Origin of the sequence: Corynebacterium imitans, assembly GCF_000739455.1 — a bacterium.
In the GTDB taxonomy this organism is placed as follows: Bacteria; Actinomycetota; Actinomycetes; order Mycobacteriales; family Mycobacteriaceae; genus Corynebacterium; species Corynebacterium imitans.
Map to the genome: position 1 here is coordinate 965,673 of NZ_CP009211.1, position 112,625 is coordinate 1,078,297.

103 protein-coding genes, 1 tRNA gene and 2 pseudogenes (2 of these 106 cut by a window edge) are annotated in these 112,625 nt (G+C 65.0%); 64 read left to right on the forward strand and 42 right to left on the reverse strand.

Going from position 1 to position 112,625, the window contains the following annotated elements; all coding sequences use genetic code 11:
• Positions 1–1,102, forward strand: partial view of a glucose-1-phosphate adenylyltransferase gene (gene glgC / locus CIMIT_RS04475; protein WP_095066759.1) — the 3' portion only. It extends 125 nt beyond the left edge of the window; the window shows 1,102 of its 1,227 coding nt (coding positions 126–1,227); its start codon lies beyond the left edge, outside the window; the stop codon is at positions 1,100–1,102.
• On the opposite strand, the gene CIMIT_RS04480 is transcribed toward glgC, so the two are convergent.
• Complete coding sequence (locus tag CIMIT_RS04480) at positions 1,099–1,788, reverse strand: O-methyltransferase (RefSeq protein WP_407919544.1); 690 nt, start codon at positions 1,786–1,788, stop codon at positions 1,099–1,101. The two genes, glgC and CIMIT_RS04480, sit on opposite strands and share 4 nt — an antisense overlap.
• A gap of 96 nt (positions 1,789–1,884) precedes the next feature.
• Between CIMIT_RS04480 and sigE the strand changes: the two genes are divergently transcribed.
• From sigE to CIMIT_RS04495, 3 genes are all read left to right on the forward strand, one after another.
• Positions 1,885–2,520: an RNA polymerase sigma factor SigE gene (gene sigE / locus CIMIT_RS04485; protein WP_038589764.1), complete on the forward strand. Its 636-nt coding sequence runs from the start codon at positions 1,885–1,887 to the stop codon at positions 2,518–2,520.
• Positions 2,521–2,597: 77 nt separating this feature from the next.
• On the forward strand, positions 2,598–2,936 hold the full coding sequence (locus tag CIMIT_RS13075) for a zf-HC2 domain-containing protein (protein ID WP_144311811.1): 339 nt from the start codon (positions 2,598–2,600) through the stop codon (positions 2,934–2,936).
• A 4-nt stretch (positions 2,937–2,940) separates the two neighbouring features.
• Positions 2,941–3,360, forward strand: coding sequence for a Sec-independent protein translocase family protein (locus CIMIT_RS04495; RefSeq protein WP_038589771.1), 420 nt, complete (start codon positions 2,941–2,943; stop codon positions 3,358–3,360).
• Positions 3,361–3,365: 5 nt separating this feature from the next.
• Here CIMIT_RS04495 and CIMIT_RS04500 read toward each other — a convergent pair whose 3' ends face one another.
• A complete protein-coding gene (locus CIMIT_RS04500) occupies positions 3,366–4,502 on the reverse strand; it encodes an Mrp/NBP35 family ATP-binding protein (RefSeq protein ID WP_038589774.1) in 1,137 nt (378 codons plus the stop codon).
• A 112-nt stretch (positions 4,503–4,614) separates the two neighbouring features.
• Between CIMIT_RS04500 and CIMIT_RS04505 the strand changes: the two genes are divergently transcribed.
• Both CIMIT_RS04505 and CIMIT_RS04510 read left to right on the forward strand, forming a co-directional pair.
• Positions 4,615–5,139: a YflT domain-containing protein gene (locus tag CIMIT_RS04505; protein WP_038589778.1), complete on the forward strand. Its 525-nt coding sequence runs from the start codon at positions 4,615–4,617 to the stop codon at positions 5,137–5,139.
• 37 nt (positions 5,140–5,176) lie between these two features.
• Complete coding sequence (locus CIMIT_RS04510) at positions 5,177–5,923, forward strand: hypothetical protein (protein ID WP_038589781.1); 747 nt, start codon at positions 5,177–5,179, stop codon at positions 5,921–5,923.
• 524 nt (positions 5,924–6,447) lie between these two features.
• Here CIMIT_RS04510 and CIMIT_RS04515 read toward each other — a convergent pair.
• The 3 genes from CIMIT_RS04515 to CIMIT_RS04525 form a co-directional block, all read right to left on the reverse strand.
• Positions 6,448–10,191, reverse strand: coding sequence for a multifunctional oxoglutarate decarboxylase/oxoglutarate dehydrogenase thiamine pyrophosphate-binding subunit/dihydrolipoyllysine-residue succinyltransferase subunit (locus CIMIT_RS04515; RefSeq protein ID WP_038589784.1), 3,744 nt, complete (start codon positions 10,189–10,191; stop codon positions 6,448–6,450).
• A 116-nt stretch (positions 10,192–10,307) separates the two neighbouring features.
• Entirely contained in the window at positions 10,308–14,036 is a 3,729-nt protein-coding gene (locus CIMIT_RS04520) for an ABC transporter ATP-binding protein (RefSeq protein ID WP_038589786.1), read from the reverse strand.
• Between the two features lie 5 nt (positions 14,037–14,041).
• Positions 14,042–14,929: a hypothetical protein gene (locus CIMIT_RS04525; RefSeq protein ID WP_051904798.1), complete on the reverse strand. Its 888-nt coding sequence runs from the start codon at positions 14,927–14,929 to the stop codon at positions 14,042–14,044.
• Positions 14,930–15,022: 93 nt separating this feature from the next.
• On the opposite strand from CIMIT_RS04525, the gene CIMIT_RS04530 reads away from it, so the two are divergent.
• Together CIMIT_RS04530 and CIMIT_RS04535 are read left to right on the forward strand one after the other, a co-directional pair.
• Positions 15,023–16,594, forward strand: coding sequence for a carboxylesterase/lipase family protein (locus CIMIT_RS04530; RefSeq protein ID WP_038589789.1), 1,572 nt, complete (start codon positions 15,023–15,025; stop codon positions 16,592–16,594).
• Positions 16,595–16,673: 79 nt separating this feature from the next.
• Positions 16,674–17,495, forward strand: coding sequence for a hypothetical protein (locus CIMIT_RS04535; RefSeq protein ID WP_038589792.1), 822 nt, complete (start codon positions 16,674–16,676; stop codon positions 17,493–17,495).
• On the opposite strand, the gene CIMIT_RS04540 is transcribed toward CIMIT_RS04535, so the two are convergent.
• Positions 17,496–18,002, reverse strand: coding sequence for a hypothetical protein (locus CIMIT_RS04540; RefSeq protein ID WP_231910349.1), 507 nt, complete (start codon positions 18,000–18,002; stop codon positions 17,496–17,498). It abuts the gene before it with no gap.
• Positions 18,003–18,123: 121 nt separating this feature from the next.
• Here CIMIT_RS04540 and CIMIT_RS04545 point away from each other — a divergent pair, with 121 nt between their 5' ends.
• From CIMIT_RS04545 to CIMIT_RS04565, 5 genes are all read left to right on the forward strand, one after another.
• Complete coding sequence (locus CIMIT_RS04545) at positions 18,124–19,329, forward strand: MFS transporter (RefSeq protein ID WP_038589794.1); 1,206 nt, start codon at positions 18,124–18,126, stop codon at positions 19,327–19,329.
• A 3-nt stretch (positions 19,330–19,332) separates the two neighbouring features.
• Positions 19,333–20,328, forward strand: coding sequence for a nucleoside hydrolase (locus CIMIT_RS04550; RefSeq protein WP_038589797.1), 996 nt, complete (start codon positions 19,333–19,335; stop codon positions 20,326–20,328).
• Positions 20,329–20,403: 75 nt separating this feature from the next.
• On the forward strand, positions 20,404–21,180 hold the full coding sequence (locus CIMIT_RS04555; RefSeq protein ID WP_038589799.1) for a hypothetical protein: 777 nt from the start codon (positions 20,404–20,406) through the stop codon (positions 21,178–21,180).
• Positions 21,170–21,853: an energy-coupling factor transporter transmembrane component T family protein gene (locus CIMIT_RS04560; RefSeq protein ID WP_038589803.1), complete on the forward strand. Its 684-nt coding sequence runs from the start codon at positions 21,170–21,172 to the stop codon at positions 21,851–21,853. Before CIMIT_RS04555 ends, CIMIT_RS04560 begins: the two co-directional genes overlap by 11 nt.
• Entirely contained in the window at positions 21,844–22,932 is a 1,089-nt protein-coding gene (locus tag CIMIT_RS04565; RefSeq protein ID WP_051904799.1) for an ATP-binding cassette domain-containing protein, read from the forward strand. Before CIMIT_RS04560 ends, CIMIT_RS04565 begins: the two co-directional genes overlap by 10 nt.
• Before the next feature lie 152 nt (positions 22,933–23,084).
• Here the strand turns inward: CIMIT_RS04565 and CIMIT_RS04570 are convergent, their stop codons facing one another.
• The 5 genes from CIMIT_RS04570 to CIMIT_RS04590 form a co-directional block, all read right to left on the reverse strand.
• Positions 23,085–24,338, reverse strand: a complete 1,254-nt coding sequence (locus CIMIT_RS04570) for an ATP-binding protein (protein ID WP_038589806.1) — start codon at positions 24,336–24,338, stop codon at positions 23,085–23,087.
• 205 nt (positions 24,339–24,543) lie between these two features.
• Positions 24,544–25,536, reverse strand: coding sequence for an L-lactate dehydrogenase (locus tag CIMIT_RS04575; RefSeq protein ID WP_256380968.1), 993 nt, complete (start codon positions 25,534–25,536; stop codon positions 24,544–24,546).
• Between the two features lie 149 nt (positions 25,537–25,685).
• Entirely contained in the window at positions 25,686–27,071 is a 1,386-nt protein-coding gene (locus tag CIMIT_RS04580; RefSeq protein WP_038589809.1) for an amino acid permease, read from the reverse strand.
• A gap of 92 nt (positions 27,072–27,163) precedes the next feature.
• On the reverse strand, positions 27,164–28,009 hold the full coding sequence (locus CIMIT_RS04585; RefSeq protein WP_038589812.1) for a trypsin-like serine protease: 846 nt from the start codon (positions 28,007–28,009) through the stop codon (positions 27,164–27,166).
• On the reverse strand, positions 28,006–28,938 hold the full coding sequence (locus CIMIT_RS04590; protein WP_051904800.1) for a DUF418 domain-containing protein: 933 nt from the start codon (positions 28,936–28,938) through the stop codon (positions 28,006–28,008). The genes CIMIT_RS04585 and CIMIT_RS04590 overlap by 4 nt, the downstream gene beginning before the upstream one ends.
• An 81-nt stretch (positions 28,939–29,019) precedes the next feature.
• On the opposite strand from CIMIT_RS04590, the gene CIMIT_RS04595 reads away from it, so the two are divergent.
• Together CIMIT_RS04595 and CIMIT_RS04600 are read left to right on the forward strand one after the other, a co-directional pair.
• Complete coding sequence (locus CIMIT_RS04595) at positions 29,020–29,688, forward strand: response regulator transcription factor (protein ID WP_407919541.1); 669 nt, start codon at positions 29,020–29,022, stop codon at positions 29,686–29,688.
• Positions 29,685–30,728, forward strand: a complete 1,044-nt coding sequence (locus tag CIMIT_RS04600; RefSeq protein ID WP_038589819.1) for a sensor histidine kinase — start codon at positions 29,685–29,687, stop codon at positions 30,726–30,728. Before CIMIT_RS04595 ends, CIMIT_RS04600 begins: the two co-directional genes overlap by 4 nt.
• On the opposite strand, the gene CIMIT_RS04605 is transcribed toward CIMIT_RS04600, so the two are convergent.
• Positions 30,725–32,062 (reverse strand): CitMHS family transporter, encoded by a 1,338-nt coding sequence (locus CIMIT_RS04605; protein ID WP_038589822.1) that lies wholly within the window; start codon positions 32,060–32,062, stop codon positions 30,725–30,727. The genes CIMIT_RS04600 and CIMIT_RS04605 overlap by 4 nt on opposite strands.
• Before the next feature lie 120 nt (positions 32,063–32,182).
• Here CIMIT_RS04605 and CIMIT_RS04610 point away from each other — a divergent pair, with 120 nt between their 5' ends.
• From CIMIT_RS04610 to CIMIT_RS12095, 3 genes are all read left to right on the forward strand, one after another.
• Positions 32,183–34,228, forward strand: a complete 2,046-nt coding sequence (locus CIMIT_RS04610; protein ID WP_038589825.1) for a DEAD/DEAH box helicase — start codon at positions 32,183–32,185, stop codon at positions 34,226–34,228.
• Positions 34,229–34,336: 108 nt separating this feature from the next.
• Positions 34,337–35,158, forward strand: coding sequence for a chymotrypsin family serine protease (locus CIMIT_RS12090; RefSeq protein ID WP_144311812.1), 822 nt, complete (start codon positions 34,337–34,339; stop codon positions 35,156–35,158).
• A gap of 39 nt (positions 35,159–35,197) precedes the next feature.
• The gene (locus CIMIT_RS12095) at positions 35,198–36,097 is read left to right on the forward strand and encodes a trypsin-like serine protease (protein WP_144311813.1); all 900 of its coding nucleotides are present in this window, start codon (positions 35,198–35,200) and stop codon (positions 36,095–36,097) included.
• Positions 36,098–36,465: 368 nt separating this feature from the next.
• Here CIMIT_RS12095 and CIMIT_RS04625 read toward each other — a convergent pair whose 3' ends face one another.
• From CIMIT_RS04625 to putP, 3 genes are read right to left on the reverse strand one after another with little or no spacing between them, the layout of a single operon-like run.
• Entirely contained in the window at positions 36,466–36,948 is a 483-nt protein-coding gene (locus CIMIT_RS04625; RefSeq protein WP_038589828.1) for a hypothetical protein, read from the reverse strand.
• 40 nt (positions 36,949–36,988) lie between these two features.
• Positions 36,989–37,603, reverse strand: a complete 615-nt coding sequence (locus tag CIMIT_RS04630; protein WP_038589831.1) for an HNH endonuclease family protein — start codon at positions 37,601–37,603, stop codon at positions 36,989–36,991.
• A gap of 36 nt (positions 37,604–37,639) precedes the next feature.
• Positions 37,640–39,202 carry a sodium/proline symporter PutP gene (putP, locus tag CIMIT_RS04635; RefSeq protein ID WP_038589834.1) on the reverse strand — a complete coding sequence of 521 codons (1,563 nt, stop codon included), beginning with the start codon at positions 39,200–39,202 and terminating at the stop codon, positions 37,640–37,642.
• Positions 39,203–39,327: 125 nt separating this feature from the next.
• Between putP and CIMIT_RS04640 the strand changes: the two genes are divergently transcribed.
• The 6 genes from CIMIT_RS04640 (at position 39,328) to CIMIT_RS04665 (ending at position 47,996) form a co-directional block, all read left to right on the forward strand.
• Positions 39,328–42,417, forward strand: a complete 3,090-nt coding sequence (locus CIMIT_RS04640) for a DEAD/DEAH box helicase (protein ID WP_038589836.1) — start codon at positions 39,328–39,330, stop codon at positions 42,415–42,417.
• Positions 42,417–43,232 carry an SWIM zinc finger family protein gene (locus tag CIMIT_RS04645; RefSeq protein ID WP_038589839.1) on the forward strand — a complete coding sequence of 272 codons (816 nt, stop codon included), beginning with the start codon at positions 42,417–42,419 and terminating at the stop codon, positions 43,230–43,232. The genes CIMIT_RS04640 and CIMIT_RS04645 overlap by 1 nt, the downstream gene beginning before the upstream one ends.
• A gap of 58 nt (positions 43,233–43,290) precedes the next feature.
• Entirely contained in the window at positions 43,291–44,442 is a 1,152-nt protein-coding gene (locus CIMIT_RS04650; RefSeq protein WP_038594088.1) for a metallophosphoesterase family protein, read from the forward strand.
• 3 nt (positions 44,443–44,445) lie between these two features.
• Positions 44,446–47,106, forward strand: a complete 2,661-nt coding sequence (locus CIMIT_RS04655; protein WP_038589842.1) for an AAA family ATPase — start codon at positions 44,446–44,448, stop codon at positions 47,104–47,106.
• Positions 47,107–47,165: 59 nt separating this feature from the next.
• Entirely contained in the window at positions 47,166–47,666 is a 501-nt protein-coding gene (locus CIMIT_RS04660; RefSeq protein ID WP_038589845.1) for a MarR family winged helix-turn-helix transcriptional regulator, read from the forward strand.
• A 111-nt stretch (positions 47,667–47,777) separates the two neighbouring features.
• Positions 47,778–47,996: a PspC domain-containing protein gene (locus tag CIMIT_RS04665; RefSeq protein WP_038589848.1), complete on the forward strand. Its 219-nt coding sequence runs from the start codon at positions 47,778–47,780 to the stop codon at positions 47,994–47,996.
• 54 nt (positions 47,997–48,050) lie between these two features.
• Here the strand turns inward: CIMIT_RS04665 and CIMIT_RS12100 are convergent, their stop codons facing one another.
• The gene (locus CIMIT_RS12100; protein WP_141757805.1) at positions 48,051–48,551 is read right to left on the reverse strand and encodes a hypothetical protein; all 501 of its coding nucleotides are present in this window, start codon (positions 48,549–48,551) and stop codon (positions 48,051–48,053) included.
• A 205-nt stretch (positions 48,552–48,756) separates the two neighbouring features.
• Between CIMIT_RS12100 and CIMIT_RS04675 the strand changes: the two genes are divergently transcribed.
• Positions 48,757–49,134: a hypothetical protein gene (locus CIMIT_RS04675; RefSeq protein ID WP_038589851.1), complete on the forward strand. Its 378-nt coding sequence runs from the start codon at positions 48,757–48,759 to the stop codon at positions 49,132–49,134.
• 269 nt (positions 49,135–49,403) lie between these two features.
• Positions 49,404–50,303 (forward strand): hypothetical protein, encoded by a 900-nt coding sequence (locus tag CIMIT_RS04680; protein WP_141757804.1) that lies wholly within the window; start codon positions 49,404–49,406, stop codon positions 50,301–50,303.
• Between the two features lie 222 nt (positions 50,304–50,525).
• Here CIMIT_RS04680 and CIMIT_RS04685 read toward each other — a convergent pair whose 3' ends face one another.
• Positions 50,526–50,873 carry an ArsR/SmtB family transcription factor gene (locus CIMIT_RS04685; RefSeq protein WP_038589858.1) on the reverse strand — a complete coding sequence of 116 codons (348 nt, stop codon included), beginning with the start codon at positions 50,871–50,873 and terminating at the stop codon, positions 50,526–50,528.
• 82 nt (positions 50,874–50,955) lie between these two features.
• Here CIMIT_RS04685 and arsB point away from each other — a divergent pair, with 82 nt between their 5' ends.
• On the forward strand, positions 50,956–52,035 hold the full coding sequence (arsB, locus tag CIMIT_RS04690; protein ID WP_038589861.1) for an ACR3 family arsenite efflux transporter: 1,080 nt from the start codon (positions 50,956–50,958) through the stop codon (positions 52,033–52,035).
• Positions 52,036–52,044: 9 nt separating this feature from the next.
• Positions 52,045–52,452, forward strand: coding sequence for an arsenate-mycothiol transferase ArsC (locus CIMIT_RS04695; protein ID WP_038589864.1), 408 nt, complete (start codon positions 52,045–52,047; stop codon positions 52,450–52,452).
• Positions 52,453–52,635: 183 nt separating this feature from the next.
• Here the strand turns inward: CIMIT_RS04695 and CIMIT_RS12105 are convergent, their stop codons facing one another.
• Positions 52,636–53,238 (reverse strand): TetR/AcrR family transcriptional regulator, encoded by a 603-nt coding sequence (locus CIMIT_RS12105; RefSeq protein ID WP_051904804.1) that lies wholly within the window; start codon positions 53,236–53,238, stop codon positions 52,636–52,638.
• An 89-nt stretch (positions 53,239–53,327) separates the two neighbouring features.
• Between CIMIT_RS12105 and CIMIT_RS04705 the strand changes: the two genes are divergently transcribed.
• A complete protein-coding gene (locus CIMIT_RS04705) occupies positions 53,328–54,332 on the forward strand; it encodes an ABC transporter permease family protein (protein WP_038589867.1) in 1,005 nt (334 codons plus the stop codon).
• Between the two features lie 68 nt (positions 54,333–54,400).
• Positions 54,401–54,820 (forward strand): VOC family protein, encoded by a 420-nt coding sequence (locus CIMIT_RS04710; protein ID WP_038589870.1) that lies wholly within the window; start codon positions 54,401–54,403, stop codon positions 54,818–54,820.
• 31 nt (positions 54,821–54,851) lie between these two features.
• Here the strand turns inward: CIMIT_RS04710 and CIMIT_RS12110 are convergent, their stop codons facing one another.
• Positions 54,852–55,337, reverse strand: a complete 486-nt coding sequence (locus CIMIT_RS12110; RefSeq protein WP_051904805.1) for an ATP-binding cassette domain-containing protein — start codon at positions 55,335–55,337, stop codon at positions 54,852–54,854.
• Between the two features lie 38 nt (positions 55,338–55,375).
• Here CIMIT_RS12110 and CIMIT_RS04720 point away from each other — a divergent pair, with 38 nt between their 5' ends.
• The 3 genes from CIMIT_RS04720 to CIMIT_RS04730 all read left to right on the forward strand — a co-directional run bounded on the left by CIMIT_RS04720 (position 55,376) and on the right by CIMIT_RS04730 (position 58,584).
• On the forward strand, positions 55,376–55,996 hold the full coding sequence (locus CIMIT_RS04720) for a TetR/AcrR family transcriptional regulator (protein ID WP_197697020.1): 621 nt from the start codon (positions 55,376–55,378) through the stop codon (positions 55,994–55,996).
• A 180-nt stretch (positions 55,997–56,176) separates the two neighbouring features.
• Positions 56,177–57,811 carry an IS21 family transposase gene (gene istA, locus CIMIT_RS04725; RefSeq protein WP_038589876.1) on the forward strand — a complete coding sequence of 545 codons (1,635 nt, stop codon included), beginning with the start codon at positions 56,177–56,179 and terminating at the stop codon, positions 57,809–57,811.
• 5 nt (positions 57,812–57,816) lie between these two features.
• Complete coding sequence (locus CIMIT_RS04730) at positions 57,817–58,584, forward strand: ATP-binding protein (protein WP_035009361.1); 768 nt, start codon at positions 57,817–57,819, stop codon at positions 58,582–58,584.
• Positions 58,585–58,851: 267 nt separating this feature from the next.
• Here CIMIT_RS04730 and CIMIT_RS04735 read toward each other — a convergent pair whose 3' ends face one another.
• Positions 58,852–59,103, reverse strand: coding sequence for a hypothetical protein (locus tag CIMIT_RS04735; RefSeq protein ID WP_141757803.1), 252 nt, complete (start codon positions 59,101–59,103; stop codon positions 58,852–58,854).
• A 559-nt stretch (positions 59,104–59,662) separates the two neighbouring features.
• Positions 59,663–60,622: an Abi family protein gene (locus CIMIT_RS04745; protein WP_038589888.1), complete on the reverse strand. Its 960-nt coding sequence runs from the start codon at positions 60,620–60,622 to the stop codon at positions 59,663–59,665.
• 597 nt (positions 60,623–61,219) lie between these two features.
• Here CIMIT_RS04745 and CIMIT_RS04750 point away from each other — a divergent pair.
• Positions 61,220–61,447, forward strand: a pseudogene (locus CIMIT_RS04750) (IS481 family transposase); the annotation flags it as partial.
• A gap of 118 nt (positions 61,448–61,565) precedes the next feature.
• On the opposite strand, the gene CIMIT_RS04755 reads toward CIMIT_RS04750, so the two are convergent.
• From CIMIT_RS04755 to CIMIT_RS04775, 5 genes are all read right to left on the reverse strand, one after another.
• A tRNA-Arg gene (locus CIMIT_RS04755) sits at positions 61,566–61,639 on the reverse strand.
• 294 nt (positions 61,640–61,933) lie between these two features.
• On the reverse strand, positions 61,934–62,587 hold the full coding sequence (locus tag CIMIT_RS04760; protein WP_038589893.1) for a LutC/YkgG family protein: 654 nt from the start codon (positions 62,585–62,587) through the stop codon (positions 61,934–61,936).
• 3 nt (positions 62,588–62,590) lie between these two features.
• Entirely contained in the window at positions 62,591–64,153 is a 1,563-nt protein-coding gene (locus CIMIT_RS04765; RefSeq protein ID WP_051904806.1) for a LutB/LldF family L-lactate oxidation iron-sulfur protein, read from the reverse strand.
• Entirely contained in the window at positions 64,150–64,935 is a 786-nt protein-coding gene (locus CIMIT_RS04770) for a (Fe-S)-binding protein (protein WP_038589897.1), read from the reverse strand. The genes CIMIT_RS04765 and CIMIT_RS04770 overlap by 4 nt, the downstream gene beginning before the upstream one ends.
• Positions 64,936–64,997: 62 nt before the next feature.
• Positions 64,998–66,677 (reverse strand): L-lactate permease, encoded by a 1,680-nt coding sequence (locus CIMIT_RS04775; RefSeq protein ID WP_038589899.1) that lies wholly within the window; start codon positions 66,675–66,677, stop codon positions 64,998–65,000.
• A gap of 378 nt (positions 66,678–67,055) precedes the next feature.
• Here CIMIT_RS04775 and argS point away from each other — a divergent pair, with 378 nt between their 5' ends.
• From argS to thrB, 4 genes are all read left to right on the forward strand, one after another.
• Entirely contained in the window at positions 67,056–68,717 is a 1,662-nt protein-coding gene (gene argS, locus CIMIT_RS04780; RefSeq protein ID WP_038589902.1) for an arginine--tRNA ligase, read from the forward strand.
• 28 nt (positions 68,718–68,745) lie between these two features.
• The gene (lysA, locus tag CIMIT_RS04785; RefSeq protein WP_038589905.1) at positions 68,746–70,089 is read left to right on the forward strand and encodes a diaminopimelate decarboxylase; all 1,344 of its coding nucleotides are present in this window, start codon (positions 68,746–68,748) and stop codon (positions 70,087–70,089) included.
• Positions 70,090–70,172: 83 nt separating this feature from the next.
• Entirely contained in the window at positions 70,173–71,525 is a 1,353-nt protein-coding gene (locus CIMIT_RS04790) for a homoserine dehydrogenase (RefSeq protein ID WP_038589908.1), read from the forward strand.
• Positions 71,526–71,540: 15 nt separating this feature from the next.
• Positions 71,541–72,470 (forward strand): homoserine kinase, encoded by a 930-nt coding sequence (thrB, locus tag CIMIT_RS04795; RefSeq protein ID WP_038589912.1) that lies wholly within the window; start codon positions 71,541–71,543, stop codon positions 72,468–72,470.
• A gap of 3 nt (positions 72,471–72,473) precedes the next feature.
• On the opposite strand, the gene CIMIT_RS04800 is transcribed toward thrB, so the two are convergent.
• The 4 genes from CIMIT_RS04800 to CIMIT_RS04815 are packed head-to-tail and all read right to left on the reverse strand — an operon-like array spanning position 72,474 to position 75,589.
• The gene (locus tag CIMIT_RS04800) at positions 72,474–73,484 is read right to left on the reverse strand and encodes a ThiF family adenylyltransferase (RefSeq protein WP_038589915.1); all 1,011 of its coding nucleotides are present in this window, start codon (positions 73,482–73,484) and stop codon (positions 72,474–72,476) included.
• The gene (locus tag CIMIT_RS04805) at positions 73,477–73,947 is read right to left on the reverse strand and encodes a molybdenum cofactor biosynthesis protein MoaE (protein WP_038589918.1); all 471 of its coding nucleotides are present in this window, start codon (positions 73,945–73,947) and stop codon (positions 73,477–73,479) included. The genes CIMIT_RS04800 and CIMIT_RS04805 overlap by 8 nt, the downstream gene beginning before the upstream one ends.
• Positions 73,928–74,407 carry a MogA/MoaB family molybdenum cofactor biosynthesis protein gene (locus tag CIMIT_RS04810; protein WP_038589920.1) on the reverse strand — a complete coding sequence of 160 codons (480 nt, stop codon included), beginning with the start codon at positions 74,405–74,407 and terminating at the stop codon, positions 73,928–73,930. The genes CIMIT_RS04805 and CIMIT_RS04810 overlap by 20 nt, the downstream gene beginning before the upstream one ends.
• Before the next feature lie 12 nt (positions 74,408–74,419).
• Complete coding sequence (locus CIMIT_RS04815; protein ID WP_038589923.1) at positions 74,420–75,589, reverse strand: molybdopterin molybdotransferase MoeA; 1,170 nt, start codon at positions 75,587–75,589, stop codon at positions 74,420–74,422.
• Between the two features lie 41 nt (positions 75,590–75,630).
• On the opposite strand from CIMIT_RS04815, the gene CIMIT_RS04820 reads away from it, so the two are divergent.
• Positions 75,631–75,885 (forward strand): MoaD/ThiS family protein, encoded by a 255-nt coding sequence (locus CIMIT_RS04820; protein ID WP_038589926.1) that lies wholly within the window; start codon positions 75,631–75,633, stop codon positions 75,883–75,885.
• Here CIMIT_RS04820 and CIMIT_RS04825 read toward each other — a convergent pair.
• The 4 genes and pseudogenes from CIMIT_RS04825 to CIMIT_RS04840 all read right to left on the reverse strand — a co-directional run.
• Positions 75,882–77,798 carry an ATP-binding cassette domain-containing protein gene (locus tag CIMIT_RS04825; RefSeq protein ID WP_051904807.1) on the reverse strand — a complete coding sequence of 639 codons (1,917 nt, stop codon included), beginning with the start codon at positions 77,796–77,798 and terminating at the stop codon, positions 75,882–75,884. The genes CIMIT_RS04820 and CIMIT_RS04825 overlap by 4 nt on opposite strands.
• Complete coding sequence (gene modA, locus CIMIT_RS04830) at positions 77,795–78,571, reverse strand: molybdate ABC transporter substrate-binding protein (RefSeq protein ID WP_038589929.1); 777 nt, start codon at positions 78,569–78,571, stop codon at positions 77,795–77,797. Before modA ends, CIMIT_RS04825 begins: the two co-directional genes overlap by 4 nt.
• 42 nt (positions 78,572–78,613) lie before the next feature.
• Positions 78,614–79,384, reverse strand: a complete 771-nt coding sequence (gene narI / locus CIMIT_RS04835) for a respiratory nitrate reductase subunit gamma (protein WP_038589932.1) — start codon at positions 79,382–79,384, stop codon at positions 78,614–78,616.
• Positions 79,385–79,394: 10 nt separating this feature from the next.
• Positions 79,395–79,763: pseudogene (locus tag CIMIT_RS04840) on the reverse strand (nitrate reductase molybdenum cofactor assembly chaperone); the annotation flags it as partial.
• A 30-nt stretch (positions 79,764–79,793) separates the two neighbouring features.
• Between CIMIT_RS04840 and CIMIT_RS04845 the strand changes: the two are divergent.
• Positions 79,794–80,024 (forward strand): molybdopterin-binding domain-containing protein, encoded by a 231-nt coding sequence (locus CIMIT_RS04845; RefSeq protein WP_051904809.1) that lies wholly within the window; start codon positions 79,794–79,796, stop codon positions 80,022–80,024.
• On the opposite strand, the gene mobA is transcribed toward CIMIT_RS04845, so the two are convergent.
• The 5 genes from mobA to CIMIT_RS04870 are packed head-to-tail and all read right to left on the reverse strand — an operon-like array spanning position 80,021 to position 85,181.
• Positions 80,021–80,590, reverse strand: a complete 570-nt coding sequence (gene mobA / locus CIMIT_RS04850) for a molybdenum cofactor guanylyltransferase (RefSeq protein ID WP_038589935.1) — start codon at positions 80,588–80,590, stop codon at positions 80,021–80,023. The genes CIMIT_RS04845 and mobA overlap by 4 nt on opposite strands.
• A gap of 5 nt (positions 80,591–80,595) precedes the next feature.
• Positions 80,596–81,075, reverse strand: coding sequence for a cyclic pyranopterin monophosphate synthase MoaC (gene moaC, locus CIMIT_RS04855; protein ID WP_038589939.1), 480 nt, complete (start codon positions 81,073–81,075; stop codon positions 80,596–80,598).
• 10 nt (positions 81,076–81,085) lie between these two features.
• Positions 81,086–82,318, reverse strand: a complete 1,233-nt coding sequence (locus CIMIT_RS04860; protein WP_038589942.1) for a molybdopterin molybdotransferase MoeA — start codon at positions 82,316–82,318, stop codon at positions 81,086–81,088.
• Between the two features lie 3 nt (positions 82,319–82,321).
• Positions 82,322–83,350, reverse strand: a complete 1,029-nt coding sequence (gene moaA / locus CIMIT_RS04865) for a GTP 3',8-cyclase MoaA (protein ID WP_038589945.1) — start codon at positions 83,348–83,350, stop codon at positions 82,322–82,324.
• Between the two features lie 52 nt (positions 83,351–83,402).
• Entirely contained in the window at positions 83,403–85,181 is a 1,779-nt protein-coding gene (locus tag CIMIT_RS04870; RefSeq protein WP_038589948.1) for a long-chain fatty-acid--CoA ligase, read from the reverse strand.
• A gap of 468 nt (positions 85,182–85,649) precedes the next feature.
• Here CIMIT_RS04870 and rho point away from each other — a divergent pair, with 468 nt between their 5' ends.
• From rho to CIMIT_RS04965, 19 genes are all read left to right on the forward strand, one after another.
• On the forward strand, positions 85,650–87,632 hold the full coding sequence (rho, locus tag CIMIT_RS04875; protein ID WP_038589954.1) for a transcription termination factor Rho: 1,983 nt from the start codon (positions 85,650–85,652) through the stop codon (positions 87,630–87,632).
• Entirely contained in the window at positions 87,633–88,706 is a 1,074-nt protein-coding gene (prfA, locus tag CIMIT_RS04880; protein WP_038589959.1) for a peptide chain release factor 1, read from the forward strand.
• A 7-nt stretch (positions 88,707–88,713) separates the two neighbouring features.
• Positions 88,714–89,544, forward strand: a complete 831-nt coding sequence (gene prmC, locus CIMIT_RS04885) for a peptide chain release factor N(5)-glutamine methyltransferase (protein WP_038589962.1) — start codon at positions 88,714–88,716, stop codon at positions 89,542–89,544.
• A gap of 25 nt (positions 89,545–89,569) precedes the next feature.
• The gene (locus CIMIT_RS04890) at positions 89,570–90,229 is read left to right on the forward strand and encodes an L-threonylcarbamoyladenylate synthase (protein ID WP_038589967.1); all 660 of its coding nucleotides are present in this window, start codon (positions 89,570–89,572) and stop codon (positions 90,227–90,229) included.
• A 3-nt stretch (positions 90,230–90,232) separates the two neighbouring features.
• Positions 90,233–91,393, forward strand: coding sequence for an MraY family glycosyltransferase (locus tag CIMIT_RS04895; RefSeq protein WP_038589970.1), 1,161 nt, complete (start codon positions 90,233–90,235; stop codon positions 91,391–91,393).
• 81 nt (positions 91,394–91,474) lie between these two features.
• A complete protein-coding gene (locus CIMIT_RS04900) occupies positions 91,475–91,891 on the forward strand; it encodes a hypothetical protein (RefSeq protein ID WP_038594111.1) in 417 nt (138 codons plus the stop codon).
• A gap of 429 nt (positions 91,892–92,320) precedes the next feature.
• Entirely contained in the window at positions 92,321–93,115 is a 795-nt protein-coding gene (atpB, locus tag CIMIT_RS04905) for a F0F1 ATP synthase subunit A (RefSeq protein ID WP_038589973.1), read from the forward strand.
• 104 nt (positions 93,116–93,219) lie between these two features.
• Positions 93,220–93,465, forward strand: a complete 246-nt coding sequence (locus tag CIMIT_RS04910) for an ATP synthase F0 subunit C (protein WP_038589976.1) — start codon at positions 93,220–93,222, stop codon at positions 93,463–93,465.
• 54 nt (positions 93,466–93,519) lie between these two features.
• A complete protein-coding gene (locus tag CIMIT_RS04915; protein WP_038589980.1) occupies positions 93,520–94,092 on the forward strand; it encodes a F0F1 ATP synthase subunit B in 573 nt (190 codons plus the stop codon).
• Positions 94,093–94,097: 5 nt separating this feature from the next.
• Positions 94,098–94,931, forward strand: coding sequence for a F0F1 ATP synthase subunit delta (locus tag CIMIT_RS04920; RefSeq protein WP_038589983.1), 834 nt, complete (start codon positions 94,098–94,100; stop codon positions 94,929–94,931).
• An 11-nt stretch (positions 94,932–94,942) separates the two neighbouring features.
• A complete protein-coding gene (gene atpA / locus CIMIT_RS04925) occupies positions 94,943–96,607 on the forward strand; it encodes a F0F1 ATP synthase subunit alpha (protein WP_038589986.1) in 1,665 nt (554 codons plus the stop codon).
• 55 nt (positions 96,608–96,662) lie between these two features.
• The gene (locus CIMIT_RS04930; RefSeq protein ID WP_038589989.1) at positions 96,663–97,637 is read left to right on the forward strand and encodes a F0F1 ATP synthase subunit gamma; all 975 of its coding nucleotides are present in this window, start codon (positions 96,663–96,665) and stop codon (positions 97,635–97,637) included.
• A gap of 3 nt (positions 97,638–97,640) precedes the next feature.
• Positions 97,641–99,149, forward strand: coding sequence for a F0F1 ATP synthase subunit beta (atpD, locus tag CIMIT_RS04935; RefSeq protein ID WP_038589992.1), 1,509 nt, complete (start codon positions 97,641–97,643; stop codon positions 99,147–99,149).
• Positions 99,150–99,158: 9 nt separating this feature from the next.
• A complete protein-coding gene (locus CIMIT_RS04940) occupies positions 99,159–99,530 on the forward strand; it encodes a F0F1 ATP synthase subunit epsilon (protein ID WP_038589995.1) in 372 nt (123 codons plus the stop codon).
• A gap of 216 nt (positions 99,531–99,746) precedes the next feature.
• Positions 99,747–100,205: a DUF2550 domain-containing protein gene (locus tag CIMIT_RS04945; protein ID WP_038589997.1), complete on the forward strand. Its 459-nt coding sequence runs from the start codon at positions 99,747–99,749 to the stop codon at positions 100,203–100,205.
• A gap of 43 nt (positions 100,206–100,248) precedes the next feature.
• On the forward strand, positions 100,249–100,941 hold the full coding sequence (gene nucS / locus CIMIT_RS04950; RefSeq protein ID WP_038589999.1) for an endonuclease NucS: 693 nt from the start codon (positions 100,249–100,251) through the stop codon (positions 100,939–100,941).
• 16 nt (positions 100,942–100,957) lie between these two features.
• Positions 100,958–101,245, forward strand: a complete 288-nt coding sequence (locus CIMIT_RS04955; RefSeq protein ID WP_038590004.1) for a hypothetical protein — start codon at positions 100,958–100,960, stop codon at positions 101,243–101,245.
• A 9-nt stretch (positions 101,246–101,254) separates the two neighbouring features.
• The gene (locus tag CIMIT_RS04960) at positions 101,255–101,563 is read left to right on the forward strand and encodes a thiamine-binding protein (protein ID WP_038590007.1); all 309 of its coding nucleotides are present in this window, start codon (positions 101,255–101,257) and stop codon (positions 101,561–101,563) included.
• Between the two features lie 22 nt (positions 101,564–101,585).
• Positions 101,586–102,458 (forward strand): tetratricopeptide repeat protein, encoded by an 873-nt coding sequence (locus tag CIMIT_RS04965; RefSeq protein ID WP_038590010.1) that lies wholly within the window; start codon positions 101,586–101,588, stop codon positions 102,456–102,458.
• 100 nt (positions 102,459–102,558) lie between these two features.
• On the opposite strand, the gene glgB is transcribed toward CIMIT_RS04965, so the two are convergent.
• Both glgB and CIMIT_RS04975 read right to left on the reverse strand, forming a co-directional pair.
• Positions 102,559–104,763, reverse strand: coding sequence for a 1,4-alpha-glucan branching protein GlgB (glgB, locus tag CIMIT_RS04970; RefSeq protein ID WP_038590014.1), 2,205 nt, complete (start codon positions 104,761–104,763; stop codon positions 102,559–102,561).
• Between the two features lie 44 nt (positions 104,764–104,807).
• Entirely contained in the window at positions 104,808–106,832 is a 2,025-nt protein-coding gene (locus CIMIT_RS04975) for a maltotransferase domain-containing protein (RefSeq protein ID WP_038590017.1), read from the reverse strand.
• 162 nt (positions 106,833–106,994) lie between these two features.
• Between CIMIT_RS04975 and CIMIT_RS04980 the strand changes: the two genes are divergently transcribed.
• The 5 genes from CIMIT_RS04980 to CIMIT_RS05000 all read left to right on the forward strand — a co-directional run bounded on the left by CIMIT_RS04980 (position 106,995) and on the right by CIMIT_RS05000 (position 112,237).
• The gene (locus tag CIMIT_RS04980) at positions 106,995–107,852 is read left to right on the forward strand and encodes an ABC transporter ATP-binding protein (protein WP_038590020.1); all 858 of its coding nucleotides are present in this window, start codon (positions 106,995–106,997) and stop codon (positions 107,850–107,852) included.
• A gap of 53 nt (positions 107,853–107,905) precedes the next feature.
• A complete protein-coding gene (locus tag CIMIT_RS04985; RefSeq protein WP_038590023.1) occupies positions 107,906–108,778 on the forward strand; it encodes an NUDIX hydrolase in 873 nt (290 codons plus the stop codon).
• Complete coding sequence (locus CIMIT_RS04990) at positions 108,759–109,934, forward strand: THUMP-like domain-containing protein (protein ID WP_038590026.1); 1,176 nt, start codon at positions 108,759–108,761, stop codon at positions 109,932–109,934. The genes CIMIT_RS04985 and CIMIT_RS04990 overlap by 20 nt, the downstream gene beginning before the upstream one ends.
• A 5-nt stretch (positions 109,935–109,939) precedes the next feature.
• Positions 109,940–111,076 (forward strand): cysteine desulfurase family protein, encoded by a 1,137-nt coding sequence (locus tag CIMIT_RS04995; protein WP_038590029.1) that lies wholly within the window; start codon positions 109,940–109,942, stop codon positions 111,074–111,076.
• Positions 111,077–111,145: 69 nt separating this feature from the next.
• Entirely contained in the window at positions 111,146–112,237 is a 1,092-nt protein-coding gene (locus tag CIMIT_RS05000) for a glycoside hydrolase family 25 protein (protein ID WP_231910350.1), read from the forward strand.
• 64 nt (positions 112,238–112,301) lie between these two features.
• Here CIMIT_RS05000 and CIMIT_RS05005 read toward each other — a convergent pair whose 3' ends face one another.
• Positions 112,302–112,625, reverse strand: partial view of a spermidine synthase gene (locus CIMIT_RS05005; RefSeq protein ID WP_038590032.1) — the final stretch only. Its footprint extends 471 nt past the window's final position; only the last 324 of its 795 coding nucleotides appear in the window; the start codon falls outside the window, past its right edge; the stop codon is at positions 112,302–112,304.

Below are 112,625 nucleotides of genomic sequence, written 5' to 3' on the forward strand. Positions count from 1 at the left end.
CCTGATCGATTTCGTCCTGTCCAACCTGGTCAACGCCGGGTACATGCGTATCGCGGTGCTGACGCAGTACAAGTCGCACTCGCTCGACCGCCACGTGGCCACCGCGTGGAACGTCTCGGGTCCGACCCCGCAGTACATCGCGTCTGTGCCCGCCCAGCAGCGGCGCGGCAAGCGCTGGTACAACGGTTCGGCGGATGCGATCGTGCAGTCGCTCAACCTGATCTACGACGATAAGCCGGACTACGTCTTGGTCTTCGGCGCGGACCACGTCTACCGTATGGACCCGTCGCAGATGGTGGAAAACCACATCGCCTCCGGCAAGGCCGCCACCGTCGCCGGGATCCGCGTGCCGCGCGCCGAGGCGACCGCCTTCGGCTGCATCCAGTCGGAGCCGGACGGCACGATCACCGAGTTTTTGGAAAAGCCGGCGGACCCGCCGGGCACCCCGGACGACCCGGAGATGACGTTCGCCTCCATGGGCAACTACGTCTTTTCCACCGAGGCGCTCGTCCAGGCACTGCTGGAAGACGAGCAGAACGAAGACTCCGCGCACGACATGGGCGGCGACATCATCCCGTACTTTGTCAACCAGGGCCAGGCGAACGTCTACGACTTTTCCGAGAACCACGTGCCCGGTGCCACGGAGCGCGATAGGGGCTACTGGCGCGACGTCGGTACCATCGACTCCTTCTACGAGGCACACATGGACCTGATCTCCTCGCACCCGGTGTTCAACCTCTACAACAGCTCCTGGCCGATCCACTCCACCGAAGACGGCAACCTCCCGCCGGCCAAGTTCGTCATGGGCGGCATCGCGCAGGAATCCATCGTCGCCTCCGGCTCGATCGTCTCCGGCGCGACGGTGCGCAACTCCGTGCTGTCTACCGACGTGCGCGTGGAAGAGGGCGCGACAGTGGAAGGCTCCGTCCTCCTGCCGGGCGTGCGCGTGGGTAAGGGCGCGGTCGTGCGCCACTGCATCCTGGACAAGAACGTCTACGTCTCCGACGGGGAGCTGATCGGGGTGGACATGCAGCGCGACCGCGAGCGCTACCGTGTCTCCGACAACGGCGTGGTTGTCGTGGGCAAGAACGAAGTGATCTAGCGCTTCGTCAGAAGCGTCAGGCCCCCGTCGAGGGGCAGACGCGTGACCACGCCGTCGTGCTCGGCGGCGAACTCTCCCACGTAGTCGTCTGCCGCGCGTGCGGCTGCGGTTTCGCGGTCGCGACGCGTGGCGTCGGCAAGCGTGCCGTCAAGCAGCGAGCCGGCCAGCACGAGGGTGCCGCCGGGGGCGAGCAGCGGCCACGCGGCGCGGATGATCGGTTCCAGTTCGACCGGCGAGACATCCGCGTAGATGAGCTGGTAGGCGCTCTTGGCGAGCCTGCCCATCACGTCGAGCGGGCGCGCGGTGAGGAAACGTACTCGCGAGGCCGAGTACCCGCCCGCGCGGAGTGCCTGCTTCGTGCCAGACTGCAGCGTAGCCTCAGGCTCGATGCAGGTCAGCGTCGCCTTATCCGGCAGGCCGCGCAGCATGCTCAGCCCCACCACACCGGCCGCAGGGGTGACCGCGACCGCGCCGTGCGGGGCGCCATCGCGCGAACCCGTCGCGGCAAAGCTGGTGAGCAGGGCGCACACGGTGGCGGAAGGCACCGCCACACCGTTTTCCTCCGCCTCGGTGCGCGCGAGGCGCATGCCTTCGGCGGCTTGCTCCGGGGCGAGCGCGTCCGCCGCGGCGCGCTTGTTTGCGTAGGCGATCATTTGGGAAAAAGCTGTCTCACTCACACCGCACATCATAGCCAGGCCGCCTGGCGCGTGGCAGTGGATACCCGTGAAAATGGTGGAGGTAACTGCTTGCCGGATAACCGGCGAATCTGTCACAATGGTTGGGTGCCTCCTTCCGACTCCACACGCCAGCCCGAAACAGCCGACCAACAACCGGACGCAACACCAAAGTCCGGAACCGCTGCGTTTGACGCTGGGCAGGCGGGGATGCCGAGCTGGGCGGAACTCGTCGCGGAGCACGCCGATAGCGTCTACCGCCTGGCGTACCGCCTCTCCGGCAACCAGTACGACGCGGAAGACCTCACCCAAGAGACGTTCATGCGTGTCTTCCGCAGCCTGAAGAACTACAAGCCGGGCACCTTCGAAGGCTGGCTGCACCGCATCACCACCAACCTGTTTTTGGACATGGTGCGCCACCGTGCCACCATCAGGATGGAGGCGCTGCCCGAAGACTACGAGCGCGTCCCCGGCACCGACATGACGCCGGAGCAGGCATACACGGTGTCCAACCTAGACCCGGCCCTGCAGCATGCACTCGACGAGCTCAGCCCCGACTTCCGCGTCGCGGTGGTGCTCTGTGACGTCGTCGGCATGACCTACGAGGAGATCGCGGACACCCTGGGCGTGAAGATGGGCACGGTGCGCTCGCGCATCCACCGCGGCCGTATCCAGCTGCGGGAATCGCTCGAGCGCCAGGCCGAGCACGACGACTCCGCCCACGACCTCATCCGGACACGCTAGTTGCCCCTGGCGGCGTTTGGCCGGGCCAGGGCGTAGGCTGGTGCCGTCGAGAAGTGCGAGAGGAGTGTGAGCAAGTGGTGCACAAGCGCTTTTCTTCCACCGAGCACCTGAGCCCGGAGGCGATCGCCGCGTACACGGACGGCGAGCTGGGCGAGACCGCCATGCGCAGGGCGCGCCTGCACCTGCTGCAGTGCGTCGAGTGCTGGGCTGAGGTGCTCACGCAGCGTCGCACGGCGCAGCGCGTGCGCTGCTGCAACGACGAGGAGTTGCACGCCCCGCAGTCGCTGGTGGAGCGCCTGACCCAGTTGCGCCACGAGGATCTCGCAGCACACGATGCGCCCGCGGCACCCGGCGGGGTGTTGGATAAGATGGAAATGATGTTTCGCACGTTGCAGCGGCGCGGGGAGAAGGAGTAGGGCAGTGTTTTCCAGCATCGGTTGGGGCGAGATCTTCTTCATCATCCTGCTCGGCCTGATCATCATCGGGCCAGAGCGGCTGCCGGGCGTGCTCGAAGACGTCCGGGCAGCGATCTACGCGGCGCGCAAGGCCATCACCAACGCAAAGGCCGAGCTCAACGGCGAGCTCGGCGAGTTTGAAGAGTTCCGCCAGCCCATGGAGACGGTGTCCAAGTACGCGGCTATGGGCCCGAAGCGCGCGATTACGCAGATGCTTTTCGACGGCGACGAGCACGCCCTCGACGACATCGACCCCCGCACCGCACTCAACGATTCCCCCCAGGCGCGCACCCCGAAACCGCCGGTGAAGCGCAATGCCGACGGCTCACGCCGCCAGGATCCGCCCGCATCCGGCGGCGGGTTCTCCTGGGCGGATATCACCTAGCGGGCTTATTTTACCTGCGGGTTGAGGCTCTTGCCCGCGAGCGAGTCGCGGCGCACCTTGAGTTTTGCCGCCACATCGGCGATGGCGCGCGCGGCGGGGGAGTCCGGCTGGGAGAGGACGACGGGGGTGCCCTCGTCGCCGTTTTCTCGCAGCTTCGGGTCCAGGGGGATGGAGCCGAGCAGCGGCACCTCGTCATCGGTGAGCGCGGTGAGGCGCTCGGCGACGTGTGCACCGCCGCCCTCGCCGAAGATGTGCATGGTAGAGCCGTCCGGCATGACCATGCCCGACATGTTCTCAATCACGCCCGCGATCGGCTGGTTGGTTTGCTGCGAGATGGTGCCAGCGCGCTCGGCGACCTCCGCGGCAGCGGCCTGCGGGGTGGTCACGATGAGCAGCTCCGCGTTGGGCACCAGCTGCGCTACGGTGATCGCCACGTCGCCGGTGCCCGGCGGCAGGTCCATGAACAGTACGTCCAGGTCGCCCCAGTAGACGTCGGCGAGGAATTGCTGGATGGCGCGGGTGAGCATCGGGCCGCGCCACACGATCGGCGCGTTGCCCTCGACGAACTGGCCGACGGAGATGTGGCGCACGTTGTGCGCAATCGGCGGCATGATCATCTCATCCACCACGGTCGGTCCTTGGTCCTGCGAGCCCATGAGTCCGGGGACGGAGTGGCCGTAAATGTCGGCGTCGACAATGCCGACGGACAGCCCCTGCGCGGCGAGCGCGGTGGCGAGGTTGACCGTCATCGAGCTCTTACCGACGCCACCCTTGCCCGAGGCGACCGCGAAGACGCGGGTGCGCGAGTTGGGGTCCGCGAACGGGATCTCCGGGCCGGTTTGCTGGCCGCGCAGCTTCTGGGCGAGCTCGCGGCGCTGCTCATCGCTCATAGTGTGCAGCGTGACGTCGACCTTGCCCACGCCGTCGAGTTCCTCGAGCACGGCGCGCGTGTTGGACTCGATGGTGTCGCGCATGGGGCAGCCGGCGATGGTGAGGTAGACGCCGACGGCGACATCGGCACCGTCGATAGCCACGGACTCGACCATGCCGAGCTCGGTGATCGGTTTGCCAATTTCCGGGTCCTCGACGCGAGCGAGCGCCTCGTACACCGCGGATTCTGTAATGGGAGAAGAAGCAGTCATAACAGCCCCAGTATAGGGTGGTGCGTCGGCCTCAGCCCACCGCGCCCCGCTGTCGGGGCGCGCGAAGTACAATGGTGGTTTTGCAGAGACCCGTAGAAAGTGAGCACCACGCATGGCTACCCCGAACCCCCGCCAGCTGCAGTCCCGCGAGATCCCGACCGGCTGGCCGGTCGGCAGCTTCCGCACCTACGCCGAGGCCCAAGGCGCAGTCGACGCGCTCTCGGACGCGGAATTCCCCGTGGAAAAGCTCACCATCGTCGGCGTCGACCTGATGCAGGTGGAAAAGATCACCGGCAGGCTCACCTGGCCGCGGGTGTTGGGTGGCGGTGCGCTGTCCGGGATGTGGTTCGGCCTGTTTATTGGCTTGCTGGTTGGCGTGTTTTCTCCCGGGGACGCGCTCTGGTCGATCCTGATGATGTCGCTGTTCATCGGTGCGGTCTTCGGCGTGATCTCCGCTGCGGTGGCCTATGGGTTCACCGGCGGCAAGCGCGACTTCTCCTCGGCCACCAACATCGTGGCGGGCCACTACGACGTGCTCGCCGAGCAGGACGTGGCGATGCGGGCGCGTGACATGATCGCGTCGATGAGCCGGCAGAGTGGGCAGCCGCAGGCCCAGCCGGAGCAGGGCGAGCACTAAGCTAGGTACATACATGTGGAAAGGAAGGTGCGCTGCGATGCGTGATGCGCTGCGCCGAACGACGGCGATACTGGTGGCGGCATCGGGCGCGCTGAGCCTGACAGGCTGCACGGGCAGCGAGGCCTTTGCCAACTTCGGCGTGCTCCAAAACGACGGGCAGCAGACCCTGTCGATCGGTGTGAACCCCGAGGACTCGGAGCAACTAGTCGTGGGCGAGATCTACAACCAGGTGCTTGCAGCATACGGGCGCCCGGTCGGGATTGCGGCGAACACCAATTTTGCGCAGCGCAGCGCCATGGACACGCTGCGAGAGGACGACATTGACCTCGTGGTCAGCTGCACCGGTACGCTCCTCTACGACTTCGACCGCGCTACCGCCGAGACCTACATCACGGACGACCAAGAGGCACCGCAGGCCCCGAACGCCGAGCGGGCGGACGAGGTCTACGCATCACTGGTGGCCACCTTCCCGCACGACATCCGCACGGTCGACCCTTCACCGGCCCAGGGGTGCGCCGATAGTGAGGCCGCGGCCGCCGGCCTGCCGCAGAACTTCGTCCCGCTGTTCAAAGAAGGCAAGCTGAGCCGGCGGGAGATCAAGCGCTTGAACTTTATTACGCGCGTGATGGCCACCAAGGACATCGAGGAGATGGCCGAGCGCGTCGATAATGGCGAGCTTGTGCGCGACGCCACCAGGGAGTGGCTCATGGAGTACGCCAGCATCAACCCGGATAATCCGCAGACGCAAAGCACGGACGACGCGAAGGCAGAGCCGCCCGTCTAACCTGACTGGTTTGCCGACTGGTCGCCCGTTGATGGGATTTACGCCGGGGACCGTAATACGGATTTGGGACGAGTGGTCTTCCTAAATGGAGCTAGCTCCATCTGGGGCTGCGCCGGTTGCAACAGCCCAGGTCGCGGGTTGACGGTTTTCCCAAACGGAGCTAGCTCCATTTAGACCTGCGCCGCCCGCAAATCCCCAGGTCGCGGGTCGACGGTTTTCCCAAACGGAGCTAGCTCCATTTGGACCTGCGCCGGCTGTAAAACCCCAGGTCGCGGGCTGACGGTTTTCCTAAACGGAGCTAGCTCCATTTGGACCTGCGCCGTCGCGAGTACCTCGCCGCTAGCCGTCAGCCGTTCCCGGCCGCGGAAGACAGAAGACCCCAAAACCGGCCCGCCAGCCCTGCACTCATTTGAACCAAGTCAAGGCGAAGGTGGAGCCGCCCATCTAAACAACAGCGAAAAAGGGGACCGGCCCCGGGGATAATCCCCGGGGCCGGTCTTTTGGCGTGTGCGCGAAGCACGGGCCTACTTCTTGAAGGCCTCCTCGAGCAGTGCCTTCTCCTCCTGCTGGTGCACCTTCGCCACACCGGTTGCGGTGGTGGACTGGGAGCGGCGGGAGACGCGGACCATTTCCGGCATGTCCGGGATCAGGTTGCGCAGGTGCTCGTTGTAGAACGGCCATGCACCCTGGTTGGCCGGCTCGTCCTGCACCCAGCGGATCTCCTTCGCGTTCGGGTAGTTGGCAAACGCGTCGCGCAGGCGGTTGAACGGGATCGGGTGGAGCATCTCGATGCGGATGATCGCGACGTCGTCGCGGCCGTCCTTCTCGCGCTTCTTCTCCAACTCCCAGTAGATCTTGCCGGAGCAGAGCATGATCGTGGTGACCTTGTCCGTGTCCGCGATCTTCTTGTTGCCGCGCTCGACGAAGTTCGGGTCGTCGATGACGGACTGGAAGCGGTCCACCTCGATGAAGTCGGACGGCTGGGAGACTGCCGCCTTGTTACGCAGCATGGACTTCGGGCTGAAGACCACCAGCGGGCGCTTCATCTCACCGAGCGCCTGGCGGCGCAGGAGGTGGAAGTGGTTAGCCGGGGTCGACGGCTGGGCGATGGTCATGGAGCCCTCGGCGACAAGCTGCAGGTAACGCTCGATGCGTGCCGAGGAGTGGTCCGGGCCCTGGCCCTCGTAGCCGTGGGGGAGCAGCAGCGTCAGCGAGGACAGCTCGCCCCACTTGGTCTCGCCGGAGGAGACGTACTCGTCGATGATGGTCTGCGCACCGTTGGCAAAGTCGCCGAACTGCGCTTCCCAGGCCACCATGGCGTCCTTGTTACCCAGGGTGTAGCCGTACTCGAAGCCCATGCCCGCGAACTCGGTGAGCGCGGAGTTGTAGACCTCGAAGCGGCCGCCGTTTCCGGCCTCGATCGCGTTGTGATCAAGCGGGTTGAAGGCTTCGCCGTTCTCCGGGTTGTACAGGACCGCGTGGCGCTGGGTGAAAGTACCGCGCTGGGAGTCCTCGCCGGCGAGGCGGACGAACTTGCCCTCCTCGGCTAGGGAACCGAAGGCGAGCAGCTCGCCCCAACCCCAGTCGATGTCGCCGTCGGCAAAGGAGCCGCCGCGCTTCTTCATCACAGACTTCAGACGCTTGTTCGCGGTGAAGTCCTCCGGCAGGTCCACGAAGGCCTCGGCGAGACGCTTGAAGGTGTCCTCGCTGATCGAGGTGTCCAAGCCGCGGGTGAGCTCCTGCGAGTCGGTGATACCGGTCTGCTCGCTCGGCTGGCCCTTGTTCTCCTTCACGTCGGTGAACACGGAGTCCAGCTGGTCGTGGAAGTCCTGTGCGGCCTTCTCTGCGTCCTCAGCGGTGATGTCGCCACGGCCGATGAGGTCCTTGGTGTAGCGGGTACGCACCGAGTCGTGGTTGTGGATGCGGTCATACATCACTGGCTGGGTCACCGTCGGGTCGTCGGCCTCGTTGTGGCCGCGCAGGCGGTAGCAGATCAGGTCGATGAAGACGTCCTTGCCAAACTCGCGGCGGTACTCGGTGGCCAGCTGGGCCACCCATGCAGCTGCCTCCGGATCGTCGCCGTTGACGTGGAAGACCGGGCAGTCGAAGCCCTTAGCCAGGTCGGTGGCGTAGAAGGAGGAACGGCCGGAATCCGGGGTGGTGGTGAAGCCGATCTGGTTGTTTACCACGATGTGGACGGTGCCGCCGACGGAGTAGCCCGGCAGGCGAGACAGGTTCAGGGTCTCCTGGACCACGCCGAGGCCCGCAAAGGAGGCGTCGCCGTGCAGCATGATCGGGACAACCGGGTTGTCCTCGCGGATACCGGCTTCCTTGAGCAGGTCGGCCTTGGCGCGCGCCATGCCCACCAGGACCGGGTCGACGGCCTCGAGGTGGGACGGGTTGGCGGCCAGGGAGACCTTGATCTCGCCGTCGCCGAACATCTGAATGTGCTGGCCCTCGAAGCCGAGGTGGTACTTCACGTCGCCGGAGCCGCCCTGCTGGGCTGCACGCATGTTGCCCTCAAACTCGTTGAAGATGGTGGCAACCGGCTTGCCAACGATGTTGAACAGGACGTTCAGGCGGCCGCGGTGCGGCATGCCGATGACGACCTCGTCGAGGCCCTGGCCTGCGGCGGTGTCGATCACGGCGTCCATCAGCGGGATGAGGGTCTCTGCACCCTCGAGCGAGAAGCGCTTCTGGCCCAGGTACTTGGTCTGCAGGAAGTTCTCGAAGGCCTCGGCGGCGTTGAGCTTCTGCAGGATGTACTTCTGCTCCGCGCTGGTCGGCTTCGGCATGCCGATCTCGAGGCGGTCGCGCAGCCACTCGCGCTCGTCGCGGTCCATCACGTGGGTGAACTCGGCACCGACGTGCAGGGTGTAGGCGGCGCGCAGGCGCGACATGACCTCACGCAGGGTCATGGTCTCCTTGCCGCCGAAGCCGCCGACGTGGAAGGTGCGGTCCAGGTCCCAGATGGTCAGGCCGTGGGACTCGAGCAGCAGGTCGCGCGAGTCCGGCACCGGCAGGCCTGGCTGGTGCCAGCGCAGTGGGTTGGTATCGGCGATGAGGTGGCCGCGGGAGCGGTAGGCCTGGATGAGCTGCATGACGCGGGTGTCCTTGTTGACACCAGAGTTCGGCAGATCCTGTGCCCAGCGCATCGGGGAGTAGGGGATGTTGAGGGCGGTGAAGATCTCGTCCCAGAACTTGTCGTCGATAAGCAGCTGGGAGATGTCGCGCAGGAACTCGCCGGACTCCGCGCCCTGGATGACGCGGTGGTCGTAGGTGGAGGTCAGGGTGACCAGCTTGCCCACGCCGAGCTCCGCGAGACGGTCCTCGGATGCGCCGGCGAACTCGGCCGGGTAGTCCATGGCGCCGACGCCGACGATGGTGCCCTGGCCCTTGGTCAGGCGCGGGATGGAGTGACGGGTACCGATGCCGCCCGGGTTGGTCAGCTGAATGGTCACGCCGGAGAAGTCGTCCATGGTCAGCTTGCCGTCGCGGGCGCGGCGAACAATGTCCTCGTAGGCGTCAATGAACTCGTCGAAGGCGAGCTTCTCGGTTTCCTTGATCGCGGCGACGACCAGCGAGCGGGAGCCGTCCTTGCTCGGCAGGTCGATGGCCAGGCCGAGGTTGATGTGCTCCGGCTGCACTGCGAAGGACTTCTTCTCGTCCTCCTTGTAGTTCTCGTTCATGGCCGGGTGCAGCTTGGTGGCCTGGACAATCGCGTAGCCGATGATGTGGGTAAAGGAGATCTTGCCGCCGCGGGTGCGCTTGAGGTGATCGTTGATCAGCGAGCGGTTCTCAAACATCAGTTTGACCGGCATATCGCGCACGGTCGTGGCGGTGGGAACCTCAAGGGACTCGTTCATGTTCTTGGCAATCGCCTTGAACGCGCCCTTGAGCAGGTGATAGCCCGGCTCCACCTTCACGTCGTTGATGCCATCAAGCGGCGACTTCTTCGGCTTGGGCAGCGCGGAAGTCTGCTTGTTGGAGGTGGCCTTCGCCTTCTTGGCGGCGCTGTCGACCTGGGTCTCGCGGCCATCCTGGCTTGGGGCGCCAGTGGTGGCAGCGACCTTCGCGTCGGTCTTCGGCGCGGAGGCCGTGTTGGCCTTGCCTGCGCCGCGCTTCGCGTTGTTTGCAGAACTGGGGCCGCCCTTGGCTTTAAAGAACTTGCGCCACTCCGCGTCTACGGAATTTGGGTCCTCCTGGTACTGCTGGAACATCTCGTCAACCAGCCAATCATTCTGGCCGAACGTGTTATCGCTGCTCACGGCAGGTCCTCGCCTCTTTCTGTCGGGTACGATCTCGAGTGTTTTCTAGACTGTAATTCTCTTGGTCAGTAGAGCGTTAAAATCTCTACTGCATTCTTCCACGACACCATTGTTGCCTACCCCCGATCTCGGTTAATTGCCCACATTTGGGCGTACTTTCCTGCCGAGTTCACGAGGGCTTCGTGTGTCCCGCTCTCTATGATACGTCCTCCATCAATCACGATGATTCGGTCGGCCCGTTTCGCGGTCAGCAGCCGGTGCGCCACGATAATTGAGGTGCGCCCGGCCGTCGCGCGGTCGGCGGCGTTGAGCACCGCGTGTTCGGTGGCGGGATCGAGGGTGGCGGTGGCTTCGTCGAGAAGCACGACGTCCGGTCGCAGCATTTCCGCGCGCGCGAGTGCGATGATTTGGCGCTGACCCGAGCTTAAGCCCCGGCCGCGCTCGCCTACGGGCGCGTTGAAGCCGCCGGGGATCGCCGCGATGACATCGAGCGCACCGAGCCTGCGCACCGCGTCCTCAATTTCGGCCTCGCGCCCGCGCACTGCGTCGCCGATGTCCCAGCCGTAGGCGATGTTATCGGCAACGGTGCCGGGGAAGAGGTAGGACTCCTGCGGCACCTGGGCGAGCGCCCGCCGCCACGCGGGCAGCGGGAAGTCGCTGATATCGGTGCCGCTTGCGGTGATGCGGCCGTGAGTCGGGTCGTAGAAGCGGGCCAAAAGCTTGACCACGGTGGATTTGCCCGCGCCCGTCGGGCCTACCAGGGCGATCGTCTCGCCGGGCTGGACGCGCAAGCCCATGTCCTCGATGACGAGGCGCGGAGCCCCATGCTTGTCGACGCCCCCGTATCCAAAGTCCACCCCATCCAGCGCCAGCACGCCGCGGGCGGCCTCGGCGGCGGTCGGGTTGGTGCCGTGGTCGGGGACGGTGGTGCGCTCGTCGAGAAGCTGCGTGATCCGCTCGAAGCTCACGGTAGCCTGCTGCCAGGAGTCGAAGATCTGGCCCAGCTGCTGAATCGGCCCGTAAAGCTGGCCGAGGTACATGGTGAAGGCGACGAGCACGCCGACGGAGAGCTCGCCTTCGGCCACGCGCTGCGCGCCGACGCCGACGACGGCGGCCGTCATGATCTGCGAAATCGCCTGCATGCCGGGGAAGTAGGCGGCGAGCAGCGCGACCGAGCGCATGCGCAGCCGCCGGTAGTGCAGAGAGGCGCGGGCAAAGGCGTCCTCCGCGCGGGGCTCGGCGTTGTACATTTGGGTGACGCGGATGCCGCCGATGAGCTCGGCGAACTCGCCGTTGACTGCGGAGATCTGCGTGCGCGCGGCGCGGAAGAAGCGGCGCGAATAGTGGCGGAAGACAAGTGTGGCCGCAACAATCACCGGCACGGCGCTTAGCGCGACGAGTGTGAGCTGTCCGTCGGTGGCCAGAAGCATCGCGGAGACACCCACCAGGCTGCCGACTGCCACGATCGCCTGGGCCAGGCCCGTTTGCAGGAAGCTGGAGAGGGTATCGATGTCGGTAGTCAGGCGTGTGATGATGCGCCCCGACAGGTGCCGCTCGAAGTAGCTTAAGCCCAGCTGCTGCAGGTGCGCGTACGAGCGCAGCCGCAGCCCGTAGAGCAGGCGCTCGCCGCTGCGCGCCGACAGCACCGTCAGCCACACGTTCGCGCCCCACGCCACCAAGACCACGCCGAAAGCGGCCGCGGCGATGGTGAAGAGCGCCTGCGTATTCGCTGGGGCGATGCCTCGATCGATCGCCGCGCGGATCAGCGTCGGGAAGGCCAGGTCCGCCAGCACCCCGATGACCAGCAGTACGACCGTCGCCGCGATCAGCCCGCGCACCGCGCGGAACAGCTGCGAGACCTTGAACTCGTTGCCCGCACCCGTCGGTGTGCGCAGGCGCGCAAGCGTGGCCTCGTCCAGCCCTGGTGTCTCGTTTGCCGGGGGCAGCTTCTCGACGTTCGCGAGCACCTCCCGGTTCGCCACCACCGCATGCGGGCCGGCGTTTGCTGCGACGCGCCTCTCAGGTGCGTCCACGGCCGGCCACAGCTGGGAGTGTGTCGGTTTCGAGGAGGCGCCCGCGTCAGCGCCCGGGGCCATGAAGCGCCGGTAGGACTCGGTGGCGACCACCTCGTAGCGCGGCCCCTCGGCGATCACGGTGCCAGCCTCGAGGACGAGCACCCGGTCGGCGTGGTCGACCGTGGACTGGCGGTGCGCGACGGTCAGCACTGCGACATCGCCGAGTTCCGTGCGGAGGTTGTGCAGGATTTCGGCTTCGGTGGCGGCGTCGATGGCGCTGGTGGCGTCGTCAAGCACGAGCACCTCCGGCCGCGAGATCAGTGCCCGGGCGAGCGCGATGCGCTGGCGCTGCCCGCCGGATAAGGTCAGGCCCCGTTCGCCGACGGTGGTGTCGTAGCCATCTTCAAGCTGCTCGATGAACTCGGTGGCGCAGGCGAGCCGGGCGGCCTCGTGTACCGCGCGAGTGAGCGCGTCGCCGCGAAGGCTGGGCGGCGCGCCGAGCGCGATGTTGTCGAAGACGGAGCTGGAGAACAAAAATGCGTCGTCGAAGACGCAGGTGACTCGCGCGCGGAGTTCGGCGGGGGAGAGGTCGGCGTAGTCGGTGGGGGTGCTGTGGGCCTCGATAAGCAGGCAGCGCCCGGCGTCAGGGTGATAGAAGCCGCCGGCGAGCTGCACGGCCATGGTTTTGCCCGCGCCGGGCGGGCCGACCATCGCGAGCGTTTCGCCGGGGGCGACGCGGAAGCTGACCTCGCGGAGCACGGTGGTGCCGCCGGTTGCGAAGGTGACGCGTTCGAAGGCGAGCCCGACGGGGCCGGCCGGTGCCTGGCCCTGCGCCAGGGTGGTGTGCGGGGCGAGCGCGAGGACCTGGTCGAGGCGGCTGAAGCTGCTCATCCCCATTTGCAGGCGCACGTACTGGTTGGTCAGCATGGACATCGACGAGGTCAGCGACGTCAGATACGCGGTAAACGCGACGAACGTGCCGATGGTGATCCCGCCGCTGATGACGATGAGGCCGGCCGCGATGATCGTGATCACCAGCGCCACATTCGGCAGCTGGGTCAGCAGCGGCTGGAAGCGCGCCGTGAGCTTGGCCGCCCGCATCTTCACTGCGTACAGGTGCCGGCCCAGGGCATCAAGCTTGTCGACGCCCCGTTGCTCCCCACCAAACGCCTTGACCACCCGCACCCCGGAAATGGTCTCTTCGACGTGCTCGGCCAGATCCGCGGTGGCCTGCTGGTTGACCCAGGTCGCCGCGTAGAGCGCTTTGCGGGAGCGGTTCGCCTCCCACAGAATCACAGGCAGCAGGCACAGTGCCATCGCGGTGAGCGAGAGGTTCATGGTGCACATCACCACGAGCGTGCCGGCAAGCTGCATCGCGCGGGTGAAAAACATCGGCGTTTGCCCCAGCACCATCGCGTACTGGTTCAGATCCGAAATCGAGCGGGAGACGATCTGGCCGGTGACAATATCGTCCTGGCCTTCGCCGTCGAGCCGGTGCAGGGTGCGCAGAAGCTCCAGGCGCAGCCAGTGTTGTGAGGTCGCGGCGAGGTGGCCGGAGGCGTAGCGTCGCAAAGCGCCGAGCGCGTAGGTGACAAGCGCGATGCCCACCATCGCCCAGGCCGTGGCGGTGGTCGAGCCCGAAGCATTGCCGGTGGCGATATCCACCGCGCGGCCCGTGAGCGCTGGCAGGAATACCTGCAGTATCGCGGCGAGGGTGGCGGTGGCGAAGGCGAGCGCCGTGGAGGTGCGGTTGGCCGCAAAGGAACGGCGCAGCAGCGCGCCCCCGCGGTGTGCGGCGGGGGCGTCGTGAAGCGAACTCTGCTGCGGCATAGGCGCTAGTTTTTGGTGGCCTCGACCGCGGCGTCGACGTTGGCGCGCTCCTTCTCGTCAGCGTCCTTGCGGTCGAAGAGGTTGCGGATCCAGGCTGCGTAGGACTTCGGGTCGAGGCTCAAACCCGCAGTCTCCTTCTCATCCTTCTCGCGCGGCGGCAGTGGGGTGGCAAAGGTTGCCGGGACCGGGGCGAGCGAGGCCGAGACACGGGAGATGATCGCGTCGGCGAGCTTGCGGTTCGCCGTCGTGCCCGCGATCGCGCCGAGGCCCAGCGGCAGCATCTTGCCGATCCACGCGCGGCGCATCCGCTTGCGCAACGTTTTCATCGCGCTGCGCGCCAGCATGCCGTTCGCCTCGGCCATACCTGGTCCGGCGAAACGGTTGAGCGTGGAGCGCGACGGCAGGCGCGTCGCGTTTTCCCCGACGAAGGTGTCGACGACGGCGAGGCCCTCGGCGTCGGCAAGCACGGTGAGCACCATCGAGCGGCGCTGCTCCGGGTCCTCCGGGTCGTCGCCGCGCAGGTACGCCGAGGCCACCGTGTAGAAAGCGGCCAGGTCCAAGAAGAGGACCGACTCGCCGGCCACCGCGGCCGAACCGGTGATCAGGCCCACCCCGGGCACGGCGGCCGCAGCACCCACGCCGGCACCGTTGGCGGAGACGGTGTTGCGGAAGTGCGCATCCATCCGCTCCTGCACCTGGGCCGGGGTGGCGTCCTCGTCCTGGCGGCGCAGCCAGTCGACGTAGGCGCGGATCGTGCTGGTCTGCAGCTGGACTGCCTTTTCCACCGCGTTGATAAACGCGCGGCCAATCGGGCCGGAAACCTCCTTGAGCTCCGCCAGATTTTCCGGCTTGGCCTGCTCGACGGCCTTCTTGCGGCGCGAGAAGACTCCCATATACCTCTCCTTTACCGTCCTTTAGTGCAGTATGTCTGCTCCATTCTGCTACATCGGGCGGCCGCGGGGCGAAAGCTCGCTAGTCTGGGGGCTATGACAAACGCCGAGGAGCCAATCGCCGTTACCACGGCCGGCCGCGTGCGCGGCGAGGTGGATCCGCGCACCGGCGTGCGCACCTTCCGTGGCGTGCCGTACGGTGCCACCACTGGCGGAAACGGCCGCTTCCGCGCCCCGAAACCCGTCGCGCCATGGTCCGGAATCCGGAATGCCACCGCGTACTCCGCGCCCGCCATGCAGGGCTTCTTCGGCTGGACCGACAACGTGATTGGCACCGAGGACTGCCTCACCCTCGACATTGTGCGCCCCAACAACGACGAGGAACTGCCCGTGGTGGTCTACTTCCACGGCGGCACCTTCGTTACCGGTTCCAGCCACGAAAAGGTGCTCCAAGGCCACTACCTGGCCGACACCACCGACATCGTCTACATTTCCGTCAACTTCCGGCTCGGCGTGTTCGGCTACCTCGACTTTCGCAGCATTGGCGGCGACTGCGTGGCCAACCCCGCCATCTTGGACCAGATCCTTGCGCTGCGGTGGGTCCACGACAACGCCGCCAACTTCGGCGGCGACCCCGGGCGCGTCACGATTATGGGCGAATCCGCAGGCGGCGCCGGGGTCATCCACCTCATGTGCGCGCCCGCCGCCCGCGGCCTGTTCCACCGGGCGATCGCGCAGTCGCCGCCCGTGGCCAGCGTGCACTCGCGTGTCCAGGCGGCCATGTGGGTGCGCAAGCTTCTCGACGGCATGGGGCTGCCACCCACCTCCACTCTCGAAGACCTGCGCGCCGCCGACGCCGAAGCACTCGTGCGCGTCGGTCAGTCCATGCTGCTCAACCGCAAAGAGCTCGTCCTGTTTAATACCAGCTTCATGCCGACTGTCGACGGCCACACGCTGCCTGCGCACCCCATCGACGTGTTCCAACGCGGCGACCAAGCCGCCGTGCCCCTGATCATCGGCACCAACTCGGACGAGGCCAGCTTTGCCAAAGCGCTTTACCAAACCAACAAGTCGCGCCTGAAAGCCGCACGCCGGGCGCTCGGCGTCTACGACCCGGCCAACTCGGACGCGGTGCTGGCCGCCTACGACCACGTGGACGCGCGTCGCAAGTTCGCGGCGCTGATTGCCGACGCCGTGTTCTGGGCACCGTCCGTCATGCTCGCCACCGAACACCGCCGCAAGGCCCCGACGTGGATGTACCGCTTCGACTACGCCTCGACCACGATGCGCCGCCTGGGACTGGGCGCGATGCACACCTCCGAGCTCACCGCCGTCTTCGGAGATGCGAAGGCGACCCGCGCCGCCAAACTCGACCCCTTCCCGAAGCAGGCCGACTTTGACGAGGTCAGCGCCGCCATGCAGTACCACTGGGGCTCCTTCTTTCACAACGCGCACCCGGGGGAGAAGTGGCCGATCTACGGCTTCCGCAGCGACACCGAGCCCGGACGCGCCACCGCGGTCTTTTCGGCCTCCTCCTACGTGGAGTATGACCCGAAGGCGGCGCAGCGGCGCGCCTGGGAGAGCTTTGACATGCGCGAATGGGGGATGCACCGCCAAGATCTCATCGATTCCCTCGCGAAAGAAGCCGACACGGCCGGGCCGGTGTGAGCGGAAGTGCTGACGTGGCGCGGTGTTCCTCGCTAGGCTAGGACGGGCTTGGACTGGAGAGTGGAAGGAAACCGCCGCCATGAGCTTTTTCGAGGACATTGCAACCAGCCTTGACCGTGAGGGAATCGAGTCCCGCGTCCACGACGAGACGATGTTCGTGCCGATCACGTCCGAGGTGGAAATCCAGTTTGTGGAGATCGACCCGCTGCTGCCCGCCGCCAACGTCTACATCGCCGCCGCGGACGTGGACGAGGACGACGAAGAGTTCGAGGCAGCGCTGGTTTCCGTGGTGTTCTCGGTGGAAAGCGCGGTGGCAACCGTCGCCGAGCACATGGCGACCGACCAGGTCATCACCATCCTGCGCGACCTGCTCGAAGGCACCGACGAGCGCATCGAGGACCTCGAGTTCTACCCGGACCGTCTGAACAACCAGCTGGTGCGCGCCGAGGTCGGCGAGAGCGCCGAGCTGCAAGTCCACGTCGAGGTCGTCGACGCGACGGCGACGGCCACCGTGACGTTTATCGCTCTGTCCGACAACTACGACGACCTCATGGACGACGCGATCGGCGAGCTGTGGGAGTCCGACGGTGACGCCGAGCTGACCGAGGAAGACCGCCTGCGCCTGTTCGAGACCATCCACAGTGAGGCCGTCTCCGAGGCGGAGGTGCTCGATCTGGGCACGTTCACCGACGTCGACCGGCTCTTCGACGTCCTCTCGCTCGCCGCAGACCAGGCCGAGGAGTGGGAGGGCCAGCTGTTGCCGCTCGAGGATGAGGACGACGAGCTGGACATCTACGACATCTTCGGCCAGGACGACGAGGAAGTCGACGAAGAAGACGAGGATGACGCCGACGCCGAGGATGACACCGCTGACGACGAGGACGCAGATTCCGAGGACTAGCTACGCGGCGGTCAGCCCCTCAAACATTGAGGGTGGTGAGGCGACCGGGGCGAAGTCGCCGTCGGTAAGCCACACGTAGTTGGCGGTGCGCGGCGAGGGCAGCTCGTGGATCGCGTCCACCGCGTCGCGGGGGACGAGCGCGCGGACCCAGGCCTCGGCGAGCCGGCGGTCGGTGGGCAGCCCAGACGGGTCCGAGATGCGAACCTCAATGAGGAAGGCGGGGACTCGCGTTTCGCCGAAGCCGCGGATGCGGGCCTGCGCGCGCGGGCCGACCCTGCGGCGGGTGATCGCGATGGTGAGCTCCGTGCCGTGACTGAGCTGTGGGAGCCAGGGGAGCCGCTTTGTCGGCGGACGCCAGCTCGCGCTCTCGCGGGCAAGCGAGCGCGGGTGGTGGATGATCGCGCGCAGCCGGTCGACCACTTCGGGCTCGGTGGCGTGGATGTGCTCGGCAAGTGCTGCGGGTGTGTGGCTGACAGGGGCGGGTGTACTGTGCTTGAAATTCATCATGGTTGGCACTCTAAAAGGCGACCCGAACATAGCCACGGGAAACTCGAACGTCTGTTTTAATCCCCGGTGCAATACCTACGGCAACTGCCCTTTTGCTTGGCGACGGGCTACGCTACTCGCAATGACTACGCCTGCCCCTCGCCTTCAGCCAACCCCCGCGCCGAAGATCCCCCGCACGATCTGGGTGCTGGTGGGTGCTGCGTTCATGATCGCGCTGGGCTACGGCTTCATCGCGCCGATCCTGCCGCAGTTCACGGCGAGTTTTGGCGTGTCCATGGCGGCCGCGGGCGCGGTGGTCTCCGTCTTCGCCGCGGCCCGGCTTCTTGGTGCGCCGGGGGCGGGGTGGCTCGTCGATAAGCTGGGCTCGCGCCCGATCTACATCACGGGCCTGTGCGTGGTGGCGGTTGCGACCTTCTTCGTCGCCTTTGCCACTGCGTACTGGCAGATTTTCGCGCTGCGCTTTATCGCCGGTTTTGGGTCGACGATGTTTACGCTCTCGGCGCAGGCGCTGATTGTGCGGGTGACGCACCCGTCGATACGCGGGCGCGCGAACGCGGTCTACGCTTCGGCGTTTCTGCTCGGCAACATCATCGGGCCCGTCGTCGGTGCGGCGCTGTCCTTCCTCGGCTTCCGCATCCCGTTTGCGGTCTACGGGCTGATGGTGGGGGCGGCCGCGCTGTTTGTGTGGGCGGCGACCCGCGACCCGCAGGGCAAGGCGCAGCTGCCGCCGCCGCTGCCGCCGATGCAGCTCACCAGCGCGTGGCGCATGCCCACCTACCGCGCGCTGCTGTCGTCGGCGTTTACGCACGGGTGGGTCAACTTCGGCACGCGCGTGTCGGTCCTGCCACTGTTCGCCGCCGCCTTCTTTACCAACGGCGGCGCGGCGGCCGGGTTCGCGCTCACCGCCTTCGCGCTGGGCACTGCGGTGACGCTGCAGTTTTCCGGCAGGCTCGCGGACAATCTCGGTCGCAAGCCGCTGATCGTCGCGGGTTTGGCCGCAACGGCGCTGTTTACCGGATCGATGGGACTGGCCACCTCGGTGGTGCCGCTGCTGGTGCTTTCGGTGCTCGCGGGTGTGGGCAGTGGGCTGATCGGCCCGGCGCAGCAGGCGTCGTTGGCGGATATCATCGGCAACGACCGCTCGGGCGGCAAGGTGCTTTCCACATTCCAGATGGCGCAGGACGCGGGCCAGATCTTCGCGCCGATCGTGGTGGGGCTGCTCGCGGAGGCCTTCGGGTTCGGGGTGGCGTTTGTGGCGTGCGCGGGGATTGCGGTGGCGTCGATAGGCATCTGGCTTGCGTTTGGTAAGGAAACGAAAAGGAGCTAACCCATGAGAGTCCTGCTTGATTGCGATCCCGGCATCGACGACACCTTTGCACTGATCTACCTTGCGGCGGCGCACCACGCGGGCGAGCTTGAGCTCGATTGCGTGACCACGACCGCGGGCAACGTGGAGGCGGTGCAGTGTGCGCAGAACGCCGCGTGGATCCTTGCGCAGTGCAACCTGCCCGCCATCCCGTTGGCCGCGGGCGAGGCGCAGCCGCTTGAGCTGGTGCTGACCACCACCCCCGAGACCCACGGCGAGCACGGGCTGGGCTACGCCCACGCCCCGGAGCGGCACGTCGCGAGCGACTGGGATCTGCTCTGGTGCGACGCGATCGAGCGCGGCACAGACGACCTCCACCTCATCGTGACGGGCCCGCTGACCAACCTGGCCACCTTCGCGCGCCGCCACCCGCGCCACTTTGCGAGCCTGCGTCACATCACCGTGATGGGAGGGGCCGTCAACTACCCGGGCAACACCACCCCGACCGCCGAGTGGAACTTCTGGGTCGACCCGCACGCCGCCGCGGAGGTCTTCGCGCGCACGCCCGTGCCGATCACCCTGTGCTCGCTGGGGGTGACCGAGCAGTTCGTGCTCGACCCGCCGCGGCTGGACGCGCTGGTCGGCGCGCTGGGGGACACGCCTGTCGCCGCCGTGCTGCCCGAGATCACGCGCTTCTACTTCGAGTTCCACGAAGACGTCGGCGAGGGCTACTGCGCGCAGCTGCACGACCTGCTCACCGTGCTCATCGCGCTCGGCCGCATCGAGGTTTCCGCCCTTGATGCCACCATCGACGTCGAAGCCGTAAGCGAGCTTATGCGCGGCACCGTCGCCGCCGACCTGCGCGGCATGTGGGAGCGCGAGCCGAACGCGCGAGTGGTTACCGCCGCAGACACTGACCGCGCCTGGCCGCTTATCGACGCCGCGTGCACCCTCCACGCCCGCTTCACCGCCGGCGACGCAGACCTCAAAGCCGGCTACCACTTAAAGGCCGAGGAGTAGCTGCTACACTTACCGCGCTACAGCTTCGCCGAGGTGACATAGGCGAGGCCTTTGGACCGACTTTTGGGAGCCTTCATGTCACAACCGTTTTCCACTTCCGAATGGACACCCGCGCGCCGCGCCCTCGTCGCCGCCGGTGCCCTGATTATCGCCGCAACCTGGGTCTACCTGGTGCTGGTGCGCCCGACCGACTGGGAGAGCGTCGGCGGCGCGACCGAGGCCACGCTCACCCTCGCCGGCTACGGCATCGGCACGGCCCTGCTGCTGATCGCCACCGTGCCGATGCTGCCAGCACGCACGCTCGGGCTGATCCCGCTGGCGATCATCATCAACTCCGTCGTTGGCGAGATCGTCGGCTCGATCGGCCTGCCGCTCTACCTCGACTCCATCGGCACCGTGCTGGTCGCCGCGCTCGCCGGGCCGGTGGCGGGCCTGACCACCGGCGCGCTGAACAACGTCGTGTGGGGCCTGCTCAACCCGGCCGCGCTGCCCTTTGCCGCGGGCGCGGCGCTGATCGGCTACCTCGCCGGCGTGTTCATCCACCGCTTTAACGCGCTGTCGTCCATCGTCCGCGTCGTCGGCTTCGGCATCGTCCTGGGCCTGATCGGTGGCATGGTCGCCGCCCCCGTTGCCGCGTTCGTCTACGGCGGCACCGCGGGCGTGGGCACCGGCGCGCTCGTCTCGCTCTTCCGCGAGATGGGCGGCTCACTCATCGCCTCGGTGACCACGCAGGCGTTCATCTCCGACCCGGTAGACAAGGTCATCGTGATGGTCGTGGCCTACCTGGCCGTCAAGGCGCTGCCGCAGCGCACCGTGCGCGCCTTCGCCCCACGGACCGCGGATGCCGCTTAACCCGCTCACCGCGCTCGTTGTCGGCGGGTGCGGGTGGATCCTGGTCTTCGGGCTCAACAGCCCGGCAGCCAGCGCGGTGATCGTTCTTGTCGCGTGCGCGCTCGGCGTGTGGCGCACGCGCAATGCGTCCGTGCCCGCGGCGGTGGTTGCGCTCGCCGTGCCGGTGGGACTCTCGATGCTGCTCATCCACGCCCCCTACGGCACGCATCGCATCGCGCCGCTTTTGACCTCCGACGGACTCGCCGTCGGGGGAGCGCTTGCCCTGCGCTTTTGCGCGTTGATGTCGTGCATGATCGCGGCCGTGGCGTGGATCCGCATCCCGGACCTAGTCAAGGCGGTGCAGGTGCTGCCCGGCGGCAACAAGCTCGCCTACCTGGCGGGCGCGACCTTGCAGCTCGTGCCGCAGGGCCACGCCCAGGTGAAGACAGTTCGCGACGCCCAAGCGCTCAAGCGCACCCCCATCACCGCCCGCAACGCGATCACACACCTTGTCCTGCCGGTGCTCACGGCGCTGCTCACACACGGCTCCGCCCGCGGCACGGCGCTGGAGACGGCCGGCTACGATCTGCCCGGCGCCCGCACCGTGCTGCGGCCCGTGCCGGATTCAACCCTGCAGCGCGCTGTGCGCTGGACGCTGCCGGTGGTCTGCGTGGGGGTGGCGCTGTGGATCTAACGCAGCTCGCCCGCGCGCTGGAAACCCACGACCGCGTCCAGGTCATCGGCCCCTCCGGATCCGGCCTGACCCGACTCACCGAACAGATCCACGAGCACTGGCCGCACGCCGGCGTCGTGGGCCAGGACGCCAGCGCGCACGTGACCTACCTGCGCGACACCGTCATCGAGGAGGTCGCGATCGGACTCGAGCAGCGCGGAATCGCACGCGCCGAGATGCAGGCCCGCTGCGAGCGGATCCTCGACCGCGTCGGCCTGTCGCACCTCGCCGAGCGCAACCCGGCCACGCTCTCCGGCGGGGAGACTCGCCGCCTCGCCATCGCGACGGTCGCTGTCCTCGAGCCCGAGCTGTTGGTGCTGGATTTGCCGTTCGCGGGGTTGGATGTGGCGTCGGCAAGCATGGTGCGCGAGCTGATCGCGCACTCGCGCGCGGTGATCACCGGCTACCAGCCGCGCGACATCGACGCCGTGAGCATCTCGCTTGCCGACGCCCCACCCACCGCACTGCCCGCACCCGTCGCTGCTGGCGAGCGCATCGAGCTGGGCGACGTCACCGCTGCCCGCCTCGCGCCGCAGCGCAAGTGGTGGCACTTCCGCGAGCGGACCGGCGAGGCCTTCCGCGTCGGCCCGGTGCCGCTCGCCCCGCGTAGAGGCGGGGTGGTGTGGCTGCGCGGCGCAAACGGGTCGGGCAAGACGACGCTGCTGCGCGCGCTCGCGGGCCTCGACGGCCACACGCCGATTATCGACGCCTCACTCGCGCTGCAGCGCGCCGCCGACCAGGTCGTCGAAACCACGGTCGCCGAGTTTGCCGGCGGCGACTCCCAGACCCACCCACTCGACCTGCCGCAGGCCGAACTGCGCCTAGCCCAACTGCGGCAAGTCTTCGGCCAAGGCCGCGAGCTCGTGCTTCTCGACGAGCCCGACACCTCCCTCGATCCCCGCGGCCGCACTCTCGCACACGCGGAGATTGCGGCGGGCCTGCGCGCCGGGCAGGCGGTGATCCTGACCTGCCACGACGAGAGCTTCGTCGACGAGGTGTCGGCGTACGCGGTGGTGGAATCGGTCGTGCTCGACGGGTAGTGCCTAACCCTTATTAGACGCGGGTCAGGTCCGTGAATACGCTTGTGGTGCTGCGTAAACCTGCAGGTTACGGGTGTCGTACCCGCTTCTGCAACGGTTTTATACCCGACTTTGCAATTCCGGGAGATTGGTTTGATTAGCTTCTGTTACCGCTAAGCGGTCAGGGTGCCCAAAGGAATCACGTGCACTCCGCTAGGAAGCGTGTATGCATATTCCGTGGCAGTGATGATGGCTAAATATGCAGGCGACCCGACCTTGTTGGTGTCGACACGCTCGTCACGGAGTTTGATGAGGTTTGCTTCGGCTTGTGGGATCTGCGACGCCCCGAGTTTTACTTCGCAGGCACCCCACTTGCCGTCCTCGGGGTATTCGATGATGGCGTCAACTTCAAGGCCCGTGTTGTCGCGGTAGTGGTAGACGTGCCCGTGCTGGAGGGCGGATGCAGCGCGGAGATCTCGGATGACCATGGACTCGAAGATCTGGCCGAAGAACTCCGGGTCGTTCGCGAGGCGGTCAACGCCGATACCCAAGGCGGCACAGGCCAGGCTGGGGTCAGCGAGGTGGAGCTTCGGCGAGGTGCGCAGTCGTGATTTGGATCGAAGCGCGACGCTCCAAGGCTGCAACTCGTCGAGGATGAAAATCCGGGTAAGGGCCTGGAGGTAAGTGGAGACCGTTTTCGGATCGACTGTTGTGGCATCCGAAGACACGTCTGCAGCGAGTGTTTTCATCGTTGCTTCGCCAGAAATATTCCGAGCGACGGATTCCAAGGTCCGACGAATGTGTAGCTGGTTGTGACGTGTGCCAACGCTTTCTGGTACTTCCACGTCGAAGACATTGTCCAGGTATGAGCGGTTAAACATGACCGCCTGCTGGGTGCTGGCACCGAGTAAGCCTGGCCATCCGCCGCGAACGGCTTGTTCGGCCATGCCCTTATAGGTGAGCTTGGAAGCTCCGTTCACGCCAACTCCCGGTTGCAGTGCTGCCAGGCTTACCTGGTTTGTCGACGCACCAATCTCCGCGAGCGACATTGGCCGCATCCTTAACCTTGCAAAGCGTCCCGCGCCTGAATGGCGCGTGGTGTCATCGGCTGGCGCCGCTGACCCTGAAAGGATGAACTCCCCGCGTCCTTGGCGGTCGTCGATCTCATGGCGGATGGCGTTCCAGAGGGAAGGCGCGAGCTGCCACTCATCAATGAGGCGAGGGGTTGGACCATCGAGTAGGGCTGCGGGGTTCAATTCGGCGAGCGTGATCAGCTCGGGGGATCGGTCGAGGCGTACAGAACTTGCAGCCTTTTGGAGGGCGGTGGAGGTTTTTCCGCATGCACGCGGCCCCTCAAGGAGGACGCCTCCCATGAACTGGAGGGAGTCCTCCAACACCTGATCTGCAAAGCGCGAAAAGTACTGCATATGGGCACTGTACCCGATAATGCAACGATTTTATACCCGCTTGTGCAATAGTTTTATACCCGACTTTGCAACGGTTTTATGCCCGTTTCTGCAATTCGTTAATGATGGGAGACTCCAGCTTTCGGGCTAGCGCCTGTGCATCCTGGCCAAAACAAAACCCGCGCGCCAGCAAACCTGGCGCGCGGGCAAGCATGCCTAAAAGGGCTTAGACGAGCTCAGCTTCCTTCATCACGTTACGCAGGGTCTCTGCGGAGTGGGTGAATTTTTCCAGCTCCTCGTCGTTGAGGTAGAGCTCGATGGCTTCGCGAATGCCGTTGCGGTTCACCACAGCCGGGGTGCCGATGTAGATGTCGGACTGGCCGTACTGGCCGTCGAGCTTGGCGGAGACCGGCAGGACGACGTCCTCGTTCATGAAGATCGCGCGGGTGATGCGGGCGAGGCAGCCGCCGATGCCGAAGTCGGTCGAGCCCTTCGCCTGGATGATCTTGTAGGCGGCGTCGCGGGTGGCGACGAACATCTCGTCGATCTCCTTGTAGACGTCCGGGTTGGTCTCGGCTTCCTTGGCCAGGCGGTTGCGCAAGGCGATGCCGGCGATGGAGCCGGTGGAGATGACGGGCAGCTCGGTGTCGCCGTGCTCGCCGATGATGTAGGAGTGGACCGAGGTGGCGGACACGTTGTACTTCTGGCTCAGGTTGTAGCGCCAGCGAGCGGTGTCCAGCACGGTGCCGGAGCCGAGCACCTGCGAGGCGGGCAGGCCGGTCTGCTTCTGGGTGGCGTAGGTCAACACGTCGACCGGGTTGGTGGCCACCAGGTAGATGCCGTTGAAGCCGTTGGCCATGACCTCTTTGTTGATGGAGTCGAAGATCTTGACGTTGCGGCCGACCAGGTCGAGGCGAGTCTCGCCCTCGCGCTGGGCGACGCCGGCGCAGTTGACGATCAGCGCAGCGTCGCGGCAGTCCTCGTAGGTGCCGACGGTGACCTTGGTGTTGTGGCCGGAGTAGGGGACGGAGTGGTTGAGGTCTTCGACTTCGCCCCAGGTCTTTTCCTCGTTGATGTCGATGATGGCGAGCTGGTCGCAGAGGCCCTGGTTGATCAGTGCGTAGGCGTAGGCCATGCCGACGGAACCGGCGCCGATGAGGACGACCTTGTTGCCCGGGGTGATGTTCTTGTGCGGGGTGGACGGGTTCGTGATGCTCACTAGAATCTCCTCTTACTCCGGCGGGTTCGCCGGTAGAAAATGCTTCCGCCTTCCATCATTGCACAATGTTATGACCATTGCTTGTTTGGTCGGGCAAGTTCGGAAAGAATTCGGGCGGAAGCGGGCGGGATGAGCCGCGTAAGAGGCGCTTACTTGTAGTCGTCCTCGGTGTGCGCCGAGGCCACCGCCTGCGGGCGGCCGGTGGCGAAGTACAGCACGGTCATGATCACCAGGAAGGCCACGCCGACGCCGAGGGCGAGGTGGTACTGCGGCTGCCAGACCATGATGCCGAAGGTGAACAGGATGAACGCCACGGCGAACCACTGCCCGTAGGGCCAAAACGGGACAGGGAAGGTGAGGGCTTTGGCTTCGGTGGTGCTCATGTGGCGTCGAGAAGCGAGGTGGCTGATCAGAATCATCAGCCACACAAACACGGTGGCGAAGGTGGCGAGCGCCGCGATCGTTTCAAACACGTTGGGGAAGTTCGCGTTCAGCACCACGCCGACGACCAGGACGATCAAGAGCGTCACGGTGGTCATCACGGGGATGTCGCGGACAGTGCGCGCCATCGCACGCGGCGCGAGCCCCTCACGTGCGAGCCCGGTGAGCACGCGACCGGTGCCGAAGAGGTCGGCGTTGATCGCGGAGAGCGCGGCGGTGATCACCACGAGGTTGAGTAGGCCCGCGGCCCAGTTCACGCCAAGCGTGGAGAAGATCTGCACAAACGGGGATTCTTCGCCGGTGATGCTGCGCCACGGGTTGAGCATGAGGATGACCAGGATGGCCAGCACGTAGAACAGCAGGATGCGCACCGGGACGGTGTTGACGGCCTTGGGGATGGAGCGGTCCGGGTCGTCGGCCTCGGTGCCGGCGACGCCGATGATTTCGGTGCCACCGAAGGCGAAGAGCACGAGGATGAACGCGGCGATCATGCCTTCGGGTCCGTTGGGGAAGAACCCGCCGTCGTTCCAGAGGTTGGCAATGCCGGTGGCCTCGGGCTGCGAGCCGAGTCCGAAGGCGAGGATGGCTGCGCCGCCGACGATCATGGCGACCACGGCGACGACCTTGATCAGGGTGAAGGCGAATTCGAGTTCGCCGAACCAGCGCACGCTGGCGAGGTTCGCTCCGCCGATGATCAGCAGCGTGGTGGTGATCCAGACCCAGGCCGGGGTGTCTGGGAACCAGAATTTCATGTAGATGCCGATTGCCGTGAGGTCGGCCAGGCACACGATCATCATCTCGAAGGCGAACATCCAGCCGGTGATGTAGCCGCCGAGCCCGCCGAGGTGCTCGCGCGCGTAGACGGCAAACGAGCCGCGGACGGGGTGGCGCACGCTCATCTCGCCGAGCGCGCGGAGCATGAAGTACACCACGGCGCCGCCGAGCAGGTACACCAAGAGCACCGACGGCCCGGCGGCCTGGATCGCGCCGGCGGAGCCGTAGAACAGGCCGGTGCCGATGGCGGAGCCGAGCGCGATGAAGTGGATGTGGCGGTGGCTTAGGCCGCGGGATTTTTGTGCGGCGGTTGTGGACATGGTGCGTGGGCCACCTTCCATGAGAATATTATGCGGTTCGAGTGATATTACTACCTATAGCACCACATAATCTCAGGTTCAGCAAAGAGGGCCTATGCTTTTCGACGCCGCGCCACCACCGCCGCACCACCAGCCACAGCCAGCAGCACGACGATGGCGAGGATGTACGGGGTGGAGGAGGACTCGCCTGAGTCACCGTCGGCAGCGTCTGCGGTGTCGTCGGCGATGGTGTCGTTGATCCACTGGGCGGCGTCGCCAAGCGGGGCGGCGGAGGCCGCGGCGTTGGTGTCCATGGCGATTTCTTCCGGGTCGTCGGGGTTGACGAAGAGCCCGGCGCTGAGCACACCCGTGAGCTTGCCGTTGCGGAAGACGGGGCCGCCGGAGTCACCGCCGTGGATGCCGGCGCCTTCGGCGAGGGTGACGGTGAGGGCCTGTTTGCCGTCGAAAAGCGCCATGGGGTTGGGCCCGTCGATGGTGGCCTCGGTCATGGGCAGGCGGGTGGAGCCGCCGGAGCCTTCCGAGGACCAGCCGTAGACGGTGCCGGGGGTGTCGGGCTCGGGGACTTCGGTATCGACGGTTGCGTAGTGCTCAAGGCCCAGGTCTTCAGCGGTGTGCAACAGGGCGATGTCGCCTACCGGCGCGGTCTTCCAGCTGTCGACGGCAACTGTGCGCTGGTCGTCGCCCTCGCCGACACGCACAGAGCCGCCGGGGGTGGGCAGGTGGTCCATGCAGTGCCGCGCGGTGACGACCCAGTGCGGGGAGATCGCGGTGCCGGTGCACACGCCGTCGGCGGGGTCGTCGTTGGCGGTGCGCACCGAGACGACGGAGGAGCCCTCTGGGGATCCTTCGGCGAAGTGGGTGGATTCGAGCGCGCCGGCTGGCGTCGCGGTCAAAAGCCCGGCGGCGATGGCGGCGGTGGTGATACGGAAGGTTTTCATGATTGAAGCTCCTTTGCAGAGTGTCGTTGGGGAAGGTCTTGGCGGGCGGCGGCGTGGGTAAAGTCGCGAAGCAACTGCTCGAGCGGGCCGCGCGGGAAAAACAGCAGCCACACCGACGCGAGCGCTGCCGCTGCGACGATGCTCAAGGCGGCTGAGAGCGGGCCGGCGGGAAGCAGCGCGGCGGTTACCACGTGCAGGCAGTACACCGAAAGTGGAGTTCGGCCCATCGCCTGGATGGGATAGGGGCACCAGCGCGAAAACAGCAGTAGGCAGAGCCCAAGGACGGCGAGCGAGCAGCCGATTTCGCTGATCAGCGCGATGAGGCCGCCGGTGTGGCCGTTGGGGTTGAGGAAGGGGTACTGGTGGGCGTCGAGAAGCGGGCGCATCCAGACGCCGAAGACCGCGCAGGCGGCGCCCACGGGGGCGACAAGCGGCAGGCGCGGCAGGAAGCGCGCGGCGATAAGCCCGGCGACCATGAGCGCGGCCCACTCGAACAGCGGGTACGGCGGCGCGGTGACAGACAGTGGCAGCTGCAGCGCGGAGACCACCATCAGCGCGCCGCACACCCACACCAGCGTGCGCGTGCCCCAGCGTGGGGCGCAGGCGAGCGCGAGGTAGCAGGCGCCGAAAGTGCCCAGCACGACGGTGATCGAGCCCGAAAGCGGGGTGAGCACCACGTGCAGCGCGAGCAGGGCCGCGCCGCGCACCATCGCCTGGTGACGCTCGCGCGCCAGCGCCGCCCCGCCTGTGGCGCGCATGCTCAGCTGCATCGACACGCCAGCGAGAAACGCGAACAGCGCGGACGGGAAGCCGTAGAGCCACGGCGAGGTCGAATCGGTCAGATGCGCCCACATCATGGCACCGAGTGCGACTGCGCGGGCGGCGTCGACGCCGATGATGCGCGGCGGGAGTCTGGAAGCATTCGTCATGGGTCTCACGCTAAAAACCGCCGCGTTGCGAGAGCGTTAACGCGCGCCTTCGCAGCGCAGAGCGGGTTTAGAATGACCGGCATGTCCAACGTTGTAGTTGTAGAAGACGAGGTCTATCTCGCCGACGCCATCGCCGCAGCGATTACCGCGCACGGGTGCACGACCCGCGTGGCGTACGACGGCGCGCAAGCGCTTACCCTGCTTGAAGACGCCGACGTGGTGGTGCTCGACCGCGACCTGCCGCTCGTCCACGGCGACGAGGTCTGCGCCCGCATCCGCGCTGAGCACCCGCATATCCGCGTGCTCATGCTCACCGCGGCCAGCACCCTCGACGATCGACTCGCCGGTTTCGCGAGCGGGGCGGACGACTATCTCACCAAGCCTTTCGAGGTGCCGGAGCTGCTCGCGCGCGTCGACGCGCTGCTGCGGCGCCACACCCCGCCGAAGTCCGAGGTGCTGCGGTGCGCGGATGTGCGCATGGACACCGCGCGCCGCATCGTCACCCGCGCGGGCACGCCGATCCCGCTGAGCCCGAAGGAGTTCGCCGTCCTTGAGGTGCTGCTCGCCGCCGACGGCGCGGTGCTCTCAGCGGAGACCCTTTTGGAGGAGGCCTGGGACGCCTTCGCCGACCCCTTTACCAACTCGCCGCGCGTGACCATTTCGCACCTGCGCCGCAAGCTTGGCGACCCCTGGATCATCCACACCCAGCCGGGCGCGGGCTACTATGCCGCCGAGGAGGCCCGCCCATGACGCTGCGCCTGCGCCTTACCCTCGTGCTCGTCGCCACCGTCTTCGGCGCCGGCGCGGTGCTCACGGCACTCGTGTGCGCCTACCTCGCGCTGACTCCGGTGCCGCTGCACGTGTCGTTGCCGGGGCCCGAGGGCGTGCTTATCGACGCCGCCATGCCCATCCCCACCTCCATCATCACCATCGTGCTCGCCACGATGCTCGTCGCGCTCGCTCTGCTGACCGCGCTCGCGGGTTTGGTGGGCTGGTTCGTCGCCGGCTACGCGCTCTCACCCGTGCGCCGCATTGCCGCGGTGGCGCGCGAGGTCTCCGACGGGGACGTGGCCAAACGCATGCACTACGAGGGCCCGGCCGACGACGTTGGCGATCTTGCGCACGCCTTCGACACGATGCTCGACTCGCTTGCGGCCTCGCTGGACGCGCAGCGCCGTTTTGCCGCCAACGCCTCGCACGAGCTGAAGACCCCGATCGCCACGATCCAGACGGTCGCGGATGTCGCACTCATGCAGGCGGACTCGTCCTCGGATGCGCAGCTTGCCGACGCGCTGCGCCGCATCCGCGAGGTCAACGCGCGCGCCGGGCAGACCGTGGAGCGCCTGCTTGCCTTCGCCCGCGCCGAGGCGGCGCAGCCGGGCAGCGTCACCGGCCAGCCGGTGGATCTGGTTACGCTATGCGAGGAGGTCTGCGCGCAGTACGGCGTTCCGCTGCGCGCCCCCGGTTCGCCTGTGGTTGTGAACGGCGATGAGGTGCTGCTGCGCCAGGCGGTGGGCAACCTCGTGGGCAACGCGGTTGAGCATGGCGCGCCCGGCACGGCTGAGGTAGTCGTTGGGGAGGGGCGTGTGGGCGTCGAAAATCAGGGCCCTGTCCTTGACTCAAGCGAGGTGGAGCGGCTCAAGGAGCCCTTTGTGCGCGGCGCGGGGCGGGTGGCAGGCTCGCACGGGCTAGGGCTTTCGCTTGCCGACGCCATCGCGCGCGCCCACGGCGGCACCCTCCACCTCGCACCGCGCGAGGGCGGCGGGTTGCGCGCCGAGCTAGCGGTCTAAGCCAGCATGCCGGTGGCGAATGCGCCGAGGACCAGCACGATGGAGAAGCCCCAGCAGATGGGGAAGGCGACGCGGATGTACTTGCCCATGTTCGCGCCAGCCAGGCCAAGCCCCAGCCACAGCGCCGGGGAGAAGGGGCTGACGAAGGTGCCGATGACGTTGCCCACGATCATGGCGGTGGCCGCGCCCATGCTGGAGGTGCCGAAGGCGGCGGAAGTCTCCTGCACGATCGGCAGTACGGAGAAGTAGTAGGCGTCGGTGGAGGTGGCCAGGTCCAGCGGCACACCCAGCAGGCCGACGATCACGTGCAGGTAGGCACCCACGGAGGCGGGCAGGATCGCGATCAGCGACAGCGCGATCTGCTCGAGCATGCCGGTACCGTCGAGCACACCCAGGAACATGGCGGCAGCCAGGATGACGCCGGCCATGGACAGCGCGGTGGGTGCGTGCCTGCGCAGGACGTCGTTTTGGTCGTCGAGGGTGGGGAAGTTCACCGCGAGTAGCAGCGCGGTGCCGACGAGGAACGCGGGTGCCGGCGAGCTCACGCCGGAGACGAGGACGCCGATCAGCGCAAGGGTAATCGCCGTGTTGACCACGGTGACCCAGGTGCCGGTGCGCGGGGTGAGGTTGTACTTTGCCCGGTCGGCGGCCTGGGAGGTGCGGAAGTCGTCGGCGATGGTGTGGACATCGACGGGCGTGTGGGCGTCGTCAAGCGAATGCGCATCGAGCTTGGCCAGCCTGCGGCGCTCCGCAAAGCCGAAGCCTGCGGCGACGAGAAAGACCATCACGATGGCGAAACCCTGGGCGGGCAGGAGGTGGCGCCAGATCTCGTTTGGGGTGGCGTCGATGACGCTGGCGGCGCGGCCGACGGGGCCGCCCCACGGGATCATGTTCATGACTGATGCCGAGAGTGCGACGAGGGTCAGCAGCACGTAGCGCGACATGCGCATCGCCTCGTACAGCGGCAACAGCGCTGGGATGGTGAGGAGGAATGTCGTGGAGCCGGAGCCGTCGAGGTGCGCGACGATCGCGATTGCTGCGGTGCCGAGCGTGACCAGCATGACGTTGCCGCGGGTGGCGCGGATGAGTGCGGTGATGACGGGGTCGAAGAGGCCGACATCGGAAAGGATGCCGAAGTAGATGATGGCGAAGATGAACATCACCACCACGCCCATCACTCGCTCGAGGCCTTCGCCGTAGAAGTCGGCGATCTCGCCGATGCCGAAGCCGGTAATCAGCGCACCGGCGATGGGGAAGAGCGTCATGGCGATGATCGGGTGCATTTTGCCCTTGAGTAGCACGCCGACCGTGACAAGGATGATGCTGAGGCCCACCGGCGTGAGCGCAAGAGGGTGAGGTCATGCGCAACACACCATCCGCGTGGTAAATGACAAGTCACATTTGGTTTCTGCGGAATAGTTTTGTCGCGACCGGTGGCGTACGCTGGGTTGACAATGAGCACTTCCGAAAACGCGACCGGCAGCGAAAATGGGCCGGATATGAACTTGTCGGAAAATCAGCACACCCCGCAGGATGTCGCAGCCGAAGAGTCGGCTGCAGAAGACACCAGGGATGCGGGCAGCGCTGAGGACGCCGGCGCTTCGCAGGAGACTGTCGAGGCCACTGAGAACGCAGAGAGCACTGAGAACGTAGAGAGCGCCGAAGAAACCGCTGAGCCGGAAAAGCCGGCGAACGGTTTCGAGACCCTCGACCTGCCAGAAAAGGTCGTAGAGGCGGTCAAGAAGGTCGGCTTTGAGCAGCCGTCCGCCATCCAGGCCGAGACCATCCCGATTTTGATGCAGGACCGCGACGTCGTGGGCCTGGCGCAGACCGGTACGGGCAAGACCGCGGCGTTTGCGCTGCCGATCTTGAGCCGCATCGACACCTCGAAGCGTCACCCGCAGGCGCTGATCCTTGCGCCGACGCGCGAGCTGGCGCTGCAGGTGTCCGACTCCTTCCAGTCGTTCGCCGACCACCTTGGCGGCGTGCACATCCTGCCGATCTACGGCGGCCAGGCCTACGGCATTCAGCTGTCCGGGCTGCGCCGCGGCGCGCAGGTCATCGTGGGTACCCCGGGTCGTGTGATCGACCACCTGCAGAAGGGGTCGCTGGACATCTCCAACCTGCGCTTCCTCGTCCTGGACGAGGCGGACGAGATGCTGAACATGGGCTTCCAGGAAGACGTGGAGCGCATCCTGGAGGACACCCCGGACGACAAGCAGGTCGCGCTGTTCTCGGCGACGATGCCGCGCGCGATCCGTAAGATCTCCCGTGACTACCTCAACGACCCGGTCGAGGTGACCGTCAAGTCGGAGACGCGCACGAACACGAACATCACGCAGCGCTACCTGTTTACTGCGCACCGCAACAAGCTCGACGCGATCACCCGCATCCTCGAGGTCACCGAGTTTGAGGCGATGATCGTCTTCGTCCGCACGAAGAACGAGACCGAGGAGATCGCCGAGAAGCTGCGCGCCCGTGGGTTCTCCGCGGCCGCCATCAACGGCGATATCGCCCAGCAGCAGCGTGAGCGTACCGTCGATCAGCTTCGCGACGGCCGCTTGGACATCCTGGTCGCCACCGATGTCGCCGCCCGCGGCCTCGATGTGGAGCGCATCTCGCACGTGCTGAACTACGACATTCCGAACGACACGGAGAGCTACGTCCACCGCATCGGTCGTACTGGCCGCGCGGGGCGTACCGGCGAGGCGATCCTCTTTGTCACTCCGCGTGAGCGTCGCATGCTGCGCTCGATCGAGCGCGTGACGAACGCGACAATCGAGGAGATGGACCTGCCGACTGTCGACGAGGTCAACGAGAGCCGCAAGGTGAAGTTCATGGATTCGATCACCGAATCCCTGGAGGCCTCCGAGCTGCAGCTGTTCAAGTCGATGGTGCGCGAGTACTCGGCCGCAAACAACGTGCCGATGGACGACATCGCCGCGGCGCTTGCCACCCAGGCGCTGGCTGGCGACGAGTTCCTCATGAAGGAGCCGCCGAAGGACAAGCGTGACCGTCGAGATCGTCGCGACCGCTGGGACCGTGACGACCGCGGTCGGGGGCGTGGCCGTGACGGGCGCGACGGCCGCGAGGATCGTGGCCGCGGCAAGCGTCGCCACAACGACAGCGAGAACTTCGACACCTACCGCCTGGACGTGGGCAAGCGCCAGCACGTCCGCCCGGGCGCGATCGTCGGCGCGCTGGCGAACGAGGGTGGCTTAAGCTCCAAGGACTTTGGGCGCATCACCATCGGCGGCGATTTCACGCTGGTGGAGCTGCCGAAGAAGCTGGACAAGCAGGTGCTCGACCGTCTTTCGGACACCCGCATCTCGGGCCAGCTGATTAACATTCAGCGCGACCACGGTGCGCCGCCGCGCGATCGTGGTGGGCGTGGGCGTCGCGGTGACTTCGATGACCACCGAGGCCGCCGTGGCCGCCGAGACGATCGCCGGGGGCGTCGGGACGATCGCCGCGGCCGCGGCAACCGCAACTGGGACTAGCCGCATGTGAAGAACGGGCCTTCGGGTCCGTTTTTCCTTTTGTGCAGCTGTGCGTAAGGGCAGTACAGTGAGGTGAGTTTTCGCACACTGGCCGCAAGGAAGGAACCTATGCAACAACTGCCCCGGACCCTGGCGATGGGGATCGTCGCTACGCTTTTCGCAGTTGTGGCCGTGGTTGCGCCGAGCGCTTCCGCCGCGCCGCGGGTGAGCCAGGGGTCGGTGATTGTGACCGACGGCGGCATGTGCACGGTCGGGTTCAGTGATCCTGCCCGCCACCGCAGCCTGGTCGCCGCGCACTGCGGGCGTGAGGGCAGTAGGGTCTCGGTGCTTGATCCGGCCACCGGTGCTGTGAGCAGGCAGGTTGGCACGTTTTACCGTTCTAAAGCCTACGACCAGCGCCTGGGCAACGACTGGGCGGCGATCCAGTGGGACCGCGGGGTGGCCGTTGGCGGCAATCCGCACTCCGGGAACCGGTGGGTGCACCCGAACAACATCGCGCTGGGCGAAACCGTGTGCTACCACGGCAATGCCAGCCACGGTGGCCGCGGCTCGACCTGCGGCAAGTTCGCCGGATCTGTGGGCAATACGTTCTTTGTCGACGCCCCACTGACCCGCCCCGGCGACTCTGGCGGGCCGATGTGGGTGCCCGGCCGCGGCTTTGTGGGCGTGATCTCCAGCCAGTGGGCAGCGCGGCAGCTGCCGGTCGTGGGCGGGGCGAACTTCGTCGTCGGCGTGGTGCCGCACGATGGGCCTGCGGTGACCGAGGTGCAGCTGATGGGGCTGTACATGGAGAACCTGGTCGCGCCGGTGTCAGCAGGCGGGTCGGCGGTTGGCCCGGTTGGGGAATCGGTGCGTCGCGTGGTGAGTACCGTGTTTGGATTCTTGTCGCGCTTTGGGCTCCCGTACCCCTCTGCGGTGCACTATTCTTAAAGGGGTAATACAGCTTTTTCTCACCGAAGGTGAATAAACGTGAATACTTCCCGCGCGTGTCTCGCAGCCGCCGTTGTTTCCTCTCTGACTCTGGCTCCGGTTGTGGCGCACGCGGCACCGGCCCCGATCCCCGAGCAGGGGCTGGCGATTTCCACGAGCATCGGGAATTGCACGCTGGGGTACGTGGACAAAGAGATGCGCATTGGCTACACGGCCGCGCACTGCGGCCGGGAGGGCGACCGGGTGCGCATCATCGACCGCACCACGAACGCGCACAGCCGCGAGATCGGCACCTTCCACCCGTCGACGCGCTATGACGAGCTGTTTTCCAACGACTGGGGCTACATCCAGTGGGATCGCGACGTGCAGTTGGGCGGTAACCCGTATTCGGGCGATACCATCATCGATCTGAACGACGTCAAGCGCGGTGAAGAGGTTTGCTATCACGGCGAGACCTCCCACAGGGGCACCAAAGACATCACGTGCGGGACGTTCTACCGAGCGACGGGGCAGAGCTTTGCCATGCGCGGCGCGTACTGGCGGCCGGGCGATTCCGGCGGCCCGGTGTGGATCCCGGGGCGCGGTCTTGTAGGCGTGGCCTCGATCGGGCCTGCCACACCGGGCAAGGTGGGTACCGCGACGGTCGGTCGGGTGCGCGTCGAGGGCAAGCCGATGGGCTGGGGTGCCGCCCCGCGCGACGGCCGCCTGATTGGCAACGATGAGGGCTCCCGCGAGTTCCTCGCTGCGGCGGGCCTGGATTCTGCGGGTGTCTATGATGAGCTGATTGATAGAAGCTCCAAGTCTTCGAAGAGTTCCTCCTCGGAAAAGGAGTCCTCGAGCTCGGAGATGACCCCGGGCGAGATCCTCTCGATTGTCATCCCGATCCTGGTGGTGCTCGTGCCGCTTCTCGCACAGCTGGCCCAGCAGTTTATGCGCTAAATAGCCCCGCGGGTGCGGACGGCTGGCAGCGAAGCACTCCCGACAGCGTAGGTCTAAATGGAGCTAGCTCCATTTAGGAAGTCCGGTGACGTGCGACCTGGGGTTTTGTGTCCGGGGTTGGTCTACATGGAGCTAGCTCCATTTGGGAAGACCGGCGACGCCAAATCCGTAATACGGTCCCGGCAGTGCGGATGATCAGGGTGCCGATCACCGCCACTGGCCGCGTAGTGCCGAAAACCGACTTACCTCGCACCAAAACCGCAGGCCACAGCGCAAATATTGATCTTTACTCCCAAAAAGTGAACTCGCGCAGCCGTTTATGCACTAAAAAAGCCCCGCGGGTGCGGGGCTGAAAGCAAAGACGTGCGCTACGCCGGCGAGGGCAGGAACATCAGGATGAAGGTGAGCAGCCACAGCAGGTTGAAGATGCCAGCGCCTGCGGCGGCCTTTGCCTTGGCCTTTTCAAAGTTTGCCGCAGCGTCGGAAGCGTCGCCCTCAGCAGGGGAGAGCGCGCCGAGCGAGCCCATGATGGCGCGCTGCTGCGGGATGACCATGAAGAAGAGCAGGCCCCACGCGATCACGGACAGGATGATCGCGGTGTGGAGGAAGTAGTTGGTCTTGTAAGCGCCCCAGTCGGTGGCCATGACCAGCCCGCCGAGCAGCGGGACCAGCACGGAGAGCATGCCGTAGGTATTCGTCACCTTGTGCAGCACGGAGGCGCGGCCAGTGGCCTCCTCGCTACCGGTGCGGGCCTCGATGGCGTGCTTGGGGAACATGGAGGTGGACACGACGACGGGGCCGAGCAGGATGATCGCTGCGACCACGTGCAGAGCAGTGAAAAAGGTAACCATGCTGCACCACCTTACGGCAACCGGCCAACATCGTCACAGTTCACATGGTGCGAGCGCCAAGAAGTCCGGCAATGCCGCCGCAGGCGCGGCGCATCTCGCGCAGATCGGCTCGCGGCAGGGAAAGCTCGTAGGCGCGGGCGACGTCGGCGAGTCTGTGTGCGTAGGCGCAGCGCTGTGCGCGCTTGGGCGGCATCCATTCGCTGGGCAACTGGTCGGACTTTTGCTGGTTGGCGGCGGCCGCGACAACGACGAGGTTAAGCGGGTCGTTGGCAAAGGCTTCACGACGCGACTGCTCCCACGCGTGGGCACCCAGGTCCCAGGCGGCGGAGAGGGGCAGAACGTGGTCGAGCTCTACGTCGTAAGGAGTAATCGGTTGACCGGTGTAGGGCCCGACGACGGGCGTGTCGCGCGGGGCGGGGCAGCTGTCACGGGGTGAGCCGGCAACAGGGGCGGCGCCGAAGGTGGCGTTGAGGGCTGCTTGGCGGGTGGTGCAGCCGTCGGCAAGCGGGGCCCAGCCGGTGCCGAAGGCATCGCGGCTGTAGCCGAGCACCGTAGCGCGCGGCAGGCCTGCGCTGACGCCGAATTGGCTGCGCGGCGTAGGGAAGGGGACGATGAGAAGTGTGGCGACGGTGAGAAGGCTAAGAAAAGTGCGCATGCATCGTTAGACGCATGCGCACGTGCCGCGGTTCCCTTAGTGTTTGCGCTCGACGGCTTCGAGCGACTCGTGGAAGTTCGCCTCGGGGTGAGCGAAGGCGTAGTTGGTGACGGCGACCGCGGTGTCGAACTCCTCGTCCACGCCCGGCTTGGGCTTGGTGGCCAGGGAGACGAGCACCATGGCGATGGTGGCGAAGAGGACGCCCGGGACGATCTCGTAAATCATGCCGGAGAGTGCGTCGACCGAGCCCCACACGAACACGGTGACGGCACCGACGATCATGCCGGCGATTGCGCCCGGCGCGGTGAGCCTGCGCCAGTACAGGGCGGCGACGATGACGGGGCCGAAGGCGGCACCGAAGCCGGCCCAGGCGAAGCCCACCAGGCCGAGGATGGTGTCGGAGGGGTTAAACGCCATGAGCATGGCGACCAATGCGACGAGTACGACCATGGTGCGGGAGGCGACCAGCAGGGTGGTCTGGCTGGCTTCCTTGCGGAAGATGCGGAAGAGGTCTTCCACCAGCGCGGACGAGGTGACCAGCAGCTGCGAGGACATGGTGGACATGATTGCTGCTAGCACGGCGGTGAGCACCAGGCCGGCGATGAGCGGGTGGAACAGGATGCGCGCCAGGTCCAGGAAGATCGTCTCGAAGCCTTCCTGGTCGGTCACGGAGTGCGTGGTCTGGGAGAAGAACAGGGTGCCGACCAGCGCGGTGAAGATCGCGCCGAGGAAGCAGAAGGTGACCCAGATGATGCCGGAGCGGCGCGCGGCGGTGGCCTCGGAGGGCGAGCGCAGCGCCATGAAACGGGTGACAATGTGGGGCTGGCCGAAGTAGCCCAGGCCCCAGGCGATGTTGCCGATGATGGTGGCGGCGGACACGCCAGCGACCATGTTGAAGAAGGTCGGGTTGCCCTCCGGCCACGGGCCGTAGGAGTGGTCGGTGGCATAGGAGAAGAGCTCGCCCGGGTTGTCCACGGCGATCAGCGCCATGATGGGGACGGTGATCAGGGCGAGGAACATCAGCACGCCCTGCACCACATCCGTGTAAGAGACGGCCAGGAAGCCGCCGATGAAGGTGTAGAGCACCGTAATAGAGCCGACGATCAGCATGCCGACGAGGTACTCGCCGCCGAAGGTGGACTCGTAGTAGCGGCCGCCGGAGACCATGCCGGAGGAGACGTAGAAGGTGAAGAAGAAGATGATGATCAGCGAGGCGACGACGCGCAGCACGCGCGAGGAGTCGCGGGTCCGGTTCTCAAAGAAGCTGGGCAGCGTGATCGAGTCGTTGGAGACTTCGGTGTAGGCGCGCAGGCGCGGGGCGACCCACTTCCAGTTGCACCAGGAACCGATGAGCAGGCCGATGGCGATCCACAGCTCGCTCATGCCGGACACGAACAGCGCGCCGGGCAGGCCCATGAGCAGCCAGCCGGACATGTCGGAGGCGCCGGCGGAGAGTCCGGCGACGAAGGGGTGGAGGCCGCGGTCGCCGAGCACGTAGTCGTCGTACTTCTGCGTCTGGAGCCAGGAGTAGAATCCGATTGCGACCATGACGCCGAAGTAGAGCACGATGGCGACGACAAGCCAGAAGCTGTCAGACATCTGCATCTCCTTGGGGTAATAGTGTGAATTGCATTACAGGAACCGTAGTGTAACAGGGCTACCGGATACATGTGGGCGGGATCCAATCGGATGCGAAGAAATTTCGAGGTGGTATAAGGGTGGGTATGCCTCAATACCTGCTCCACGGACTTTGGTTGCCGGAGTCCGGGCTCAACATCTGGGTTGAGCAGGTCTCCGGTCACAGGGTGCTCACCTTCGCGGATGTGCCTGATGGCACCTTTCCGCGGCTGGTCACGGAGCTTTTGGCGGGCAATCACTTCCGCGGTCGCGCGCCGATCACGCTGCAGACACCGAAGGGCAAGCAAGTCACGCTGCGCGCGCCCACGGCCACGTTCTCGCCGACGCGCACCGTCGCGGCTCTAGAAAAGCTTTCGCTTCTCGACGATGACCAGCGCGCCACCCTCGCACCCGATCTCAAGTGGCTCATCCACGCCTATCGGGGGCTTGAGCAGTTCGTGCGCGCCGGGCGCGTGACCATTCACGTGCCGAAGCGGGATGCCCACTTCTACGCGCAGTTCAAGCTGGGTACCGGTGTGAAGGAGCGCGGATGGCTGGCGCAGATGGTGGCTGCGGCGCCGGGGGTGATTGTGCTCAATGACCCGAATATCAGTGAGGATCTGGCGCAGACGCTCACGCACTGGGTCGCCACCCAGCGGCTGCACGCGATGGAGGTGCCGTCGCGGGTGCGGCCGTACCCGTGGCACGACTTTGTGGCTTCGCTGGTCTTCGGTACGCCGCTGCGCCGGGGTGGCGCGTCGCTGGTGAGCAAGATCAACGACTGGAGCGGCTCGATCACCGCGGTGAACCTGCAGCTGGTGTTTCTGGTCGAGGCACCTGATGACGAGCCGGAGGACGCGGAGTCGGCCGAGTCCGCCGAAGCGACCGGCGAACTTACGTGGCCGGTGCGCGTGCAGGTGCGCGCGGGCACGGATGCGCCGCGGCCGGTGCGCCAGTCGGATTACGACGCGCAGACCGCGCAGACCTTGCGTGATACGTTGCAGCGCGCCATCGATGTCAGCGAGCTGGTGGATTACCGCCGCCACGGAGGAGCGCGCGACATGCGCAGCGGCGACTGGGACTGCTACCTGTCCACCGAGGAGATCGTGCGCTTCGTGGAAACGGAAGCGGCGAAGCTGCAGCGCGAAGGGTTTACCGTCATGCTGCCCAAGGCGTGGTCGCGCGCGGTAACCTCGGCGAAGCTCAAGGTGAGCAAGCCGGAGAACCCCTACGATTCCTCCACGGTCACCCGCATCGGCTTTGACCAGCTGGTGGAGTACGACTGGCGGATCTCGGTGGGCGATACCGAGCTGACGGATGCGGAGATGAAGGAGCTGATCAACTCCAAAACCGGTCTGATCAAGCTGCGCGGGGAGTGGGTGCTCGCCAACGGCAAGGACTTGTCGCGCACCCGCCAGTACATGAAGAAGCTCCAGCGCAGCGCGCTCGAAGAGGCTAAGGCGGCGGTCGAGCGGGCGGAAAAGCTTGCCGAGCTTGCGGAGGCCGCGGGCTCCGACGATGCGGCCGAGCTGCGCGCGGCGGCCACCCAGGCCCAGCAGCGCTACGAGGAGCTGCTCAAGGACGAGGGCGAGGGCGTGGTTTCTGCAGCGGAGCTGCGCCAGCTCGCGCTCGAGTCGCTGACGGAGGAGCCGATCGAGTTTACGGGCTCGACCTGGTTTACCTCGCTGCTCGGCGGCCAGGACCGCCCGGCCCCGGAGCGTGTGGAGATCCCCGACACGGTGCACGCGCACTTGCGCGAGTATCAGCGCCGCGGGGTGGATTGGCTCGACTTCATGTCGCGCAACAACTTAGGGGCCGTGCTTGCCGACGACATGGGGTTGGGCAAAACCCTCCAACTCCTTGCCCTGCTCGCCGTCGAGCACGAGGCGGGGCGGGTCCAGGGGCCGACCCTGGTGGTCGCGCCGACCTCGGTGGTGGGCAACTGGGCGCGCGAGGCCGACCGCTTTGTGCCGGAGTTGGACGTGGTGGTCCACCACGGCAGCGGGCGCGCGAAAGGCATGGAGCTGGTGGACAAGCTCTCGCAGGCCGACCTGGTGATTACTTCCTACGGCGTGGTGGGCCGCGATGCGCGCGAGCTGGCCTTGGTGCAGTGGGACCATGTGGTGTGTGATGAGGCGCAGGCGATTAAGAATTCGGGGACGCAGGCGTCGAAAAGCGTGCGAGCAATACCCGCACGACACCGCATTGCGCTGACCGGCACCCCGATTGAAAATAAGCTGGCTGAGCTGCGCAGCCTGCTTGATTGGGTGAACCCAGGCATGCTGGGCTCGCAGGCGTTTTTCCGCAATCACTTCGCCAAGGCGATTGAGTCGCAGCGCGACGAGGAGCTGGCGGCGGAGATGGGGCAGCGGCTGCAGCGGCTGACCGCGCCGTTTATTCTGCGGCGGGTGAAGACGGATGCCGCGATTATTGATGACCTGCCGGAAAAGCGCGAGCACGTCATCGCCGTCGACATGACCGACGAGCAGGCAGCACTGTATACCGCGCTGGTGGGCAGCACGAAGCAGGAACTCGAGCGGCGCGAGGGGATGGCGCGGCGCGGGCTCGTGCTGGCCACGATCACGCGCATCAAGCAGGTGTGCAACCACCCCGCGCACTTTCTTGGCGACGGCTCGCCGGTCACAGTCCAAGGCAAGCAGCGCTCCGGCAAGGTGGCCAAGCTCATGGAACTGCTCTTTAAGGCTGTGGAGCAAGGCGAGCGGGTCCTGATCTTTACCCAGTACAAGGCCTTTGGTGACCTTTTGCAGCCCTACCTTTCCGAGCAGCTCGGCGAGGAGATTCCGTTTCTGCACGGCGGGGTGGGCAAGTCGGCGCGCGACGCGATGGTGGAACGTTTCCAGCGCGAGGATGGGCCGCGCGCGATGCTTTTGAGCTTAAAGGCGGGCGGTACCGGGCTGAACCTCACGGCGGCGTCGGTGGTGGTGCACATGGATCGCTGGTGGAACCCGGCGGTGGAAAACCAGGCCACTGACCGCGCCTTCCGCATCGGGCAGCGCAAGGACGTGACCGTGTACAAGATGATTACCAAGGGCACGATGGAGGAGTCCATCCAGGACATTCTCGACGGCAAGATGCAGCTGGCCGGCACCGTCGTCGGCGAGGGCGAGGGTTGGATTACTGAGCTGGACACCGAGGATCTGTCGCGCCTGATCAGCTACCGAGGGAGGCAAGAGTAATGACAAAAAAGAAGCGCCCCCAGGAGGGCAATGTCATCTACGCCAACTTTGGGCAGCGCAAGCGCGTGTCTTCGGCGGCCGAGACCGGCGAGCGGGTGATGTCCGCGCGTGCGATGAACCAGCCCGCAATGCGGATGATCAACGCGGCGGTGCGGCAGACCGACCTCGGGCGTGCCACCCGCGGGCGGGAGTACGCTGCCGGCGGACACGTGCATGACCTGCACTTTGACCGGGCACGGATTACGGCCTCGGTGGTGGGCAGCCAGAACTACCCCTTCGAGGCGTCGATCCTGCTGCCGTTTCGCTCCGCAGCGGAGGTCCGCGAGGCGCTCGGCACGCTTGCGCGCGAGGCCGGTGCGGTTGATAAAGCGCTCAAGGGCGATATCAACGACGACGTGCTCGACGTGCTGCTCTTTAGCGCGCCGGAAGAGGTCTATACTTCCTGCACCTGCCCGGACAGCGCGCGAGTGTGCAAGCACATCGTGGCGGTGGCGGACCGGGCCGCGCAGCAGCTGGATGCCACGCCCTCGCTGGTCTTCAGCCTCCGGGACATAACCGTCGCGGGCTTGGAGCAGATCGTGCGCGAGGAGGCCGCCTCGATTGCGCACGAGAGTACGATCCCGGGCTCCGAGTTCTTCTGGACCGGCCACGAGCTGCCCGAACTGCCGAACCCGAAGATCGCGCCGATGATCGAGGACTCCGACATGGACCTGCTGCAGACCGCGATGCAGTCCATCTCTTTTACCAACATCGACCAGATGCGCGCGGTGGCCGACATTGAGGAGCTCTACGAGGACCTCACCCGCGAGGATTAGCACATAAGTTTGACAAATGGCGGGCGTGTGTCCGGCGTCCCTGGTAGATGTAAAGGACATGACAAAAACAACATTTATCCATAGCTCCGATCTGCAGATCGGGATGACGCGAAAGTTCTTAAGCCCGGAGGCGCAGTCGCGTTTCGACGAGGCGCGCGAGCGCTCTATCGACGCGCTCGGCACGCTCGCAGTCGAGCGGGGTGCCGCCTTTATCGTCATCGCCGGCGATGTGTTTGAGCACAACGCCCTAGAGAAGCGCACGCTCGGCCGCGCGCTCGAGGCGCTGCGCCGCTTACCTGTGCCCGTCTACTTACTCCCGGGCAACCACGACCCGCTCGTGGCCGATTCCATCTTCCGCCACACGGAGGACATACCCAATGTCACAGTGCTTGTCGACGAGTCGCCGGTCGAGGCCGCCGCAGGAGTAGAAGTCGTCGGCGCGCCCCTATTAACCAAGCACCCCTCCGAGGACCTCTGTGCGCGCGTAGTGCGGGGGCTCGAGCCCACCGACAAGGTGCGCATTTTAGTCGGCCACGGCCAGGTACAGGGCTTTGGCAAGGAAGATGCTGAGGCGCTGATCCAGCTCGACGTGCTGGAAGACGCAGTAGAGCGGGGAGTGGTTGACTACGTCGCGCTTGGGGACTCGCACTCGACCGCGTCTCTGGGTGCGAGCGGGAAGGTCTGGTTTTCCGGGGCCCCGGAGACAACCGATTACGCAGAGCACACCGGCCCGGAGATCGGCGGCGAAGCAGACTCCGGCAACGCCCTAGTCGTGGAGATAGACAAGCAAGACGGGCGCGCTCAGGTGCAGGTGGACAAGGTCCGCACCGGCACCTGGACCTTCGATGCACTGTTTTGGGAGGTGGCCGACGCAGACGATGTCGACGCTGTGATTGCCCAGCTGCGGGAGTACCCGGACAAGGACCGCACCGTGATTAAGTACACGCTCACCGGCACGCTCGGGCTCGAAGCCACGCGCACCTTGGAGCGAGAACTGGGCGAACTCGAGCCGGTCTTCGCCGCACTCTACCCGCGCGAGCGGCTCATGGACCTCCACCTCGAACCCAGCCAGGAAGAGCTGGACAACCTCCCGCTGACCGGTTTTGCCAACCAGGCCATGCACGAACTCATCGGCCAGGCCACCGAGGGCGACGCCACCGCCCGCGACGCGGTCAACCTGCTGTTCCGACTCTCCCAGGAGGCGAACTAACCCATGCGCATCCACTCCCTGACGATTACAAACTTCCGCGCCATCGAGCACCTGGAACTCAAGGAACTCCCCGAGACTGGCGTGATCATCGTCCACGGCCCCAACGAGGCGGGCAAGTCCACCATCCTGGAGGGCATTGACCTGGTGCTCAACGAGCGCCACTCCGCCAAGGGCAAGAAGATTGCCAAGTACGCCCCAGCCAACAAGGACGTCGGCCCCGAGGTCGAACTTTCCGCGGCCGTGGGCGAGGTGGAGTTCACGGTGCGCAAGCGCTGGCTGAAATCGCCCCAGGCAGAGCTGACCGTGCGCGCGCCGCGCCGGGAGAACTTCACCGGCCGCAACGCCGACGACGAGCTCGCCCGTATCCTCGACGAGCACCTCGACCGCACGCTGATGGAGACGCTGTTCCTCCGCCAGGGCGAGCTCGACCCGGCCGTGCAAGCCGCCGGTGTGCCCACAATCGCCACCGCGCTCGACGCGGGCGAGGGTGCCGGCGAGTCTGGGGCGGAAGACACCCAGCTCATGCAGGAGGTGGACGCCGAGTACGCCAAGTACTGGACCAACGCTGCAAATCCCAAGCCGAAGGCGGCCTTTAAAAAGCTTGCGACAGATGTGGAGCAGGCCCGCGAGGAGTATGAGGCGCGCGTGGCAGAGGTGGAGAGCTTAAGCCGCTATGTCGACGAGGTCGCCCGCCGCGAGGAAGAGATCACCCAGGTCGACACCGAGCTGCCCGGGGCCGAGGAGGCGTTGGCAAAGCGCGTGCAGGAGGCCAAGGCGGCAGAAGAACTGGCGGAAAAGCTCGGGCAGGCGAACGCGAAGCGCGAGCAAGCCGCGCACGAGCGCAAACGCGCGACCCAGGATTTGGAAGCACGCACCGCGTTGGCCGAGCGCGTCGCGGTACTGCGCAAGGAGGAAGCAGACCTACGCACATCGCTGGAGCCCGCGCGTGAAGCCGCGGAAGACGAGGAGACGCAGGTCACGCAGCTGCGGGAGGGGCTCACCAAGGCAAAAGAAGCCGTGGCTGCGGCCCGCGCTGAAGTGAAAAAGGCCGAGCAGCGCCGCGATTTCGCGCGCGCCACGCAGCGGCATGCGACGGTGGAGGCGCACCTGAAGCGCGTCAAGGAGGCTGAGAAGGCCTACCGCGAAGCGCTCGATGCCACACCTGCAAAAGAGATCACGGACGCCGACGTGCGCGCGGCTGAGACCGCAGAAAACGAGGTCGCGCTGCAGCGCAAGTTACGCGACGCGGCCTCGTCCAAGGTGGAGCTTAGCGGTAAGGACGGCACGGTCACCGTCGACGGCGAGACGGTAGAAGTCCAAGCCACGGAGTCGGCGGAAATCAACGTCTTCGACGGCACCCGCATCGACATCGAAGGCTTTCAGCTGACCTACCGCGCCGCCCAAGGTGCCCAGGACCCGCGCGAGGCGGTCCGCGAGGCGGAAGCGGCGCTCGCCGAGCTGCTCGAGGCCGCCGGCTGCGAGAGCGTCGAAGAGCTGCGTGACCTGCGCGATGCGCACAAGGCGCAGGCCGCCGAAGTAGAGGCCGCGCGCCGCCGACGCGAGGACGTACTCGCCGGTGCCGACCGCGAGGAGCTCGCTTCGGAGCACGAGCGCCTGGCCGCGAGCATTGCAGAGCTCGCCGAGGCGCTGGGCGTGGATGACAAGGCTGAGAGCATCGACGAGGCGGACGCCGAAAACGCGGTCAGGGACGCCCACACCGCACTCGGCGCGGCCGAGCGCGAGGCGGAGCAGGCGGAGGCGGCTCTGAAACCTTACGCAGAGCTCAAAGCAGCAAAGGCACTCGCGGTGCTGGAGGCGCGGGTGGAGGCCAAGGCCACCGAGGCAGCAGGCGCGGACAAGGAGTTCGCCGCTGCGGAAGACGCGCAGCCGCGCGAGGCGCTCGAGGCCGCGCACAAGGAGGCGGAAGCCGCGCTTGAAACAGCGACGCAGGAGGCGGACACGCTCGCCGCCGCTGCTGACGAGGCCGACGTGGAGCTTGCCCACACATTGCTCGAGGCAGAGCAGGCGCGCGTGGCGAACATGCAGCAACGCAAGAACGAGGCGACCATCCGCATTACCGAGCTGCGTGGCCGCATCGAGCAAGCCACCGGTGCCGCCGAGCAGGCCGACAAGGCCGAGGCACGCCTGGAAAAGGCGGAGACCGAGCTTGACAAGGCCACCCGCCGCGCCGAGGCGATCAAGCTGCTGCGCACCACGCTCTATGCCTGCCGCGAGGAAGCGCGAGCGAAGTACACCGCGCCCTTCAACGCGGCCATCCGCAAGCGCGCCCGCGTGATCTACGGCAAGGACGTCGATTTCAACTTCGGCGAAGGGCTGCAGATTACGGATCGCTCGCTTGGCGACGTCACCGTGCCCCTCCAGTCCCTCTCCGGCGGCGCGAAAGAACAGCTCGCCCTACTCACACGCTTCGCCATCGCGGACCTAGTCACCGAAACCGGCGAGACCGCCCCGGTGCCCGTGGTGGTGGACGACGCGCTCGGAGCCACCGATCCAGAGCGACTTGCGCTGATGAATACGCTGTTTACCCAGGCGGGCAAGAACGCGCAGGTGCTCGTGCTGACGTGCTTCCCGCAGCGCTTCGACCGCGTCGCCGCGGCAAAGACGGTGCATATTGATGAGCTGAAGCATGCAGACGAGCAGTGAGAGGTTTTACCTAAGGCATTCATTTCAGGCACCGTGACACATCCACTAAGGTAAGTCGCATGACACTTGATCCTCGCTGGCTCAACGATGATGAGCAGGAACTCTGGCGGCTCATGCTCGCGGCGTCGAGAAAGATCTCGCGTGTAATCGACGACACGCTGCAGGCGGAATCTGACCTGTCTTCCTCGGAGTTCTCGGTGCTGGTGAGCCTGTCCGAGGCCGAGAATCACTCGCTGCGCCTGCGTGACCTCTGCGCGGTCTTGGACTGGGACCGCTCGCGGACTTCCCACCAGGTCACCCGGATGGAAAAGCGCGGGCTGGTGACCAAGGCGAAGAGCCCCGGGGATGCCCGCGGCGTGCTCGTGTGCCTGACCGACGAGGGGATGCGCAGGCTCGAGGCTGCGGCCCCGGAGCACGTAGAAAGCGTGCGTCGGCTTGTCTTCGATCACATGGACCCGGAGACCGCTGCGCCACTGCGCGCGTTTTTCACGAGCGTCTTGGGCGTGACCAATGTGCCGGGGCACGCGGATTACCGCGGCGCGCAGCCAATGAGCCCTTAGGGGTAAAAATCAGGGTAGATGTCCGGGCAAACCCCGTTGTCGCCGCTGGCGTTTTTCCGTTTAATGGGAACCGTACACAACAGCGGCACACAAAGAAGGGGAGTAACCGAGATGACCTACCAGAACTACAACCCGAACAACGCTCCGAAGCGCCTGACCCGCTCCACGACCGACAAGGTGATCGGCGGCGTCTGCGGCGGATTCGCCCAGTACTTCAACATCGACCCGGTGATCGTGCGTGTGATCGCAGTTTTCCTGCTCCTGTTTGGCATTTTCCCGATGTTCCTGGCCTACCTCGCGGCCTGGGCCATCATGCCGGCGGAGTTCTAGCGGGCACTACACAGACAGGGCCAGCCACGTGGATGTGGCTGGCCCTTTTGACGTTTATTGCGGGGGTTGGGGCTGGTACTCGACGATGTTGAGACGAGAGGTCCAGCCGCCGTAGTCGGTGACAGGACCAACGGAGACGTGGACTGAGTTGTCGTCGTATACGCCACAGCCCAGGTAGCGTTGATCGCTTCCGATCGCACAGGAAATCTCGTAAGTCTCCTTGGTGATGGGGCTGGCGACAGTGAGCTCAGCGCCGTAGGCACCATTTCTGTCTGGGCTGAGCTGCCTCCATCGGTACTCGGCGTTTATACCCGCCTCGTACATCGCGCCGGCAAACTCACATGAGGTTGCGTCCGCGGCGCTTAGCGTCATCCCGTCTGCCGTTGTGCCGCAGTCCCCGCCGATCTGGCCCGGGTTGATGGTGTAACCAGCATTTGGGGCAGGGGAGGCAGGTGCTTCTTCCTGTGTTTCCTCCTGCGGCTCCGTCTGCTGCTCGGACGGCGCCGGCTGGTCCGTGGCATCTGGTGAATTGGACTGGACCGTCGTTTGCGTCACCGTGATGGTTGCGGGTTGTTCTTGGGATTCTGTATCACCGCTGCATCCGCTCAAGATAAGGCAGGGGATTGCAACAAGCGAGAGGGCCGGGAGGATTCGCATAGTCTGAGCGTAGCGTACCTGCGAGCCGGTAGTTGTATGTGTTGGGCGTGTATACACTTGGCCCGTAGCGTACTGCTTAGTCTGCTAAGAGAAGGAGACCACATTGGCCAACGAAGAAGCAGAGCGCACGAACCGTAATACGCGCGGGGAGCTCGACATCGTAAAGCTCTCCTGGAATCACGATGAGGTGCGCCAGGGCGGATACGACGCTGATGCGCTGCAAGCAGCAATCGAGCAGCAGCTCAAGGATCACGACTGGACGCAGCTGCCTGCAGAAGTCAGCGTGAGCGATAACCCAGACCAGACGTGGACGATCTTCCTTCCCGCTTCTATGAGCCTTGCCACCTGGGTGGCGGATGCGAACCAGGCGAGGTGGGTCGAGTTCCTCATCTACATGGCGGAAACCTACCTGGATGGGGGCGAGGAGCACTACCGCTTCGACCTCACGTGGCTGATCGAAGCGGCGCTCCACGGCGCCTAAACCGCGGCAGATCCTAAAGATCGGCAATGTTAGCAAGACAACTCAGGAGCGCCCTCGGGGCAGGTATCCTGGCGGCATGTGCGTTTGGGGCTGCTTCGTGCACGGACGAGAGCGCTGCGCCCACGCCTGATTCCGCTTCGTGGCAGTGGGCTGGGATCGCTCGTGCTGTCTCCGCCGCTCCCTCCGCAGACAACCACAACTATGTGTTCGTAGCGAGCGCGGATGAGGCAGGATCCCTCGCGGAGCTTGCACCGGTGTACAACCCATCGATGCAAAGACTCGGCGAAGACTTTGTGGCTCCGGATAGGGACCAGCTGGTTGTTTTTGATTCGCAGTTCAAGAAACTCCACGTGAGGCCGATTGCGAATCTGGGACTGCCGACTCAGTCAACGTCAGCTGGATCGGCAAACGCTGAAACAGCAGTTTTCGTTTTCAACGAAAGCGGGAACTCGAGCGCGTACGCGAGCCGTATCGTCCTTGCCACCAAAGACGCGACAAGCGTGGTCACGCGTGATCTGCGGCCAGTTGCGCTGAGGGCGTGCGATGACAAGACCGCAGTCTGGATAGAACGCGATGAAGATGACGGCAGTGGACTCACACTTGTGCGGATGGGCGAAAGTGGGCTGCTGTCCGAAGCACTTATCGACGGCGACCCGTCCGGCGTCGTCGCATCGGAATTCTTCTCCGCCCTCGGATGCGGAGAAGAGCCCTCCTACATTGCGTTCCCCGATGGCTCCGGCGGCGCAGATGTATTTTCTGTCGATGGCGCTAGCACGGAGCCAGCTTTGCAGCACGAGGGGAAGCTGAAAACACTGCCCGCACCGGGACTCAACAGCTCTTCTCGCTACAGGCAAGGCAACGTGTCGTTTGTTTCTCACCGCGGCACCGTGACGGAAGTAGACCTGGTGAGCCAGGTTGCCAGGGAATCTGAGCCGCTCATTGGCGCGGATCGACGGGCCGTGTCTGTCACCATCGACGGTGAGCAAGCACATGTGGTCACTCAGCCGAGGGACGGTGCGGAAAGCCTACGCGTGCATTCCTTTTCGTTTGCAGATCCCCGCGTTGATGCGGAAGGGAAACGTCTTGCAAAGCTCAGCGAACTTGCGCACCGTGGGGCTTCGAGAGGGGCGTATGTGATCCCGATGTCGGTGTTTCCGTTTGATGGATAGAGGCAACGTCCTCCTGCGAGGCTCCGGTTTGGGTCTTGCATGCATCGGGACCGAGGTGGAGGGTTTGGGCACGGCGACGTGCTCTTGGCCTGGGCGTGGTCATTCGGTGCTGCAACGCACGCATCCATAGCGACGCCTCTCTCAGTAAACCAACATGTCCGAAGTTGCGACATAGTTGATACTGCGTGCCTGGGAGAGGAATGCTGACAGACGGTAGACACCTCAGCCGATTTGCAGCACGGTGCGAAGTTCCTCGAACAGCTCCGGGCGCAGCCGGTGTATGACTGTCCTGCCCTGGCGGCTCTTTTCTAGGAGGCCGGCCTCGGTAAGCTTTTTGAGGTGGTGGGAAACTGTCGGTTGGCTTAGCCCGGAGCGTTGCGTGAGTTCGCCCACGCTCATCGGCTCGCAGCCCTCTTCGGCGATTCTGGAGAGAAGTTGTAGTCGGCCGGGGTCCGCTAAAACTTTGAACAGGTCCGCGTAACGCGTCGCGTCGTCTTCGGAGAGCAAGCCGGAGCCCAGCGAGCAGCAGTCGAGGCCGGTGTTTTCTGTGGTGGCGACGTAATCGTTCATTCTTCCTACCTCGTCATATTGACAGTGATAAATATGCTGTTTAGTGTTCGTTTTGAATGCTGTCAATAGATAAGGATTCCAGATGGAAGACACAACCTCTCAGCCGGTAGAGCGTATGTCGTTTCTTGACCGCTTCCTGCCGGTGTGGATCATGCTCGCCATGGCGGCGGGCCTCGCCCTCGGCCGAGCGGTGCCGGGGCTTTCGGGCGCACTTGAGAGTCTCGAAGTCGGAAGCATCTCGCTTCCGATCGCGCTCGGCCTCCTGGTCATGATGTACCCGCCTTTGGCCAAGGTGCGCTACGACAAGACCCGCGAGATTGCCACCGACAAACGTCTCATGACCGTGTCCATCATCTTGAACTGGATTGTCGGCCCCGCGTTCATGTTCGCGCTCGCCTGGATCTTCCTGCCAGATGCCCCGGAGCTGCGCACCGGTTTGATCATCGTCGGTCTCGCCCGCTGCATCGCCATGGTGTTGGTGTGGTCCGACCTCGCCTGCGCTGACCGGGAAGCCACCGCAGTGCTGGTAGCTATCAACTCGGTGTTCCAGGTGGTCATGTTCGGCGTACTCGGCTGGTTCTACCTGCAAATCCTGCCTGCCTGGCTGGGGCTGGAAACCACCTCGGTGAAGTTCTCGTTCTGGGCGATCGTGTCCTCCGTGCTGGTCTTTTTGGGTATCCCGCTGTTGGCCGGGCTGCTGTCTCGCATTATCGGCGAGCGCACCAAGGGCCGCGACTGGTACGAAAACACCTTCCTGCCCCGGATCTCCCCACTCGCGCTGATCGGCCTGCTGTACACAATCGTCCTGCTTTTCTCGTTGCAAGGCGACCAGATCCTCTCCCAGCCGTGGACGGTGGCACGGGTGGCGATCCCGCTGCTGTGCTACTTCGTCGGCATGTTCGCTATTGCACTCTTGGTAGCCAAACTGTCCGGCATGGACTACGCCCAGTCGGCCTCGGTGGCGTTCACGGCTGCCGGCAACAACTTCGAGTTGGCCATCGCAGTGGCGATCGGCACGTTCGGCGCCACCTCCGCCCAGGCGCTGGCGGGCACCATCGGGCCGCTTATCGAGATCCCTATCCTCGTCGGCCTCGTCTACCTCATGCGTGGGATCGGCCCGAAACTGTTCCCGGGTGACCCAACCCTGCCCAAATTGTCCTAAGGAGACGTTATGAAGCCCTCAGTCTTGTTTGTGTGCGTCGGCAACGGCGGAAAGTCCCAGATGGCGGCGGCGCTCGCCGAGAAGCACGCGGGTAGCCAGCTCGGCATCCACTCCGCGGGCACCAAACCTGGCACGTCGCTGAACCAGGAATCGGTCGAGGCGATCGCAGAGGCCGGCGCCGACATGTCGCGCGGCACGCCCAAACCCATCGATCCGGAACTGCTGCGCAGCGTTGATCGCGTTGTGGTGCTCGGCGAAGACGCGCAGGTGGACATGCCCGACGACGCACGCGGCACGCTGGAGCGCTGGCGTACCGACGAACCCTCGCTCCGCGGCATCGAAGGCATGCAGCGCATGCGCCTCGTACGCGACGACATTGACGCCCGTGTGCGCTCGCTTATCGACGAACTCCTGTAACGGCCTTTAATACGCCGGAGTCATCGGGATGCGCTGCTTATTGCGGAACCGTGACGCCTGCATGCGTGCCGGCGACGTGCCGCGGTAGTGGGTGGTGGAGGGGGAGGTTGCGTACTTCGGATTGCTGGACGGTTTTCGGGAGCGTTGCTTCTCGATCCTCACACCGCCGCATTGTGGCACGAATTACACGATTGTGCTTTGTGAGTGGTTGCTTTGTGACCCTTCGGCCTGCGCCCGCAGCCCGTCGATAAACACGTCTACGAGGCACCCCCTGCTACGGGCGAACACCTCTTCTGCGATGGTTGGCAGCGGCCGCGACAGTGTGATGATGCCGAAATGGAAGTCTAGGACGTCGAGGTCGCCGGGGCACAGCCCGTACTTTTTCGCCTCCGTGAGGAGGGGACGGTAGAGGGCTTTTACCTTTTCTATCAGTATGTTTCGTTCCTCTTGGCCCATGTGGGGTGCGAACACGGGCAGGAATTCTTGGCCGACGGCAGGGAAGCCGTTGTCCACCATCTCAGTGATGGCGCAGCGCCACGTCGCCTCGGGGGCGCCGGGGAGGCGGGGAACGTGCTTGTCTACGATCGCGCGCATCTTGTCGATGATGTTTTCCAGCACCGCGCGGTAGAGGTCATCCTTGGTAGGGAAGTGGCGGCTCGCGGTGGCAACACCCACCTCTGCTTCCTTCGCAATGGTGCGCAGCGAGACCTTCGGCCCCATCTGGGCAATGAGCGTCGTGGCCGCCTCTACAAGCGCTTTGTGGTTTTCAGCAGCATCTTTTCGCATATCCGGCACTTTACCCTTGACAACCGAAAAATGAAACAATATGATCCACTTCGTAAAAGCGAAACAGTCTGTTCCACTTGGAGGAAACGATGAGCACAACCGTGGTGCAACAGGAAACCGCCACCACCGATGGCAGCCGCATCAACAACACCAACAGCACCGTGAAAAAGACCATCGCCCTGATTTTGGGCCTGCCGATAATCCTCGGCCTCATGCTGTGGGCGTTTCTTGCGCCCACCTTCGCCTCCGGCCCGGACGGGGTGCCGGTGGCAGTGGCGGGGCCGGAGCCGGTCGTTGAGAAGCTGCGTGCTCAGGCGGAGCAGCAGGAGGAGCACCCGGACTTCGTCGTGGTGAGCTCACAGGACGAGGCTGAAGATATGGTGCGAAACCGCGACGCGGTCGGCGCGATCGCAATCGGGCAGGGCAGCGCCACGGTCTACACCGCTTCCGGTAACGGTGCACCGTACGTGCAGATGCTCAATGGCCTTGCCCAGAACATGCAGTCCTCCGGCATGCCGGTGGAGACCGAGGATCTCGCCCCCACGACCGAGGATGACCCGCAGGCCCAGGGCCTCGCGTTGCTCGGCCTGCCGCTCGCGTTCGGTGGCGTGATCTCCGGAATGCTTGCAACCGTGCTGCTTCGTGGCCGCAAGTGGTCGAAGGTCGCAGTCATCACGGGTGTGTCCATCCTCGGCGCGGGTGTTGCGGTTTGGATGCTGCACGGCATCTACGGCTCGCTCAGCGGCAGCGTGGGCATGGAGTGGCTGGCTATCGCTGCCGGCATCGCCGCAACCTCGTCGGTCACCGCCGGTCTTGGCGCACTTCTTGGCGTGCCGGGTGCTGGCCTCGGCGCGGTGCTGACCATCTTTGTGGCTAACCCGCTGGTCGGCCTGGCCACAGGCCCATGGCTGCTGCCGGCCGGCTGGTCCGCACTGGGCCAGCTCATGCCGATTGGTGCGACCGGCTACCTCGTGCGCTCGCTGAGCTTCTTCGACGGCGCGGACGCGCAGGGTTCCTGGATCGTCCTGTGCAGCTGGATCGTCGTTGGCCTGATTCTGCTGGCCTTCGACCGTTCGAAGGAGAAGACCGCGTAGGTTGTCTCCACCCAAACACCCGTCGAGCGTCGGCGGGTGTTTCTCATGTCCTGTTAGATTCGGCGCACATGGCAACGACGACACAGCTCTATGTTTCTTTCCCCGGCAACGCACGCGAGGTGCTGGAGTTCTACCAATCCGTCTTCGGCGGCGATCTTGAGCTGCTCACCTACGGCGAACAGCTGGATCAAGGGGTGAAGTTCCCCTTCGACCCGCCGTGCGAGGCTATCGCCCACGCCACGCTTACCGGTCCGTTTTCCATTTCGGGCGGAGACGACCTCGAGCGCAATGAAACCAGCCTCAACCGGGGCGACTTCGGCTTCACCGCGTACGTGGAGACGCCGGAGGAAGGTGAGGCGCTCTACGCAACGCTTGCCGACGACGGCGGCAACACCGTCATGCCCTTCGCCCTCGCGTCGTGGGGCGACCACTTCGGCGTGGTGGAGGACAAGTTCGGCGTGCGCTGGAACGTGACCAAGCAGGGGTAGGGCTGCTGACCACGTTCGAGGACACAAAGGACTAGTCGATAAGGGTGTTAGAGGGCATTTCCCCGTATCGCGCCGGTTGGGTGATTCCTTTCGCGAGCAACGGGTGGTTGTCCAATAGCGGCTCGATTGTGTCTTCTAGCCAGTTGGTCGAAATGCCTGAACGGGTAGCGACGTCGTCAAGAGCAACCCGCTTCCTTGGGAGCCGGTAGATGCTGCGGACGTAGTCGAGGTTCTCTTGGACAGTGAGGTCCTCGAACACGCTGGCAGCCTGGGTCGCGTATGTGACCCGGGTTCGCAGGCTGGGGTCGCCGGCGGGTTGGCCGAGCGCGCGAACCTCTCCGCTCACGTTGGCTTGTGTCCCGACAATCATCCGCATGAGTGTCGTCTTACCTGACCCTGACGGCCCGACAAGGGCCGTCATTGACCCCTGGGGCAAAGTAAAGCTGGCGTTGTCGATGATCCGGGCCGAAGCCCGGTCCATCATCACCGCAGCGTTGTGAATGTCTGTATCTTGCATGCTTCGATCATCGGTCTGTTGGTGTTAGGCTGTCGAGCGTGGTGAATAAACGACAAGGGCGACCGCGCGGCGGATCGGATGCCCGTGAACGCATTGTTAGTGCAGCGCAGAAGAATTTTATCCTGTCTGGATATACAGGCGCGACGCTCCGCACCATCGCGCAAGAAGCTGGCGTTGATCATGCGCTGGTGAATTATTACTTCGGCACGAAGGAGAATCTGTTTAGCGAGGCGATGCTTGGAGGGTTCAGTCCTTCCGCGGTCTTCAAAACGGTGCGGTCCGCCGAAGGGGTGTCACTTGCGACGCTGCCGGCGATGCTTGCGCGCGCGTTTGTCGCGTTCTGCGAGACACCCCAGATCCAGCACACTGTGCTCCCTACCCTCCGTCTCGCGTTCGAAGACGAGGACACCCGAGCACTTGTCACCGGTTACATCGAGAGGGAAATCTTCGCAGAGGCGGAACAGCTCCTGCTTGACCTCAAGGAGCGGCAGAATCGACCCACAAAGGCGAGTGCCCACGAAGCCGTCATTGGCATTTCAACCGTGTTGCTTGGTGCACTCGTGTCGCGCTACCTCCTCCGGGCTGGGCCGCACGCAGCGATGTCGGTACGAGAATTCGGAGTGCTGTTGGAGCGGTTGCTCAGAGGCGCGCTGGGGTAGGAGAGGTGGGCCCTAAACGGAGCTAGCTCCATTTGGGTGTTGCGACCGGCTATTTGGTAGCAGTGTCGTGACTATCTGGTAGCGCTTCAGTGAGTATCTGGTAGCAGCTCACAGCGCTCGGGGTGATACTTCCGGTAGCCGCACCACTGGGGTGCGGCGCGTACTGGAAGGAGTCCGCTGATGACGGATTACCGTGCGGTGATGACGCTGCTGATTAGGAAGCGTTCTTACCGCCAGATTGAAGACCAGCTCGGGTGCTCGCACCGCGCGATTTCTCGGGCGAACCAAGCGCTGCGAAGCCTTGGCCTGACTACTGCCCAGCAGGTCGCGGCGTTGACGAATGATGAGCTAGACGAGATATTCGTTGACGGGCGCAGCAGTGGGCAAGGCGAGTTCGTCCCGATTGACTTTGACGCGGTCGTCAAAGCACGCACAGGGCGTGTGAAGCAGACACTGCAAGTATTGTGGGCTCGCTACACCACGATCCCCGCCCAGCCGGGCCCGCGCCATTACAGCTACGACCGGTTCCGCCAGCTGGTCGCTTCCCATGTCGATGCAGCCGGGCTTACCGCCCGGATCACCCATGCACCAGGGCATACGATGCAGGTGGATTGGGCAGGGACCAAGATGCGCCTGTACGACCCTGCGGGCACACCGGGTGCGAAAGTCAGCATTTTCGTCGCCTCGCTGCCGTATTCAGGAATGCTGTTTGCTTGTGCGTGTGTTGACCAGCGACAACAGTCCTGGCTTGATGCACACCGCCAAGCGTTTGACTACTTCGGCGGGGTCTGCCAGGTTGTTGTCCCCGATAACGCGTCGACGGCATCAAACGCGATCAGCACTGCCGATAGGAATCGGAAGGTCAATGACACCTACCAGCAATTCTTGGAGCACTACAACACAGCAGCACTTCCCACACGCGCGCGTCGGCCGAAAGATAAAGCGAATGTGGAAGCTGCGGTAAAGATCGTCACGCACAAGATCATCCACGCCCTTGAAGACCACCAGTGTGTTGACTTAGACGAGCTCAACGGAAAGATTGTGGGCTTAGTCGACGCGATCAACACCTCCGTGCCGTTTCGCAGCCAGCAGTCAAGCCGCAGGGATCTCTTCGAAGCACACGAGCAGCATCTCCTTGCCGATCTGCCGGCAACCCCGTGGCAGCACACCGAGTGGAAGCGTGCGAAAGTAGCCCCGGATTTCCATATCACGGTTGCAACGGTGCGCTACTCCGTCCCGCACCAGCTTGTTGGCCGCACTGTCGATGTGCGCATCACAGGCCAAGTCTTGACCGTCTTTGACCAGGGGACAACCGTGGCAACCCACCAGGTCTCGCATAAGCGTGGGGCCTATGTCACTGACTATGAGCACATTCCATCTGGAATGGACTCCACCCGTGGACTGTGGACAAGCGACTACTTTTATCGCGAAGCCAGCAAAACCGGCCCGGCAACACGCAAGGTCATCGAAGAACTCATCGCGGCGAAAGCCATCCCAGCCCAGGCCTACCAGTCCTGCAGAAACGTGCTGTCGATGGGCAAACACGGCAACAAACCAATCCTGGAAGAGGCATGCCAACGCCTGATCGCCAACGACGGCAGCCGACGGGCGGTGTCATATACCGCAGTCAAAAACATGATGGCCGCCATACGCAAAGAACACGCCACCCGGCCCCGCGGGTTAGACCAGCCCCCGCGCAGCACCACAGTCAACCAGCCCACCGCCCCTGCAATCGTCGACCGGGATACCACCGGCGCGTTTCTCGGCGGTGCAGACCAGTTCAGCATGGACAACCTCGCTAAGAAAGGACACTAAAGCCCATGTCATCACCAACCCCGCCAACAGATCGCTTCCTTGACGAATCCGTCCTGCCCGACTTCACCGCACTGCGGATGACTGCCTTCGGCAGAAGCGTCATCGACATCGCCAACGATCCCGCATTCGACGCATGGACCTTTTCCCAAAAGGTGCTCTACGCACTCGATAAAGAAGTCGCGGCCAGGCGTGAACGACGCATCAACAAACTGCTGAAAGCATCCCGATCGCCAAACCTTGATGCTTGCCTTGAAAACGTGGTCTGCACGCCTGACCGCAACATCAACCCCGAGCAAGTCAGCAGACTCGCTCACGGACAATGGTGCCACCTGGGCCAAAACATTGTCATCCTGGGCAAATCCTCAGTCGGCAAAACCTACCTCGCCCAAGCCCTAATCACAGCAGCATGCCGCAACGACTACTCCGCACGGTTCTACCGCACCGACATGCTCGCCGCCGAACTGGCAGTCCTCCAACCCGATGACCCCACACGGCTAAAATTCATCCAGCGCCTCCACGACGTCGACGTCCTGGTCCTCGATGACTTCCTGACCACACCTGTGGATGCCGCGACCGCGCACCAGCTTCTCAACATCCTCGCCGGGAGAGAAGGCAAAGTCTCAACGATAGTGACCTCACAATTCACCCCACTGGAGTGGTACAAGTCCATCCCCGACGCCGTAATCTCCGAGTCAATCCTCAACCGACTCGTCTCCGGCGCCGAGATCATCACACTCGAAGGACCAAACATGCGCCTTAACACCAACACATAACCACCAACAACGCCTGAGTGAGACACCGCTACCGGATACTCACTCAGGCGCTACCAGATACTCACCACACCGCTACCATTTCAGTCTTCTGAACAATTTGGGGTAGGACGGCTTAGAAAAGCCCAGGTGGCGGTGATCCGCGTGACCTAAATGGAGCTAGCTCCAACTGGCTATCGCACCAACCCAACCAGCTGCGATGCTGAGGGAGTCATACGGGAAAAGAAGTCGGGTGCCTCGGATTTCCGAGGCACCGGTGTGGCAGCCGCGTTACTCGATTTTGTCGTCTTCTTTTTCGCGGACAGTTCTGACGAATTTACCCAGAAACTGAAAGACAGCGGGGGCGAGAAACAACCCGGCGAACAGTTCGGATACACCGCCCAGATAGACACCGATCGCGGCTCCAACCGAAGTGATAAACATGCCGAAACTCAAATATTGGCCGCGCTTTAAAGCGTCGACGTCACCTTTCGCGAGCCACTCCTTCTCGTGGTTCGACGCAGCAATACTCTGCTCAGCCATCTGCATGGCGCGGTCAGCAAAGGACGGGTTAAGCCTCTAAAGTCTCCGGTGAAGGAGCTGGAGCACTCCATAAATACGAGTCAACCCTTCGAGTGAGCTCTTCGACAATTTCAGCGGTGACTACTTCGTCTTCTGTACTAGCTGAATACTGCGATCCAGGGCGTTGAACGTTGCTTTCCATCCGTTGTAAATGGTCGCCCGAGGGTCGTTCTTCGCCATGCGTGCCTTCGTCCGCAGGGGGCGGGGGTTGGTTTCCATCATGTCCACTCCCCGGCGACGGGCTCGGGCTGTGGCGTTCCTCGTTTTGAGAGTCATTGCCCATGCACCTTCTTCCTTTCGGTAGTGAGACTGAGTGGTTTATGTCTCTCTGCCATTCAACCACATACCGCGCGTGCCTATTGCTTTACTGGGGTTCGGACGGGGGGTCGCGCTCGACGCTGCCGGTAATGCTTGCGCGGGCCTACCGGAATCAATCTCTAACTGCCCTATCCTGGCGACACGGACCCGTTGGGTTGCGTCGCGCCTCCGAACAGTGCGAACCAGTGCTAGGGGCGGGTATCTAATCCGGTGAAATCTGCTGAATACCGTGGGCGTAGGCAGGGTTTTGGTCGATTAACTTCTCGAACCCGCTTGCGTAATTCCGAGCCACCGAAGCACCGTGCATACTTGCTAGGTTGTAAAAGGCCACCACCATCGAGCGTGGGTCTACATCTTTCATTTTCTTACGAAATAGTCCGGCTCTCGTCGGTGTGTTCGATGTGGGGCGCATCCACAGCCGGTTATGGTGGGCAGTGAGGTTTCGGAGGAAAAGAATCGACGAGCACCCAACCGCGAAGCGGTCCGCCTTGAAGTTCAAGGCACCAGACACCTCTTTCCAGAGTGGGCCTTGGGTACCAGGTGGGTTGAACGACAAAATGGCGCGGTTCAGGTGACCGAGAGTCAGACTGTCCACGACTGACCAGATCGGTAGGCCCTGGACCAACTGCAACACCTGCTCACGGTTGTCCCTCGTAACCCATCGTGGGGGCTGTGGTAGTCCGATAATTCTGCATTGTCTTTCTATGTGATTGACAACATACGCCTCCCTGTAGTTGAGAATGTCGCGCAACATTCCCTCAATCAGGTCCTCCGGCGTGTAATTGCTATCAAGAAGGAGATAGTTGGACGGTTCCAGATAATCGTCGTAGGGACAGGAACTTTTGCACAGCGCATTTACAAAATGGTGACGCAGTTGGAACTCAACAGTGCGGATGCCTGAGAATATGTACGAAGACATTTGTGAGTCGGCGTCCATGATTCTGAATACTTCGCTGGGGGATTTCTGCACGGTAATTGCGCCGTTGTCGTGCAGGTAGCGGAAGTTCCTGGCGTACCCGATAAAGAAGTGAAAATTGACCGTGGCAAGGCGAGCCACGTCGTCTTCTGTGATTGACGACCTAGGGAAATAGTGTCGCTCTTCTAGGTACTCGATTTTCCCATCTGTGGTGAGGAAAGGTGGTCTATTATCTCCGCTCTTCATTAGACAGTAACTTTACCAATGGAGTGCAGCGTTACCTTTTAGGGAAAGAACAACACCCCACTCGCGTGGGGTGTTGAACAGGGCCGAACAGCGGGGCGCTTCCGGGAGAGGCGGCTGAACGGGGCTGATGACTTCACTATAGACGGACAGGGGGGTTGTGCGTGACTCGGCGTGAGAATGAGTCGCGTTGTCCACCGCCCGAATTGCGTTACCGCTGTTCATCGCCGGTTGGTTTGCCCTATTTCAGGGGTATTCGATCTGGAAGGAGGGACGCGACCACCTGTGTCTCAACGTGCCGTGTATGGAACACGAGGGAGATGTCAGAGCCTTTCGAGACGGTCGGGAGACCCCCTCCGACCCCTCCGGGTAGGTGCGTGTCACCGGGGTAAGTCACCCTCCTCGAAGATACGGTTAAATCACGTCCCCACGCTGCCGGTAATGCCGATACAGTGGGAAAAATGATATTGGAGGTTCCCGTGGCGAGAAGCCAGAAACTAGAACTGACCTGGTTCAACAAAGACAAGGCGCTTATTCCGACGCAGAGTGGGAAGTATGGCTACACCTGAGTTGCCCCGTCCGACCCGCGCTACTGTGAGAGACGAATGGAGCACCCGCAACGACATCGTCGGAACCAACGGCAAAGTCACCATCCGCTACGCCGGAAGGCTCTACCACCTAGGCATCGGACGCGCCTACGGCGGGAAACACATCCTGATGGTCATCACCGACAACCACGTCACCACATCGTTAAAAGAGACCGGCGAAATCATCACCGAGCACTACATCGACACCTCCCGCAATTACCAAAAACCATACTGGCAATAAGGCCAACGTCCACTGACCTAAAAACAAAACCGGCACCTCGGAAAAACAAAAACCGAGGCACCGGTTTGTCCACCATCTCGCGACTGAGTTGTCAACTATGTCGCGACTGAGGACAGCGTGTCCCCGACAGGACTCGAACCTGCGACCTTCGGTACCGGAAACCGATGCTCTAATCCACTGAGCTACGGAGACATCGTTGTGCTTTTTACGCGGAAGCTTCCGCGTGTGAAGACAACAGGATAGAGCGTAGCACCCGACGGTGGTGGGGAGTTAATTGGTGTGTGGGTGGCGTCGAGAAGCGAGCGGGGCGTGGGGGAGTCCGGGATTTCCTAGGCACATCCATGGAACGCGCCAGGGAGTTTTCACTGATTTGCAGGGGTGGTGTCGCATGATGATTGTGCGCCTTTGAGGAGGCGTGACACGGGAAACAATGACAGCAAAGTGGCCGGTACCGAGTGCGGTACCGGCCACTTTGTGTGTGCCGAATTAGTGGACGACCATCACGATCAGGTCGCGCGGGCCGTGCACGCCCTCGACGCGGACCAGCTCGATGTCGGAGGTCGCGGAGCCACCGGAAATCATGGTGGCCGGCTTCTCCGGATCGATGCGGCTGATCATCTCAGGCACGCCGTAGACCAGGGAATCGGGGCGCACGATCACCACGTGGCGGTCGGGCACGAGTGACAGCGCGCGGCGGCCGCACACATCGCCAGACTCGAGCACGATGGAGCCGGTCTGGGCGGAGGTCACCTTGGAGTCGGTGACGACGGCGCCGACGTCGCCAAGCTCTCGCGGGTCCGAGGCCGGGTCATCGGCGCGGGAGGAACCGTCGAACTCGGTGAAGAGGGACTCGTCCAAGCCGGGGGCGTAGACGATGTCCTTGGCACCGCGCTCGGCGAGGATCTTGGCGATGTTGCTTGCCAGATCCGCCTCGGAGGTCTCCACCACGGTGGCCTTGTAGTCCAGCAGGCGGTCGACGAGGATCTCGCGCAGCTGCTCCGGGGTGTGATCCGAGGAGGTGTTGTACTCGCGGACCGGCTCGACGTACGCGGGTGCGTTGGAGAGCTTCTGCGCGTTGCGAATGCGGTTCAGGATTTCCTTCTTCGCGTCCGCGTTACGGGAGGAAACATTGGCTGCCATGATCTACTTATCCTCTCCGGTGTTTGGGTCGACAAAGTCGGTGTTTTCGGAATCGCGGCCGGGCACGCCACGCTTGCGTTCCGCGGCGAGCAGGTCGCGCGCCTCGTCCGTCTCCCACCACTGGCGGAAGGACTTCTTCGGCGGCACTGCCACGTCGCGGTAGTCGGTCCAACCATTGATCGGGGCAGGCATAGAGGTGATCTCGCCCTTGAAACCGCCGAGGACGCGGCCGAGTGCGACCATGCGCACTGCCTTGTCCCACAGCTTCGGCTTGCCCCACATGGTGCCGATCAGGCCGAAGGCGGCCTTCTCCAGGCGCGGGTTGTGCTGTTCCACCTTCTGGTGGCGCATCTCCAGCAGGATGTCGGTGATTGGGATCTTCACCGGGCACACCTCGTTGCAGCGCCCGCACAGGGAGGAGGCATACGGCAGCGAGGAGTTCGGGTCGTTGAGATCCTCCATACCCGTCAGCTGCGGGGTGAGGATCGCACCGATCGGGCCCGGGTAGGTCGAACCGTAGGAGTGGCCGCCGGCGCGCTCGTAGACCGGGCACACGTTCAGGCAGGCCGAGCAGCGGATGCACTTGAGTGCTTCGCGGCCGATCTCGTTCGACAGTGCAGCAGTACGACCGTTGTCCAGCAGGACAATGTGGAAGTTCTGCGGGCCGTCGCCCTCGGTCACACCCGACCACAGGGAGGTGTACGGGTTCATGCGCTCACCGGTAGACGAGCGCGGCAGCAGCTGCAGGAAGACTTCCAGATCCTGGAAGGTCGGCAGCAGCTTTTCAATGCCCATCACGGAGATCAGGGTCTCGGGCATGGTCAGGCACATACGGCCGTTGCCCTCGGACTCCACGATGGAAACCGTGCCGGTTTCCGCGATACCGAAGTTCACGCCAGAGATGGCAACCTTCGCCTTCATGAACTGCTCGCGCAGGTACTGGCGGGCAGCCTCAGCCAGCTCGGCTGGGTCGGAAGTCAGCGACTCGTCCGTGTTTGGCATCTTGTCGACGAAGATGTTGCGGATCTCGGAGCGGTTGCGGTGAATCGCCGGCACCAGAATGTGGGAGGGGAAGTCCTCGCCCAGCTGCACGATCAGCTCGGCCAGGTCGGTTTCCTGCGCGGTGATGCCGCGCTTTTCCAGCTCTTCGTTTAGTGCGATTTCCTGGGTGGCCATGGACTTGATCTTGACCACATCGGTCTCGCCGGTTTCTTCGATGAGCCCGGCGATGATTTCGTTGGCCTCTTCCGCATCGCGCGCCCAGTGGACGTGGCCGCCACGGGCGGTGACGTTGCGCTCGAACTCCTCGAGCAGCTCGGGCATGCGCGCGCCGACGTCTTGCTTAATCGACGAGCCGGCGTTGCGCAGCTGCTGCCAGTCATCCAGCTCGTCAACCACGTTCTGACGCTTCACACGAATTGCGGTGGTGGCGTAGTTCAGGTTGCGACGCTTGGTGACGTTGTCCAGCTCGTGGTGCGCAGCCTTCTGGAACTTCTCGCTGCCACGCAGGTGGTTCGGGCCCTTTGCGTGGGGCGGCATTTGGGGTTTACCGAGTGCGACTTTCACAGCATGCTCTCCTTCGAGTACGCGGCTGATTCAGGGGTCCACGGGTTCGCCTTGGTGGAGGCGAGGATCTCAGCCATGTGCAGGGCGCGCACACCCGTGTGCTGGCGGCTCATTGCGCCAGCGATGTTCATCAGGCAGGAGGAGTCACCGGCGGTGACGTACTCCGCCTTCGTGTCCTTGATGTGGCGGGCCTTGTCGGAAACCATCGCCGCAGACACCTCGGACATCTTCAGTGCGAAGGTGCCGCCGAAGCCGCAGCATTCCTCGCGGTTGGGCAGCTCCACCAGCTCCAGACCCTCGACTGCGCGCAGCAGCTTGTAGGGGCGCTCGCCGACCTCCAGGAAGCGGCGGGAGTGGCAGGACTCGTGGTAGGTCACGCGGTGGGGGAAGAACGCCCCGACATCTTCGGTGCCTGCGACATCGATGATGAACTCGGAGAGTTCGTAGGTTTTCTTGGCGGCCTTCTTCGCCCCGTCAACAAGCGCGGGGCTGCCGTAGCGGTCCGCCAGGGAGACGTGCTGCTCACGCACGGCACCCGCGCAAGAGCCGGACGGTGCCACCACGTAATCGATGGACGGGTCGGCAAAGGCGTCGACGTAGGACTCAATGATTGGCACGGCCTGCTTCTGGTAGCCAGTGTTGACGTGCATCTGGCCGCAGCACGTCTGGCCTTCTGGGAAGACGACCTCGTAGCCTAGGCGTGATAGCACTAGCGCCGAGGCCTTGTGCGCATCAGGAAAAAGAGCGTCGCCGATACAAGTAGAAAACAGTGCTACTCGCAATGTGGACTCCTTATGGTGAATTTCTAGTGAAGGATTGCTCCGGCAGCCGGGCACCTAAGTCTCTAGTTTACGACCGGCGCCAGGAAACTGAGAACGTTGGTCTGCAGGAAGACCATGAGGCAGACTGCGAGCAGGAAGGCGAAGGAATAGCCAACGACTCGCTTGAAGATCTCGGATTCCTTACCCTCCATGTCTACCGCCGTTGCGGCAATCGCGAGCGACTGCGGCGAGATCATCTTGCCCACGACACCACCGGTGGTGTTGGCCGCAAGCATGAGATCCGGGTTGAGGTCCAGCTGCTCAGCGGCGGTGACCTGCAGCTTCGCAAACAGGGCGTTGGCGGAAGTGTCCGAGCCGGTGACGGCGACACCGATCCAGCCCAGAATGGGGGCGGTGAAGGCGAAGAAGCCGCCGAGGTTGGCAAAGAACTCACCAATGGTGACGGTCTGGCCGGAGTAGTTCATCACGTACGCAAGCGCGAGCACGAGCACGATCGTGGCGGCAGACCAACGCATGCGGTACATCGTGTCGGTCAGCTCCTTGCCCACCTGGCCCCAGGTCAGCGAGTAGCGGCCGTTCTCGTTGAAGATGATGTAAACCAGGGCGACGATCAGGCCAGAGATGACCAGGAGCGTGCCAGGGTTGTTGATGTACTTAAAGCTGTAGTCGGCGACAACTTCGGCCCCGTTGGCGTCGAGAAGCGAGCCCTCCGGCAGACCCGGCCACGGGAACTTGATCTGGAAGGAGTTGAGCCAGCCCGGGATTGCGGTGCCCAGGTTGGCCAGGCCGAAGATGACCACGACGATGGCGTAGGGCATCAGTGCCATCCACACGCGGTTGCCAGGCAGCTCGGTCTCTTCGAGATTTTCCGTGCTGGGCAGTTCCAGGCGCTCGCGCAGTGCTTCGACGCCCTTCGGCGTCCAGAAGCGCAGCAGCGCGAAGGCGGCACCGAGTGCGACGATGCAGGCAATGACGTCGGTGAGCTGGTAGGCGAAGAAGTTCGAGGTCCACCACTGCGCAATACCGAAGGACAGGCCGATGGTAACGGCGGCCGGTGCGGTCTCGCGGACGCCACGCCAGCCGTCGATAATGCCGGCGATGATGAAGGGGACGAAGAACGCCAGGAAGGGGGTCTGGTGGCCGACGATCGCGGCGATGTTCTCGGTCTGCTCAAGCGTGCGACCGCCGACCTCGCCGGCGGTGGTGATCGGGATGGCCACGGCGCCGAAGGCGACCGGCGCGGTGTTCGCAATCAGCACGATCGTGGCTGCGCGCAGCGGCTTAATGCCCAGCGCCAGAATCATCGTGGCGGTAATGGCCACCGGTGCGCCGAAGCCCGCAAGCGCCTCAAGCAGGCCACCGAAGCAGAACGCGATGAGCATGGCCTGGATGCGCACGTCGCCGTGCCCCATCTTGTCAAAGACCAAACGCAGATCCTCGAAGCGGCCGGAGGCGACGGTGATTTGGTAGAACCAGATCGCCGACATGATCACAAAGACGATGGGCAGTAGGCCGAACAATCCGCCGCGGAAGGCGGAAGAAATCGCCATGTCGGCAGGCATATTGAAGCCAAAGATGGCCACGAGGATGGCTGCGATCAGCGCAACCAGGCCAGAGAGGTGTGCGCTGGCTTTCACGCCCAGCAGCATGATGAAGAAGGTGAGCAGCGGAATGGCTGACACCAACGCAGAAAGGCCGAGGCTGCCTCCGACAGCATCGGTAAAGACCTGAAATTGGTCCATGGGTGCGCTCCTTGGTTGGAGGGAAAACGAACTACATGCCTCGCGTAAGGACCGCATCCCACCACCCGCCTCGCTTTATTGCGTCGGTGCATTGTGTAACGCTGGCCCCAAAGCTGTGCCTGCGGCGGCATACATAGAATTATGACACGGGGAAACACTAAACGCAGGGTATAACCGGGGAAAATGGGTGATCTTGTTCACCTGTATCACCTGGCATTTTCTTGCGCGCGGGGGTAGTGATCGGCCGTTTGCGGGGGAGGGGATGGCACCTAGCGAACGGGGGCTATGCGGGCTTGGGTTCAGCTGGTGCGCACGGTGCTGCGAAAGTCTTTAAGGCCATGAAGAGATCGCGCGCGCGGTGAATTAGACTTGCACCCCATGACGCCAGCAGATCTTTCACAGCTCATTAGGCAAGCAGCCGTTTCCGTGCTCACGGAGCACGACCTCGACTCCTCCGTGGTCCCGGAGACCGTGACCGTGGAGCGGCCGCGCAACCCGGAGCACGGGGACTATGCCACGAACGTCGCCTTGCAGGTGGCCAAGAAGGCGGGCACGAACCCGCGCGAGCTGGCGAGCTGGCTTGCCGACGCACTCGGCGCCGACGCGGCGATCGATACCGCCGAGGTCGCCGGCCCCGGCTTCCTCAACCTGCGCCTGGCCTCCGCGGCCCAAGGCCAGCTGGTGGGCGAGATCCTCGCCGCCGGTTCGTCCTTTGGTAACTCGCAGCGCTACGACGGGCAGAAGATCAACCTGGAGTTCGTCTCGGCCAACCCCACCGGCCCGATCCACCTGGGCGGCACCCGCTGGGCGGCAGTGGGCGATTCCTTGGGCCGCGTGCTGGAGGCCTCCGGCGCGGACGTGACTCGTGAGTACTACTTCAACGACCACGGCGGGCAGATCGACCGCTTCGCCCGCTCCCTGGTGGCCGCGGCGAAGGGCGAGCCGACTCCCGAGGACGGTTACGGCGGGGAGTACATCAAGGAGATTGCGGGCGCGGTCGTCGACAAGCATGCGGATGCGCTTCATGGCAGCGACGAGGAGGTCCAGGAGACCTTCCGCGCGGCCGGCGTGGAGATGATGTTCGCGCAGATTAAGCAGTCGCTGCACGAGTTCGGTGTGGACTTCGATGTTTTCTTCCACGAGAACTCCCTGTTTGAGTCCGGCGCGGTGGACAAGGCGATCCAGACGCTGAAGGACAACGGCAACCTCTACGAATCCGAGGGGGCCTGGTGGCTGCGCTCGAGCGATTTCGGCGACGATAAGGACCGCGTGGTCCTGAAATCGGATGGCAACGCGGCTTACATTGCCGGCGATATCGCGTACGTGGCCGATAAGTTCGACCGCGGACACAACCTGGCCATCTACATGCTGGGTGCGGACCACCACGGCTACATCGCTCGCCTGCGCGCTGCCGCCCAGGCGCTGGGCTACGACCCGGAGGCGGTCGAGGTGCTCATTGGCCAGATGGTCAACCTGGTGCGCGACGGCAAGCCGGTGAAGATGTCCAAGCGTGCCGGCACGATTATTACCCTGGATGACCTGGTGGACGCCATTGGCGTGGACGGCGCGCGCTACTCGCTGGTGCGCTCCTCGGTGGACTCCAGCCTGGATATTGACCTGGACCTGTGGACCAAGCAGTCGAGCGACAACCCCGTCTACTACGTGCAGTACGGACACGCGCGGCTGTGCTCGCTGGCGCGCAACGCCGAGGCCGCGGGCCTTGACAGCGCCGACTTCGAAGACGTGGACTACTCCCTGCTCACCCATGAGAAGGAGGGCGACCTGATCCGCACGCTTGGCGAGTTCCCGGCCGTGGTCAAGGCCGCCGCCGAGCTGCGCGAGCCACACCGCGTCGCCCGTTACGCCGAGGAGCTGGCCAGCGCCTTCCACAAGTTCTACGACTCCTGCCAGGTACTGCCGAGGACGGACGAGGAGGTCGCGCCGATCCACCGCGCGCGCCTCGCGCTGGCGATGGCCACCCGTCAGGTGCTCGCTAATGCGCTTTCCATGGTCGGGGTGTCTGCCCCGGAGCGGATGTAGTTTCCCTAAAGGAGGGTTCTTCAACTTTATGCAGGCTCCAGATTCGCAGCCGTTTAACCAGCTGCCCGCCCACGTGTGGCCGCGCAACGCCGCGCGCACGGACGACGGCGTGATCACCATCGCCGGGGTCGCGTTGCCCGAGATTGCCGCGCAGTACGGCACCCCGGTGATGGTGGTGGACGAGGACGATTTCCGCTCCCGCTGCCGCGACATGGCCGAGGCCTTCGGTTCGCCGCGCAACGTCCACTACGCGTCTAAGGCGTTTTTGACCCGTCACATCGCCCGCTGGGTGGATGAGGAGGGCCTCGCACTCGACGTGGCCAGCGAGAACGAGCTGCGTATCGCGCTCGCCGCGGATTTTCCGCCCGAGCGCATCACCGTCCACGGCAATAACAAGTCCGAGAGCTTTCTGCGCCTGTGTCTCGAGTCCAAGGTGGGCCACGTGGTCATCGACTCGCGGCAGGAGCTCACCGAGCTGGAGGCTCTGGCCGAGGAGCTCGGCCAGGTTCAGGACGTGTTCGTGCGCGCGAAGCCGGGCGTGGACGCGCACACCCACGAGTTCATCGCAACCAGTCACGAGGACCAGAAGTTCGGCCTCTCCCTGGCCTCCGGGACCGCCTACGAGGCGGCCGTCGCCGCGATCAACTCGCCTCACCTCGAGCTGACCGGCCTGCACTGCCACGTCGGCTCGCAGGTCTTTGACGCCGAGGGCTTCAAGCTCGCCGCCGAGCGTGTGCTGGGCCTCTACGCCCAGATCTGGAAGGAGCAAAACGTCGCGCTGAAGTACCTGGACTTGGGCGGCGGCTACGGCATCGCCTACACCGACGACGAGGCGCCGCTCGACGTCGCGGCAGTAGCCCGCGACCTGTTGCGCGAGGTGCAGGACGTCGCCGATGACCTTGGCATCGAGGCACCGACCGTCGTGGTCGAGCCGGGCCGCGCGATCGCTGGGCCGTCCACGGTGACGGTGTACCGCGTCGGCGTGGTCAAGGACGTCCACACCTCGTACACCGCCACGCGTCGCTACATCGCGGTCGACGGCGGCATGAGCGATAACATCCGGCCCGCGCTCTACGCCTCGCTTTACGACGCCCGCGTGGCCAACCGCCTGACCCACGGCACCCCGTTACAGACGCGCCTGGTGGGCTCGCACTGCGAGTCCGGCGACATCCTGGTCGAGGACGGCAACTGGCCGGACGATATCGCCGCAGACGACCTGATCGCGCTCGCCGCGACTGGCGCGTACTGCTACTCCATGAGCTCGAACTACAACTCTTTCGGTCGGCCGGCGGTTGTCGCCGTGCGCGATGGGGAGATTTCCCCCATGATTCGCCGCGAGACGGTTGAGGATATTTTGGCCCGAGAATATTAAAGCGGGCGCGAACAACGAGAAAATAGACTAAGCGGTACACTGAGCCGGGTACACACACGCATCAGATAGGAAAAGGAACACGCATGACTGTCGCAAGCGCCGAGAGCCGTAACGGGAACTACCCGGGCAAGGGAATTGGGCAAGCCGTGGGCGTTGCCATTCTGGGCAAGGGCACCGTGGGCACCGAGGTGCTGCGCCTGATCCAGGAGTTTTCCGAGAATCTTGAGCACCGCATCGGCGGCCCGCTCGCCGTCCGTGGCGTGGCTGTGTCCAACGTGGGCAAGCACAAGGACGCGCCCGAGGTGCAGGGCATTTACCTGACCGACGACGCCACCGAGCTGATCAACCGCGAGGACGTCGACGTGGTCGTCGAGGTCATCGGCGGTATTGACTACCCGCGCAAGCTGGTACTTGCCGCGCTGCAGGCGGGTAAGTCCGTGGTCACCGCGAATAAAGCGCTGGTGGCCGCGCACGGCTCCGAGCTGGCCGATGCGGCCAACGAGGCCGGGGTGGACCTCTACTACGAGGCGGCCGTCGCCGCCGCCATCCCGGTCGTGGGCATGCTGCGTCGTTCGTTGGCGGGCGACCAGGTCCAGCGCATCTCCGGCATTGTCAACGGCACCACCAACTTCATCCTGGACGCGATGGCGTCCACCGGCGCGAGCTACGAGGACGCGCTCGCCGAGGCCACCCGCCTGGGCTACGCCGAGGCCGACCCGACCGCGGACGTGGAGGGCCACGACGCGGCGTCCAAGGCGGCAATTCTGGCATCCATGGGCTTCCACACCCGCGTGACCTTCGATGACGTCTACTGCGAGGGCATTACCAAGATCACCGCAGAGGACATCGCCGCGGCGAAGAAGTCCAACCAGACCATCAAGCTTTTGGCCATCTGCGAACGGCTTTACGACGAGGACGGCAACACCACGGCCGTCAACGCCCGCGTCCACCCGACCCTGGTGCCGAACGAGCACCCGCTGGCGAGTGTGGACCAGTCCTACAACGCCATCTTCGTTGAGGCGGAAGCCGCTGGCCGCCTCATGTTCTACGGCAACGGTGCCGGCGGTGCGCCGACCGCTTCCGCCGTGCTGGGCGACCTCGTTGGTGCCGCGCGCAACAAGGTCCACGGCGGCCGCGCCCCGGCGGAAAACCCGTATGCCGACTACAAGGTCGTGGGCTTCGACGAGGTGCCGACCCGTTACCACGTGAACATGACGGTGGACGACCGCGTCGGCGTGCTGGCTGATCTGGCCCGCAACTTCGCCGATGATGGTGTATCGCTTTCCGCGGTGCGCCAGGAGGAGTCCGGTGACGAGGCCCACCTGATCGTGGTGACCCACAAGGCACTGGAGCGCGACCTGCGCGCGATCGTGCAGCGCCTGGAAGAACACGACGCGGTCAAGGCGATCAACTCCGTGATCCGCCTGGATGCTTAAAAAGAAGGGATCCACATGCCTACTGATTTGCAGGTTGGACTGAAAGCCACGGTGACCGTGCCCGGTTCCTCGGCGAACCTGGGCCCGGGTTTTGACACCCTCGGCATCGCGCTGAGCATCTACGACACCGTCGAGGTGGAGGTCATCGCCTCCGGGCTCGAGGTGCACATCTTCGGCGAGGGTGCAGAGGACTTGCCGCGTGACAACTCCCACCTGGTGGTCAAGGCCATCCGCTCGGGGCTGAAAGCCGCGGACGTGGAGGCACCGGGGCTGAAGGTGACGTGCACGAACAACATCCCGCAGTCGCGCGGCCTCGGCTCTTCCGCAGCCGCCGCAGTCGCCGGCGTGGTGGCCGCGAACACGCTCGCCGGAAGTCCCTTGAGCACCGAAGAGATCGTGCAGCTGTCCAGCGAGTTCGAGGGCCACCCGGATAACGCGGGTGCCTCCGTGCTTGGCGACGCCGTGGTGTCCTGGACCGAGATCCCCGTCGACGGCCGCTCGCTGCCGGAGTACCGCGCCGTGGGCGTAAAGGTAGACCCGCGCATCCGCGCCTACGCGCTGGTGCCGGACTTCCACGCCTCGACCAACGCCGTGCGCAAGGTCCTGCCGAGCCACGTCACGCACACGGATGCGCGCTTCAACGTCTCGCGCACCGCGGTGATCACGGTGGCCATTCAGAGCCACCCGGAACTGCTATGGGAGGGCACCCGCGACCGCCTGCACCAGCCGTACCGCTCCGACGTGCTGCCGGTGACCGCTGAGTGGGTCAACCGTCTGCGCAACCGCGGGTACGCCGCTTACCTCTCCGGCGCGGGCCCGACCGCGCTCGTGCTGTGCACCGAGCCCGTCGACGACGAGATCCTGGACGAGGCCCGCGAATCCGGCCTGCGCGTCCTCGAGCTCGAGGTCGCAGGGCCGGTCAGGGCCGAGCTCACCGCAGACTAGGGCCTAGCGAGCAACCCGCTCCATCCCGCCGCGCAGGCTCGCCACGCCGCGGATGCCGCGTGCATTGAGCGCGGCGACCGCCTGCGCCGAGCGCACGCCAGAAGCGCAGATCAGCACCCCGCCGTTTTCCAATTCCGGCGGGGTGTAACCGTCGAGGATTACGCCGAGCGGGACGTTGATCGCGCCCGGGAGATGGGTGGTGGCGAACTCGGCGGGCTCGCGGACGTCGATAAGCGTGGCGCCCGCGGTGAGCTGATCGACCTCGGCGGGGCCCTGGGGTGGGTCCTCGGCGAGTACGCGCGCGGTGACCGCCGGGTCGGGGGCAAGCGGGATGTATTCCCACGTGCCGGCGAGGCTGTCGTAGTAGCCGAGCTGGCCCACCAGCGGGCTGCCCACACCGGTGAGGTATTTCATCGCCTCCATGGCCATGGCGGAGCCGACCACGCCAACGAGCGGGCCGAGCACTCCCGCTTGCGAGCACGAGGGCACCGAACCCGGCGGCGGCGGGGCGGGGAAGAGGTCCTCGTAGACAGGCCCGTGGCCGGCCCAGAACACCGACATCTGCGCCTCAAACCCCAGGATGGAGCCCCAGATGTGCGGGATGCCCAGGCGGGCGGCGGCGTGGGAGGCGATGTGGCGGGTGGCGAAGTTGTCGGTGCCGTCGAGGACCACGTCCGCGCCTTGAAGCTGCTCTAACGCGGTGTCCCAGGTCAGGCGCTCTTTCACCGGGGTGATCTGGGTGTCCGGGTTGAGTGCGCTAAGCGCTTCGATGGCGGAATCCACCTTGGGCTCGCCCACACGATTGGTGGTGTGGATGACTTGGCGGTGGAGGTTGGACAGGTCGACGACGTCGTCGTCGAAAAGCGAAATGCGGCCGATGCCTGCGGCAGCGAGGTAGAGCAGGGCGGGAGAGCCGAGGCCGCCGGCGCCGATGACTGCGACGTGGGCTGCGCGGAGTTTTGCCTGCGCCTCATCGCCGATCAGCGTGGTTTGGCGCAGGTAGCGATCACTCATCAATGCCCACCCACTGCGTCTCGCCGCTTACCAGACCCTGCTTCTTCCAGATGGGCACCTCGGCCTTGACCCGGTCGGCGACCTCGGCGCAGGCGGCAAACGCCTCGCCGCGGTGAGCGCTGGCCACCAGGACCAAGAACGCGAGCTCGCCGATGGGCACATCACCTGTGCGGTGCGCGGCGTAGATCCTAACGGGGTGGGAGGCTGCGACCTCGGCGGCGACGCGTGCAAGCTCCTCGGGCGCTGAGGGGTGCGCCTCGTAGGCGAGGGTGGCTACGGACTGGCCGCCGTCGTGGTCGCGCACGATGCCCTCGAAGCGCACGAGCGCGCCCATTGCCTGGGTGAGCGTGTCTTTACTGGCCTGCGCCGCGAGCGATTCGAGCGGAGCGTCGGTGATCACGGTCCCGGTCACCCGGCCTGTCTGCTCGTAGACGTAGGCGGGGTCAGAGTGCTGAGTGGTCATGGTTTCCTTCCAGCTGCTCGAGGAGGTGGGGCAGTACCGGCTTGAGTACCTCGCAGCCATCGCGGACCCCGCCGCGCGAGCCCGGCAGCGTCATGAGGAAGGTGCCGCCGCTGATTCCGGCCACCGCGCGCGAGAGGATCGCGGTAGGCACTTTCTCGCGGCCCTTATCGTAAAAGGCGTGCACGATGCCGGGCAGCTCGCGCTCCAGGTGCGCACTTACTACCTCGACGGTGCGGTCGTCGGCGGTGATGCCGGTGCCGCCCGAGGTGAGGATCACAGATGGCCCACGCAGCAGCGCAGCGCGCACGGCGTCATCGACGTCCGCGTCGGCAACGACGGTCGCGTCCGGGGTGTCGAGCCCCATCTCGCGCAAGAAAGCGACGGCGATCGGCCCGGACTCGTCGGCGTAGACGCCCTGGGCCGCGCGCGTCGACGCCACAATTACTTCAGCTTTTCTCATAGATATTCCACCTTACAGCGGGTAGACGGAAACCAGCTCGCCCGCGGCCAGCTCCGCGCCGGCGGGTACGCGGATCAGGCACTGCGCCGCCGCGCCCTGGGCCAGCAAGTGGGAGCTCGCGCCGCCGATGGGGCGCACCACGCCCTCTTCTACGCGGCCGCGTAGGAACTGCTCGCGGCCCTCGATCCCGGCGACCGCGCAGGCGAGTGGGGCGCGCAACATCGCGGGCGCGTGCCCGAGCAGGGGCGCGACGTAGAGCCGGAAGCTCACCAGCGTAGAGATCGGGTTGCCCGGCAGGCCGATCACGGGCACACCATCGCAGGCGCTCAGGCCCTGCGGGCCGCCCGGCTGCTGGCTGACGTGTCCGTACCAACCCTCCGGGAACGCGAGGCGCACGACTTCGAACTTGCCGTGGCTGATCCCGCCCGAAGTCACCACCGCATCCGGCTGGTGCTCCGCAATCGCGGCGCGCACCTTTTCGCGCAGCACGTCTGGCTCGTCGCTGGTGCGTACGTGCGCGGCCACCTCGATCCCGTGACGGGCAGCAAGCGCCCGCAGCATCGGCCCGTTGGCGTCCGGGATCGTCGCCGTGCCCGCCTGCTGCGGTGCGTGGGCAACCTCGGCGCCGCCGGTGACAATCACGATGCGACCCGCGCGCACCACGTTGACTTTATCGATCCCCTGGCTGGCCAGCGCCCCCACGAGCGCCGGCGTGACCTGGGCACCCGCACGGGCGAGCACATCACCCGCAGCAATATCGGAGCCGGCACGGCGCACAAACACGCCATCCTCGGTCGCGGGAAGCCGCACCGTCTCGCCCTCCGCGAGAAACTCCGCCGGTTCGCAGCGCTCGACAGGGATCACCGCGTGCGTGCCCTCCGGCAGCTTCGCCCCGGTCATGATGGGTACGGCGGTGTTACCCAGTCCCTCTGGGTAGGCGGTCGCCGGGTCGTCGCCCGCCGCGATCGTCGCCCCGACGCGCGCGGTGCGCGCCTGAGTCGATCCGACCGCGTAGCCGTCCATCTGCGAATTATCAAAGGCAGGCTGCTCGCGCACTGCAGTCACATCTGCGGCGAGCACCGCGCCGCGCGAGGCGGCCTCCAACGGAGACAGCGTTTCGTGTCCTCGCGCGCCGAGCGCGGCCGCGACTGCATCGAAGTGGGCTTCTGGGGTTCTGCTCATGGGGCCATGGTACGGCGCGCGCCGGGCGGTATGGTGTGGGCATGCAGATCCACTACTTCGCCGCCGCACGCGCCGCCGCCGGCACCGCCGTCGAGCAGGTCGGGGAGTTCGCCACGCTCGAGCAGTTGCTTGCCGACGCCACGTCGCGCCACACCGGCGCCACCGACGCCGGCCAAACGTTGGCCGACATCGTGCCGCGCTGCACCTTCTTGGTTGACGGCAAACGCGCGGAGCCGGATGCCTCACTCGCCGGCGCGCAGCGGGTGGACGTGCTGCCCCCGTTCGCGGGCGGCTAAACCACAGTCACCCGCACCTGGGCTGCATCCAGCGCGCAAGAAAGCTCCGCCCCGGGGGAGACGCTGGCTCGGACGGCTGTTTCCTGGTCCACGAGCAGAGACAGCGCATACTCGTGCGCATCCTCGGCGTCGTCGGCCTGCGGCGGGCGCATTGTCACACTGGCCCCACCGCTTGGCAGCACGCTGACGGCGTGCACGCTCGCATCGAAGACACAGCCATGCTCGGCCTGCTTGCCCGGACCTACGAGCGTGAGCGCTTCGGGCGGGAACGTGACGCGCAGTGAGGTACCCGTAGGATAAGGCGAAAGATCCAGGCCAGCGAGCGCGCCGAAGGCGCACACGAAAGTGCCGTCCTCGCCCACGGTGCCCGCCAGCAGGTTGGCGCCGACTAAGCGCGCGGCGAAGCGGGAGGCGGGGGCTTCGACTTCTTCGGATGCCGGGCGGAAGGAGCGCACGCGCCCGCGGCCCATCACCGCGATGTGATCGGCGAGCGCCAGTACGTCCAGGGCGTTGTGCGTAATCAGTACGGTGGTGCGGTCGTGGCGCGCAGCGTGGAGGACCTGGCGCCACTGGGCGGCGGCGTCGACGTCGATAGCCGCGAGCGGCTCGTCCAGGATGAGTACAGCGGGGCGGGTGGCCAGCGCGCGCACGAGCGAGACCTGCGCTGCTTGACCGCCGGAGAGCGCGCGGACGGGGACGTCGGCAAGCTCGGCAAGCCCGGCGGCGTCAAGGAGCTCGGCGGTGCGCTGCGGGTCGCGCGTGACCATGGTGATCGCCGAGCTCGCGGTCGCGGTCGGCGGCAGGCCCGGGTTCTGGGTCAACAGCACCACCCCGCGCTGATAAGCGGGGACCGGACGGGTGTCGGCGGAGTCGACGAGGCGGTCACCCACGGTTACTGAGGCACCGCGCAGCCTGCCGGCGATGCGGCCGACGAGAGTAGTCTTGCCCGCGCCGTTGGGCCCGACCAAAGCGGTGAGCGTGTTGGCGGGGAAGTGCACGCCCTCGACCTCGACGTCGCTGCCGCCGCCTGCCGGGCGGGTGAGCTCCCGGAGGCGTGCGACGTCGATTGTGCCGGTGGCGCGGGCTTTTTGTGCCGGAGCGCGCTTGGAAAAGAGCGCGGGCAGGGCGGTGGCGGCCAGGGTGAGCACTGCCAGGCCGATGAGTATGGCCGAGAGTCCGTAGGCAACCTCGGCGTCGACCTCGCGGGCAAGGTAGATGCCCAGCGGCATAGTGCGGGTGGTGCCGGGCATGGACCCGGCGAAGGTAAGCGTGGTACCAAATTCCCCTAGCGAGCGGGCGAACGCGAGCCCGGCCGCCGAGACCAGCGAGGGGGCAACCGCGGGCAAGATGATCTGGCGCACCGTTCTCGCCGGTGTAATACCCACGGCGGCGGCCGAGGAGGTGATCTCCGGGTCGAGTTGGCGCAGCGCCGCATCCAGGGTGATCACCACAAAGGGCAGCGCGATAAACACGTGCGCGGCCACCACTCCAGGGAAGGCGAAGGCGAACTGCCAGCCCAGCAGGTCTAAGAGTGGGGCGGCGATGCCGCGGCGGCCAATGAAGGCGGAAAGGGCCAGGCCCGCCACCACCGGCGGCAGTGCAAGCGGCAACAGGACAAGCAGCCGGGCCAGGCGTGCGCCGCGCCTGAGGCGCTGCAGCCATAGCGCGAGCGGGACGCCGAGCACCATGGCGATGACGCTCGCGCACACTGCAGAGGTAAGCGTCACGCGCAGCAGGTCGTGGGTGTCTGTGCTGGTGAGGATCTCGCCGAGTCGGTCGAAGGGGACCCGGACGCCGAGTGCGAACACCGGCAGGACGATCAGCGCCAGCGCGAACAGCGCGAGCGCCCCCACCGCTTTGGTGCTGGGCTGTGGAAGCGGCGTGATCGGCGAGGCAGTGCGCGTGCCCGTCATGCCGCGGGGGTAAATCCGTGCTTCTCCCAGAGGGATGCAGCCTTATCGCTGCCCAGCAGCTCGACCAGCGCCGCGGCATCGTCCGGGTGCTCGGTGGTAATTACCACTCCGGCGACGAGCGAGTTCGGGAATTCTTCCGCGTGAGGGATGTCGATGATCTCGACCTCATCTCCCGCGGCCGCGGCGTCGGTGCGATAGACAAAGGCGGCGTCCGCCTCGCCGGTCACGACCTTGCCCAGCGTGTCGGCCACGTTGTGCTCGAGCGAGACTGGGTTGAGCTCCAGCGAGTTCGCCTGGGTGAGCTGCTCGGACACCGCGCCGCACGGGACCTGCGTGTCACAGAGCACCAGCTTGACGTCCTCGTTCTCCAGGTCGTGGACGCTTTCGATGCCCGCCGGGTTGCCCTTAGGCACGACCAACACCATCGAGTTGGTCGCTACGACCTGCGGGTCGCGCACGAGGCCCGCCTCGACGGCATCGTCCATGTGCTTTTCGTCTGCGGAGATGAATACGTCGCCCGGGGCGCCGTCGGCAAGCTGCTGCACGAGCGCCGAGGAGCCCGCGTTGACGAAAGTCAGCGAGTCCTCGCTTAAACCATCGAGGTCCTCGTTGAGCACACGCGTCGACGCGGCACCCAGCACCGTGAGCTCGGTGGCGGCATCCGGTGCCTCGCTGGAGGCCGCAGTGCCCGTGGTTTCGCCGCTTCCGCAGGCAGCGACGGAAAACGCGAGCATGGCTGCCGCCGGAAGGGCAACGGCGCGAGAAAAACGCATGTCAACTCCAACTAGGACTGATAGTTATTGGATGCCTACATGTTAGAGCATCTTTTCACGCTTGAGCTGCGCCTCGTTCGAGCGGATCGGGCTCCACTGGTCCTCGGTACGGCGGCTCTGCACCTCCGCCCCGCGGGAGCGGTAGACCACGTACGGGCGGGTGGAGTAGCCGACCGGCACGGAGAACGCGTGTACCAGGCGGGTAAACGGCCACACCGCGAGCAGCGTGAAGCCTGCCACAACGTGGAGCTTGAACTGCCACGGCACATCCGCCATGAGTTCCGGCTGCGCGTTGAAGATCAGCAGCTGGCGAATCCACGGCGAGATGGTCTCGCGGTAGTCGTACCCGCCGGCCTGGCCGAAAACCTGCGTGGACACGGTGGCAATGAAGCCGGAGAGCAGTGCCGCAACCAGCAGAACATACATCACCTTGTCGGAGGTGGCGGTGGACAAAAACACCGAGCGATTCACCACGCGCCGGTACAGCAGGCCGAAGATACCGAGCACGACGGCGACGCCGGCGATGGTGCCCGGGATGGTGGCGATCAGGTGGTAGGCGTGGTCGCTAATACCGATTGCGCGGGTCCAGCTCTTCGGGATAGCCAGGCCCATGAGGTGGCCGATGATCACGAAGAGCATGCCCCAGTGGAACAGCGGGGAGGAAAGGCGCAGCAGTTTCGACTCGTAGATTTGCGAGGAGTGCGTGGTCCAGCCCATCTGGTCGTAGCGCCAGCGCCAGATGATGCCGATGACAAAAGCGGCGATGGCCAGCCAGGGGAAGGCCACCCACAGGAATGCTTCAATGCCGGTCATGGTTCAGGTCCTAACTGTGTTGGGGGACTGCGGTGGGGAAGGGAAGGGGTTGGGTCTCAATACCGACGAGCTCGGCGGGCGGGCCCTGCCGGATCAGGTTGACGTAGCTTTGCACCGTCTCCGGAGCCATTTCGGGCAGCGCCATGCACAGCGCGGTAATCACGTGCGCGTACGGCGAGCCCAGGTCGCTCAGCGCGCGGCGGAGTACCTCGATGCCGTCGCGGTGGCTGGCCACCATGGCGACGGCGTTGTCGGTTACGGAGGCGTCGGCAAGCGCGAGTGCTTCGAGCACGACACACAGGTGGTCGGGTAGCTCATCAGAGAGCTCCTCGACGCCGAGCGCAGCCAGCTGCTGGCGAAACGCCAGGATGGCGGCACCGGGCTCGGCCCCAGCAACCTCACCCCGGAGGTGAGCCTGGAGCGCATCTCAACGCGCCTGCACGGCGTGGAGACCAACATCCTGATCGAGGGCCTTGCGCACTCCGAGCGCGCCGGGCTATGCCGCGGGGTGGTGGGGCTGACCTCGCGGGAGCCCGGCGGCAGCCTGATCGTCAACGCGCCCAGCTCGCGCGGCGGCATCCGCGACACGCTGACCGTCATCCTGCGGCTCTGGCCAAGCCTGACTGAGTGGGTGAGCTAGAGCTCGACCTCGCCGAGCGTGCTGAGTGCTTCGGGGGTGTCGTAGTCCTGCTCGTTGCCGTCGCCAAGCACCTGCACGATGCGCGTCGGCGGCTGCAAGAGGCGCTTGGCTGCGACGTCGCGCGTGCCGGTGCGCGCGAGCGCGTCGAGAAGCGCGGCGCGGTGCCAGATGGCGCACAAGGGTTGGAGGTAGCCGTCGGCGGCGCGGGTGACGGCGGCGTGTGCGCTCGCCTCGCGCAAAAGAGCCTCGCGTAGGGTGGGCAGAAGCGACCCGGAATCGGGTGCGTCGACGGCGAGGATGCCGATCAGGTCGGTGTCGAGAACCTGGACTCCGGCGTGGATGCCGGCGACGGGGCCGCCGAAGGGCGGGTCCTCGGTGACTTGGCTCAGGGGTAGGTCGAGTGGGAACGGCGAGACCACCACGGCCTGATCGTGTGCCGGGAAGGAGGCTAGGGTGCGGTCGATGAGGCGGCGCCCGTCCACCTTGACCTGTGCCTTCTCCGCACCCATGCGGGTCGAGCGGCCGCCGGCCAGGATCACCACGCCGAGCGAGTGTGCGGGCTGCAAGGCAGTTAGGCCTCCGGCAGCTCGCGGGACCAGTCGCCGGAGCGGCCGCCGGACTTGGCGGTAATCCCGCAGCGGCGGATGTAGGCGGAGCGATCGACGCCCTTGACCATGTCCACCACCGACAGGGCGGCGACGTTCACCGCGGTCAGCGCTTCCATCTCCACGCCGGTGCGGTCGGCGGTGCGGACGGTGGCCTCGATGAACACGTGGTCCTGCTTGATCTCGAGGTCGACCTTGCAGCCGTGCACGCCGATCGTGTGCGCCAGCGGCAGCAGGTCAGGCACGCGCTTCGCAGCGGCAATACCGGCCACACGCGCCACGGCGAGCACGTCGCCCTTGGGCACGGTGCCGTTGGCGAGCGCCTCGAGCACCTCTGGCGAGCAGGCGACCTCGCACTGGGCCGTGGCGGTGCGCACCGTCGGCTGCTTTTCAGTCACGTCGACCATGTAGGCCGCGCCGGATGAATCCAGGTGGGTAAATTGCATTGTTGCTCCTTTAAACATAAACCTTGACCGGGCCTTCGGGCGCGTCCACGAGGGCCAGCCCATCTATTCCCGACAACGATGCCACGAAACTCGACGCAGTCGCCGGGGCGAAGGACTCTGCCACCGTGCGCGCACCGTCCTGGCGTAGTCGTACCGGCACAGCGTGGGTCATCTCCGGCTTTGCCGTGCTGACAAAACCCGCAGCCCGGTCGGCGAGGATATGCGGGCGCTCTGCAAAACGCAGGCCGCGAGTCACGCCAGCCTGCGCGGCGATAAGCGGGGCACCGTAGAGCAGGAAAGAAACGTAGGCCGCGACCGGGTTGCCCGGCAGGCACACAAGCGGGGTACCGGCAAACATCCCCGCGCCCTGCGGGGTGCCCGGGCGTTGCGCGACCTTGCCGAACCACATGCCGCCGTCGGCAGAGGTGACCTCGCGCACGATGTCGAAGGCACCGGCGCTGACCCCGCCCGAAGTAATCACCACCTCCGCCTCGGCCGCGGCGCGGCGGAGCGTGGCCTCGGCAGCGGCGTCGTCATCAACGTGGTAGCGCAGCACGCGGGCACGGTGCTCGCTTGCCGACGCCGCGAGCTCCGCCAGCATCGGCAAATTCGAATCAGGAATCTGCGCCCCTCGCACCTCGCCGGGCCAGGCCACCAGCTCGCTGCCGGTGGAGACGACGGCGACGGTGGGGTGCGCGTACACGTCCACAGTGCGCACCCCGGTAGAGACGCACGCGGCCAGCGTGCCCGCGTCGACCCGGAGCCCGGCCTGCGCGATTGTGTCCCCGGGCTTGGCGTTCTCCCCGGCGGCGCGGATATGGCTGCGGCCTGGTTCCGCTTGCGTGATGGTGACCTGGTCGGGCAGCGGGTGTGGTCCGCGGGGAATGTCTGTCTGCTCGACGGGGATGACGACCACGTCGGAGCCAGCATCCGCCGGGGAAATGGGCGCGCCCGTCATCACGCGAATCGCGTGTTCCGCCGGGCAGTCGATTGCGGGCGAGCCCGCCGGCACGTCGCCTGCGACCGGGAGCGTCCACGGTCCCTCGCCGCGCAGGTGAGCTGCGTGGACGGCAAACCCGTCGACGGCGGAGTTCGCAAAAGGCGGCACCGCGAGTCGGCTTTTCACCGGTGCTGCGAGCACGTGGCCTGCCGCTTGATCGAGCGGCACGTCCTGGGTGATCCGTGGTGTGGCAAGGGCGAGCACCCGCTCGAGGTGTGCAGCGATGCTGGGTCGGTCGCTCATGGTCTAGCCGCCGATTTCGCTCATGGTGCGCTCCGGCTGCAAAAAGCCGACGTCGTCGATGCCGTGGCCCGGCTTCTTCAGCCACATCGCCTGCGCCCAGGCGTCTGCGAGCTCTTCGTTGCTCGCCCCGGCGCGCATGAGGTCTCGCAGGGAGACCTCGTCGGCGGTCTTGGAAAAGAGGCAGGCGCGGATCGCGCCGTCGGTGGTGAGCCGTGTCCGGTCGCAGGCACCGCAGAATGGGTGGGTCACCGAGGCGATGACACCGAGCGTGCCCTCGCGGGTCTCGTCCGAGATATTCCACAGCGCTGCTGGCGCGGAGCCGCGGGGCTTTTCCGCAGGGGTGAGGGTGAAGCGTTCTTCCACGCGGGAAAGGATTTCGTGGGCGGTGACCATGTCGCCGCGCTTCCATTTTTCGCGCGGGCCGAGCGGCATCTGCTCGATAAAGCGCAGCTGCAGGCCCTTGTCCAGCGCGAAGTCGACGAGGTCGAGGATGCCGTCCTCGTTCACGCCCGGCATGACCACGGCGTTGACCTTGACTGGGGTCAGGCCTGCGGCAAGCGCGGCGTCGATACCCGCGAAGACGTCCTGGATGCGGTCCCTGCGGGTCAGACGGGCAAAAAGCTCGGGGCTGGTCGTGTCCAAGGAAACGTTGATGCGGTCTAAGCCTGCCTCGGCGAGTGCGTCGGCGCGCTTGGCCAGCCCGAGCGCGTTCGTGGTCAGCGCGGTCGTCGGGGCGGCGCCGCTGCCGTCGATACGCAGCTTCTTTGTTGCCGCAATAATCTCTTCGAGCGACTTGCGTAGCAGCGGCTCGCCGCCGGTAAAGCGCACCTGGTGGATGCCCAGTGTTTCCACCGCGAGGCGGATCAGGCGGATGGTTTCTTCGTCGGTCAGCGCCTGCTCGGTGGGCATCCACTCGAGGCCGTCTGCGGGCATACAATAGGTGCAGCGCAGGTTACAGCGGTCGGTGAGGCTGACGCGCAGGTCGCGGGCGGTGCGGCCGTATTGATCATCCAGCGTGCGTGTAGTGGGCATAGTGTCCCCACTATAGCTTGCCGAATATCTACGAGAAGACGGGGTAAAAACCTTAGTCCTTGGCGGGGTGGGCGGCCTCCACCTCGGCGGAGGACGGGTTGCCGTGCGAGCGGTTGCCCGGGCCGGGCAGCGCGATGATGTCGAATTCTTCGCGCGCCAGGTGCTTGCGCAGATCCTTCTTGTCAAACTTGCCCACCGAGGTCTTATCGATGGTGTCCACGAACGTCCAGTACTCGGGTGCCATCCACTTCGGCAGCACCGCGGACAGGCCTTCGCGCAGGCGCTCGGCGGTACGCGCCGTGCCCTCAATGCCCGGGATCAGCTTGGTCACCGCGAGCGGGCGCTCGCCCCACTTCTTGTCCGGGATGCCGATGACGGCGCACTCGATGACCACCTCGGATTCCATGATGAGGTTTTCCACCTGTGCGGAATAGATCCACTCGCCGCCTGAGCGGATGACGTCGCGGGCGCGGTCGTAGAGCGTCATGAACCCGTCGTGGGTCACCGTGCCCACGTCGCCGGTGCGCAGCCAGCCGTCGGCAGTGAAGTGCTTGCGCGCATCCGTAATCGTCTCCCCGCGGAATTCGGAGGCAATCTCGCCCGGCTCCTGTGTGGGCGAGTGGTAGTAGCCCTTGGCCACGATGTTGCCGCGCACCTGGATCTCACCCTGGGTGAGGTCGGTGGAGGCCATAACCTCCCCGTCGTTGACCACGCGGTACTCCAGCGAGGGGGCGAAGCGGCCCTGGGAAATCCGGTAGGCCCAGCGCGCCTCGCCGGACACACCCGAGGGCGGGCGCGCGACCGTGCCAACCGTGGAGGTCTCCGTCATGCCCCAGACGTGCACTACGTCCACGCCGTAGCGCTCCTCCCACATCTTGATCAGCGCCGGTGGGGCAGGGGACCCACCCACGAAAAGCTCTTGCAGACTCATGCGCTCCGGCGGGTTGTGCAGGTAGTGCACCATGAGCTGGATCCACAGGGTAGGCACGCCGTGGGCCACGCGCGGGTGGGTAGAGGCGATAAGTCTGGCGAGGTTAGGCGCCGACATGTCCGAATCCGGCAGTACCAGCGGTGCGCCCGCGAGGAAGGCAGCAAAGGGCACGCCCCAGCTCAACACGTGGTAGATCGGAATACAGCACAGGAAAGACTCGCCGTGGGTGACAGCAAGGGAGTCCATCGCGCGCAGGCTCGTCGCCTCCAGCCACAGCGAGCGGTGCGAGTACGCGACTCCCTTCGGGGCACCCGTCGTCGCGGTGGAATACACCAGCGCGGCGGCCGTATTCTCGGGCAGGGTGGGCCAGGGGAAGACGGTGCTGCGGCCGTCGAGAAGCATTTCATAGCTCTCGAGCTGCACCCACTCGGGCATTGGCGCGGACTTATCGGTGACCTCCGAAAGTGGGTCCGCGCCGGTGAAGACCACTCTTTCCACCAGCGGGCACAGCTGCAGCAGCCGGCCCAACTTGGGGGCGAGCCGCGGGTCCGCGACGATGACCTTCGCCTCCGAGTGGTTCACGATGTAGGCGATCTGATCCTCCATCAGCTGAATGTTCAGCGGGGTAAAGACAGCTCCCTTGGCCGCCACCGCGAACATCACCTCGAGGTGCTCGGCGCAGTTATACATAAAGGTGGCCACCCTCTGGTCGCCGTCGATGCCCAAATCATCGTGCAAGGCGTTGGCGAACGCGCCTGCGCGCGCCCCGATATCCGCAAAGGTGCACTCTTCCGCGCCAGTGGCGCGCCACGTTGTGCACTTGGTCGAGCCGTGCGTCTGCGAGCCATAACGCAAAATTTGCGCGACAGAGAAGGGCACTTCCTGCATCGTTGAAAGCATGCGTTTCAGTCTAGCCCGTAGCGTGCAGGGCAAAAGTGGGGGCGAAGCCGCGGGGCCAAGATTACGATCTGGCAAAGATGCGTTACACTAACTCCCGGGTTTGCAACCGTGCCCAGACACGCCGCAGCACCGCTTCACGCCAACACCGGTGAGATATGCGCGTACTGCTTGGCCTTCAGACGCAGATTTCGCGCCACTGGGCAATGCTGTAACGGGCGCACCCACCTAACCCCGCTACCTCCCAGGGCGATTCGAGCTGTGATGGGCCGCAAAGGTCTTCACGGGGAGGGCAGACCGGCACACCACACTGCTGGGCCATGTTTTAAAGGGGTGGGAGTGTGGCGGCTTTGCCCGTCATCAACAGCTTCACAGTTTTTCCATACTGCACACGGAAAGCTTCCAGTTTGCCCGTGCGGGACACGCCCGCGGGGTAGGAGAAGAAACTGGTTAAGCGACGAAAGGACATTCGTGACCGACACGAGTAACGCGGCAGCTACCGGCAACACTGCCGAACTTTCCGCACTGAAAATCCCCGAGCTGCGCAAGATCGCCGCAGAAAAGGGGCTCAAGGGCGTCTCCGCGCTGCGCAAGGGGGACCTCATCCAGGCCATCGTGACCGGCGAGGTGCCGCGCAAGGCACGCGCCGCAGCCGCTGAGGCCGCGGGGGACGCAGGGGGCGCAGCCACCGCTGAGCAGAACAACGACGCGCCCGCTGCCAGCCAGCGCCGCCGCGCGTCGCGTCGCGCCGCAGGGCCCGCCGACGGGGACGCTGGGGACAACGCCAACGATGCCGCGCCGCACGCTGAGGACAAGAAGTCCGACAAGCCTGCGAAGGGCGACAAGCCAAAGAAGCAGGACCGCGAGCAGGACAGCGATCACGACGGCCAGAACGAGAAGTCTGAGCAGGGCGGCCAAAAGTACGAGTCCCGCTCCGCCGCGCGCCGCGCACGCCGCAACCGGGCCCGCCACGACAACGATCAGCACGGCGACAACCAGCACAGCAACGATCAGCACGGCAACGATCAGCACGGCGACAACGAGCAGGACCACGGGGGCGACGGGAAGCAGCGCGACCGGGACAACCGTGACAACAACGGCGGCCGCAACAACAAGCAGAACAACCGCGGCGGGCGCAACAACAACCGGGACAACAACCGGGACAACAATGATGACGGCAACCAGGGCGGCCGCCGCGGGCGCCGCAACCGTCGGAACCGGAACCGCAACCGCGATAACCAGCACAACCAGCAGGACAACAACCAGCAGCTGGACCCGGAGGAGCTGCAGGAAGTCGCCGGCATCGTGGATATCGTGGATAACAATGCCGCGTTCATCCGCACGACCGGCTACCGCAAGAACAACGCTGACGTCTACGTCAACCAGAAGCTTGTGCGGCAGAACGGGCTGCGCGCAGGCGACGCGGTCATCGGTCAGGTCCGCCAGAACGGGCAGGGCCACTCGCACGGCTCGGGCCGCAACCGCCAGCGCTACAACCAGCTCGTCCGCGTCGACAGCGTCAACGGGATGAACCCGGAGGAAGCGAAGCAGCGCGCCGAGTTCCACAAGCTCACCCCGCTGTACCCGAACAAGCGCCTGCGCCTGGAAACCGAGCCGAAGATCCTCACCACACGCGTGATCGACCTGGTCATGCCGATTGGTAAGGGCCAGCGCGCGCTGATCGTCTCCCCGCCGAAGGCCGGTAAGACGACGATCCTGCAAAACATTGCCAACGCGATCGCGACGAACAACCCGGAGTGCTACCTCATGGTCGTGCTGGTGGACGAGCGCCCCGAGGAAGTCACCGACATGCAGCGCAGTGTGAAGGGCGAGGTTATTGCCTCGACCTTCGACCGCCCGCCGTCAGAGCACACCGCGGTTGCGGAGCTGGCGATCGAGCGCGCGAAGCGCCTGGTGGAGATGGGCCAGGACGTCGTCGTCCTGCTCGACTCGATCACTCGCCTGGGCCGTGCGTACAACAACTCCTCGCCGGCGTCCGGCCGCATCCTCTCCGGCGGTGTGGACTCGAACGCCCTGTACCCGCCGAAGCGCTTCCTGGGCGCTGCCCGCAACATTGAAGAGGGCGGCTCGCTGACGATTATCGCCACCGCGATGGTGGAGACCGGCTCGGCCGGCGACACCGTGATCTTCGAGGAATTCAAGGGCACCGGCAACGCGGAGCTGAAGCTGGACCGCAAGATCGCGGAGCGCCGCGTCTTCCCGGCAGTGGACGTCAACCCCTCCGGTACCCGCAAGGACGAGCTGTTGATGAGCCCGGAGGAGGCGCGCGTGATGCACAAACTGCGCCGTATCCTGTCGGCGCTGGATCCGCAGCAGTCGATCGATATGCTGATTAAGCAGCTGAAGAAGACGAAATCCAACGGTGAGTTCCTCATGGGCGTGGCTAACTCCGCGCCGATGGTCGCTGACCAGGACTCGGAGGAGTACAAGTAAATGGCAAACGAAGTCTCACTGGTTGATGACTACGTCGCTGAATACCAGGGCATCCAGGCGCAAATGAGCGACCCGGAGGTGACCTCGGACCAGCAGCTCTTCCGCAAGCTGTCCAAGCGCTACGCGGAGCTGCAGCCGATCATCAAGGCTAACGACGCGCTCCAGCAGGCCAAGGACGACCACGAGGCCGCCTCCGAGATGGCCAGCGAGGACAAGGAGTTCGCCGAGGAGGCCGAGCGCCTCGCCGCAGAGATCGTGGAGCTGGAGGAGCAGCTCGCTGACCTGCTCGCGCCGCGCGACGAGCACGACGGCGACGATGTCATCATGGAGCTCAAGGCAGGCGCAGGCGGCGAGGAAGCCGCGCTCTTCGCCGGCGACTTGGCCCGCATGTACCAGAAGTACTGCGAGAAGCACGGCCTGAAGTGGGACGTGCTCGACGCCGCGGAGACCGACCTGGGCGGGATCAAGGACATGACCGTCTCGGTCAAGGCGAAGAACCCTTCCCGCGACGGTGCCTGGTCGAAGCTCAAGTTCGAAGGCGGTGTCCACCGCGTGCAGCGCGTGCCGGTCACCGAGTCGCAGGGGCGCATCCAAACCTCCGCGGCGGGCGTGTACGTCTTCCCCGAGGCCGACGAGATCGAGAGCGTCAACATCGATGAAAAAGACATTCGCGTTGACGTCTACCGTTCCTCTGGCAAGGGCGGCCAGGGCGTGAACACCACCGATTCGGCGGTGCGCATCACCCACCTGCCCACGGGCATCGTGGTGACCTGCCAGAACGAGCGCTCGCAGATTCAGAACCGCGCGCGTGCGATGCAGGTGCTCCAGGCTCGCCTTGAGCAGCTCGAGCGCGAGAAGGTCGAGGCCGCGGAGGCCGAAGGTCGCGCCTCGCAGGTGCGCACCATGGATCGCTCCGAGCGCATCCGCACCTACAACTGGCCGGAGAACCGCATTTCGGATCACCGCATCAACTTCAAGGCCAACAACCTGGATTCGGTGCTGGACGGCAACCTGGACGACCTGATCACCGCCCTGCAGGCCCACGAGCGCCAGGAGCGCCTTGAAGCAGAGTAGGCCCGCCATGCGGGAGGTGCTCGCGCGGGCGTCGGCATTGCTTGCCGACGCCGGCGTGCCCACCCCCGACGTCGACGCCCGCTTGCTCGCCGCCCACATCGCCGGCACCAGCCCGATGGGCGTGCTGTTTGCCGAGGTCACAGAGGAGTTCTCCCAGGCCTTCGAGGCCGCCGTCGCGCGACGCGCCACCCGCGAACCGCTACAGCACATCACCGGCACCGCGCCCTTTGGCCCCCTCGAGTTGGAGGTCGGCCCCGGAGTATTCATCCCACGCCCGGAGACCGAGGTGCTCGCGGACTGGGCGGTGCGCACCCTCCGCGATATCCCCAGCCCCACAGTGGTGGACCTGGGCACCGGCTCCGGGGCGCTGCCGATCTACATCGGCCACCACATCCCCGAAGCCCAGCTGTACGCCGTCGAGCTTTCGGCCACCGCACGCGAGTTTGCCGCGCGCAATGCAGCCAGCCACAACGTGCGCCTTTCGCTTATCGACGCCAACATGACCGACCCGGGACTCCTCCCGGAGCTGCGCGGACGCGTCGATCTGGTGGTGGCGAACCCGCCGTACGTGCCGGAAACGCCCGACCTGGACCCTGAGGTCTACCACGACCCACACGAGGCGGTCTTCTCCGGGCCCGATGGCATGGACGCCATCCGCGGACTCGTCCCGGTCGCAGCACAACTGCTGCGTCCGGGTGGCTGGTTGGGCGTGGAGCACGACGACGCGACGTCGCAAAGCACGCGCGCGATCATCGCCGCCTCGGGCGGCTTTACCGCCCCAGAGCCGCTGCGGGATCTGGCCGGGCGGGAGCGGTTTGTGTGTGCGAGTAAGCTTTAATCCGATACGGGAGTAAAGGAGCCCAATGGGGAGCAAAATCTATCACTGTCTCGAGCCGGACGAGCGCGAAGCAGGCCTGAGCGCCGCAGTGGACGCGGTGCAGGCGGGCCAGTGCATCGTGCTGCCCACCGACACGGTCTACGGCATCGGCGCGGACGCGTTTAACAACGACGCGGTGGCGAAGCTGCTTGCCACCAAGCGGCGCGGCCCGGATATGCCGGTGCCGGTGCTGGTTGGCTCCTGGACCACGATTCAGGGACTCGTGCGCGAGTTTTCGGACACCGCGAAGATCCTGGTCGAGGCGTTTTGGCCCGGCGGGCTCTCCATTGTTGTGCCGGAGGCGCCCAGCCTGCCGTGGAACCTCGGTGATACGCGCGGCACCGTGCTGCTGCGCATGCCGAACCAGCCGCTCGCGCTCGAGCTGCTGCAGCGCACCGGGCCGATGGCGGTGTCCTCGGCGAATATTTCGGGCAACCCGCCGGCGCTCAACGCCGCGAACGCGAAGCAGCAGTTCGGTGACGCCGTTGGCATCTACCTCGATGGCGGGGACGCGCAGGTGGGGGAGCCGTCGACGATCGTGGACATCTCCGGGCCGCAGCCGGTGATCCTGCGCGAGGCGGCGATCAGCGCCGAGCGCATCGGTGAAGTCTTGAACCTTGACCCGGAGCAGTTGCGGAGGCGCTAGGAGATGACCGGAGCGGGAGTGCCGCTGCGCGAGCTCGGCCTGGTGCTCCTGGTCGCGGCGGCAATTACCTACTTGGCCACCGGGCCGGTGCGCTCGCTGCTCGTGCGCACTGGGAGGGTCGCGGAGATCCGCAAACGCGACGTGCACACGCAGCCCACCCCCTCAGTTGGCGGTCTCGCCATGTTCACAGGCTTCGTCTGCGCCGTCTTCTTAGCCCAGCAGCTGCCCGCGTTAACCCGCGGGTTCGCGCCGATTACCCCGGAGATGACGGCGGTGCTCGCGGGAGCCTTCGCCATCGTGGTCGTGGGCATTGTCGACGACCTCTACGAACTCGGTGCCCTAACGAAGCTGCTCGGGCAGTTCCTCGCCGCCATCGTCATGAGCGTCATGGGCATCTCCTTTACCGTCTTCTTTCTGCCCTTTGGCGAGGGCACGACCCTGATCCTGGACCAGGTCCAAGGTATGGCGCTCGGCGCGATCTTCACCGTGCTCTTGGTCAACGCAGTGAACTTCGTCGACGGCATCGACGGGCTGGCCGCAGGCGTCGGCATGATCGCGGGAAGCGCGATCCTCGTCTTTTCGCTCACCGTGCTGCACGAGCAGGGCGGCGCGGTCTCTGCTTATCCGCCGGCGATCATTTGTGCCGCGCTGGTGGGGATTTGTGCGGGTTTTCTGCCGCACAACTTTGAGCCCGCGCGGATCTTCATGGGGGACTCCGGCGCGATGCTCATCGGGTTGCTGCTCGCCGCGGCGTCGATTTCTGCCTCCGGCAAGATCAACATGTCCCTCTACGGGACTGCTGATCTGGTGGCGCTGGTCAGTCCGATCATCGTGGTGCTCGCCGCGATCGCGTTGCCGGTGGTGGACCTGCTGTGGGCCGTCGTGCGGCGCACCGCTCGTGGCCAAAGCCCTTTTGCCGCGGATTCGGGCCACATCCACCACCGGCTTTTGCGGCTTGGGCACACGCACCGTCGCACAGTAGTGGTGCTCTACCTCTGGGTCGCGGCCGTAGCCTTCGGTGCGGTGAGTTTCTCGGTGGTGCCGACCCGCGCTGCGGTGATCTTTACGCTCGTGCTCCTGCTTGCCGCGTTCCTGCTGACGCTCGTGCCGCTCCGTGCGGGCAAGATCGGGCCGACGCGTATGCCACGGGGGAACGCGCAATAGGGAAGCGCTGGCCGTTGGGTAAGATGTCGCATCGTGAGTACTTCCACGCCGGACCCCAGCAATGCACAGCCCGACCTCGAGGTGCGTGACACCGAGGAATTCCTCGACCAGCGACTGCCTATTACCCGTGCGCTGAAGATCGCCGCGGGCGCGCTGGTGGCGCTGACGTTGATCAGCCTCATGGCATGGGGCGCGGCGCGCGAGCTGCCCGGCATCTGGGGCGTGCTCATGGGCGTGGCGATCGGCGGCGGCTTCGTGCTCGCCACCGCGGCAACGGTGCTGGCCACGTCGAACTCGACCCCGAGCATGACCATGGCGGTGGTGCTTGGTGGCTGGCTAGTCAAGATGGTGGTCTTGATTCTGCTCTTCGTGTGGCTGCGCGGGTTCGACTTCTACGACAACACCGCTTTTGCTGTGACCACGTTGGCCGCCCTCGTGGTGGCGCTCACCGCGGAGGCGTGGGGCGTGATCACCTCGCGCACTGCTTACCTGAGCTAGCTGGTGGGGGCGCAGCGCTCGTCGGCAAGTGCCTTGGGTGCGTGCGACGGCGGGGTAGCGCATGGCCGCGAACAACTACCCCTGTTTGGCGGTATGTGACAGACATTACAGGGGTGTAAACATGCTGGTTGTGGTGCCATTTTACCCCGAAAACGGGTGGGAAGTAATGACACATAGGTGGCATGGCCCCCAAAGTCCAGGAAACTCACGACGACCTGTTAAAGTATCCGACGGGCATACTTGAGGCAGGGGGCTGCTCAGCGAAAGCTGGCTCACGCTGCCTTTTAAAGACTCCCCTGTCCCCGCGGTAGCAGATGTGCGACGGAGTCCGCCGCGGGTGACAGCTTTGATGAAGACGTCCATCGCACCGCATTCACACCGGATGCGGCCCGAGAACGGGAGAGAACGCTGAGCGTTACAACTTTGGCCATGAAGGGTAGTTTTCACGCACCCGAACTTGGTCCAGAATTTTTCCCGGGGCACACGTACGGCCAGTTCATTGGTGAAGACTTTGCCAATGGATGGTTCGCGCTGGATCGCATCATGCTCGTTCGCCTCCTTGTGGCAGCGATCCTTGTGATCCTCTTTGCTATTGCCTTTAGGAAGCCACAGCTGGTTCCTAAGGGGCTGCAAAACTTCGCAGAAATGGGTGTGGACTTTGTCCGCATCCACATCGCAGAAGACACGTTGGGGAAGAAGGACGGCAAGCGATTCCTTCCGCTTATCGCCACCATCTTCTTCACCGTGCTGTTCATGAATGCTGCGACGATCATTCCTTTCCTCAACATCTCGCCTAACGCGCGCATCGGTATGCCGATCGTGCTGGCTGGTGTTGCCTACATTGCGATGATCTACGCAGGCGTGCAGCGCTACGGCATTGCTTACTTCAAGCACTCCACCGTCATTCCTGGACTGCCTTGGTTCCTCCACATCCTGGTGGTGCCGATTGAGATCTTCTCGACGTTCATTCTGCGTCCGGTCACCCTGGCACTTCGTCTGATGGCGAACTTCCTGGCCGGCCACATCATTCTGGTTCTGCTGTACTCTGCCACGAACTTCTTCTTCTGGCAGCTCAACGCATGGACCGGGCTCAGTGGCCTGACCATCATTGCAGCGATCCTGTTCACGCTCTACGAGTTGATCATCATCTTCCTGCAGGCATACATCTTTGCTCTGCTGACGGCGGTCTACATTGAGCTCTCGTTGCACGCGGATGCGCACTAACAAAGGCGCGACCAACTGGCCTAACTGAATAACCCCTCCACATTGTCACTCGCCCTCCCGCACTAAGGACGCGGGGGAGCACCTAGAAAGGGAACGACTTTCACATGAACGACATCATCCTCGCCCAGGCAAACGAGACTGTCACCGCTTTCGACGGTCTGCAGTCCATCGGCTACGGCATCGCAACCATCGGCCCTGGTATCGGTATCGGTATGCTCGTCGGCAAGACCGTCGAGGGCATGGCACGTCAGCCGGAGATGGCTGGCCAGCTGCGTACCACCATGTTCCTGGGTATCGCCTTCGTTGAGGCACTTGCCCTCATCGGCCTTGTTGCCGGCTTCCTGTTCTAAGAAGAGCTAGCCAACCTAGCGATAAGAGTCCATTTTTTAGAACAGGAGCAACCAATGACTAACGTCAACGAATTTCTCGTGGCGGCTGAAGGGTCGGAGGACATTCCGTTTACGTCGGAGCCTTCCATTCTCTTCCCCGCTGCGTACGACGTGGTTTGGTCGCTTGTCGTCTTCATCATCGTCTTCTTGCTCTTCTGGAAGTATGTGCTTCCGAAGTTCCAGGAAGTGTTGGCGGAGCGCGAAGACCAAATCAAGGGTGGCATTGAGCGCGCTCAGGCTGCCCAGGCTGAAGCGTCGGCTGCCCTGGAAAAGAACAATGCAGAGCTCGCCGAGGCACGCGCCGAGGCCGCTGCGATCCGTGAAGCTGCCCGTGCAAAGGGCAAGGAGATCGAGGCGGAATCCCGTGAGCGCGCTGAGGCCGAGTCCAAGCGCATTGTAGAAGCTGGAGAGAAGCAGCTTTTGGCTTCCCGTGAGCAGGTCGTTGCCGAGCTGCGTAACGACTTGGGCCAGAACTCGATCAACCTCGCCGAGCGTCTGCTGGGCACCGAGCTGTCGGATTCGACCCGTCGCTCGAACACGATCGACTCCTTCCTCTCTGAGCTCGACAACGTCTCGACGAGAAAGTAGGCGAGATGAAGGCAGCGAGTCGCGAAGCACAAGCAAAGGTCTCGGAACAGCTCGATCAGCTGATCCAGAACTCCGACAACGCCGTCGCTACAGCGATGAACGTCGGCGCGGAACTGTTCCTCATCGTTGATCAGCTCGACGGGGAGCGCGCGCTGCGCATCGCCGTTGCCGATAGCTCGGTCACCGGCGAACAGCGCACCGGCGTCATGCGCGACGTGTTTGGTGGGAAGGTCGCGGAGCCGACCCTGCAGATTCTGCTGGCAGCAGCGGAGCAGGAGTGGTCTACGCCGCGCGAGTTCCGCACCGGGCTTGTCAACCTTGGGCGTCGCGCGATTGCGCGCGGTGCTGAGAAGGACGGCAAGCTCGAGCAGGTAGAGGGGGAGCTGTACCAGCTCTCCACTCTGCTGGAGCGCGAGAAGGATCTGACCCAGCTGTTGTCGGACCGCACTGCGGTGTCCGAGAAGAAGCGAGGGCTGCTGGCTAACGTGATTTACGGCAAGGTGACGATGTTCACCGAGGCTTTGGCTTTGCAGGTCATCGGCCGGCCGCGTCACAACCCGGTGGACGACCTGGTGGCACTGGCCACCGAGTTCGCCGACCTGCGCGGCAAGACCGTGGCACGTGTCGCCACTGCTGAGGGGCTTAACGACTCTCAGCGTGACGTCCTGACGCAGAAGCTTGAGAAGATTTACGGTCGTGAGATTGCTATCCACTCCGAGGTTGACCCCAGCCTCCTCGGCGGGATGGTTATCCGTGTTGGCGATGAGGTAATTGACGGTTCCACGCGCGGCAAGCTTGCCCGCCTGCGCACCGACGTTGCCGCGAACGCGACCCTCTAAGAACGAAGATAATGCTGGAAGAAACTACCGAGAGCAGGAAGAACATGGCGGAGCTGACGATCTCCTCCGATGAGATCCGTAGCGCGATAGCGAACTACACCTCGAGCTACTCCGCGGAGGCCTCCCGTGAGGAGGTCGGCGTGGTGACTTCGGCTGCAGATGGTATTGCCCAGGTTTCCGGGCTGCCAGGGTGCATGACGAACGAGCTGCTCGAGTTCCCGAATGGCGTCATTGGCGTCGCACAGAACCTTGAGACCGATTCCATCGGTGTCGTGGTTCTGGGTAACTTTGAGTCCCTGACAGAAGGCGACGAAGTCAAGCGGACGGGCGAGGTCCTGTCCATCCCCGTTGGGGAGGACTTCCTTGGTCGCGTAATCAACCCCCTGGGTCAGCCGATTGACGGCCTCGGCCCGATCGAGTCCAAAGAAGAGCGTGCCCTGGAGCTCCAGGCTGCAGGCGTGCTCGACCGCCAGCCGGTCGAGGAGCCGCTGCAGACGGGTATGAAGGCGATTGACGCCATGACCCCGATCGGCCGCGGCCAGCGTCAGCTCATCATTGGTGACCGTAAGACTGGTAAGACCGCGGTCTGCATCGACACCATCCTCAACCAGAAGGCGTTCTGGGAGACCGGTGACCCGTCGAAGCAGGTGCGCTGCATCTACGTGGCGGTGGGCCAGAAGGGCTCCACCATCGCTGGTGTGCGCAAGACTCTGGAGGAGCACGGCGCGCTCGAGTACACCACGATCGTGGCTGCACCGGCGTCCGACTCTGCAGGCTTCAAGTGGCTCGCACCGTTCTCGGGCGCCGCCCTGGGCCAGCATTGGATGTACCAGGGCAAGCACGTCCTGGTCATCTACGATGACTTGACCAAGCAGGCTGAGGCCTACCGTGCCATCTCGCTGCTGCTGCGTCGTCCGCCGGGCCGCGAGGCTTACCCGGGTGACGTCTTCTACCTGCACTCCCGTCTGCTGGAGCGCGCAGCGAAGCTGAACGACGAGCTGGGTGCCGGCTCGCTCACCGCGCTGCCGATCATCGAGACTAAGGCTAACGACGTGGGCGCGTTCATTCCGACCAACGTCATCTCCATTACGGACGGCCAGGTCTTTCTGCAGTCCGACCTGTTCAACCAGGGCGTGCGCCCGGCTATCGACGTGGGTATTTCCGTCTCCCGTGTCGGTGGTGCCGCACAGACCAAGGGTATGAAGAAGGTCGCCGGTAACCTCCGTCTGGACCTTGCCGCGTACCGCGATCTCGAGGCATTCGCCGCCTTCGCTTCCGACCTGGATGCTGCTTCCAAGAAGCAGCTGGAGCGTGGCCAGCGCCTCGTCGAGCTGCTCAAGCAGTCCGAGAACGCGCCGCAGGCAGTCGAGTACCAGATTGTTTCCATCTGGGCCGCGAACGAGGGTCTCTTCGACGTCGTTCCCGTCGAAGATGTGCGCCGTTACGAGGCCGAGCTGCAGGATGCGATCCGCTCCTCCGCTCCCGAGGTCTACTCGCAGATCGAGGGTGGCAAGGCGCTGGACGACGCTTCGAAGGACGCCATCAAGCGCGTGAACGAAGAGTTCTCCCGCACCTTCCAGGCTTCCTCGGGTGAGCGCATCGTGCGCGAGCCGGAGGCTCAGCCCCTGGATGCTGGCGAGGTATCCAAGAACCAGCTCAAAGTCAGCCAATCCTAGTTCTGCGGCAAGCGGAAATTTAGGACCTACATAAAGGAAGGGAGGAACACACACCATGGCAACACTTCGCGAATTGCGTGACCGCATCCGGTCAGTCAACTCTACGAAGAAGATCACCAAGGCCCAGGAGCTGATCGCGACCTCGCAGATCACCAAGGCCCAGGCTCGCGTCGCAGCGGCAAAGCCGTACGCGGACGAGATGCAAGACGTCATGGAACGCCTCGCGGCTGCGAGCTCCCTCGACCACCCCATGCTCCGTGAGCGTGAGAGCGGTCGAGTCGCAGCAATCCTCGTGGTCACCTCCGACCGCGGTATGGCTGGCGGCTACAACCACAACGTGTTGAAGAAGGCGGCCGAGCTTGAGCGCATGCTCAAGGACGTCGGCTACGAGGTGGTTCGCTACATCACCGGAAACAAGGGTGTAATTCACTACCGTTTCCGTGACATGGATGTCGCTGGTGCATGGACCGGCTGGTCGCAGAAGCCGTCGTGGGAGGAGACGCACGATGTGCGTCGCCACATGATCGACGGTTTCATGGCCGGTTCCGAGGACTCCGCCAAGTGGCGCGAGGGGCTCAACGGCCCCGAGGGTCAGGCAGTGCGTGGTTTCGACCAGGTACACGTTGTCTACACCCAGTTCGTGTCCATGCTCTCGCAGGAAGCACACGTCCACCAGCTGCTCCCCATCGAGCCCGTCCTCGAGGAATTCGAGTACGAGCAGAAGAGCATGTTGGAGCAGACCGGTGCTGTGCACCCGGATATGAGCTTCGAGCCGGATCCGGACACGCTCATGACCGAGCTGCTTCCGACATATGTTTCCAGGTCGCTCTACTCGATCTTCTTGGAAGCATCGGCTGCGGAGTCCGCTTCTCGCCGTACGGCGATGAAGAACGCGACGGATAACGCCACCGATCTGGCGAATAACCTGTCGCGTGAGGCTAACCAAGCCCGTCAGGCAAAAATCACCCAGGAAATCACCGAGATTATCGGCGGCGCTGGTGCGCTGTCCGGTAGTGGAGAAAGTGACTAAATCATGACTACTGCTCAATCTTTTGATGAGCGCAACGATGAGCCAACGGGCGAGGCCGACACCCAGGCACAAGCCCGCGAGGCACAGTCCGCGCAGAACCCGGCGGGTTCTGACAACGGGCGCGTCGTTCGCGTAATTGGCGCAGTCGTCGACGTGGAGTTCCCGCGCGGCGAGCTGCCCGCTCTGTACAACGCACTCGAGGTCGACATTGAGCTCGAGGGCATGTCCCGCACGATCGTGCTCGAGGTTGCCCAGTTCCTGGGCGACAACCTCCTGCGCACCATCGCCATGGCTCCGACCGACGGCCTGGTGCGTGGCGCGAAGGTGCGCGACACCGGCAACCCGATCTCTGTCCCGGTCGGCGACCAGGTCAAGGGCCACGTGTTCAACGCACTCGGCCAGTGCCTGGACGACCCGAGCGTGGGCCAGGACGGCGAGCGCTGGGGCATCCACCGCGAGCCCCCGGCGTTCAAGGACCTCGAGGGCAAGACCGAGATCCTCGAGACCGGCATTAAGGTCATCGACCTGCTCACCCCGTACGTGAAGGGCGGCAAGATCGGCCTCTTCGGTGGTGCTGGTGTGGGTAAGACGGTGCTCATCCAGGAGATGATTACCCGTATTGCCCGCGAGTTCTCCGGTACCTCCGTCTTCGCCGGCGTCGGCGAGCGTACCCGTGAGGGCACCGACCTCTTCCTCGAGATGGAGGACATGGGCGTCCTTCCGGATACCGCCCTTGTCTTCGGCCAGATGGATGAGCCGCCAGGGGTGCGTATGCGCGTCGCTCTGTCCGGCCTGACCATGGCGGAGTACTTCCGCGATGTGCAGAACCAGGACGTGCTGCTGTTCATTGACAACATCTTCCGCTTCACCCAGGCCGGTTCCGAGGTCTCGACCCTGCTGGGTCGTATGCCTTCCGCCGTGGGCTACCAGCCCACCCTGGCTGACGAGATGGGTGTCCTGCAGGAGCGCATTACCTCCACCAAGGGCCGCTCCATTACCTCGCTGCAGGCTGTCTACGTGCCGGCCGATGACTACACCGACCCGGCACCGGCAACCACCTTCGCCCACCTGGATGCGACCACCGAGCTTTCGCGTTCCATTGCCTCCAAGGGTATTTACCCGGCAGTGGACCCGCTGACCTCGACCTCTCGCATCCTGGAGCCGGGCATCGTCGGCGAGCGTCACTACGCTGTCGCGCAGAAGGTGATCGGTATTCTGCAGAAGAACAAGGAGCTGCAGGACATCATCGCCATCCTCGGTATGGACGAGCTGTCCGAAGAGGACAAGATCACCGTTATGCGTGCACGTAAGCTGCAGCGCTTCCTCGGCCAGAACTTCTTCGTCGCGAAGAAGTTCACCGGCGACGAGGGATCCTACGTGCCGCTCGAGGAGACCATCGAGGCCTTCGACAAGCTCTGCGAGGGCGAGTTCGACGCCTACCCGGAGCAGGCCTTCAGCAACCTTGGTGGTCTCGACGACGTCGAGGCTGCGTACCAGAAGCTGCAGGGCTAGGAGGCAGACATGGCTGAACTTACCGCTCAACTGGTGTCGGTGGATCGTATGCTCTGGTCGGGTCCGGCCAGCATCGTCACCGCCCAGACCATCGAAGGTGAGATCGGCGTGCTGCCAGGTCACGAGCCGTTCCTTGGCCAGCTCAAGGAGAACGGTGTGGTGACCATCCGTCCCATCAGCGGCGACCGCATCGTCGCCGCTGTGCAGGGCGGGTTCCTCTCCGTGCAGGGCGATAAGGTGACCGTCCTTGCTGACTACGCGATCTTTGCCGACGAGGTTGATTCTGCTGAGGCAGAATCCGGCTTGGAGGCACAGGACGAGGACGTGAAGCACAGGTCCGAGGCGGAGCTCGCTGCGGTGCGCCGCAACGAGTCGCGCTAGGCCACTCGCCTTACAAGGAGGGGCGTCACACGCCCGTACCACCGCAAGCACCCCCGCATACCGCAAGGTAGGCGGGGGTGCTTCGCATTGTGTTGCACGACAAGTGTGCGGTTGGCAACCGTCGAGGCGCGAAGTAGGATTTACTGCTGAACGACGAAGTACCGGCTGAGTCGACGGGGTCGACGCCAAATATTGAAATCTTGCAGGGAGGTTGTCATGGAGATCATCCTCTCTGTGGTGCTGCTTATCGTCGTTGGCGTCGCGGGCATCGCCATGTGGCGTTTTGCCATGTTCCGTAATGCGGGTGCACGCGGGTTGATCCGCAAGCTGCCCGCCACGGGTGTGCGGGGCTGGCGCCACGGGGTGGTCAAGTACACGGGGGAGGAGCTGCAGTTTTATAAACTGCGCTCCCTGTCGTCGAATTACGACGTGTCTTTTGATCGTCGCGAGCTGACGTTCAACGGCGTGCGCGAGCTGAGCGCGGACGAGCGGATGATCATGCCCGGCGTCACAACAGTACTGGAGCTGACCTGCCCGGAGGGCGATTTCGAGTTCGCTGCCGAGCGCCACGTCGAGATGGCGCTGATTTCTTGGGTGGAGTCCGCGCCGGATCGTCGACAAGAGCGGATAGACATCCGCGCGCTGACGCAGCGGGTGCAGCGCGGCAAGGCCTAGCCTGCTTGCCTTCACCGCCTGCCCGGGCGGTAGTCTGTGGGGCATGCGTCTTGTCATAGCTCGTTGCTCTGTCGACTACGTCGGCCGCCTCGCGGCACACCTGCCGTCTGCACTGCGGTTGATCCTGCTCAAGTCTGATGGGTCGGTCTCTGTGCATGCCGACGACCGTGCCTACAAGCCATTGAACTGGATGACGCCGCCGTGCACGGTGAAGGAAGAAGCAGTGCTTGATATCGACGGTGAGGACACCGGCGAGGCGCTCTGGATTGTAGAGAACCCGAAGGGCGAGCAGCTGCGCATCACGATCGAAGAGATCGTAGCGGATTCGACCTACGAGCTCGGCGAGGACCCCGGCCTGGTCAAAGACGGGGTGGAAACCCACCTGCAAGAGCTGCTTGCGGAGCACATCACCACGCTGGGAGAGGGCTACAGCCTTGTTCGCCGCGAGTACCCCACAGCGATCGGCCCGGTCGACCTGCTCGCGCGGGATGCCGACGGTAAGACCGTGGCCGTAGAGATCAAGCGCCGCGGGGGCATCGATGGCGTAGAGCAGCTGACCCGCTACGTGGAGCTTCTGAACCGTGACGAACTGCTCCGGCCGGTGGAGGGAGTATTCGCCGCCCAGGAAATCAAGCCGCAAGCACGCACCCTTGCCGAGGACCGAGGCTTCCGCTGCCTGACCCTGGACTACGACGAGCTGCGCGGCATCGAATCCGACGAGCTGCGCCTATTTTAGAAAGGGGGCTCTCGCGATGCCGAGGAAGAACCGCCGCCAGAACATCACCCCGTCGTATGTGCTCCCGCGCGATGGCTCGACGTTCATTGGCACCCAGGAGGTTGAGGGGCCGAGCTGGAGTAACGGGGAGATCTACCTCGTGCGGCTGATCGGTGCGAGCGCGGCGAACAAGTTCTACGTCTGTCCCCGGTGCAACCAGAATATTCCGCCGGGTGTTGCGCACGTGGTGGCCTGGCCCCGTGATGCAGGAGGCCGTGGCGACGATCGGCGGCATTGGCACAAACACTGCTGGGCGAGGCGCTAGGCTGGGCCCATGATCGCAGCATTTTCAGTCGCACCGACGGTGACGAATAACGCCACCGCAGAGATGTCAGAGGCGGTTTCGCGCGCAGTGCGCGTGGTCCGCGAATCAGGCCTACCGCACGAGACGACGGCCATGTTCACCACGATCGAGGGGGAGTGGGACGAGGTCATGGACGTGATCAAGCGCGCAACGCAGGCGGTCGAGGCCGTTTCGCCGCGGGTATCGTTGGTGATCAAAGCGGATATCCGTCCTGGATACACCGACATGTTGCACCAAAAGGTAGCGTCGCTGGAGAAGCACTTCTCCCAAGAACAATAGAACCTATACAAGGAGTACATAAATGCCGGATTTTGGTCCCGGGGCAGTAGACCTGAACAAGCTGGTCGAGCAGAAGGAAGCACAGCAGCAGCTCAAGGAAGGCGGCTTCGAGCCGTTTATTACCGTCGATGAGAAAGACATCGAGGCGCGTGCGTTCCAGCGCTCGATGCAAGTGCCGGTTGTGCTGATGTTCGGCACGCAGCGCTCGGAGGACTCCGAGACGCTCAAGGAGACGTTCAAGACGCTTGCCGCCAACCAGCGCAAGTTCATGGTCGCCTACGTCGACGCTGACGCGACGCCGCAGGTGGCCCAGATGTTCGGCCTGCGCGCGCTGCCCACCGTCGTCGCGCTAGCGGCCGGGCAGCCGGTGACGAACTTTGAAGGCAACCAGCCCGTAGAGCAGCTCAAGCAGTGGGTGGAAGCCCTGGTCACTAACGTTGGCCCGCAGCTACAGGGCTTAGGCGAGGAACCCGAGGCTGAGGAGGCCACCCCCGAGGATCCGCGCCTGGATGAGGCGACCGCGGCGCTCAACCGCGGCGACTTCGACGCAGCCACCGCCATCTACGACGCGATTCTGACTGAGGAGCCGGACAACCAGCCGGTCAAGCAAGCAAAGGCGGCGGTTGCAGTGCTGCGTCGACTTGACCCGCAGAACCGCACGACTGACCCGATCGCTGAAGCGGAGCAGGCCCCGGATGACGTGGAGAAGCAACTCGCCGCCGCAGACGCAGAGGTCGTCGCGGGGGCACCGGAGAAAGCCTTCGATCGCCTGCTGCGCTACGTGAAGACGGCACCGGAAGCGAAGGAGCGCCTGCTTGAGCTGTTCACGCTGTTTGCGCCCGATGATCCGCGCGTGATCCAGGCGCGTACCAATCTGGCCAGCGCGCTGTTCTAGCCTGGCTGGCGGTTTGGGCGGACCGGTGCGTGTCGACGCCCCGCAATAACTTGGCCCGCCGCGCTCCTCGAGCACGACGGGCCAGGGCTATCCCAGGTTCCTAACCCCGCAGCTTGTACAGCTGCACGCTCATCGCCGGGATGTGCAGGTTGAGGGACTGGTCGAACTGATCCCAGGCGGTGGGCTCGGTGTGTACCTCACCAGCGAGCGGGTTGTCGGCACCGCCGTAGATGCCCGCGTCCGTGTTGATCAGCAGATCCCAGGTACCCGCCTTCGGCGAGCCCAGCCGGTAGTTCGGCTGCGAGGCTCCGGAGAGATTGACCACGGCGAGTACTGCGGAGCCGTCCGCACCCCAGCGGATGTAGGACAGGATGTTGTGCTGCGCGTCGTCACCCTTGATCCACTGGAATCCCATCGGAGTGTTGTCCTGGGAGAACAGTGCCGGGGTGTCGCGGTAGACCAGGTTGAGGTCGCGCACGAGGCGCTGGATGCCGCGGTGGTACTCATGCCCCCAGCTGTCGCCGATGTTGTCCCAGTTAATCGAATGCGCCTCGTCCCACTCCGTGGTCTGGCCCCACTCGCAGCCCATGAACAGGAGCTGCTTGCCAGGGTGGGAGAACATGTAGCCGTAGAGGGCGCGCAGGCCGGCGGCCTTGTTCCAATCGTCTCCAGGCATGCGGGTCCATAGCGAACCCTTGCCGTGGACGACCTCGTCGTGGCTAAACGGCAGGACGTATTTCTCGCTGAACGCGTAGACGAGTGAGAAAGTGATCTCGTTGTGGTGGTAGGAACGGTGCACCGGATCGAGGGAGAAGTACTCGAGGGTGTCGTTCATCCAGCCCATGTTCCACTTCAGGGAGAAGCCCAAGCCATCCGACTCGGTCAGGGCGGTCACGCCTGGCCAGGCGGTGGATTCCTCGGCGACGGTGACCACGCCCGGGTGGGTGCGGTGGACCGTGGCGTTCATCTCCTGGAGGAACTGCACGGCGTCCCAGTGCTCGCGGCCGCCGTACTGGTTTGGCAGCCATTCGCCGGGTTCGCGTGAGTAGTCGAGGTAGAGCATCGAGGCTACTGCGTCGACGCGGAGGCCATCGAGGTGGAACTCCTCGCACCAGTACAACGCGTTGGCCACGAGGAAATTGCGGACCTCGTTGCGCCCGAAGTCGAAGACGTAGGTGCCCCAGTCCTTCTGCTCGCCGCGGCGCCAGTCCGGGTGCTCGTAAAGCGCGGTGCCGTCGAAGCGGGCGAGTGCGAAGTCGTCCTTGGGGAAGTGGGCGGGGACCCAGTCGACGATGACGCCGATGTTGTGGGCGTGCAGCTCGTCGACAAGCGCGCGGAACTCATCCGGGGTGCCCCAGCGCGCGGTCGGCGCGTAGTAGCCGGTGACCTGGTAGCCCCAGGAGCCGCCGAAGGGGTGCTCGGCAACGGGGAGGAACTCCACGTGAGTAAACCCGTTTTCCACCAGATAGGGCACAAGCTCTTCGCGCAGCGTGTTGTAGTCCGCGTCCTGCTTCCAGGAGCCGACGTGGCACTCGTAGACGCTCATTGGCGAATTCGTGGGGTCGATGCCCTGGCGTTTCTGCATCCAGTCGGCGTCGCGCCACTCGTACTCGCTGGGCGCGGCGACCACGGAGACTGTCTCCGGCGGGGCGACGGTGGCCTTGGCCAGCGGGTCAGCCTTGTCCTTACGGCCGCCGTCGGCAGTTTGCACCGCGAACTTGTAGTGCGCCCCATCGGTGATGCCGGGGATGAAGATCTCCCACACGCCGGTGGAGCCGAGCGAGCGCATCGGGTACTGGTTGGGATTCCAGCCGCAGAAGTCGCCCACGACGGCCACGCCGCGCGCGTTTGGAGCCCACACCGCAAACGCGGTGCCGGTGACCTGGCCGAGGTCCGTGGTGTAGGTCTTGACGTTCGCGCCGAGTGCCTCCCAAAGGCGCTCGTGGCGGCCCTCGCCGATGAGGTGGAGGTCGAGGGAGCCGACCGAGGGCAGGAAGTAGTACGGGTCCGCGATGATTTGCGGTTCCGCCTCGGGGTAGGTCACGCGCAGGCGGTAGTCGCTGGCGTGCTCGCCGTCGAGCTCGGCGATCCAGATGTCGTCGCCGGTATCAACCATCTGGATCATGTCGTTGTGGATAAGCAGTTGCACGTCGGTGGCACCGAGCAGGCGGGTGCGCACCACCGTGTTGCCTGCCACCAGGTGGCGGCCGTAAAAGTCGTGCGGCGCGTGGTGCTTGCACTGCAGCAGGCGCGTGCGGTCGTGCTCCGGGATGAGTGCTTCCGGGGAGAGGTTGTGGCCGGTCATAATTGTCTTTCTTCTTGAGTATCCAGGTAGTGCAGCGCGGGGGGTTAGGGCCGGTAGTCGTGGTCAGAGATCTGACGGTAGGCCAATGCTTCTCGACGCTCCGGTGCCACCTCCGGCAGGCGGAAAATGTGCGCCACGTTGTTCTGTGGCGTGAGCCGGACGTAGTTGTGCGTCCCCCAGTCGTAGCGGTTGCCGGTGACCAGGTCGTGCACCTGGAAGGGTTCGCCCTCGTCGCGTCCGACCGCGCCAGCGTCGATGTGCACCATGCCCTCCTGGGTGTGCCAGGGGTCGAGGTTGACTACCACGACGATCGTGTTGCCTGTCACGGCGTCGACCTTGGAGTAGGCGAGGATCTGGTCGTTGGTGACCTCGTGGAAGCGGATCTGCCGCAGCTGCTGGAGCGCGGGCTGCTCCTTACGGATGGAGTTGAGCAGCGTGAGGTAGGGCTCGAGCGACTCGCCACGCTCGAGCGCAGCCTCGAAGTCGCGCGGGCGCAGCTCGTACTTCTCCGAATCCAGGTACTCCTCGGAGCCGCCGCGCACGGGGATGGACTCGTAGAGCTCGAAGCCGGAGTAAACGCCCCACAGCGGGCTCATCGTCGCGGCAAGGGTTGCGCGGATGGCAAAAGCGGCTGGCCCGCCTTGCTGGAGCGAGGCGTGCAGAATATCTGGGGTATTGACGAACAGGTTGGGGCGCGAGACGTCAGCGACGTCGACGCACAGCTGCGCAAAGTCAGTGAGCTCTTCCTTGCTCACCTTCCACGTGAAGTGGGTGTACGACTGCGAGAAGCCAGCCTTGGACAGCCCGTACATGCGCGGCGGGCGGGTAAAGGCCTCGGCGAGGAAGATGACGTCCGGGTGCGTCTCGTGCACCTTGGCAATCAGCCAGTGCCAGAAGTTCACCGGCTTCGTGTGGGGGTTATCCACGCGGAACGTGGAAATGCCCAGTCCCACCCAGAACATGATGACGCGGTAGACCTCGTCGTAGAGGGTCTCCGGGTCATTATCAAAGTTGATGGGGTAGATGTCCTGGTACTTCTTCGGCGGGTTCTCCGCGTACGCGATCGTGCCGTCCGCGAGCACGGTGAAAAACTCGGGGTGCGCCTCCGCCCACGGGTGGTCCGGGGCGGCCTGGAGCGCGAAGTCGAGGGCGACCTCCAGCCCAAGCTGCTCGGCGTGGTGCAGCATTTCGAGAAATTCTTCTTCGCCACCGAGCTCGGGGTGGAAGGCATCGTGGCCGCCGTGCTGCGAGCCGATGGCCCAGGGGGAGCCGACGTCGCCCGGCTCGGCGGTAACTGAGTTGTTGCGGCCCTTGCGGTTGACCTCGCCGATCGGGTGGATCGGCGGGAAGTACACGGTGTCGAAGCCCATTGCGGCCACGCGGTCGAGCGCGGCGGCGGTGGTTTCCCAGGTGCCGTGGACCGGGCGGCCGTTATCGTCCCACCCGCCGGTGGAGCGGGGGAACAGCTCGTACCAGGAGTTCACCAGCGCGGCACGACGCTCGACGGCCACATCACAGGTGGGGCCGTGCGTGACGAGCTCGCGCAGGGGGTAGGCCGCCAGCACGTCGAGGACATCCTCGTTCAGGCCGGCGTTGATGCGCTGCTCGAGCGGCAACGTGTCGTCGGCAAGCGCGGTGGCGACATCGCGCAGCACCTCGCTATCTGGCGCGGGAGTCTGCTCCGCGGCGGCCTCGAACAGCTCAATGCCGTGGGCGATGTCGTTGGCCAGCTCGGCTTCGGTCTGCCCGGCGTTGAGCTTCTTGGTCACGGCGTTGCGCCAGGTGGCCATCACATCGGACCACGCGTCGATGCGGAAGTGCCACAGACCCTGTTCGTCGGGCACGAACACGGAGTGGACGTAGTCGGGGCGGAAGGGCTCCGGGTGCATGTGCACCGAGTACTGGTCGCCGTCGGGGGAGGTGATCACCAGCGTGGCCGCGATCGCGTCGTGGCCCTCGCGCCAGACGAGCGCGGAGACCGGCACCACCTCACCGACGACCGCCTTTGCGGGGAGCGTGCGCCCGCTGACCTGGGGGCGAACGTCATCAATTCCGAACCTTGCAACCATGCTGTATCTCTACCTCGTCCGTCGCGTGTGTATCACTGCCAAGAGTAGCGAAAGACTTCGTGCTTCACCTGCCTAAGATGTGCCTAATTATTGGGGTGGCAAGACAGCCCCCTTTGGCGCGCCGGATGCAACTTCCACATATGCGAGAGAAAATAGGACAGAATGGGAACCGTGAATGATGCACGAGCGACTGAACCAGGAACGGACCCGGACCTTCTTATCGACTTCCGCGGGGTGGAATTCTCGCGCGGCGGCGCACGCCTCGTCGGCCCGGTGGACTGGCAGGTCGAACTTGATGAGCGCTGGGTAGTGATCGGCCCCAACGGGGCGGGCAAGACGACCCTGATCCGTATGGCGTCTGCGCTCGAGTTTCCCTCCAAGGGCACCGCGTTTGTGCTCGGCGAACAGCTCGGGCGCACCGACATGCGCGACCTGCGCGCCGCCATCGGGCTTACCTCATCGGCGATCGCGCAGCGCGTGCCGGATGACGAGAAAGTGGGCGACCTGGTCGTCTCCGCCGGCTACGCCATTGTCGGGCGCTGGCGCGAGGACTACGACGAGATGGACTACGCCCAGGCGATGGACGTGCTTGAGCAGGTCGGCGCGATGCACCTGATCGACCGCCGCTGGGGCACGCTCTCTGACGGGGAGAAGAAGCGCGTGCTCATCGCCCGTGCGGTGATGATCAACCCTGAGCTTTTGATTATGGACGAGCCCGCCGCGGGCATGGACTTAGGTGGCCGCGAGGACCTCATCGCTTACCTAGGTGAGCTTGCCTTGGACCCGGACGCCCCGGCGATGGTGATGATCACCCACCACCTTGAGGAGATTCCGTACGGTTTTACCCACGCCATGCTGCTCGACGAGGGCGATGTCGTCGCCCAGGGCCTCATCGAGGACGTCCTTACCAGTGAGAACGTCTCCAAGGCCTACCACCAGCCGATTGAGGTGACCCGGGATGAGGGCCGCTTCTTCGCGCGCCGGGCACGTTCGGCCCGTGCGGGGGCGCACAGGAAGTAGTGACAGTGGGGCGTCGAGAAGCATTCGGTGCCCCATCAAGGATGGGTCGAGGCATGCAGCGCAGCATTGGGGCGTTCTCAGCTGACCGCGGCGACGAGATCGACGTCACCGAGGTCAGCGGGTTTCACGGTGCGCGCATGTCGGCGACGGTGCTCCTGCTGCGCGACACACCCCAGGGGATGGAAGTGTGGATGCAGGAGCGCGTGCTCAGCATGAAGAACTACCCCGGGGTCACCGTGTTTCCCGGCGGCGGGGTGGACAGCCGCGACTTCCCGGGCCGCGCCTGGAACGACGGCGACCTGTGGCTCGGCCGCAGCGCAATCTCTATGGCCCGCCAGCTCGGCGTGACCAAGTACAAGGCGCACGCGCTCGTCTTCGCCGCCGTGCGCGAGCTCTTCGAGGAGACCGGCACGCTGCTCGCCGTCGACGATGCGGGCAAGCTGCTTGACGACGCCCGCCCGTTCCACCACCAGCGCCTCCTGCTGGAATCCCACGAGATCTCACTGACCGACGTGCTGCGCGCCCACGACCTCAACGTCTGCGCCGACCTGCTCAAGCCCTTCGCCAGGTGGGTCGGGCAATCCGAGCGCGGCAACTGGTTCGACACCTTCAGCTTCCTCGCGGCCAACCCGACCGGCCAGGAGCCCGACGGCAACACCGGCGAGGCCGACGACGCCAACTGGTTCCCGCCCTCGCTGCTGCTAGAAGGCTGGCGGCACGGGCTCGTGCGTTTTGCCCCTGCGACCTGGGCACAGCTGCGCTTGATCGAGGGTTTTCACACTGTGGAAGAGACGCTGGAATCGGCGAAACACGCCACGATCTCCCCGGTGATCGGCGACCCGGTCGACGACGAGCGCTTCTCCGAATTTTTTACCTTCACACCAAAAGATCGGATTGGACGCCGCTATGGCATTTCACGCGACTGAGGTGGACTACCTCGCCGCCAACGCCGAACGCATCCGGGCGATCGCCCCGGAGCTGGCCCTGACCAAAGCAAGTGTGTTCTCCGACCGCGCGCGCCTGGACGCCGAGTTCGGCGAGCACGCCCGCGCCGTCTCCGCACTGATCGCCGCCCAGCGTCAGGCGGCGGACAAGTTCCCTAACTGGTGGCTCACCGACTCGGATGCCGCCCAGCAGGCCACGCCCGCCCTTGTTTCCGCCCACCGCGCCCGCACGCTTGCGGACGCAGGCGCGCAGTTCGTCCACGACGTGACCTGTTCCGTCGGCTCGGAGGCACCCCACATGCGCGACGCAGGCCTGAGCTGGCTCGGCTCGGACCTCTCGGCTGCCCGCCTGCGCATGGCGCGCTTCAACCTCGGCGAGGACGCCTGGCTCGCGCGCGCCGACGCGCTCGCGCCTGCCAGCACTGTTGGTGGGGGTGCGGACGGGGTGATCGTGGCTGATCCTGCCCGCCGTAAAGATGGCCGACGTATCACCGACCCCGCCCAGCTCGAGCCGCCTCTGCCGGCTCTTGTGGCGGCCTACCCGGGCGCGGAACTTGCCGTGAAGTGCGCGCCGGGCATCGACTACTCCGAGTGGGAGGGCTTAGTCAGCGTGGTCTCGCTCGACGGCGGGGTGAAAGAGGCCTGCCTGTACACGCCCGGGATCGGCAGTGGGCGGGAGGCAGTCGTGCTGCGCAGCGACGGTTTTGTCGAGACCGTGCGCGGCCACGGTGACGATCGCGCTTCTGCACCGGCTGAGGTGCGCCAGCCGGGCGAGTGGATTATCGAGCCCGACGGGGCGATCATCCGCGCGGGGCTTGTGCGCACGTGGGCCGATACGCACGGGCTGTGGCAGCTTGACCCGCACATCGCTTTCTTAAGCGGCGAGGAGATCCCGCCCGGCTACAGCGGCTTCCGTGTGCGGGATGCGGTGCCGCTGAAGCGGCTGAAGGCTGCGCTGCGCCAGCTTGATGCGGGTGCGGTGGAAATCCTCGTGCGCGGGGTCAATGTGGACCCGGACGCGCTGCGTAAGAAGCTCAAGCTCAAAGGTACGCAGCAGCGTGGGGTGATCATCGCTCGCGTGGGGGATGACGCGCGGGCGTTCATCTGCGATGCGCGGGAGCACCGGCCGCTACCATAAGCGGCATGGTGTATCTCGATCACGCAGCAACAACCCCCATGCGCCAGGCGGCTATCGACGCCTGGGTCGAACACGCAGCAGCCGTCAACCCCGGCGGCCAATACTCCTCGGGCCGCGCCGCAGGCGCCGTGCTCGCCCAGGCGCGCGAGGACATCGCCGAGCTTTTGGGCGCGGACCCCGTCGAGGTGATCTTCACCGGCTCCGGCACGGAGGCGGACAACATCGCGGTGCGGGGTCTGTACCGGGCGCGTCGAGAAGCGGCGGGCACGAACCGGGTGGTGGCCAGCACGATTGAGCACTCGGCAGTACTCGAGACAGTCAAGTCCTTAGCACAGACTGAAGGGGCCGAGGTTGCATGGATGGAGCCGGACCGCGGCGGGCATCTCCGCGACTTGAGCGCCTTGGACACCCCGGCCGCCGTGGCCACCATGATGTGGGCGAACAACGAGACCGGCGCGGTGCAGCCCGTGCGCGAGGCCGCCGAGCGAGCCGCTGCCGCTGGCACCCCGCTGCACATCGACGCGGTCCAAGCCGTGGGCAAAGAGGACGTGCACTTCCACGACAGCGGCGCGACCACACTCGCGGCTAGCGCGCACAAGTTCGGCGGACCGCGCGGCAGCGGCATCCTGCTCGCGCGCCGCTCGCCAGTGCCGGCTCCGGTGTTGCTTGGCGGCGGGCAGGAGCGGGGCCTGCGCCCGGGCACGGTCGACGTGGCGGCGGCTGCCGCTACTGCCGCGGCGCTGCGCGAGGCACTGGCTGAACGCGAGGCGGAAAATGCACGCCTGGCGAAGCTGCGCGACGAGTTCATCGAGCGCATCGTCGCCGCTGTGCCGAACACGCTGGTCACCACCCCGGAGCCGCGCCTGCCTGGGCACGCGCACCTGATGTTCCCGGGCGCGGAGGCGGAATCCATGCTCATGCTGCTCGACTCGCTCGGCATTGAAGCCTCCGCCGGTTCGGCCTGCTCGGCGGGCGTGCACCGCCTGTCGCACGTGCTCGAGGCGATGGGCGTGGCCACCGAGGACGGCATGGGCGCGCTGCGGCTTACGCTCGGCCGCACCACCACCGCTGCGGACGTGGACAAGGTGGTCGCCGAACTGCCCGCAGTCATCGAGCGCGCCCGCCTCGCCGGCTCGCTCTAGCGCGCTTTTCGACGCCCACCGGTGTGTCAGGTGTGAAAGTTGTGACTCAAGTGCGCTAAAGTTCCGCATATGTACGCACCTCGGACGCTTATGCACGCGCGCAACGCGCGCCAAAACACACTCAAGGCGTTGATCGCCGCCGTCGTCACCGCCGCCCTAACGTTTACGCTCCTCGTGGCCAGCCCCTTCGGGCAGAAGTCTGCCGACGCCCAGGCGCTACCCGGCCTGATCAACGGCGTCGACGTCGCCGCGCACCAGCACCCGGGCGGCGGCCCGATCGACTGGCGCATGGTTGCAGGCCCCGGCGGCCAGCAGTTCGCCTTCATCAAGGCAACAGAGGGCACGAGCTACGTCAACGACTTCTACACCCAGGACGCCCAAGCCGCTGGTGAGGCCGGCATGAAGGTCGGTGCTTATCACTACGCCCGCCCGGCGACCGACCCGATCGCGCAGGCGCGCCACTTCGCCGACACCATCAACGCCGGCCCGCGCAACCAGCTGCCGCCGGTGCTCGACCTCGAGGTCAACGAGGGGCTTGGCCCGGTCCAACTCGCCGCATGGACCCAGATCTTCATGGCTGAGCTCGAGGCACGCACCGGGCGCACGCCGATGCTCTACACCTACCGCTACTTCTGGTACGAGCGTATGGACAACACCAACGCGTTCACCCGCTACCCGCTGTGGTTGGCCGCTTACCAGAACCAGCCGCCCGCACCGGTCGGCGGCTGGGACCACCTGAGCTTCTGGCAGCGCTCCGACTCCGGGCGCGTACCCGGCATCGACGCCGTTGTGGACATGAACCTGTTCAACGGCAACGCGGGCCAGTTCATGAGCTTCGCCGCCGGCAACCTCAACGCAGGGGGTGGCGTGCTGGAGAAGTTCCAGGCCTCCGACTCCGGCGAGCTCGCCGTGCTGGAGCAGGACAACACGGCACTCGTCGTGGCAATCCTCGCGCTCGCCGGCGGTGCGCTCGGTATCGCGGGCTTGGCCGAGGCTGCTGACCAGGCTGGCTTTAGCGAACAGGACGCGCGCAACATCGCCGACATGGTTGGCCAACTCGCCGCCGAGGGCGAGCTGCCCGTGGAAGACCTACGCAACATGATGATCGGCGACTACCAGATCGGCGACCTGCTCATCCTGCTGGACAACGCGACGAAGTAGCGCGCGTACACCGTCCGAGGACCGGCACTCACGTGTAAGTGGGTGCCGGTTTTGCGTACGTGTACTAGTCGTGGCGCGGGGTGGTGGCCAAGCCGCGTGCCCACTTTTCGCCCTTGAAGTGGGCAGGCACCGCGCCCTTGAGCAGATTGCGGGTGAGCTGCGGGCTTGCCTCGAGCGGGGTGTTCGCGCCGATGAGCACGATGTTGCCGTAGCGGCGTCCTTTGAGCATCGGCGGATCAGCGATCGCCGCGACGTGCGGGAACACCTCGCTCATGCCGGCGAGTTCCTCCTTCGCTTCCTTGAGGTCGGCATGCGAGCCGCAGTTGGCCACGTAGACGCCGGTCTCGCTCAAGCACGTGCGCACGTGTTGGTAGAACTCCACGGTGGT

What these genes read in the sequence shown, in the direction of transcription:
- CIMIT_RS04480 (WP_407919544.1), bottom strand. Translation starts at nt 1,788, where the DNA reads ATGTGCGGTGTGAGTGAGACAGCTTTTTCCCAAATGATCGCCTACGCA.
- CIMIT_RS04500 (WP_038589774.1), bottom strand. Translation starts at nt 4,502, where the DNA reads ATGACTGCTTCTTCTCCCATTACAGAATCCGCGGTGTACGAGGCGCTC.
- CIMIT_RS04505 (WP_038589778.1), top strand. Translation starts at nt 4,615, where the DNA reads ATGGCTACCCCGAACCCCCGCCAGCTGCAGTCCCGCGAGATCCCGACC.
- CIMIT_RS04510 (WP_038589781.1), top strand. Translation starts at nt 5,177, where the DNA reads ATGCGTGATGCGCTGCGCCGAACGACGGCGATACTGGTGGCGGCATCG.
- CIMIT_RS04520 (WP_038589786.1), bottom strand. Translation starts at nt 14,036, where the DNA reads ATGCCGCAGCAGAGTTCGCTTCACGACGCCCCCGCCGCACACCGCGGG.
- CIMIT_RS04525 (WP_051904798.1), bottom strand. Translation starts at nt 14,929, where the DNA reads ATGGGAGTCTTCTCGCGCCGCAAGAAGGCCGTCGAGCAGGCCAAGCCG.
- CIMIT_RS04530 (WP_038589789.1), top strand. Translation starts at nt 15,023, where the DNA reads ATGACAAACGCCGAGGAGCCAATCGCCGTTACCACGGCCGGCCGCGTG.
- CIMIT_RS04535 (WP_038589792.1), top strand. Translation starts at nt 16,674, where the DNA reads ATGAGCTTTTTCGAGGACATTGCAACCAGCCTTGACCGTGAGGGAATC.
- CIMIT_RS04540 (WP_231910349.1), bottom strand. Translation starts at nt 18,002, where the DNA reads ATGATGAATTTCAAGCACAGTACACCCGCCCCTGTCAGCCACACACCC.
- CIMIT_RS04545 (WP_038589794.1), top strand. Translation starts at nt 18,124, where the DNA reads ATGACTACGCCTGCCCCTCGCCTTCAGCCAACCCCCGCGCCGAAGATC.
- CIMIT_RS04550 (WP_038589797.1), top strand. Translation starts at nt 19,333, where the DNA reads ATGAGAGTCCTGCTTGATTGCGATCCCGGCATCGACGACACCTTTGCA.
- CIMIT_RS04555 (WP_038589799.1), top strand. Translation starts at nt 20,404, where the DNA reads ATGTCACAACCGTTTTCCACTTCCGAATGGACACCCGCGCGCCGCGCC.
- CIMIT_RS04560 (WP_038589803.1), top strand. Translation starts at nt 21,170, where the DNA reads ATGCCGCTTAACCCGCTCACCGCGCTCGTTGTCGGCGGGTGCGGGTGG.
- CIMIT_RS04570 (WP_038589806.1), bottom strand. Translation starts at nt 24,338, where the DNA reads ATGCAGTACTTTTCGCGCTTTGCAGATCAGGTGTTGGAGGACTCCCTC.
- CIMIT_RS04580 (WP_038589809.1), bottom strand. Translation starts at nt 27,071, where the DNA reads ATGTCCACAACCGCCGCACAAAAATCCCGCGGCCTAAGCCACCGCCAC.
- CIMIT_RS04585 (WP_038589812.1), bottom strand. Translation starts at nt 28,009, where the DNA reads ATGAAAACCTTCCGTATCACCACCGCCGCCATCGCCGCCGGGCTTTTG.
- CIMIT_RS04590 (WP_051904800.1), bottom strand. Translation starts at nt 28,938, where the DNA reads ATGACGAATGCTTCCAGACTCCCGCCGCGCATCATCGGCGTCGACGCC.
- CIMIT_RS04595 (WP_407919541.1), top strand. Translation starts at nt 29,020, where the DNA reads ATGTCCAACGTTGTAGTTGTAGAAGACGAGGTCTATCTCGCCGACGCC.
- CIMIT_RS04600 (WP_038589819.1), top strand. Translation starts at nt 29,685, where the DNA reads ATGACGCTGCGCCTGCGCCTTACCCTCGTGCTCGTCGCCACCGTCTTC.
- CIMIT_RS04610 (WP_038589825.1), top strand. Translation starts at nt 32,183, where the DNA reads ATGAGCACTTCCGAAAACGCGACCGGCAGCGAAAATGGGCCGGATATG.
- CIMIT_RS12090 (WP_144311812.1), top strand. Translation starts at nt 34,337, where the DNA reads ATGCAACAACTGCCCCGGACCCTGGCGATGGGGATCGTCGCTACGCTT.
- CIMIT_RS04625 (WP_038589828.1), bottom strand. Translation starts at nt 36,948, where the DNA reads ATGGTTACCTTTTTCACTGCTCTGCACGTGGTCGCAGCGATCATCCTG.
- CIMIT_RS04630 (WP_038589831.1), bottom strand. Translation starts at nt 37,603, where the DNA reads ATGCGCACTTTTCTTAGCCTTCTCACCGTCGCCACACTTCTCATCGTC.
- putP (WP_038589834.1), bottom strand. Translation starts at nt 39,202, where the DNA reads ATGTCTGACAGCTTCTGGCTTGTCGTCGCCATCGTGCTCTACTTCGGC.
- CIMIT_RS04640 (WP_038589836.1), top strand. Translation starts at nt 39,328, where the DNA reads ATGCCTCAATACCTGCTCCACGGACTTTGGTTGCCGGAGTCCGGGCTC.
- CIMIT_RS04645 (WP_038589839.1), top strand. Translation starts at nt 42,417, where the DNA reads ATGACAAAAAAGAAGCGCCCCCAGGAGGGCAATGTCATCTACGCCAAC.
- CIMIT_RS04650 (WP_038594088.1), top strand. Translation starts at nt 43,291, where the DNA reads ATGACAAAAACAACATTTATCCATAGCTCCGATCTGCAGATCGGGATG.
- CIMIT_RS04655 (WP_038589842.1), top strand. Translation starts at nt 44,446, where the DNA reads ATGCGCATCCACTCCCTGACGATTACAAACTTCCGCGCCATCGAGCAC.
- CIMIT_RS04660 (WP_038589845.1), top strand. Translation starts at nt 47,166, where the DNA reads ATGACACTTGATCCTCGCTGGCTCAACGATGATGAGCAGGAACTCTGG.
- CIMIT_RS04665 (WP_038589848.1), top strand. Translation starts at nt 47,778, where the DNA reads ATGACCTACCAGAACTACAACCCGAACAACGCTCCGAAGCGCCTGACC.
- CIMIT_RS04680 (WP_141757804.1), top strand. Translation starts at nt 49,404, where the DNA reads ATGCAAAGACTCGGCGAAGACTTTGTGGCTCCGGATAGGGACCAGCTG.
- CIMIT_RS04685 (WP_038589858.1), bottom strand. Translation starts at nt 50,873, where the DNA reads ATGAACGATTACGTCGCCACCACAGAAAACACCGGCCTCGACTGCTGC.
- arsB (WP_038589861.1), top strand. Translation starts at nt 50,956, where the DNA reads ATGGAAGACACAACCTCTCAGCCGGTAGAGCGTATGTCGTTTCTTGAC.
- CIMIT_RS04695 (WP_038589864.1), top strand. Translation starts at nt 52,045, where the DNA reads ATGAAGCCCTCAGTCTTGTTTGTGTGCGTCGGCAACGGCGGAAAGTCC.
- CIMIT_RS12105 (WP_051904804.1), bottom strand. Translation starts at nt 53,238, where the DNA reads ATGCGAAAAGATGCTGCTGAAAACCACAAAGCGCTTGTAGAGGCGGCC.
- CIMIT_RS04705 (WP_038589867.1), top strand. Translation starts at nt 53,328, where the DNA reads ATGAGCACAACCGTGGTGCAACAGGAAACCGCCACCACCGATGGCAGC.
- CIMIT_RS04710 (WP_038589870.1), top strand. Translation starts at nt 54,401, where the DNA reads ATGGCAACGACGACACAGCTCTATGTTTCTTTCCCCGGCAACGCACGC.
- CIMIT_RS12110 (WP_051904805.1), bottom strand. Translation starts at nt 55,337, where the DNA reads ATGCAAGATACAGACATTCACAACGCTGCGGTGATGATGGACCGGGCT.
- istA (WP_038589876.1), top strand. Translation starts at nt 56,177, where the DNA reads ATGACGGATTACCGTGCGGTGATGACGCTGCTGATTAGGAAGCGTTCT.
- CIMIT_RS04730 (WP_035009361.1), top strand. Translation starts at nt 57,817, where the DNA reads ATGTCATCACCAACCCCGCCAACAGATCGCTTCCTTGACGAATCCGTC.
- CIMIT_RS04735 (WP_141757803.1), bottom strand. Translation starts at nt 59,103, where the DNA reads ATGGCTGAGCAGAGTATTGCTGCGTCGAACCACGAGAAGGAGTGGCTC.
- CIMIT_RS04745 (WP_038589888.1), bottom strand. Translation starts at nt 60,622, where the DNA reads ATGAAGAGCGGAGATAATAGACCACCTTTCCTCACCACAGATGGGAAA.
- CIMIT_RS04760 (WP_038589893.1), bottom strand. Translation starts at nt 62,587, where the DNA reads ATGGCAGCCAATGTTTCCTCCCGTAACGCGGACGCGAAGAAGGAAATC.
- CIMIT_RS04775 (WP_038589899.1), bottom strand. Translation starts at nt 66,677, where the DNA reads ATGGACCAATTTCAGGTCTTTACCGATGCTGTCGGAGGCAGCCTCGGC.
- argS (WP_038589902.1), top strand. Translation starts at nt 67,056, where the DNA reads ATGACGCCAGCAGATCTTTCACAGCTCATTAGGCAAGCAGCCGTTTCC.
- lysA (WP_038589905.1), top strand. Translation starts at nt 68,746, where the DNA reads ATGCAGGCTCCAGATTCGCAGCCGTTTAACCAGCTGCCCGCCCACGTG.
- CIMIT_RS04790 (WP_038589908.1), top strand. Translation starts at nt 70,173, where the DNA reads ATGACTGTCGCAAGCGCCGAGAGCCGTAACGGGAACTACCCGGGCAAG.
- thrB (WP_038589912.1), top strand. Translation starts at nt 71,541, where the DNA reads ATGCCTACTGATTTGCAGGTTGGACTGAAAGCCACGGTGACCGTGCCC.
- CIMIT_RS04800 (WP_038589915.1), bottom strand. Translation starts at nt 73,484, where the DNA reads ATGAGTGATCGCTACCTGCGCCAAACCACGCTGATCGGCGATGAGGCG.
- CIMIT_RS04805 (WP_038589918.1), bottom strand. Translation starts at nt 73,947, where the DNA reads ATGACCACTCAGCACTCTGACCCCGCCTACGTCTACGAGCAGACAGGC.
- CIMIT_RS04810 (WP_038589920.1), bottom strand. Translation starts at nt 74,407, where the DNA reads ATGAGAAAAGCTGAAGTAATTGTGGCGTCGACGCGCGCGGCCCAGGGC.
- CIMIT_RS04815 (WP_038589923.1), bottom strand. Translation starts at nt 75,589, where the DNA reads ATGAGCAGAACCCCAGAAGCCCACTTCGATGCAGTCGCGGCCGCGCTC.
- CIMIT_RS04820 (WP_038589926.1), top strand. Translation starts at nt 75,631, where the DNA reads ATGCAGATCCACTACTTCGCCGCCGCACGCGCCGCCGCCGGCACCGCC.
- CIMIT_RS04825 (WP_051904807.1), bottom strand. Translation starts at nt 77,798, where the DNA reads ATGACGGGCACGCGCACTGCCTCGCCGATCACGCCGCTTCCACAGCCC.
- modA (WP_038589929.1), bottom strand. Translation starts at nt 78,571, where the DNA reads ATGCGTTTTTCTCGCGCCGTTGCCCTTCCGGCGGCAGCCATGCTCGCG.
- narI (WP_038589932.1), bottom strand. Translation starts at nt 79,384, where the DNA reads ATGACCGGCATTGAAGCATTCCTGTGGGTGGCCTTCCCCTGGCTGGCC.
- moaC (WP_038589939.1), bottom strand. Translation starts at nt 81,075, where the DNA reads ATGCAATTTACCCACCTGGATTCATCCGGCGCGGCCTACATGGTCGAC.
- CIMIT_RS04860 (WP_038589942.1), bottom strand. Translation starts at nt 82,318, where the DNA reads ATGAGCGACCGACCCAGCATCGCTGCACACCTCGAGCGGGTGCTCGCC.
- moaA (WP_038589945.1), bottom strand. Translation starts at nt 83,350, where the DNA reads ATGCCCACTACACGCACGCTGGATGATCAATACGGCCGCACCGCCCGC.
- CIMIT_RS04870 (WP_038589948.1), bottom strand. Translation starts at nt 85,181, where the DNA reads ATGCTTTCAACGATGCAGGAAGTGCCCTTCTCTGTCGCGCAAATTTTG.
- prfA (WP_038589959.1), top strand. Translation starts at nt 87,633, where the DNA reads ATGGCAAACGAAGTCTCACTGGTTGATGACTACGTCGCTGAATACCAG.
- prmC (WP_038589962.1), top strand. Translation starts at nt 88,714, where the DNA reads ATGCGGGAGGTGCTCGCGCGGGCGTCGGCATTGCTTGCCGACGCCGGC.
- CIMIT_RS04890 (WP_038589967.1), top strand. Translation starts at nt 89,570, where the DNA reads ATGGGGAGCAAAATCTATCACTGTCTCGAGCCGGACGAGCGCGAAGCA.
- CIMIT_RS04895 (WP_038589970.1), top strand. Translation starts at nt 90,233, where the DNA reads ATGACCGGAGCGGGAGTGCCGCTGCGCGAGCTCGGCCTGGTGCTCCTG.
- atpB (WP_038589973.1), top strand. Translation starts at nt 92,321, where the DNA reads ATGAAGGGTAGTTTTCACGCACCCGAACTTGGTCCAGAATTTTTCCCG.
- CIMIT_RS04910 (WP_038589976.1), top strand. Translation starts at nt 93,220, where the DNA reads ATGAACGACATCATCCTCGCCCAGGCAAACGAGACTGTCACCGCTTTC.
- CIMIT_RS04915 (WP_038589980.1), top strand. Translation starts at nt 93,520, where the DNA reads ATGACTAACGTCAACGAATTTCTCGTGGCGGCTGAAGGGTCGGAGGAC.
- CIMIT_RS04920 (WP_038589983.1), top strand. Translation starts at nt 94,098, where the DNA reads ATGAAGGCAGCGAGTCGCGAAGCACAAGCAAAGGTCTCGGAACAGCTC.
- atpA (WP_038589986.1), top strand. Translation starts at nt 94,943, where the DNA reads ATGCTGGAAGAAACTACCGAGAGCAGGAAGAACATGGCGGAGCTGACG.
- CIMIT_RS04930 (WP_038589989.1), top strand. Translation starts at nt 96,663, where the DNA reads ATGGCAACACTTCGCGAATTGCGTGACCGCATCCGGTCAGTCAACTCT.
- atpD (WP_038589992.1), top strand. Translation starts at nt 97,641, where the DNA reads ATGACTACTGCTCAATCTTTTGATGAGCGCAACGATGAGCCAACGGGC.
- CIMIT_RS04940 (WP_038589995.1), top strand. Translation starts at nt 99,159, where the DNA reads ATGGCTGAACTTACCGCTCAACTGGTGTCGGTGGATCGTATGCTCTGG.
- CIMIT_RS04945 (WP_038589997.1), top strand. Translation starts at nt 99,747, where the DNA reads ATGGAGATCATCCTCTCTGTGGTGCTGCTTATCGTCGTTGGCGTCGCG.
- nucS (WP_038589999.1), top strand. Translation starts at nt 100,249, where the DNA reads ATGCGTCTTGTCATAGCTCGTTGCTCTGTCGACTACGTCGGCCGCCTC.
- CIMIT_RS04955 (WP_038590004.1), top strand. Translation starts at nt 100,958, where the DNA reads ATGCCGAGGAAGAACCGCCGCCAGAACATCACCCCGTCGTATGTGCTC.
- CIMIT_RS04960 (WP_038590007.1), top strand. Translation starts at nt 101,255, where the DNA reads ATGATCGCAGCATTTTCAGTCGCACCGACGGTGACGAATAACGCCACC.
- CIMIT_RS04965 (WP_038590010.1), top strand. Translation starts at nt 101,586, where the DNA reads ATGCCGGATTTTGGTCCCGGGGCAGTAGACCTGAACAAGCTGGTCGAG.
- glgB (WP_038590014.1), bottom strand. Translation starts at nt 104,763, where the DNA reads ATGACCGGCCACAACCTCTCCCCGGAAGCACTCATCCCGGAGCACGAC.
- CIMIT_RS04975 (WP_038590017.1), bottom strand. Translation starts at nt 106,832, where the DNA reads ATGGTTGCAAGGTTCGGAATTGATGACGTTCGCCCCCAGGTCAGCGGG.
- CIMIT_RS04980 (WP_038590020.1), top strand. Translation starts at nt 106,995, where the DNA reads ATGGGAACCGTGAATGATGCACGAGCGACTGAACCAGGAACGGACCCG.
- CIMIT_RS04985 (WP_038590023.1), top strand. Translation starts at nt 107,906, where the DNA reads ATGCAGCGCAGCATTGGGGCGTTCTCAGCTGACCGCGGCGACGAGATC.
- CIMIT_RS04990 (WP_038590026.1), top strand. Translation starts at nt 108,759, where the DNA reads ATGGCATTTCACGCGACTGAGGTGGACTACCTCGCCGCCAACGCCGAA.
- CIMIT_RS04995 (WP_038590029.1), top strand. Translation starts at nt 109,940, where the DNA reads ATGGTGTATCTCGATCACGCAGCAACAACCCCCATGCGCCAGGCGGCT.
- CIMIT_RS05000 (WP_231910350.1), top strand. Translation starts at nt 111,146, where the DNA reads ATGTACGCACCTCGGACGCTTATGCACGCGCGCAACGCGCGCCAAAAC.